Genomic DNA, 103,005 nt, shown 5'->3' with positions numbered 1-103,005 from the left:
AGCATGTGCCAGTCCGCGTTCTGCGCGATCACCGCGGCGAACGGCATCACGACGAAGTCGAAGCAACGGTGCCTGATCGACGGGGCCAAGGGGCCGCGACTCGAGCGCGCCAGCGCTCCAGTGTTACGGCTTGGCCATGCAGAACGTTGCCTTGGGATCGGCGGCGAAGCGGAACTGGGTGGCGTCGGTGCCGCACTGCAGTTCGTCGGTGGCGCCGTCGATGCGCTTGACCACCTTGAAGGTGGCCTCCGGCGCGGTGCAGGCGACGGCCTCGGCCGGGCGCTGGCCCGCGTCGGCGTAGCACTTGCCCTCGGCGAAGTTCGGGGACAGGCACAGGCCGGTCTTGGTGTCGCCGACGGTGCCGTTGAAGGTCGCGTCCTCGACGGCGCAGTTCAGCGGGGCCGTGCCGACCTGCGCGATCCGGTAGTTCGAGGTGGCGGCGCCGCAGTCACCCACGGTCGCCTTCATGGCGTCGGCCGCGTTGTCGGTGACCTCCACGCAGGAGCCCTTGCTCACCGAATCCCCCGCCGAATCGCTGTCCGACGAACAGGCGACGACCGCCCCGACCAGTGCGACCGTCGCCACGGGGGCGAGCACGAGCCGTGCCAGCAGTCGCTTTCCTGGGAAAAACACTGAAAACCTCACTCACCGAACGGTTCAGGCATATATGACCGCCGGTGACGATACCCAAGCCGGTCCCGGTCACGCTCGCCCGCGTCGAACCCTGGCTACCATCACAAAGGTGACCATCGACGATGTCGTGGACGAGCTGTACGGCCTCGACCCCGGCGAGTTCGTGGCGACCCGCACCGAGCGAGCCGCCCAGGCCCGCGCGGACGGCGATCGCGAGCTGGCCGCGGCCATCACCGCGCTGCGCAAACCCACGGTCGCGGCGTGGACGGTGAACCTGCTGGCCCGGCACGCGCCGCAGGAGATCTCGGCGCTGCTCGACCTCGGTGACGCGCTGCGGTCGGCGCAGCGCCAGCTCTCCGGTGACAAGTTGCGCGCGCTCGGCGCCCAGCGCCAGCAGGTGGTCAACGCGATGACCAAGCGGGCGGGCGAGCTGGCGGCCGAGCACGAGCGCCCGGCGAGCGAGCAGGTGCTGCGCGAGGTCGGCCAGACGCTGACCGCCGCGCTGGCCGATCCCGAGGTCGCCGATCAGGTCAGGGCGGGCGTGCTGCCGACCACCGTCACCTATGACGGGTTCGGCCCGGCCGGGCTCGTGGCGATCACCGGCGGCAAGGCCACCCCGCCCAAGAAGGCGAGCCCGCGCCGCGGCAAGACCTCGCCGGAGGACGCCGCGGCCCAGCGCAGGGCGGAGGCGAAGCAGGAACTCGACGACGCCGAGTCCGCGCTCGCCGAAGCCCGTACCGCGAAGGACGAGGCCGAAACCGCGGCGGCACAGGCGAAGACGGAGCTGGACGAGATCGAGTCCAGGATCGAGGAATTGCGCGCCGAACTCGAGCACGCCGAACAGCAGCGCCATTTCGCCCGCACCGCCGAACACCGCGCGCGCGGGGAACTGACTTCGGCGCGTAGCCAGTTCGACCGGATGCGACGCTGGGTCGAACGCGCGGGCGCCCGCCTGGAGGAGACCTGACACCGCGGCACAGCCACGTGGACCTGCTCAGCGACCGAGTGTTCCCGGGTAGAGGAAGGCATCCCGCGGCCGCGTCGTCGCGTCCAGCCATTCGGCCAGGAAGCCGCCGAGCGGCATCGAGGTGCGGCTCTGCACGAACTCCCGGAATTCCGGCATCGAGGCGTGGCCGTCGCGGTGGGCGTTCACGAAATCGCGGATGGCGGTGAAGAACACGTCCTCACCGAGCAGTTTGCGCAGGGCGTGCAGGAACAGCGGTCCGCGGTCGTAGACCGAGGTGAACATGCGCTCCGCGCCCGGATCGGCGAGCGCGGTGTCCCAGAACTGCGGGTCGTCACGGTAATTCGCGACGGTCTCGCGGTATCGGGTGTCCACGTCGGCGCCGTCGACGCGTTCGGGCCACAGGTAGTCGGCGGTGTAGCTGGCGAAGCATTCGTTGAGGCAGATGTCGGACCACTGCCGCACCGACATGGTGTCGCCCCACCACTGGTGCGCCAGTTCGTGCACCACGGTGTTCAGTTCGGCCCACGGGGCATAGGTGGGGCGGGTCTGGGTTTCCAGCGAGAAGGGGATCACGGCGTCGACGTAGATGCCACCGGCGACGTCGAACGGGTAGGGACCGTAGAGGTTTTCGAGGAAGTCGAGGATCTCCGGCAGCCGCTGCTCGTCGTCGCGGTTGGGTTCCGATTCCGGCGCGAACGCGCTCAGCACCGGAGTGCCGTTCGGCCGACGCTGCTCGAGGAAGGTGAAGTGGTCGACCGCGACGGTGGTGAGGTAGCCGAGGACGGGCTGCCTGGTCTCCCAGGTGGTGAACAGCCGGCCGTCGCGCACCTCGTGTTCGGCGCGGTCCCCGGTCGACATCACCTCCCAGTCGGCGGGCACCGCGGCGCGCAGGGTGAAAGTCGCCTTGTCCAAGGGGGTGTCGTTGAGCGGGTACCAGGAGGTGGCGCTGTGCGGCTGGCCGACGGCGAAGGCGCCGCCGCTGGGCGCGTAGGTCCAGCCCTCGCCGTCGGTGTCGGCGGCCTGGCCCGCGTAGTCGACGACGATCCGCAGCGGCAGGCCGGGCGGCAGCGGGAGCAGCGGGGTGACGACGAGTTCCTGCGTGCCGTCGTGGGCGAAGGCGGCGGGCTGGCCGTTCACCGTCACCATCAGCACCTCGGGGCCGGTGTAGTCGAGGTTGAACTGGGCCAGCGGCTGGGTCGCCCGTGCGTCGACGCTCGCCGTGCCGCGCAGGAAGTGGGTGGGCGGGTCGTAGTCGATCGTCACGTCGTAGTGGGTGACGTCGTAGCCGCCGTTACCGTCGCCGGGAAAGTAGGGGTCGCCGAGCCCGGGTGCCCCGATGAGCCCGGCATCGGCGCCCGCCGGGCAGGTACCGAGCACGAGCACCGTGAGCACCGCGCACGCTCCGGCACAGAGTCGCATCGTCGACACACCTTTCGCCGGAACGGGTTCGCGTGGGCACCGACCATCGTCGCATCAGCTCGAGCGCGCACGGGATACCGCCCGGCGCTTCGCCCGTCGGCGCCGAGCACGCCTGTGGGTCAGCGCCGATAACGCGGTTCGGTCAGCGCCGATTGCGCGGTGCAGTCAGCGCCGAGCACACGGTGCGGGTCACGCCGGACACACGGTGCGGGTCACGCCGGACACACGGTGCGGGTCACGCCGGACACCCGGTGCGGGTCACGCCGGACACACGGTGCGGTCAGCGCAGATCGCCCGGTAGGTGCTCCGGGTCTAGCATCATCCGCTTGGTCGCCGTGCGCCGCACGCGGTCGGCCAGCTCCAGATTCTCCGCGAGCAGCCGCCATTCGAGCTCGGTGATGGCGCCGCGGGCCCGTTCGATCACGGCGCTGTCGCGGGTGGCCCACGCGATCGGCATGGCGGTGACCAGCTGCCAGCGTTCGCCCACCTGGCGCGGGGCACGGTCGGTGCGGACCGCGACGGCGGGCACCCGCTCCCCCGGCTCCGGCGCGTGGCCGGGCAGGGCGCGCACCTTGCGGGTCACCAGTGCCCAGCCGCGGGTCGGCGCCGCTGGTTCGGCGATGTCGACGAGGGCGAGCAGCACGATGCCGCCCGGGTCGACATCGGTGACCACCGCGGGCACCAAAGCGCCGTCCTGGTACAGCTTTTCGATGCTGGAACGGTGCGGTGTCCACAGCGCCACCCACAGCGCGATCGCCGCGGCCAGCGCGCAGACCACGGCGAGCAGGTAGCCCCACGCCTGCCCGCTCCAGAGCAGGGCGGCCGTGGCCGCGATGGCGAGCCCGGCCGCCAGCAGCGCGACGAGGCGCAGTCTGCGGAGTCCGGTGAACGTCTCGTTGACCGCGTGAGCGTGCTCACGGTCGACCACGAATTCGAAGCGGCGCACGTTTCCTTCCTAGCACAGGTTGCGGAGGAATTGCCTCCGCTTATCTGTCGAGGGCTGTCACCGCACGCTACCGCGTTCTGACCGGCCGACAGTGGCTACGCGCCGTCACCGATCGGCGGTCCGAGCAGATCGTCGGCGTCGGTGATCCGGTAGGCGTAGCCCTGTTCGGCGAGGAAGCGCTGCCGGTGCGCGGCGTACTCGGCGTCGAGGGTGTCGCGGGCGACCACCGAATAGAAATGCGCCTGTCCCCCATCCTGTTTCGGCCGCAGCAACCGACCGAGGCGCTGCGCCTCCTCCTGCCGCGAGCCGAACGTGCCCGACACCTGCACCGCCACCGAGGCTTCCGGCAGATCGATGGAGAAGTTGGCCACCTTGCTCACCACCAGCACCGGGATCTCGCCTGAGCGGAACGCGTCGAAGAGTGCCTCGCGCTCCTTGTTCTTCGTGGCGCCGGTGATGACCGGTGCGTTCAGGTCGACGCCGAGTTCGTCGAGCTGATCGAGATAGGCGCCGATCACCAGGGTCGGCGCGTCCTTGTGCCTGGCCAGGATCGACTCGACCACCGGGATCTTGGTGCGCGCGGTGGAGCACAGCTTGTAGCGCTCCTCCGGCTCGGCCGTCGCGTAGGCCATCCGCTCGGCGTCGGTGAGCGTCACCCGCACCTCGACGCAGTCGGCGGGGGCGATCCAGCCCTGCGCCTCGATGTCCTTCCACGGCGCGTCGTAGCGCTTGGGGCCGATCAGGGAGAAGACGTCGCCCTCGCGGCCGTCCTCGCGCACCAGCGTGGCGGTCAGGCCGAGGCGGCGGCGCGACTGCAGATCGGCGGTCATCCGGAAGACGGGCGCTGGCAGCAGGTGCACCTCGTCGTAGATCACCAGGCCCCAGTCGCGGCTGTCGAACAGCTCCAGATGCTTGTACTCGCCCTTGGTCTTGCGGGTGATCACCTGGTACGTGGCGATCGTGACGGGCCGGATCTCCTTGCGCTCACCCGAGTACTCGCCGATCTCGTCCTCGGTGAGCGTGGTGCGCGCCAGCAGCTCGCGCCGCCACTGCCTGCCCGCGACGGTATTGGTGACCAGGATCAACGTGGTCGCCTTCGCCTTGGCCATGGCGGCGGCACCGACCATCGTCTTGCCCGCGCCACACGGCAGCACCACCACGCCGGAGCCACCGGCCCAGAACGAGTCGGCGGCCATCTCCTGGTAGTCGCGCAGGTGCCATTTGCCCTCGGTGTAGTCGAGGCCGATGTCGTGCGCCTCGCCGTCGACGTAGCCTGCCAGGTCCTCGGCGGGCCAGCCGATCTTGAGCAGCATCTGTTTGATGTGGCCGCGCTCGGACGGATGCACGATCACCGTGTCGTCGTCGATGCGGGCGCCGAGCATGGGCGCGATCTTCTTGTGCCGCAGCACCTCCTCGAGCACCGCGCGGTCCAGGCTCACCAGGCACAGGCCGTGCGCCGGATGCTTGACCAGCTGCAGCCTGCCGTAGCGGCCCATCGTGTCGACGATGTCGACCAGCAGCGGCTGCGGCACCGCGTACCGCGAGAAACTCACCAGCGCGTCGACGACCTGCTCGGCGTCGTGGCCGGCGGCGCGCGCGTTCCACAGCGCCAGCGGCGTGATCCGGTAGGTGTGCACGTGCTCTGGCGCGCGCTCCAGCTCCGCGAACGGCGCGATGGCCTGCCGCGCGTTGCCCGCCAGCTCGTGGTCGACCTCGAGCAGGAGGGTCTTGTCGCTCTGCACGATCAGCGGACCGTCGGTCACAGTGCTCCTTGGCGGCCGGGGCCGCGGGTTCGGGGCCTCGTGACCCCTCGATTCAGCGAGGGGCGGCCCCGAACGGGCTCGTAAGACTCGCCCTGTGCGGGGTGCGTTCGGCCTGGAGTGTTGATCTTCGTGGTGGCGCCGGTGGTCGGTCGCCTTGTTCGATTGTACGGACGGGGACCGACAGAGGTCCTGGTGGCGGGGCTCGACCGGGCAGTCCAGCGGTTGCGTACTGGACCGCGACAAGCCGCGCTGACCAGGTCAGACTCGATGCGTGCTACAGACGACGGCGATTCTCGGGGTGGCGGCCGCGGCGTTGGGCATGGTGCTCACCCCTGGACCGAACATGATGTACTTGGTCTCCCGGACGGTCGCGCAGGGCCGCAGGGCCGGACTCATCTCACTGGCCGGGGTCGCCGCCGGATTCGGCGTGTATCTGCTGGCCGCCGCCGTGGGCATCACCGCCGTGTTCGCCGTGGTGCCCGGCCTGTACCTGGGCCTCAAGCTCGCCGGCGCGGGCTATCTGCTGTGGCTGGCCTGGCAGGCCGTCCGCCCGGGCGGGACGTCGGTGTTCGCGCCCGTCGAGCTGCCGGTCGATCCGGCGCGACGGCTTTTCACCATGGGGTTCGTCACAAACCTGCTCAATCCCAAGATCGCGATCATGTACATGGCGCTGATCCCGCAGTTCGTCGACCCGGGGCGCGGCGCGCTGTGGTTGCAGAGCCTGTCGCTGGGTGCGGTCCAGATCGCCGTTGCGCTCGCCGTGAACGCGCTGATCGTGCTCGGAGCCGCCGGGCTGGCGTCGTTCCTCACCGCGCGGCCGCTGTGGTTGCGCACCCAGCGCTATCTCATGGGCACCGCGCTCGGCACCATCGCGATCCTGCTCGCCACCGACCGGACGCGCCCGGCTCCCGCCTGAGCGGCCACCCGGACCACCGCGACCGGGGCAGCTGGGCACGGTCCGACGGCTGTCCATCGCCTGCGCCCGCGAACCGCGCCTGCCGCCGGACGATTGCGGCGCGCCGGGTCGAACGCACTCCCCCGCCGACCAGGTGAGGCGGATGCGGACGCGGTCGGCCCCCATGCCACGCTGCTCGCGGGGGTTCAAGCGAAGGAGTGAGCGGTGAGTGGTGCAGTGCTGGTGGCGGTGGTCGCGGCCGGGCCGTTGGCAACGGAGCTCGATTCCGCGCTGACCGCTGTACATCGTGGCGGCGAGCTGATGGGCGTCATCTCCTTCGCGGCATCGGGAGCGCTGGTCGCCGTGCGCAAGCGGCTCGATCTGTTCGGCATGGCGATCCTGGCCGCCGCGACCGCGCTCGGCGGCGGCATCGTGCGCGATCTGCTCATCGGGCGCACCCCGCCCGGCGCGTTCACCGACTTGACCTACCTGTCCGCCTCCCTGCTCACGGCGCTGGTCCTGTACTTCATCGCGCCGTCGCGGCGGCTCACCAAGGGGCCGCTGGAGATCGCGGACGCGATCGGGCTCGGGCTGTTCTGCGTCACCGGCACGGTGATCGCGTACTCGGCCGGGGTCGGTGCGCCCACCGCGGCGCTGCTCGGCATGACGACCGCCATCGGCGGCGGCGTCCTCCGCGATGTGCTCAGCGGGGAAGTGCCGTTCGTCCTGCGCCCCGACCAGGACCTCTACGCGATCCCCGCCCTGTTCGGCGCGGCCGCCACCGCCACCCTGCTGCACTTCGACCTGTACCGGACATGGACCGGCCTGCTCGCCGCTGTCGGCGCGATCGGCTTCCGGCTGTTGGCCCGCCACTACCAGTGGCACGCGCCGACCGCCCGGCACGCCCGCGACTGACGACGTCGCGAAGCCCGGCCCTTCCGCTCGTCGGCGCGGCACGACCATGGAATCGAACACTGCCGCAACGGAATCAGTGGAGCGCGATTCCGGCCCGCAACCGTCGCACACCCTCGTCGATGGTCTCGTCACGCTTGCTGAAGGTGAAGCGCACCAGGTGCTTCCAGTCGTCGGCGAGGTCGGCGAACACGCTGACCGGCACCGCGGCCACCCCGAGCCTGCCGGGCAGTTCGCGGCAGAACGTCATCCCGTCCGTGGCGCCGAGCGGGCGGATGTCGGCGCAGACGAAGTAACCACCGGAACTGCGCGCGACACCGAACCCGGTGTCGCGCAAGGCCGCCGACAGGCGAAGGCGCTTGTCGGACAGGCTGTCGCGCAGCGCGTGCACCCAGTCCAGCTCGGCGTTGATCGCGTGCGCGACGGCGGGCTGGAACGGTCCACCGCCGACGAAGGTGAGGAACTGCTTGGCCGCGAGCACCCCGTCGAGCAGCGGCGCGGGCGCGCACACCCAGCCGATCTTCCACCCGGTGACGTTGAACGTCTTCGCCGCGCTGGAGACCACGACGGTCCGCTCGCGCATGCCGGGCAGGGTGGAGATGCTGAGGTGTTCGGCGCCGTCGTAGACCAGGTGCTCGTACACCTCGTCGGCCAGCACAAGCAGGTCGCGTTCGCGGGCCAGCTCGGCGATGGCGGTGAGGTCGGCGCGGTCGAGGACGGAGCCGGTCGGATTGTGCGGTGAATTGATCACCAGCATGCGGGTTTTCGGGGTGATCGCGGCGCGCAGGCTGTCCAGGTCGAGGACGAAGCGATCACCGTCGGCGACCAGGCGCGCGGTCCGCCGCTGGGCGCCGGCCAGCGCGACCGAGGCGGCGTAGGAGTCGTAGTACGGCTCGATCAGCACCACCTCCTGCCCCGGCTCGACCAGCCCGAGCGCCGCCGCGCTGATGGCTTCGGTGGCGCCGACGGTCACCAGCACCTCGGTGGCCGGGTCGTAGGCGGTGCCGTAGCGGCGGGCGCGGTCGTCGGCGATCGCCTGGCGCAGCACCGGCATGCCGCGCCCGGGCGGGTACTGGTTGAGGCCGTCGGCGATGGCGGTGCGCGCGACCTCGAGCATGCCCGCCGGGCCGTCGGTGTCCGGGAAGCCCTGCCCGAGATTGACCGCGTCGTGGCGGACGGCCAGCTCGGTCATCTCGGCGAAGATCGTCGATCCGAACGGGCGCAGACGGGACACAGTGGGCGGCGCAGACGACATCCCCGCAGCGTATCCCACTTTTCTCCCACGTTGCCGCATGATAGCGAACACACATGTTTCACAAACGTTTTTCCGGTTTGACCTGCACTATTGTGCAGTCACTCGAGCTGAGCTAGCTTTGCCGTGTTCTACCTCACACACCACAGCGTGGTGGCATATCGAAAGGGGCTCTCTATGGCCTCACCTCTGCTCGACTTCATCGTCGGACCGGCTGCGTCGGAGGTTGCCGGTTCGGCTCTGCGGTTCATCCACGACCAGTTGCTCGGCAGCCCGATCGCCGACTTCTTCACCGGCTCGGCGACCCCGGACAACAACATGGGTTCCTCGACGGGCGACCACAACCTCGGCTCGTCCACCGGCAATCACCAGTGGGGGTCCACCTACCCGTAGACCCGTGCAGCTCGGACCGGATCGCGCGGGTCCGGTCCGACACACGGGTTCAGCGCGAACGCGCCCCCGACAGCTTCGCGGCATTCGCGAAATCGTAAGCAGCCCAGACTTTCCCCTCGCGCACCGCGAACCCGATCACGCGCACGGGCCTGCCGAACGGCGAGTTCGGATCGGTGAGCACCAGGCCCGACTGCCCGTTCACCGCGGCGGGCGCCAGTTCCAGCCCCGCCTCCAGCAGATGCTTGCGCCACAGTCCCAGCGCCAGGCGGGCGATCCTGTCCGCTCCCTCGACCACATTGAGCGCCGTCTTGGTGGTGCCGCCCGCGTCGGCGGTGAAGGTCGCGTCCGGGTGCAGGGTGGCCGCCACCGCGGCGACGTCACCGGTGGCCAGCGCCGCCAGGAAGCGCCGCACCGCCGCGTCGTGCACCTCGTCGGCGACCGGCTCCGGCGCCCTGGCCGCGGCCTTGCGCGCCCGCACCGCCAATTGCCGTGCGGCATCGGGTGATACGCCGATGATCGCGGCGATCTCGTCGAACGGCACGTCGAGGCTGTCGTGCAGGACCAGCGCCACCCGCTGCTGCGGGGTGAGCGCGTCGAGCACCACCATCGCCGCCAGCCGGCTGTCCTGATTGCGGACCACCACGTCGAGCGGATCGGGCGTGCGCGCGGACACGGTGACGATCGGTTCCGGAAGCCACTGCCCCACATAGGTTTCCCGGCGTACGGCCGCGCTGCGCAGGTGATCCAGGCAGATCCGGCTGACCACCGTCGTCAGCCAGGCGCGCAGGTCGTCGATCTCGGATTGGTGCACGCCCGCCAGCCGCAGCCAGCTCTCCTGCACCGCGTCCTCGGCGTCGCCGACGCTTCCGGTGAGCCGGTAGGCGACCGAAAGCAAATGCGTTCGATGTGATTCGAACAGGTCGGTGAGGAGCGGGGAAACCATCATCGCTGATCCTACGGTCGGCGAAAACCGGATGAGAAACCGGGCGGGGACCTGGCACGATGTCAGGATGTACGAGCACACGCTCACCGACGGCACGGTCTGGCTCACCCGCCCCGGCGCCGCCGACATCGACCGCATCGTGGAGTGCTGCCAGGACCCCGAGATCGTGCGCTGGACGACCATCCCGTCGCCCTACGGCCGCGCCGATGCCGAGCAGTTCCTCGACCTGGTCGTCGCCCCTGGCTGGGCAGCGGGCATCCCCGTCTGGGCCATCCGCACCGCGCTCGACGGCCCGGTCGAAGGCATGCTCGGCCTGCACGACCGCGGCCCCGGCGTCCACGAGATCGGCTTCTGGCTCACCCCCGCCCAGCGCGGCCGCGGCCTGATGACCCGCGCCATCACCCTGGCCTGCGACTTCGCCTTCGCCCCCGACGGCCTCGGCCTGGCCCGGCTCACCTGGCGCGCCATGGTCGGCAACCACCCCTCCGCCGCCGCCGTCCGCCGCACCGGCTTCCACTACGAGGGCCTGGCCCGCCAGGGCGGCATCCAACGCGGCACCCGAGTCGACGAATGGCACGCCGCCCGCCTCGCCACCGACCCACCGGGATACGCCGAAGACTGGCCGGATTCGGTCCTCGCACCCTGACAGCCGACCGGTCTGACCAGCAGGTTGACCGATGCGGTGGGCGGCACTAGCATGTAGCTACCAACCCAGTCCCCACGCGGGGCTGGGTCTTTTTTTGCCCGGTCGATCTTCGCCTGGTCCGGGAGCTCATTCGGTTCGCACTTGTTGGGGGCAGTGGTCGCCGGATCTGCCGATCCGTACCGCACCCAACGGCGCCGGCACCGATGTCCTGATGGCGACCGTGCGCATGCGCGAAGAGAAGGGCTCGGACGTCAACGTCGCGACACATCTGCTCACCGATGTGTTCCGCGGGCACGTGGATGGCGCGATCGTGATCTCCAACAGCAGGTGCCGGTCGGCACGGTGAATCCCGGGCCGCGTCAGCTCGCGGGCGCACTGCGCGGTACCGCGCAGGACGGAGTCGGCAGACACTGGTGGGCAAGGCTCTCCGCGCAACACTTCTATTCGTCGCAACTCGCCGACCCGGTGGCGAATCACTGGCGGAAGCCCACCGGCTGGTAATCCTCCGAGGAGCGCAGATGCCTGATGACGTGCGGTTCGAGTGGTTCGCCGAGGTGATGGAGGTGGGGGCGGCGGATCGGGTGTTGGAGTTCGGGCCGGGTGCGGGGGTTTCGTTGGTGCGGATCGCGAGGCGGCTGCGGGGTGGGCGGATCGTGGGGGTCGAGCGGTCGGCGAGTGCGCTCGCACGGGCCGCTGAGCGGTGTGCCGGGGAGATCGGGGCGGGGCGGGTGCGATTGGTCGAGGGGACGGTCGGGGAGGTGTCGGCTGCCGAGGTGCTCGCTGGGCTGGAGGACGGGGCGCGGTTCGATCTGGTGTTCGCGGTGAACGTCAACCTGTTCTGGACCGGTCCGGCGGTGCGGGCCTGGGCGTTGGTGCGCGAATGCCTTTCGCCCGGTGGGCGATTCTGGCTCTGCTACGGGTACGGCAGTCCGGATGGTCCCGCGAACAGCCCCAAACCGGACACCGCCGTGCTGGAACGCCGCGCTGCCACAGCGGGTTTCGGCTGCCGGGTCAGGACGGCCGGTGATCTGCTCGCCGTGAACCTCGTTCCGCTCGACTGAGCGGTTCAGCGGTTCTTGGCGTTTCGGGCTGTGCCGCGGTGGGCGGTGAGGGTGGTGGGATCTTCGGGCCAGGCGTGTTTGGGATAGCGGCCGCGGAGGTCGGCGCGGACCTGGGGCCAACCGTTGCGCCAGAAGGACGGGAGGTCGGCGGTGACGGCGACGGGGCGCTGGGCCGGGGAGAGCAGGTGGAGCAGGATCGGGGACCGGCCGTCGGCGAGGGTGGGCGGGGTGGTCCAGCCGAAGATCTCCTGGACCTTCACGGCCAGGACCGGCGGGTCGGCGGTGTAGTCCACGCGGACGCGGCTGCCGGAGGGGACTTCCAGCCGTTCGGGGGCGAGCTCGTCGAGCCTGGCCGCCGCCGGCCACGGGAGCAGCCGGCGCAGGGCGGTGCCCGCGTCGATCCGGGTGAGGTCGGCGCGGCGGCGGGCGGTGGCGAGGTCGGGGCCGAGCCAGGCGTCGAGGTCGGTGAGCAGGGCGTCGTCGTCGACGGCGGGCCAGGGTTCGCCGAGGGTGCGACGCAGGAAGTCGAGGCGTTGCCGCAGGCCACGGGCATCGTCGTCCCAGCGGAGGAGGTCGAGCCCTTCCGCGTTGAGCCCGTCCCGAACGGCCTGCGCGACCAGGTGTGAATCCGGTTCGCGCAGTGGGTTTTCCGCGAGCACGATCGCTCCGAGCCGTTCGACCCGCCGCGCCACGACGTCCCCCGACTCCCACCGCACCTCCTCGGCGCGCGTCACCAATCCGGGCGCCGCCGCCCGCGCGAGCTCCGCATCGGCGATGGCCGCCAATCGAATCCGCCCCTCGGCCCGCCCCGGATCCCGATCCGCGACAGCCACCGCCAACCACTCCGCGTCACCGACCCCCGAACCGGGCGGCAAGGACACTGCTGTCCCACCCGCCATCAGATACGAGCCGCCGTGCGCTCGTCGCCGCGCCAACCGCTCCGGGAAAGCCAGCGCGATCATCAACGCCGCCACCTCCCCCACCGGGACATCTCCCCCTGTGCGAGCGGTAGCGAGTTCCCCACTATCCACCGGGGCCACGGCCTGGTCACCATGCGTAGCCGCGGCACCACGCCCACTGCTGAGCGCCTCGCCGGCAGGCACGCTCCGAGCGACCGGAGCGCCATCCGCACCGGGAGTCCGCGTGGCGAGTTGTTTCGTCAGGCGCTGTACCTCGCGGGACCAGCGTGGTGGGCGTTCGTTGCGCAGGGTGCGCAGGGCGGTGGCGGCGTCGGTGGAGGCGGACAGGGAGTCGTCGTCCATGAGGACGACCATCTCGGCGGCGGCGCGGGGGCCGAGGTGCGGGGCGCCGTCGAGGAGTGCGCGGGCGAGGCGGGGGTGCAGGCCGAGAGCCGACATGGCGCGGCCGCGTGGCGTGATGCGGTCGCCGGGGTCGAGGGCGCCTAAGGCTCGGAGGACGGCACGACCCGCGGCGAGGCCACCTTCCGGTGGAGCGTCCCACCAGGCCAGGGCGGACCCGTCGGGCGTGCCCCAGCAGGCCAATTCCAGTGCGAGACGGGTCAGTTCGGCGGTACGGATCTCCGGTTCGGGGTAGGCGGGCAGGGTGTTGTGCTCGTACTCGGGCCAGCAGCGCCAGGCCCAGCCCGGACCCTCACGGCCCGCGCGGCCCGCGCGCTGTTCGGCCACCGCCGCCGAAACCCGCACCGTCGCAAGGCCGGACAGCCCGCGCCGATGATCGATGCGCGGCACCCGCGCCAGACCGGAGTCGACGACCGCGCGCACGCCGGGCACCGTGAGGCTGGATTCCGCGACGGCCGTGGACAAGACGACGCGCCGCCGCGTGCCGGGCCGCAGCGCGGTGTCCTGAGCGGCGCCGCCGAGCCGCCCGTGCAGCGGCACGACATCGACATGGAGGTCGCGCAGCAACCCGGCGGTCCGGTTGATCTCGCCGACGCCGGGCAGGAAGACCAGAACGTCACCGTCGACCTCCGCCAACGCCGCCCGGACAGCCCGCGCGACCTGCGCTTCCACCCGTTCGCGCGGAAGGGCGGGCAGATACCGGACATCCACCGGATAGGCCCGCCCCCGCACCTCGAGCACCGGCGCGAACCCCGGCGCGCCCACCCGAATCACCGCACTCTCCGACCGCCCCGGAGACGACGAACGCACCTCGTCCACGAACCCTCCCGCCCCACTGTGCGCCGTCGGCTCCGGCGACACCGACGGCGAGCCCGCCGCCTCCTCACCACGACCCGACGCCGAGGAGCCACCCGCCGACGCGGGCTCACCATCGTCCGCGCCGAGCAACTGCGCGAACCGATCCGCTGCCTCCTCACCGCGACCCGACGCCGAGCCGCCACCCGCCGACGCGGGCTCACCATCGTCCGCGCCGAGCGATTGCGCGAGCCGATCCGCCGCCGCCCCACCGCGACCCGACGCCGAGGAGCCACCCGCCGACGCGGGCTCACCATCGTCCGCGCCGAGCAACTGCGCGAGCCGATCCGCCGCCACCGTCGCCGAGGTGGCGAGTATCCGCAGATCGGGGCGCAGTCCGGACCTGGCGTCGAGCAGCAGTGCCAAGAGCAGGTCGGCGTCGAGGTGGCGTTCGTGGCATTCGTCGAGGACGACGGTGTCGACGCCGGGCAGCTCCGGGTCGCTCTGCAGGCGCCGGACGAGCAGGCCCGAGGTGACCACTTCCACGCGCGTGCGCGGCCCGACCTTGCGGTCACCGCGAACGGCGTAGCCGACGGTCTCCCCCACCTTCTCCCCCAGCAGCGCGGCCATCCGCGCGGCCGCCGCCCGCGCCGCCAACCGCCGCGGCTCGGCCACCACGATCCGCCCCGCCGTCGCGGCGGCCAAGGCCAGCGGAACCAGCGTGGTCTTGCCGGTCCCCGGCGGCGCCACCAGCACCGCCACACCACGTCCGGCCAGCGTCTCGACGATCTCACCGAGCGCGGGCCGCACCGGCAGATCAGGCAGTTCAGGCAGCTTCATCGCCTCCCAGTCTGCCGCCCCGCCGCAACCCGGTGCGCGACAACCCGGGCAACCTCGCCGCGAGATTCCCCGCTCCGCACCAGACATCCCGGCGCACACACGCTTCGTGCTCCCCGAGACCGGCAGAAGACTCGCCCAACGACGGCGCCTGGAACATCAGCTCCCACCCAACGGCACCTGACGCTTCAACGCCGAACAGAACCGGGGCGGCGACTGCCCAGGCACCTGGACCTACACCGTGGACTGACCGTGACGAGTACCCGACCGAATCGATCGGGTACCCGTCACGGCAGCAAGGTGAAGGCCTCCACGTGCTTGGGCCGAACGGCGCCGAAGTGCCGACGGTCCACGGTCGCGATCTGAGTGATTCCCAATCGTTCCGCCGTGGCCACCACCGAGGCGTCCGCCGTACCGAGTGGCCAGTCACGGTAGCGCGCAACAAGTTCCGCGATGCGCAGCCAATCCGCCGGACGGACCGGCTCCACCTCGAACAGTCCCTCGGCGAAATCACCGAGGAAGCGCACCTCGGCTTCGGCGCCGAGCCGGGTCCCGATCAGACAGGCCGCCTCGGTGACGACCAGAGTCGGAACGACAAGCGGGCCGCGGTGGCTTTGCAACAGATCCAGGCAGGTCCGGTGATGTGCGTCGTCGGCGTCGACGTAGGCATAGAGCGGCCCCGCGTCGACCAGCAATCGGGCTATCGGTCCCACTCCCCGCGCAGGATCTCCTCGATGCGCTCCGAGATATCGGACCGCCCACTTCGCCCAGCGCCCGCCGCACCGAACCGGCGGACTCCATCGCCCGGCAGGTGCGCGGCCACAGCTTCCCGCGTCCATTCCGACACTGTCATGTCACGTCGCGCGGCCTCGTGCCGAACACGACTGTCGAGGTCGTCCGGCAATTTGATGGTCGTACGCTTCATGGTATGCCAGCATACCCTCGGCGGGAAGCTCCGGCCAGTGCGAGCTACGCCGCGGCGCCGCGGCGGGCTTCGATCGCGGCGGCGAGGCGGTCGAGCTGGGTGGCGGTGACGTTCCAGTCGATGCACGCGTCGGTGATGGACTGGCCGTAGGTGAGCTCGTCGGCCTTGCCGAGGGTCAGGTCCTGGCGGCCCGCCACGAGGAAGGACTCCAGCATCACGCCGACCACGCCCTGCTCACCGGCGGCGAGCCGCTCGGCGATATCGGTGACGACGTCGACCTGGCGGTTGTGGTCCTTGTTGCTGTTGCCGTGGCTGGCGTCGACGACCACGCGCTGGGCCAGCGAGGACTTCTCCAGCCGCAGCTTGGCCTCGGCCACCGAGGCCGCGTCGTAGTTGGTGCCGTTGCTGCCGCCGCGCAGGATGACGTGGCAGTCCGGGTTACCGGTGGTGCGGATCAGCGCCGAACGCCCGTCGAGGTCGGTGCCGGGGAAGACGTGGCTGGCGGCCGCGGCGCGCACGCCGTCGACGGCGACCTGCACGTCACCGTCGGTGCCGTTCTTGATGCCGACCGGCATGGACAGCGCGCTGGAGAGCTGGCGGTGCACCTGGCTGGCGGCCGTGCGGGCACCGATCGCGCCGTAGGAGACCAGGTCGGCGATGTACTGCGGGGTGATCGGGTCGAGGAACTCGCACGCCACGGGCAGGCCGAGCGCGGTGATGTCGACGAGAACCTTGCGGCCGATGCCGAGACCGGTGTTGACGTCGAACGACCCGTCCAGGTGCGGATCGTTGATCAGACCCTTCCAGCCCAGCGTGGTACGCGGCTTCTCGAAGTACACCCGCATCACCACGTGCAGCCGGTCGCTCAACTCCTCGGCCTTGGCGGCCAGTTTGCGGGCGTAGTCCAGGGCGGCAGCCGGGTCGTGCACCGAGCACGGGCCGACGATCACCATGAGGCGGTCGTCGTCGCCGTTGAGCACGTCGACGGTGGCCTTGCGGCCCGCGCGGACGGTGTCGGCGAGCTCGTCGGTGATGGGGTGGACGGTGCGTACCTCGGCGGGCGAGCGCAGGGGGCTCACGCTGAGGGTGCGCTGGTCATCGAGATCGGAATGCCGCGAGTCGACATCGGCTGCGGTGGTCATGTGTGGGTTTCCTATTCTTCGAGGCCGACCCACGGACTTTTCGCGAACCCGTCGAGCCGGTCAGTGTCCGGCTCGGGGTGAGGAGGTCAGCGCGCAGGGTCGCAGACCGGCCCACCCAGGGCCGGCTCGCTAAACCAGAAATATGCGCGCTGCATGCCGTGGACTGTACCACCGGTGCAACGCGGTAAGGATGGCCTCGGTTGCCCGAAGTGCCGGGCATCACACCGCGACCCGGCGCACCGACCACCGCGCGAAGCCTTGACCTCAACATAACTTCGGGTCCTAGCGTCGGCAGTCGACGAAAGGAAATCGACTGTGACAACACTGGTTACGGGCGCGACCGGCAACACCGGCCGCCACGTGGTTCGCGAACTCCACGCCCGCGGCGAGAAGGTCAGGGCACTCACCCGGGATGCCGCCGCGGCGCGCACGCTGCTCGGCGCCGACGTGGAACTGGTCACCGGCACCCATACCGAGCCCGCGACGATCGGCGAGGCATGGCACGGCGTCGACCGGCTGCACGTGACGGTGACCGCCGGGCTCGCCGAGGTCGGCCCCGAACTGATCGGCCGGGCGGTGGACGCGGGCGTCCGGCGCATCACCGTGGTCTGGGGTGGCGGGGTCGGCCCGGTCGAACAGGCGATCGCCGAGTCCGGGGTGGAATGGACGCGGCTGGAGCCGCAGGAGTTCATGTCCAACACCCTCACCTGGCTCGCACCGATCCTGGCCGACGGCGTCGTCCGCGAGCCCTACGACCATCCGAGCGCGCTGGTGCACGAGGCCGACATCGGCGCGGTCGCGGCCGTCGCCCTGCTCGAGGACGGCCATCACGGCCAGGCCTACAACCTGACCGGGCCCGCGGCGATCACCCCGCACGAGCGGATCGCGATGCTGGCCGAGGCGGCGGGCAGGCCGATCGAGTTCGCCAGGATCACCCATCAGCAGGCCGTCGACCGGCTGCGGGCGACCGGGGTCTCGCAGGCCGACGCCGAGTACGTGATCGGCTGGTACGCCGAGTCGAGCCCGGAGTCCTACACGGTGGACCCGACCGTCGAACAGGTGCTCGGCCGCCCGGCGCGCACGTTCGCGCAGTGGGCGGCCGAGCACGGGCACCGATTCGCCCTGACCTGAGGACTCAGCCCCACTGGCCGGGAACGTAGTCGCCTGCCGGGGTGTGGGCGACGGCGTTGAGCCGGTTCCAGGCGTTGATCATCGCGATGGCGGCGATCAGCCCGGCGATCTGGTCGTCGTCGTAGTGCTTGCGCACCTGCTGCCAGGTGTCGTCGCCGACGTGTCCGCCGTCGGCGACGCGGGTCGCCTCCTCGGTGAGGGCGAGGGCGGCCCGCTCCGCCTCGGTGAAGACATTGGCCTCGCGCCAGGCCGCGACCAGGTTGATCCGGACCGCCGACTCGCCCGCGTGGGCGGCGTCCTTGGTGTGCATGTCGACGCAGTAGCTGCAGCCGTTGATCTGCGAGGCCCGGATCTTCACCAGCTCGTAGGTGGCCTTGTCCAGCGGGGAGTCGTCGACCACCTTGCTCGCCATCGTCATCCGCTTCACGAAGCTGGCGGCGACCGGGTTGCCGTAGAGGTTGAAACGCGCTTCCATGATGAGCTCCTTCGTCGTGGGATTCACCGAGACGACGACGGAGCCCGTGGCGGTGTGACATCACCGAATGTGATGCCGGTCACCGACACTCAGATCAGGCCGCAGAGCTTCTCCGAGAGTTCCCACAGCTCGGAGGCGAGCGCGCGGTCCTTCGACGCGTCGCTGCTGCCGCACCGCGCGGGGTGGCCGTGCAGTCCGAGGAAGCCGTCGGGACCGTAGAACGCGCCGGGCACGATGTCGGCGGTGGCGGCGAACAGGGTGGGCAGTGCGCCCTGATCGGCGTCCTGGGCGAACAGGCGATTGCCCAGCGCCATCACCAGGTCGCGCACCGATTCGGTGTGCGACATCAGCTCGGTGGCGGCGTAGCCGGGGTGCGCGGCCACCGACACCACCGCCGAACCCTCACCGGCCAGCCTGCGCTGCAACTCGTAGGCGAACATCAGGTTGGCCAGCTTGGACTGACCGTAGGCGAGCCAGCGGTCGTAGCGGCGGCGCTCCCAGTTCGGGTCGTCGAGGTCGATCCGGCCGAGGCGGTGCGCCACGCTCGACACCGTCACCACCCGGTCGGTGATCCGGTCCAGCAGCAGGTTGGTGAGGGCGAAGTGGCCGAGATGGTTTGTGCCGAACTGCATTTCGAAGCCGTCGCCGGTGCGGCGCAGCGGCAGCGCCATCACGCCCGCGTTGTTGATCAGCACGTCGACGCGATCGATCGCGTCGGTGAACGCGCGCACCGAGTTCAGGTTCGCCAGGTCGAGTTCGCGGACCTCGGTCGGACCGGGCAGGCCCGCCGCCACCTGCCGCGCCTTGCCGGTGTCGCGGCAGGCCAGGATCACCTTCGCGCCGACGCGGGACAGCGCCCGTGCGGTCGCCGCGCCCAGCCCACTGTTGGCTCCGGTGACGACGATCGTGCGGCCGGTCTGGTCGGGCAGGTTCGCGGCAGTCCACTTACTCACTGGGGAAAGTCTAGTGCGACCTGCGCACAGCGCGAATCGGAGCTCACGACTGCGCGAGGACCTCCTCGTCGCTCATCGCGGCCACCTCGAGGTACAGCGTCGCGACCGCCGCGAGCCTGCCCGCGGCGCCTGACTCGTTCTCCCGCTCCAGCATTCGCGCGGCCAGGCCCGCGACGGTGCGCGCGGTGAACAGGTCGGCCACGACGGTGTCGGGGGCGTCCAGCCATTCGCGGATGCGGGCGACGGCGGTGGTGGCGAGCACGGAATCGCCACCGAGAGCGAAGAAGTCGTCGGTGACGCCGATCCGCTCGGTCGCGAGTACCTCGCCGATCACCGCGGCGAGCGCGCGTTCCAGGTCGGTCCGCGGCGCGACGAATTCCGCTGCGGTCTCGCCCTTTTCGAGGATCGCACGCACGGCCTTGCGGTCCGGCTTGGCGTTCGAGGTGAGCGGGAGTTCGGGGAGGAGTTCCAGCCGGGTCGGCACCATGTACGCCGGGACGAGTTCCGCGGCGGCGGCGAGCACCTGGTCGACGTCGAGGGCGGCGTCCGGGGTGGGGACGACGGCGGCGACCAGTTTGGGCGCGGCCGAGCCGACCACGGCGGCCACCGCGTGCCGGATGCCGGGCACGGCGCGCAGGGCGCTCTCCACCTCGCCGAGTTCCACCCGGTAGCCGCGGATCTTCACCTGGTGATCGGCGCGGCCGAGGAATTCCAGGGTGCCGTCGGGCAGGTATCGGGCCAGGTCGCCGGTGCGGTACCAGCGCAGACCCTCGTGGGTGACGAACCGGTCGGCGGTGCGTTCGGGGTCCTTGCGGTAGCCGGTGGCCACGCCGTCGCCGCCGATCCACAGTTCGCCGGTGACCCAGTCGGGGCAGTCGTTGCCCGCGGGCCCGACGACGCGGCAGCGCACATTGCGCAGCGGGGTGCCGTAGGGCACCGCGCTCCACTCGGCGGGCACCTCGGCGCCGACGACCTCGCAGATGGTGGAGTGGATCGCGGTCTCGGTGGCGCCGCCGAGGCCGGCGAAGCGGCACTCGGGGGCCACCGCGGCCAGGCGGGCGGGCAGGGCGATGTCGACCCAGTCGCCGCCGAGGATCACCGTGCGCAGCGCGGGCAGCGGCTCCCCCGCCGCGGCGGTGAGCAGCATGTCGAGCAGGCTGGGCACGCAGTTCAGCAGCGAGACCTCGTGGCGGCGGATCAGTTCCACCCAGCGGGCGGGATCGGCGCGCTGGGTGTCGTCGACCGCGACCACGGCGCCGCCCGCGGCGAGCAGGCCGAAGATGTCGTAGACCGACAGGTCGAACTCGAGGGCCGACAGGGCGAGGGCGCGGTCGGCGGGGCCGAGGGCGAACCGCTCGTTCAGGTCGTCGATGGTGTTCATCGCGGCCCGGTGCGGCACCTCGACGCCCTTGGGCTTGCCGGTGGAACCGGAGGTGAACAGCACGTAGGCGATGTTCTCCGGATCGCCGAAGACGGGGCGCGCCAACGGTTCCGCGTGTTCGCGCGCCTCGGCGAGGTCGATCGCGCGCGCGTCGGGGATCTCGGCGCCGCCGACGGTGAGGACCGCGACCGCGTCGGCGGTGCGCAGGATCTCCGCGCGGCGGGCGGCGGGCTGGTCGAAGCCGATCGGCACGTACACCGCGCCCGCGGCGAGCACACCGAGCACAGCCAGCACCTGGTCCGGGCCCTTCGGCAGCTGCACCGCCACCGAATCACCCGGCGCCACACCGGCTTCGCGCAGGGCGCCCGCGACCGCGAGCGCGTCGGCGGCCAGCTCGCCATAGGTCAGTCGCCCGGCCGGCTCCCAGATCACCGCGGGCGCGGACGGATTCGTCGCCGCGTTCGCGAAGAAGCCCGTGTGCAGCAGACCTCCGCTCACCGGCCCGTCCGTGGCATTGACCCTGGCGCGAGTAGCCGCCTGCTCCACCGGGATACGCACACCGGCTTCGGCCTGCCACCCGGCGCCACCGGACGGCGCGCGCCTGGAGCGACCGCTCTGCTCGCGGCGGTCCGCCCCGGGGTGGTCCGGTGCCGACTCGGCGTCTGCGCGCACTTCCGCCACCTGCGGACCACTGTGCTGACCCGCCGCGCCGACGAGACCGGTACCCGGCGCCGCCGAACTGCCATCAGCGGTGTCGCCGCGACCCGCCGCGAGCCGCCCCGTCGTCGCGCCCAGCTCGCCATCGATCGGATCGCTGTCGTGCGGCGCAGCGCCGACGGTCGTTCCGAACCCGTCGTGAGTGCCGGACAGCTCGGCGGTCTGCCCGCCAAGGCGCTCGATCGCCTCGATGTAGCGGGCGAACATGACCTCGACCATGCCCGCCGGGAAGGCGGATGCGCGGATGTCCCAGTTGAGCAGGAGGCCGCCGCGTACCTCGGTGATCTGGGCGTCCAGGAGGACCTGGGGGCCCTGGGAGATGATCCAGACCGGGTCGCCGAAGGTGTCGGTGACGGTGTCGGCGAACAGTTCACCCAGGTTCAGGGCGCTGGTGTAGACGATGGGGGCCAGCACCGGCTCACCTCGGTGACGGCCCAGGTCGCGCAGGACCTCCAGGCCGGAGTAGGCGGAGTGGGCGCCCGCCTCGTGCAGCCGCTGCTGCAGGGCGCGGGCCCGGTCGGCGACGGTGGCGGGCTCGGTGACGTCGACCTCGAGCAGCACCGAGGAGGTGAAGTCGCCGACGACGCCGTCGACCTGCGGATGCACCGGTTCGCGATGGAACAGCGGCAGATTCAGCAGGAACCGGCGCTGCGCCGACCAGCCACCGATGGTCTCGGCGAACACCGAGGCCAGCGCCATCGCCGGGGTGATGCCCCGGGCGTGCGCGGCGTCGAAGACCTGCGCCTTGGCCTGCGGGGAGAGCCAGCGATGCAGGCGGACGGTACGGCTCGGATCCGAGATGTGCTGGGCCTGCGGAAGTTCCGGCGCGCCCGGCAGCTCGGGGAGGCGTGCCTGCCACCAGGCGCGGTCGCGGGCGCGTTCGTCGGCCAACGCGGCACCGCCCCGAGCCACACCGGTCCCGGCCACGCCACCCCCGGCCGCATCGGCCCCGAGCACGTCCACGGCCACACCGATCCCCGGCGCACCTGTCACGGGCGCACTGGTCCCAGGCGCGGCGGTCACAGACGCACCGGTCCCAGGCGTGGCAGTCGCAGGCTCGGCGGGCGCAGACGCGCCGGTCCCAGACGCGGCGGGCGCAGGCGCGGCAGGCGCAGGCGCGGCAGTCGCAGACGCGGCGGGCGCAGACGCGGCAGGCGCAGGCGCGGCGGGCGCAAGCGCGGCGGTCCCAGACGCGGCGGTCCCAGGCGCGGCGGGCGCAGGCGCGGCGGGCGCAGGCGTGTCTCCGCCGACCGCGTCGACACGCGGCTCGAATTCCGCACCGCGCGTGAGATGGTCGGTTGCGCCGGGGCCGTGTTCGGCCAGGTACTGGCGGAAGGTGTAGTCCTGCGGTGGCAGCTGTTCGCCGTGGTACAGGCGGGCCAGATCGGTGATGAGGATGCGGTAGCTCATGGCGTCGGCGGCGAGCATGTCGACGTCGAGGTGCAGACGGGTGCGGCCATCGGCGAGGCGGGTGAGCGCGATATCGATCACCTGACCGTCCTGCACGGCCATTTTCTGATGGGTGCGCGCGTCCCGCAGCTCCGCGAGCCGCCGCTCGGCGACCTCCGGCGCGTCCGCCCGCAGGTCGGCGACGCTGAACACCGCGCGACCGGGCCGGTCGAGGGTCTGCTGGGTGCCGTCGGGCAGGAACCGGGTGCGCAGCATGGGATGACGGACCAGCAGCTGTTCCACTGCCCGCTCGAGCCGCTCGGGTTCCACACCGGCGCCGTCGAATTCGACATACAGGTGCGCCGCGACGCCACCGAGTTCCTGCCCGTCGGACCGCCCGATCCAGTACGCGTGCTGCATCGGCGCCAGCGCGAAGGGCGTCCCGTCATCGGGAACGATCTCGAATCCACCGTCAGCGGAACCTCCGAGCTCAGCCCCGGAGACATCCGACGCGACGGCGTCACCGCGCTCGGCCCCGAACGCATTCGACGCAACGACGACACCGCGCTCAGCCCCGAACGCACCCGCGGCAGTGGCGTCACTGATCTCCGCAGCGGCGCCTTCGGCCACACCGGGCGCTGGGGCGGCACCGCCCGCGTCAGGAACGGCATCGACGGCTGCGTTGCCGTCCGGGGCTGTGAGAGCTTCGGGGTCGGCGCCGTTGAGCAGGGCGTGCCACGCGTCGACGGTCGGGTGGGCTGCCAGGAGGGCGAAGTTGACCGCGATGCCGCGCTTGCGCCAGCCGCCTGCCAGCTTCATGGTGCGGATCGAGTCGAGGCCGAGCTGGATCAGGTCGGTGGCGTCGGTGAGGTCGGCGAGATCGAGATCGAGCTGACGGGCGATCGCGGCGCGGATCTCCGCGCGGTCGATCCCGGCGCCGCCTGCGGGTGCTTGCTCCATCTGCCGATCACTCCTTGCTCGCCGCCCGTCACCGGACGGATTTTCGGTACTGCCCGGCGGCAGCCTACTCCATTGAGATAGGGTTGCCTAACCTTCCCATGTGGATCGCTACGGAGCACCGCGCGGAGGGCCGAGGACGCGGCACCGGCCGCCAGGACCACAGTGAGGCAGTTCGTGACGTCGACATCGACCACAGACCACCGTGCGGGCTACGTCCCCTTCCCGGAGACCGCCGCACAGGAGTACCGCGCCGCCGGCTACTGGGCCGGGCGCACCCTGGGCGATCTGCTGCGTGACACCGCCCGCGCCCAGCCCGACCACGCCGCAGTGCTGAGCGACGCGGCGCCCGTGTCCTACGCCGAACTCGACGCCGCCGCCGACCGCATGGCGCACGGCCTGCTCGCGCTCGGCATCGCCCCCGGCGACCGGGTGATCGTCCAGCTGCCGAACATCCCCGAGTTCGCGACGGTGCTGTTCGGCCTGCTGCGCGCCGGCATCATTCCGGTGCTCACGCTGCCCGCGCACCGCCGCGCCGAGATCGAACACCTCGCCGCGCTCTCGGAAGCCGTGGCCTACCTCGTTCCCGATCGCCTGGCCGACTTCGACTATCGCGAGCTCGCCGCCACCGTGCTGGCGAACGTGCCGAGCCTGCGCCACGTGCTCGTCGCCGGCGACCCCGGCGCGTTCACCGCCCTGGATTCGGTACCGCGCGAAGGCGATTCACTCCCCGAGATCGCCCCGGCCGAGATCGCGCTGATGCTGGTCTCCGGCGGCACCACCGGGCTACCCAAGCTGATCGCGCGCACCCACGACGACTACGCCTACAACGCCACGGCCAGCGCCGAGGTGTGCGCGCTGACCCCCGACGACGTCTACCTGGCGACCCTGCCCGCGGCCCACAACTTCCCGCTCGCCTGCCCCGGCATCCTCGGCACCGTCGCCACGGGCGGCGCGCTCGCGTTCACCCTTGATCCGAGCCCGGAGGCCGCCTTCGCCGCGATCGAGCGGCACGGGGTGACCGTGACCGCCGTCGTCCCGCCGCTGGCCCAGCTGTGGAGCGCCGCGGTGGAATGGGAGGACGCGGACCTCGGCTCGCTGCGGCTGCTGCAGGTCGGCGGCGCGCGCCTGGCCGAGGTGAACGCCCGCGAGGTGGAGCCTGCGCTGCACTGCCGCCTGCAGCAGGTGTTCGGCATGGCCGAGGGCCTGCTCAACTTCACCCGCCTCGACGACGACGCGGACCTGGTGTGCACCACCCAGGGCCGCCCGCTCTCCCCCGCCGACGAACTGCGCGTCGTCGACGCCGACGGCAACGATGTCGCGCCGGGCGAGGAGGGTGAACTGCTCACCCGCGGCCCCTACACGCTGCGCGGATACTACCGCGCGCCCGAACACAACGCGCGCGCCTTCACGCCCGACGGCTTCTATCGCAGCGGCGATCTGGTGCGTCAGCTGCCCACCGGCCACCTGGTCGTGAGCGGCCGCATCAAGGACGTGATCAATCGCGGCGGCGAGAACATCTCCTGCGACGAACTCGAGGAACACCTGCTCGCCCATCCCGCTGTCCGCCACGCCGCCGCGGTCGGCCTGCCGGACGCGGCGCTGGGCGAGAAGGCGTGTGTGGTGCTGGTCGTCACCGGCGAGCTGCCGAGCCTCGGCGAGCTGAAGGCCTTCCTCACCGAGCGCGGCCTGGCCACCTACAAGCTGCCCGACCTGGTGCGCCAGGCGGATTCGCTCCCGATCACCGCCGTCGGCAAGATCGACAAGAAGGCGCTGCGCGCGCTGCACGGCTGAGACGCAACGGCGGCTCACCTCGAGGAGGTGAGCCGCCGTTGTCGTGAGGTCACGCCTTGACGACGTAAGGGGCTACGCTGCCGAGCTTTTCGCAGGTCTCCTCGAACTCGCGCTCCGGCCGCGACTGCCCGACCACGCCGGCGCCGGCGCGCAACCACGCGCCCTCGCCGGTCTGATAGATCGCCCGCAGCACCAGCGTCGCCTCGAGCGCGCCGGTCGGCGAGACGCACACCACCGCACCGGAGTACAGCCCGCGCGGGTCGTGATCGTTGCGGAAGACGGCGTCGACGCCCTCCCGCTTCGGGATGCCGGAGGCGGTCACCGACGGGAACAACACCTCGAGCGCGTCCCAGCTGGTGCGGTCGGCCGCGAGGGTGCCGCGCACGGTGGAGGCCAGGTGCTGCACGCTGCCGCGCTCGCGCACCGCCATGAAATCGGAGACGGCGGGCGTTCCGGGCAGGGCGACCTGGCTGATCTCGGCGAAGGAGGTCTGCACCGAGATCGCGTGCTCCACGATCTCCTTCGGGTCGGCGAGCAGCTCGGCCCTGGCCGCGGTGTCGGCCTCGGCGCCGAGGCCGAAGGCGCGGGTACCCGCCAGCGGCTCGGTGGTGACGATGCGGTCGTCGTCCACCGAGGCCACCAGCTCCGGGCTGAAGCCGGCGGCTTCCAGGCCGCCAAGCCGCAGCAGGAACGAGCGGGCCGGGGTGTTGTTGGCCCGGCCGAGCCGATAGGTGGCTGGCACGTCGACCGCGAAGGGCAGCTCGACCTTGCGGGACAGGATCACCTTCTGGTAGTCACCGGCCCGGATCTCGGCCACGGCCTTCGCGACCCGGTCCTGGTAGCCGGTCGGATCGGGGCGCACGTCGACCGGATGCGCGGCGGGCAGCTCGGCGGCCTGCGACTCGGCGATCAGATCGTGGATGTCGCACACCTCGCTCGGGGTGGCGCCGCTGATCCGCACGCCGGTGGCGTCGATGCGGACCTCGATCCGGGGGATCAGCAGGTGCGCCAGCGGTGTGAGCCGGTTCAGGTAGTTGGTGGCGGCCAGCGAGTAGGCGCAGAACTCGAACGCGATCCAGCCGTAGGCGCTGCGGCCGCCCAGTGGCAGCGCGGCGAGGGCGGCGTCGACGACCTGGGCCGGGCTGCCGGTCCAGGCGCGCGCGGTGGTCCGGCCGTCCCACACGGTGCGCAGCTCGCCCGCGTCGAGTTCGACGCTGCCGAGCGGATCGGCGGCGAACACCCATTCGCCCGGCCGTTCGTACATCACGTATTCACCGAAGCGATCGGCCGCCGCCAGGCGGGACATCGCTGCCGCCGGGTCGGCTACATACTCCACCCGAACGGGCTGTTCCGTCGACGACAACGATCCTCCAAGGTAAAGCTGACCTAACTAATGCAGGTTAGGTTAGCATTACCTCGTCGATTATCGAGCCTCCAAAGTGGGTATTCTTCGCCACCCGACCCGCCTGGCCCACGCCCAGTGACCCAAGTTCGGTGCGCCGAGGCGATTCTGACGCTTGAATGGAGAGATGATCGAGATCGGTGGGCGGCGCGGCCCGCGAACGGGCCCCATGGCCGATTCGGTGGTCGCCCTGGTCGACGCGGCCTCCGGCGTCGAACGCGAATTGATCGGCACCTGGATCGCCGAGGGCGGCCTCGACCGCGAACTCGGCTCGACCGCGCCGGTGACCCAGCTCGACCTCGACGCCAAGGCGATCAGCAAACGCCTCGTCGGCAGGCACGACGACCCACTGGTGGTTCCGGTCCGGGTGCTGTGGCTGCCGCCCGAGCGCGACGGCGTCCGCCGGGTCACCTTCGCCGATCTGGCGCTGCTCACCAACCCGCGCAAGCCCAACCGGCTCGTGCAGCGCAGGCTGGTGCGCACCGACCCCGACCGCCACCGCGTGCTCGTCGGCGCGCCCGCCAAGCTCAGCGAGCTGCGGACCAACAATCCCGAGGCCGCCGCGCTGCTGCGGGCAGGCTCGGGCGAACCGTTCGCGCGCGCGGTGGTGCGCGCCGCGGTGGTGGCGCTCGAGCGCGCCGAGCGCACCGTCATCGGCGATCGGTACAAGGTGCCGCAGCTGGTCGCCGAGGAGATCCTGGACTCCCCCGATTTCCAGCGCAAACTCGACTACATCGCCGACGAGACCGGGGCCGAGCCCGACCAGGTGTACCGCAATGCCGAGAAGGCGCTGCGCGAACTGGTGGCGGCGCAGAGCCGGCTGGTCTCCGACCTGTTCACCCAGGCCATGCGCCCCATCCACGCCTCCACCTGGAAGGTCGACACCGACCTGACCGGCCTGGACGCGCTACGCAGGCTCAACCGCAAGTTCCCGCTGGTGTTCCTGCCCTCGCACCGCTCCTATGTCGACGCGTTCGTGCTCGGCGATGTGCTGGCGCGCAACGACTTTCCCCCTAATCATGTGATCGGCGGCGCGAATCTGAGTTTCTGGCCGATGGGCCCGATCGCCCGGCGCACCGGCACGGTGTTCATCCGCCGCAGTTTCGGCGACGACGAGATCTACAAGGCGGTCGTCGAGGAATACTTCGCCTATCTGCTGGCCAAGCGCTTCAACATGGAGTGGTATTTCGAGGGCGGCCGCACCCGCACCGGGAAATTGCGGCCGCCGCGCTACGGATTGCTCAATTACCTTGCGGCCGCGGTGCGTTCCCGCCGTGTCGAGGACGTGATGCTGGTCCCGGTCTCGATCACCTACGAACGGCTCAACGAACTCGGCGCGATCGCCAGCGAACAATCGGGCGGCGCGAAGAAGCCGGAAGGTATCGGCTGGCTCGCCAGATATGTGCGCAGTCAGCAGCATTCGGCCGGACGCGTCTATGTGCGCTTCGGTGAACCGCTCTCGGCGCGCGAACGGCTCGCCGCGCACGGCGACCCGCTCGACCGCCGACCGGTGACCATTCCGCTGCGCGACACCACGACCGGCGCGGCCAGTGTGCCCGACGAGTCCGAGCTGGCCGAGACCGAGCGGAAAGCGGTGCAGCGGCTGGCCTTCGACGTGGCGGTCGGCATCAACCAGGTCACCCCGATCACCGTCAACGCGCTGGTCACCCTCGCCCTGCTCGGCGTGCACGAGCGCGCGCTGACGCTCGGGCAGGTGCGCACCGTGGTCGACCCCGTCCTCGGCTACATCGACAAGCGCGGGCTGCCCAGCGGCGAACTGTCGGCCCTGCGCGACGATCAGGGCCTGCGGGTGGTGCTGGAACAACTGGCGCTCGCCGGCGTGGTCACCGTGTATCGCGGTGGGCTGGAACCGGTGTACGCGATCGAGGCGGGCGCCCACCTCGAGGCGGCGTTCTACCGCAACAGCGCGGTGCACTGGTTCGTCAACCGCGCCATTCTCGAGCTGGCCGCGCTGACCGCCGTCGAGGAGCCGGGCGACGACCCGCTGCGCTCGGCCTGGAAGGCGGCGTTCGCGCTGCGCGACATGCTCAAGTTCGAGTTCTTCTTCCCCGAGCGCCAGGAATTCGCCGAGCAGATCATCGACGAGGTGCGCATCATCGTGCCGGAGTGGGACGAGAACACCCCCGACGACCGGCTCGACCGCCAATTCCTCGGCGCGCTCACCGATTCCGGCTTCGTGATGGCGCACCGCGTGCTGCGCTCGTTCTTCGACGCGCAGCTGGTGGTGGCCGAGCGGTTGGCGTCGCGCGCGTCCGACGCGGTGATCGACCGCAAGGAGTTCATCGACGAGTGCGTGGCGGTCGGCAAGCAGATGCTGTTGCAGCAGCGGCTGCACAGCGCCGAATCGGTGTCGAGCGAACTGTTCACCAGCGCGTGGAAACTCGCCGACAACCACGGCCTGATCGCGCCGTCGGCGCCGGGCGAGGAGGACGCGCTGCTGGCCCGCAGGCTGGAATTCGCCGAGCGGCTGCGCGATCTCGGCGAGCGCATCGCCAGGGCTGCCAGTCTCGATCCGTCGAACCGGACCGTGCTCTGATGGGCGAGCTCGACGCGGCCGTCGCCGCGATCCGGTCGGGGCCGCAGGGTCCGCGCATCGCCGCCGTCTTCGACTTCGGGGGCACCGTCGTCGACGGGCTGCCGCGACGGGGCTTGGCGCGCAGGGTGTTCCGTCGCGCCGACGCTCCCGCCGCCACCCTGCTCGGCGGTATCCGGCGCGGCGGCACCGACGGTGACTACAGCCGCTTCCTGCGTGCCGTCGAGCACGAATGGGCCGGATCGACCGAGGACGATCTGGAACTGCTCGGCCGCAAGGCTTTCCGCACGGAGATCTACGGCAGGCTGTTCCCCGAGGCCTGGCGGCTCGTGCGCGAACACCAGCGTGCCGGGCACACGGTGGTGCTGGTCAGCGAGCTCACCCGCTACCAGGTGGAGCCCGCCGCGGAGCAACTCGGCATCGCGCACGTCCTGTGCACGAAGCTCGCTGTCGAGGACGGCACGGTGACCGGGCGGCCGACGGGCGATCCGCTGTGGCGCGGCGAGAAGGCCGCGGCGGTCGCCGAATTCGCGGCGGCGGCCGAGGTGGAGGTCGGCTACGTCTACGCCGACAGCGCGACCGACCTGACCCTGCTCGACCTCGCCGACGTTCCGACCGCCGTCGACCCGGATCCCGAGCTGGCCGAGATCGCGGCCGACCGGGGCTGGCCCGTCCTGCGCTTCCGGCCCCGGCTCGCGCCGCGCCCGATCGACTACCTGCGCACCATCACCGGTTTCGCGGCGCTGCTCGGCGGCGCGCTGCTCGGGGTCGTGCGCAAGTCCTACACCCGCCGGCGCCAGACGATGGCCGACGCGCTCATGCACGACGCCACCACCGCCACCCTCGCCGCCGCGAAGGTGCGGCTGCGGGTCGTCGGCGCCGAGCACGCGCGCGCACCACGGCCCGCGGTGTTCCTGTTCAACCACCAGAGCCAGTTCGACGTGATCATCGTGCCGAAGGTGCTCGACGGCGCGGTGACCGGCATCGGCAAGAAGGAGCTGGCCAAGCACCCGCTGTTCGGCCCGCTCATGCGGTTCGTCGGGGTCACCTTCATCGACCGCACGAACACCGAGCGCGCCAAGGCCGCGCTGGCACCCGTGGTGTCGACCCTGCGCGACGGGCTGTCCATCGCGGTGGCACCGGAGGGCACCCGCTCGTACACGCCGGGGGTGGGCCCGTTCAAGAAGGGCGCCTTCCACATCGCCATCCAGGCGGGCGTTCCGGTGATCCCGGTGGTGATCCGCAATGCCGGCGAGATCGCCTGGCGCGACTCCCCGATCGCGCGCTCCGGCGTGGTCGACGTGGCGGTCCTGCCGCCGATCGACGTGTCCGGCTGGGACCCGGCCGACATGGACGACGAGGTCGAGGGCGTGCGGCAGCTGTTCGAGCGGACGCTGCTGGACTGGCCGCGAGCCTGAGCCCGGCCGGGCGCGGTGCCCGGCCGGACCCGTTCAGCCCTCGAACAACTGCTGCCCGAGATAGTGCCCCGGCCCCGGCACCCCGGGCGGGATCGCGAACACGGCCGAGCCGATCGGCGTGGTCCACTCGTTGAGCGCGTCGAACTCGGCCAGCCGCTGCTGCACCGGCAGGAACTGGGCGTCGACATCGCGCTGGAAGGCGACGAAGAGCAGCCCGGAGTTCGACACCTGCCCCGGCGCCGGTGCCTCGTCGTAGTTGAAACCGCGCCGCAGGAACCGTTCCCCGTCGTGGGTGTGCCTGGCCCTGGCGACGTGCGACGACGGCGGGATCACCGGGATCCCGTTGCGGTCGACCGCGGCCAGGTCGGGCTCGTCGTGCTCGGCGGTCCCGGTGAGCGGCGCCCCGTCGGCCACGCGGCGGCCGACCGTGAGCTCCCTGCCGTCCTCGTCGAGTTCGTCCCAGGTGTCGAGGTCCATGGCGATCCGGCGCAGCACCAGCGAGGTGCCGCCCGCGAGCCAGGGTGTCGACGCGCCGTCGTCCCAGACGAGCCGGTCGAAGTCGACCGTGCCGGGGGCGATGTTGACGGTGCCGTCGACCTGGCCCATGAGGTTGCGCATGGTCTGTCCCTTCGGCGCGTCGCGGAATCCGCGCTGCACCCAGCGCACGGTCACCAGCGATTTCACGTGCTTGGACAGCACGCGCACCGCGTGCGCGACCGTGGTGGCCTCCCCGGCGCAGACCTGGAGCACCAGGTCGGCGCCGGTGTAGGCCGGGTCGAGGCGGTCGATCGGGAACGGCGGGAGCTGCCGTAACCAGCGCGGTCGCCGGTCGGTGAGGCCGGTGACGGTGAACAGTTCCGGCCCGAAGCCGACGGTGACGGTCAGGCCTGCCGGGCGCGCGGCCAGCTCCGGCTCGGTGTCGGCGAGCGCGGGCAGTCCCTGGGTGAGCCGGGAGGCGTCGTCGGTCCAGATGCGGAGCAGGCCGATGACGTCGTCCCGGTCGACGCCGGGCGCGAGGTCGAATCCGGCGAAGGCGACGTGCCCCGGCGCGTCCTGCTCGATCCCGGCCTGGTGCCTGCCGTAGAACGGGACCACGTCGAGCGCGTCGTCCCGCTCGGGTTCGGAGCGCGTGAGACCGACCGCGCCCCAGCCGATTCCGGCCGCGCCGACCGCGGCCGCGCCGCCGCCGAGCAGACGGCGGCGCGACACCCCGGAGCGCGGATCAGCCACCGTGCGAGGAGTTCTCGGTGCCCGGCGCGTAGTTCTCCTTGCCGCCGGCGAAGTCACGCACCTGCGCGGTGACGACGGTGCTCGAACCGTCGGCGAAGGTCAGCGTGAGCGAGGTTTCGGCGCCGGTGCGCAACGGCTGCTTCAGCTCCATGAACATCAGGTGTTCGCCGCCGGGCTTCAGGACGGCCTCGCCCTTGGCGGGAATGGTGATGCCACCAGCCTTGGGGCGCATGGTCTTCGCGCCGGAGCTGTCCGGGACGACCTCGTGGATCTCGACGCGATCCGAGGCGGGGCTGGTGGCGGAGATCAGCGTCACGGGGGTGTCGCCGGTGTTGCGGAGATTGCCGAAGGCGGCCGACATGCCGGAATCGGCGGCCTTGATCCACTGGTCGCTCATGGTGATCCGATCCGCGGAGGCGACGGGCGCCGGCTCGTCGTTCGCGCACGAGGTGGCGAACAGCGCGAGGACGGACAGGGCGGCTGCACCGCCGAGGCGGCGGACGGCACGGGGTGCAGGCAGGTTGGCATGCGGGAACACGGACATGGTGAGACTCCGATTCGGGGTGAGGTGAGCCCGGACCCGGACCTGGGCACCACGCCGTGCGGACACTGTCGATGGTCAGGGCCGTCGACGGGGTATCCGCGAATTCAGGGGGTGCCGACTACGAGGCCGGTACGGGAGGAAAGGAGAGGCGGCCCACCGCGGGTGGACCGCGCAACCCGATGCCCGGCCGCAGGAGCAGTTGGCGGAGCAGGGCGCGCTCGTCGGCGAGCGGCGTTGGGCCCGGACGCGCGGCGGGGATCGGCGCACCCGCCAGCACCCGCGCCAGCCGTCGCACGCTGGTGATCGCGCGTCGCATCCCCACCTCGGCGGCCCTGATGGCGATCGCGCCGACCGGGATCGCCACCAGGTGCGCGAGCAGCATGGCGGCGGAGAAGATGTGCTGGTGGTGGGTGTGCCCCAGCGAGAGAGCGGTGTGCCCGACGATCTGCCCGAGGGCGAGCACCGACATCGTCGACAGCGCGGTGTTCCCCCGTGGCAGCGCCGAGACCACCACGCCGATCAGCGCGCAGGCGGCCAGCAGCACTGTCGCCGAGGAACCGGACGGCAGTGCGGTCGCGCCACCGAGGCCGTGCGCGAGCACGGCGACCGCACCCGAGGCGGCACCGACCGCCGCGCCGCGTAAACGCGCGGTGTGATCCGTCGGTGAACCCACCCCGCCATGCTACGACTCCGTGTCGTAGTAAATCGGCGGAGGGCGTGTGACCAGCATCTCAGCGACGGCTGCGAGAAAGTTCTCCCGACTCGCTTGACCTAAAGGATTGTTCAGGTTTGATGATTGTCGCACCACCGAATGAGGGAGAACATCATGACCACCACCACCGCTCCGGCCGCCATCCGCACGCTGCCCGCCCTGAGCCGTCCCGTCGCCGTCCTGGGTGGCGTGGCCGCCGCCGTCGTGGCGAACCTGATCGTCTGGGGGCTCGGCGAAGCCGCCGGCGGATCGTTCGTCACCACCGACGGCGGGAAGGTCATGGATGTCGCTCCCGGCGGCGTGATCCTCATGTCGTCCGTGCCGCTGTTGATCGGCCTGACCGTCGCCGTGCTGCTCGCCTACCTGTGGACCGGAGTGCTGCGCGTGGGGGCGGTCGTCGGGTCGCTGCTGTCGATCGCGACCATCGCGCTGACCGTCAACGCCGACTTCGACACCGCGTCCACCATCGCCCTGTCGGCGATGCACGTGGTGCTGGTTCCGGTGATCGTGGTCGCGCTCGAAGGCGTCCGCAAGAGCATCACGGCCGCTTGACCGCACACGAACGAGGACCCCGCCGATCTTCGGCGAGGTCCTCGTTTCGTGTGTCCGGTTGCTAGACCGAGCGGCCGAACAGCAGCTTCCACGGCATCAACGCCGACTCGAGCTGCACCTTCAGGCTCATCTTCGAGGCGCCGAGGGTGCGCTCCTCGAAGCGGATCGGCACCTCCGCGATCGTGTAGCCCTTCTTGATCGCGCGGTAGTTCATCTCGACCTGGAACGAGTAGCCGTTGCTGCGGATCGAGGCCACGTCGATCGCGCGCAGGGTGTCGGCCTTCCACGCCTTGAAGCCGGCGGTCGCGTCCTTCACGCCGAGGCGCAGAATCAGGTTCACGTAGAAGTTGGCCCAGGCCGAGAGGGCCTTGCGGTACCACTTCCACTCCGCCGCGGTCGAGCCGCCGGGCACGTAGCGGGAGCCGAGCACGACACCGACGTCGGCGGAGCTCAGCTTCTCCAGCATGGCCGGGATCACCTCGGCGGGGTGCGAGAGGTCGGCATCCATCTGGATCACCACGTCGGCACCCTCGTCGAGGGCCTTGGTGATGCCCGCGATGTAGGCGCGGCCGAGGCCGTCCTTCTCGGTGCGGTGCAGCACGCTCACCACGTTCGGCAGCTCGGCGGCCAGCTTGTCGGCCACCTCGCCGGTGCCGTCGGGGGAATTGTCGTCCACCACCAGCACGTGCAGATCGGGGACCGGCAGCGCCGTCAGCCGCTCCACCGCCACCGGCAGATTTTCCCGCTCGTTGTAGGTCGGCACAACAACGGTAACCCTCAAGGGTCGCCCTCCCTGCTCACCTGGTTACGCCCCGTGACCCGGTCAGCGGGCACGGCGGCATGTCATCGATTCGTTATGACCGTACTCGATCGACCTGACGCGAACCTGAGCGGCCGTGCGGGCCGTTCACCACAACTGCCGGGCGTGGACCAGCGCATCGACCACCAGGACCACGCCGAACACCACGAAAAGCACCCGGACGGCGGGCGGTCCGAAGCGCGTGAGCCCACGCACCAGCACCCGGTACACCCGGCGGGCGCGCGGGGTCCTTCGCATGGCCAGCGCGAGCACGACCAGGGGCAGCAGCAGCGCGATCGCGCAGTACGCCGCCACGATCAGCGGCCACACCACCGGCAGCGGACGCTGCGCGGAGAGCAGGGCCAGCGCGGCCAGGTACGGCACCGAGGTCGGCACCTTCGCCAGCCCGAGGGTGAGTCCGACGACTCCCATCAGCCACGGGTACTTGCGCACCGGGCGCACCCAGCGCTCGCCGCCGCGCATGGTGGTGTCCATCGGCAGCGCGGCGACGACGATCAGCACCAGGCCGATCAGCAGCTCGCCCCAATACCGCAGCATCGGCGTGAGCTGGAAGTCGAACAGGCGGACCAGGAAGTCGATGCCGAGCACGGTCGCCACGCCGAACGCCACCGACACCGCGAACACGCCGCCGAGGAAACTCAGCCCGCCAACCATCGGCGATCGGCGCGTCAACCGGCTGTCCGCCACCACGGCCGTCGTGATCGCCACCAACAGCACGTCCAGGGCGTCGAGCAGCGCGAACCCGAGCAACGCGATCAACAGGACACCCATGACCGCCCCGACCCTACCCGCCGGTCACCGACGCCTCGGAAACGAACCTTGCACCCTGGGGGCGCTTGCTGGTTACGCTTTTCGTGCCGGGAGTGCCCGACGAGCACCCGCGATCGTGAAGGGGAAGACATCGTGGCGGAAATGTCATTCGACCCGTCAGCGCTCGACGCTTATCAGCGCGCTGCAGCTCGGGTCGCAGATCTACTCGGAGAAGCGGCCACCAACACCACCACCGCGGCGGGGGCCGACCTGTCCGGGCTCGGGGTGCTCGGACGGGAGTTCGCGGCGGCCTGGACGGCGGCGGCGGGGGCCCACGCGTCGACCTTGAGCACGGCGGGAAACCTGGTCACGGCCTATCAGGACATCCTGAATCGCTTCGGCGTCACCGTCACCGGGATCGATACCGGCCTGGCGAGCGACCTGGGCGCCGTCGAGACCGAGGTGGCGTGATGCGCTCGAAGTCGCTGGCCACCGAGACCACCCTCAGCACGATCTCGCCCGCCGAGGCCGAGGCCAAGATCGCCCCGGTCGTCGCCCTGCTCGAGGTGCCGCTGCTGGAGTTACGGAAATCGCTGGGCACCAACACCTCCGCCGACCCGGACGCCGACGTGGTGGCCGCGCTGACCTCGGCCTCCACCGCGACCAGCGCCACCGAGGACCCGCACCGCCTCGGCCTCTACGCCCTGGAATCCACCGAGACCGCGGCACCCGCCACACCCGCGCTGCGCCGGACCGCGACCGAGGTCTCCGCGGCGGCCGACCGCGGCCAGCGCCTGAGCACCCTGCTGGGCCAGGCCCATTCGACGCAGGCGAGCGCGGCGGCCAAGGTCGACGCGATCATCGCCGACTTCCGGGCCAAGGCCAAGGCCGCGGCGCCCGCCGTGAACGGCAACAACCTCGACGCGATCGTGGAACTCGCCGAGGAGGCGATCACCGAGGCCGTGGGCGTGGTCGGTACCGCGAGCACCGAGATGGACGGGTACACCCGCAGCACCAGGGAACTGAGCTCCGATCTCGGCGGCACCAACGGGGTCACCGTGCCGCAGGGCGCGACCGAGGTGGCGCCGGGCGTCTATGTGCTCGGCACCGGCGGCACCTCCACCGACAGCTGGGACTCCGACAGCTGGGACTCCGACACCACGACCACCGATCCGGCCACGGCCGCGCAGATCGCGTTGCAGGAGGCCCTGATCGACGGCGGCGTCTCGCTCGGCACCGCGGCCATCGACGCGGGTGTCACCTTCGGCACGCATCTGATCGACAAGATCGCCGAGGTGGCGATGCACGGGATCGACACCGGCGCCGAACTCGCGACCACCGGCATCGACACGCTGGCCGCGAACGTCACCGGCGCCGAGAGCGCCCAGACCTCGCCCGCGACGACCACGCCGACCACCCCGTCGACCAGCGGCGGCACCTCCGGCGGCGGCCTGTTCGCCGGACTCGGCAACGGCGACACCACCACCAAGCCCGAACCGTCCACCGGCGGTGGCACCACCAACAATTCGACCAAGCCCGCCCCGGCGGCGCCGTCCACGCAGGCCCCGTCGACCCCGACCGTCGAAGCGCCACAACAGAACAGCAATCCCGCGCCTGCCCCCGCCGCGCAGCAACCTCCGGTCCAGTCCGGGGTGATTCCGCCCGCCGCCCGTCCCCAACAGGATCAGGAGACCGAACGCCCGTCGGCCGCCCCGAAGCACGGGCAGCCGGGAGTCGTCCCGGCGACCGCGTAGGACGTGGCGGATGGACAACCCGTTCGGCGCCTATCTGTCGTCGCCGGAGCCGGCGCGCCGTCGCCCCCAGGGCAAACGGCGTCGCCGGCGCAGGCGTGAGGCCGAGCCGCAGACCATCGGCACCAATCCGGAGACCTGGCCGCCCCCGGATCCAGAGCCCTATACCGAAGTGCCCGAAGGGGATCCGCACGCCCTGACCCAGCCGATCTACCGTGATCCCGCCGACGAGGACGGTTTCACCGGCGACTGGAACGACTGGCACAGCGACGCGCCGGTCGAGCCGGCACCGCACCGCGGCGACGAGGTCGACTGGAACGACTGGGCCACCACCACCGCGACCGAGCAGAGCGGGGACCGGGTCGAGATGCCGGTGCTGCCGCGCCTCAAGGACTTCGGTGGCGGCGGCCCGATCAGCAGGCGGCCGCGCAAGAAGTACGACGACGAGCGTTACGACGATCCGCACGGCCGCGCGAAGGCGGCGGCCGCGGTGAAGGGCATCGTCGGCGCGCTGCTGTTCGTGCTGCTCGTCGGCGTGGCGGCGACCATCTTCCTCGGGCCCGACGAGAAGTCCGGGTCCACCCAGCAGGCGGCCGTCTCCGGTGCGTCCAGCACGGCACCCAGCCAGACCGCGGTCGCGCCGCTGCCCGCGCACGCCGTGGCCGGTTGCGAGTCGTTCCGCAGCCAATCCATCACCATCAGCGCCGAACGCGGCGACACCGCCTCGCCCCAGGGCGCGATCCTCGGCTTCGAGTACAGCTACTACGTGGATCGCGACGCCGCCAAGGCTCGCACCTATGTCACCGACGACGCCCACGTCGGCGACGAGGCCGCGCTCGCGGCGGGCATCGCCACCTTCCCGACCGGCGTGAAGTACTGCATCCACATCACCAGGGCCGATGCCACCGACCCCACGCTCTGGAACGTCACCGTCCAGCAGCAGTGGCCCGGCGACGCGGCGATCGAGAAGATCCAGCAGACCATGCGGACCGCCGAGGTGGCGCCCGGGCGGTATCGAATAACCAGCATCGACCATCGCAGATAGCGAAAATCCCCTCGACCCGGAACGGGCGAGGGGATTTCTTTGCGACCCTGACGGGACTCGAACCCGCGACCTCCGCCGTGACAGGGCGGCGCGCTAACCAACTGCGCCACAGGGCCGTGCCGCATCGCTGCGTGCGGGAGGACTCTACCCCGAGACGGGCCGTCGACGGTAACCGCGCAGGTGGCATCGACGTTCGACTGTTGACATTGACGTCAACGTCAACAACACTTGTGACCGTGACCACAAGCGAAGCGCAGGAGCGAGCGCGCTCGGCGCGCAAGGACAGCGCCGGACCGCGCCGCGGCGAACTGCTCGACGCGGCGGCACACTGCTTCGCCGAACTCGGCTACGACCAGACCTCGGTGGAGACCGTCACCACCAGGTCCGGGGTCTCCCGGGCCACGTTCTACGCCTACTTCTCCTCCAAGGACGAGATCTTCGGCGCCATCACCGAGCGGGTGTGCGCGCAGTTCCACGAGGCGCAGTTCGTGGTCGACACCGAGGTCACCGCGCCGCGCGAGGTGGTCGCGGCCACCACGCGAGCCTTCGCCGAGGCGGTGTTCGCCAACGGCACGCTGGTGACCCTGATCGAGCACCGGGCCGGAATCGACCCCGCGATCGGCGCGCAGTGGTCGCGGGTCCGCGCCCTGCTGCGCAAGCGATTCACCGGCTACCTCACCCGGATCCAGCCCGAGGCGGGCATCGATCCCTGCGCGCCGCTGCCGCGCATCGTCGAGGCGCTCGCCGACGCGCTGCTGATCGGCGCGTCGCGCATCGCCGGGGCCGACGCCGAGGAGCGCGAGCAGTTCATCACCGATCACATCGCCATCGCCGAGCGATTGATCGGCTTCACCCGATAACCCAGTACCGGAACGGATGTGCCCATGACCGTCGAACCCGCCGCCGTCTCGCCCGATTACGCCGAGGCACTCGCGGAGATCAGGGCCGTGCAGGCGGCCGCCTGGCCCACCGTCGTCCCGCGCGCGGTGACCTACCCGATCGAGTCCATGGCCGTCGTCGACTATCTGCGGCACTGGGCGCGCGTGCGTCCCGAGGTCACCGCGATCGCGTTCTACGGGCGCGATATCAGTTACGCCGAATACGACGAGCTCACGGACCGTTTCGCGGGCTGGCTGCTGGCCAACGGCGTCGAGCCGGGCGACCGGATCGGGGTGTTCCTCGGCAACTGTCCGCAGTTCCTGATCGCCATGCTCGGCATCCTGAAGGCCGGCGCGGTGCACGTGCCGATCAATCCGCTGTTCCGCGCGCACGAACTGCGCCACGAACTCGTCGACGCCGGCGTGACGGTCCTGCTCGCCCAGGACGATCTGGCCCCGCTGGTCGCGCAGGTGCGCGCCGAGACGCCGGTGCGTCTGGTGGCCGTCACCGCGCTCGCCGACATGTTCACCGCCGAGCCCGCCGTGCCGCCGCCTTTCGCCACCGCGCCCGTGCACACCGACTGGCACGAGATCGTCGAAAGCCCGCGCGCCCCGGCGCGACCCGCCGATCCCGACGCCCTGGCCGCGCTGAACTACACCGGCGGCACGACCGGAATGCCCAAGGGCTGCGAGCACACCCAGCGCCACATGGTCTACACCGCCGCCACCGCGACCATCGCCAACGGCTTCGAGCTGGACGGCCCACCGCGGGCGGTGCTGAACTTCCTGCCCGTGTTCTGGATCGCGGGCGAGGATTTCGGCATCCTGTTGCCGTTGATCGGCGGCGGCACCGCGGTGCTGATGAACCGCTGGGACGCCGCGACCGCGCTGACCCTGCTGAGCCGCTACCGGGTCTCCTCGATGATCGGCATGATCGACAACTACGTCGAGATGATGGAGCACCCGGCCTTCGACCCGGCCGCGCTCGACGCGCTGGAGAACACCACCGGCGTCTCCTTCGTCGTGAAGCTGAACGCCGAGATCAGGGCCCGCTGGCGCGCGGCGGTGGGCACCACCCTGCGCGAGGCCAGCTACGGCATGACCGAGACGCACACCGCCGACACCTTCACCCTCGGCCTGCAGGACGACGACTACGACCTGCGCAGCGAGCCGGTGTTCTGCGGCCTGCCGGTGCCAGGCACCGACATCCTCATCGTCGATGAGCACGGCGCCCCGGTGCCGATCGGCCAGGAGGGACAGATCATCGTCCGCAGCCCTTCGATCATGACCCGCTACTACGGCAAGCCCGAGGCAACCGCCGAGACGCTGCGCGACGGCTGGCTGCACACCGGCGACGTGGGCAAGCTGAACGAGCGTGGCGCGCTGCACTATCTGGCGCGGAACAAGGAGATGATCAAGGTCAACGGGATGAGCGTCTTCCCGTCGGAGGTGGAGTCGCTGCTGAGTTTGCACCCGGAGGTGCAGACGGTGGGCGTCGTCCCGGCGCCGGACGCGCGGCGCGGCCAGGTGCCCCTCGCCTTCGTGCAGGTGCGCCCCGGATCAGCCGTCACCGCGGGCGAATTGCGTGCCTGGGCCGGGCAGAACATGGCGGGCTACAAGGTGCCGCTGGTCGAAATTCTCGACGCGTTGCCGATGACGGCGACCGGCAAGATCCGCAAGGGCGAGCTGTTCACCCTCGCGGAGAACATCACCACCACCAGCGAGGACGCCAAGTGAGACTGCTGATCGCCAACCGCGGCGAGATCGCCCTGCGGATCATCCGCACCGCCGCCGAACTCGGTGTCGAGACCGTGGCCGTCTACGCCGAGGACGACGCGGACAACCCGAACGTGCACGCCGCCGACACGGCGATCGCCCTGCCCGGCACCGGCGCCGCCGCCTATCTCGACCAGGCCGCGATCCTGGCCGCCGTCAAGGAGTCGGGCGCCGATCATCTCCATCCCGGCTACGGATTCCTCAGCGAGAACGCGGAATTCGCGCGCGCGTGCGCCGCGGCGGACTGCACCTTCATCGGCCCCGACCCCGCCGTGCTCGACCTGTTCGGCGACAAGTCCTCGGCGCGGCGGGCGGCGATCGCCGCGGACGTGCCGGTGCTGCCCGCGACCGAGGGCCCCACCGAACTGGAGCGGGTGCGCGCGTTCTTCGAGGAGCGGTCCGGCGCGATCATGATCAAGGCGCTGGCCGGTGGCGGCGGACGCGGGCTGCGGGTGGTGCGCGCCGCGACGGAACTCGACGACGCCTACCGCCGATGCGCCGCCGAGGCCCAGCTCGGCTTCGGCGATCCGGCGGTCTTCGCCGAGGCGCTGCTCGAGCGCGCGCGACACATCGAGGTCCAGATCGTCGCCGCGGGCGGCGCCGCGCTCGCCCTGGGCGATCGTGACTGCAGCGTGCAACGCAGACATCAGAAGCTGCTCGAAATCGCTCCTGCCCAGGGACTTTCGGAAGCACTGCGCCGGAACCTGCACACGGCGGCGGCGTGGCTGTGCGCGCGGGTGGGCTACCGCGGGCTGGCGACCGTCGAATTCCTCGTGTCCGGCGAGGAATTCGTGTTCCTGGAGGTGAATCCCCGCATCCAGGTGGAGCACACGGTGACCGAGGAGGTCACCGGGGTCGACCTGGTCGCCGTCCAGCTCGCCATCGCCGGGGGCGCCACGCTCGACGAGCTGGAGCTGCCCGCCGGGATCGTCTCCGACGGAACAGCGACCACCGGCGACCCGGCCCCCGCCGACGGCATCGCGATCCAGGCCCGCGTGAACATGGAGACCATGGCGCCCGACGGCTCCGCCGTCCCCACCGCGGGCACCCTGACGGATTTCGCGCCGCCGGCCGGTCCCGGCGTGCGCGTCGACACCTTTGCCCGCCCCGGACTCACCCCGAGCCCCCGCTACGACTCGTTGCTGGCCAAGGTCATCACCCGCTCCCGCGGCCGGTCCTTTCCCGCCGCCGCGCGCAAGACCGCGACGGCGCTGGCCGAATTCACCGTCACCGGGCTCGGCACGAACATCGGCTTCCTGCGGGAGATCCTGTCCGACAGCGAGTTCCAGACAGGGGTCGCCACCACCGCGTTCCTCACGGAGCGGTTGACCGAGTTCGTCGTTCCGCAGCCCGAAGCCACCCTCACCGAGGTCGAGTTGTATCCGGGCCAGGAGGCCGTGCGCGCCCAGCTCGCGGGCACCGTGGTCGAGGTCGCGGCCGAGGGCACCGAGGTCGGCGCAGGCGGGCAGCTCGCGGTGCTCGAGGCGATGAAGATGCAGCACGTCGTCGCCGCGCCGCACCCCGCGCTCGCCGTGCGGGTGCTGGTGCGGCCCGGCCAGGTCGTCGCGCCAGGCGACCCGCTGGTGATCGTCAGCCACACCGGCGCCGAGGACGGTGGGAGCGCCGGGCCGGTGCTCGATCCGGACCGGCCCCGCGCCGACGTCGAGGAGATCCTCGCCCGTCATCGCCGCACCCTGGACGAGGCCCGCCCCGAGGCCGTCGCCAAGCGGCATCGGCTCGGCCGCCGCACGGCCAGGGAGAACATCGCCGACCTCGTCGACCCCGGCAGCTTCGTCGAATACGGCGCGCTCGCCGTCGCCGCGCAGCGCAGCAGGCGCAGCGAGGACGACCTGATCGCCAACACCCCCGCCGACGGCCTGGTCACCGGCCTGGCCACGATCGGCGCCGACCGCTTCGCCAAGGCCGAGGCCGTGGTGATCTCCTACGACTACACCGTGCTGGCAGGCACCCAGGGCAAGGTCAACCACGCCAAGACCGACCGCGCCTTCGAACTCGCCGCCCGCAAGCGGATCCCGGTCGTGCTGTTCGCCGAAGGCGGCGGCGGCAGACCGGGCGACACCGACTGGACCGGAATGGGTCTGGACGTGACCACCTTCCGTGCGCTCGGCGCCCTGCGCGGACAGGTGCCGCTGGTGTCGATCGTGTCGGGTCGCTGTTTCGCCGGGAACGCGGCACTGGCCGGGGTCTGCGACGTGATCATCGCGACCCCCGACGCCAATATCGGGATGGGCGGCCCGGCGATGATCGAGGGCGGTGGTCTCGGTGCCTACCGGCCCGAGGACATCGGCCCGATCGAGGTGCAGCGACGCAACGGCGTTGTCGACCTGGTCGCCCGCGACGAGGCGCAAGCGGTCGACCTCGCCAAGCGCTACCTGAGCTACTTCCAGGGCCCGGTCACCGACTTCGCGGCGCCGGACCCGCGCCTGGCCAGGCACGTGGTGCCGGAGAACCGGTTGCGCGCCTACGACATCCACCGTGCGATCGAGGCGATCGCCGACGTCGACTCGGTGCTCGAACTGCGCGGCGACCACGGCGTCGGCATAGTCACCGCGCTGGTGCGGGTGCACGGGCAGCCGTTCGGGATGGTCGCCAACAGCAGTCATCACCTCGGCGGCGCCATCGACGCCGAGGCCGCGGACAAGCTGGGCGAATTCCTCACGCTGTGCCAATCGTTCGGACTGCCCGTCGTCTCGCTGTGTGACACACCGGGATTCATGGTCGGCCCGGAGGCGGAGAAGACCGCGACGGTGCGCCGGTTCAGCAGGCTGTTCGCGCTGGGCGCCCAGCTGACCGTGCCGTTCGGGATGGTGATCCTGCGCAAGGGCTACGGGCTCGGCGCGATGGCCATGGCGGCGGGCCACTTCCACGCGCCGAACTTCACCATCGCCTGGCCCACCGGCGAGATCGGCCCGATGGGGCTCGAGGGCGCGGTGCGGCTCGGCTTCAGCAAGGAACTGGCCGCCGTGGCCGACCCGGACGAGCGCGAAACACTGTTCCAGCAGCTGCTGGCGCTGGCCTATCAGCAGGGCAAGGGCCTGACCGCCGCGACCGGATTCGAACTCGACGACGTGATCGACCCGGCCGACACCCGCGCCTGGATCGCCACCCTGCTTCCCTGATCTCGGCGGCCCCCGCCCAGCTCGGCACCGGTTTTCGCCGAGTTCCAGCGGGGGCACGCCGACTCTCCTAAGCTAAGCAAGCGCTCGCTAATTTGAAGTTGACGTCAACTTCTATTATGTTCACCCGCGGATCCATCGAGGAGTAACGATGATCGACCCCGAACAGCGACCCGGCTCCAACACACTGACCGGCTCCTCGGTGCCCCTACCGAGCGCGAGCGAACGCAAACGCGCCCATCGCAAACTCTTGGCCGCCGGCCTGGTCGGCAGCTCCATCGAGTGGTACGACTTCTTCCTCTACGGCACGGCCGCGGCACTGGTGTTCCCGCACGTGTTCTTCCCCGACGCCTCCGCGCTCATGGGCACGCTGCTCTCGTTCAGCACCTTCTGGGCGGGCTTCGTGGCCAGGCCGATCGGCGGCGTGCTGGCCGGGCACTTCGGTGACCGGTACGGCCGCAAGCCCGTGGTCGTCGCCTGTCTGCTCGGCATGGGTGTGGCCACCTTCCTGATCGGCTGCCTGCCGAGCACCGGCACCATCGGCGTGCTCGCGCCCATCCTGCTGGTCACGCTGCGGTTCGTGCAGGGCGTCGCCTGCGGCGGGCAGTGGGGCGGAATCGTGTTGCTGCTCACCGAATCCGCGGGCCCGAAGAAACGCGGCTTCGCCGGGACCTTCGGGCAGATGGGGGTGCCACTCGGCCTGATCCTCGGCAACCTCGTCTTCCTCGGCGCCACCGCCGCGCTGTCGACCGACGCGTTCCTGAGCTGGGGCTGGCGGGTGCCGTTCCTGGCCAGCGCGCTGCTGTTCCCGGTGGTGCTCTACATCCACACCCGGGTCGAGGACTCCCCCGAATTCAAGGAACTGCAGGCCGAGGCCGCCTCGAAGAAGGAGCCCGCGGTGGCCCAGGCGCCGCTGGCCGAGGCCGTCAAGGGACACTGGCGCACCATCCTGCTCGGCTGTGGCCTGCTTGCGGCGACCAATTCGCTGTTCTACGTGAGCATCGCCGGTCTGCTCAGCTACGGCACCGCCGAACTCGGAATGAATCGCAATGCCCTGCTCGCGATCTCGCTGCTGTGCTCGGCGCTGCTGACCGGCGTGATCCTGTGGGCGGGCGCGGCATCGGACCGGATCGGGCGGCGACCGCTGATCCTGATCGGCGGAATCGGCATGGCGCTGTGGGCGTTCCCGTTCTTCGGCCTGGTCAACACCGCCAGCGTGTACGCGGTGTTCCTCGCCGTCGGGGTGGGTTCGGCGCTGCAGGCGCTCACCTACGGCCCGCTCGCCGCCTTCATGGGTGAGCTGTTCGAACCGCGGGTGCGCTACTCGGGCGCGTCGCTGGCCTACCAGCTGGCGGCGATCACCATCAGCGGCGGCGCGCCCTTCCTGATGACCGCGATCATCGCGAACACCGGTTCCACCACGGGCGTTTCGGTGTTTCTGCTCGCGATGGCGCTGATCACCGTCGCCAGCGCGTGGCTGCTGCGCGAGACCAATCCGGCCGAGGTGCGCGACGATCCCGCCGCCGTGCCCGGCGTCCACCTGTACCAGTGAGGAATACGCAGTGCGAGTAGCTGACAAAGTAGCCATCGTGACCGGCGGCGGCGCGGGGATCGGGGCCGCCGTGGCCACCGCTCTCGCCGCGGCGGGCGCCCGGATCGTGGTCGCCGACCTCGACGACGCGGCCGCGCTGGCCGTCTCGGCGCGGATCAACGACGAGCACCCCGGCTCCGCCGTCGGTGTCGGCGCCGATGCCGCCGACACGGCCGCGATCCGCGACCTCATCGCGGTCGCCGAGCGCGAATTCGGTCCGGTCGACCTGTATTTCGCCAACGCGGGCGTGAGCGGCGCTTCGGGCCTCGACGCCACCGAGGACGACTGGGACCTCTCGCTCGCGGTGAACCTGCGCGCCCACGTCAGGGCGGCGCAGCTGCTCGTGCCGGGCTGGGTCGAGCGTGGCGAGGGCTACTTCGTCAGCACCGCGTCGGCGGCCGGTCTGCTCACTCAGATCGGCTCGGCGACCTACTCGGTGACCAAGCACGCCGCGGTCGGCTTCGCCGAATGGCTGAACATCACCTACGGCGACCAGGGCGTGCGGGTGAGCTGCCTGTGCCCGATGGGCGTGAACACGAAACTGCTGTACGCGGGCCAGGATTCGGGCGAACCGCTCGGCGCCGCCGCCACCAGGGCGGTCGTCTCGGCGGGCGAGGTGCTCGAGCCCGCCGAGGTCGCCGAGATCGTGCTGGCCGCCGTCGACGCCGAACAGTTCCTGATCCTGCCGCACCCCCAGGTGCTCGACATGTACCGCAACAAGGGCTCCGACTACGACCGCTGGCTGCGCGGCATGCGCCGTTACCAGTCGGCCCTGCTGGCCGAGACCCACTGAACGAGAGAAGAACACGATGTTCGACCTGACCGACCGGGCAAAACAGTACCGGGAAGACCTGCTCGATTTCATGGACACCCACGTGTACCCGGCCGAGCCCGTCTACGAGGCGCAGATGCGCGAGTCCGGCGACCCGCACTTCCAGCCGCCCGTCCTCGAGGAGCTCAAGGCCGAGGCCAAGCGGCGCGGGCTGTGGAACCTCTTCCACCCACACCCCGGCCGCGGACCCGGCCTGACCAACCTCGAGTACGCCCCGCTGGCCGAGATCATGGGCCGCAGCCATCTCGCGTCGGAGGCCTGCAACTGCAACGCCCCCGACACCGGGAACATGGAGGTGCTGGAACTGTTCGGCACCGAGGAGCACAAGGAGAAGTACCTGAAGCCACTGCTCGACGGCACGATGGCCTCGGCCTTCGCGATGACCGAACCGCGCGTGGCCAGCTCCGACGCCACCAATATCGAGCTGTCGATGGTCCGCGACGGTGACTCCTACGTGCTCAACGGCCGCAAGTGGTTCGCCTCCAACGCCCTGCACAAGAACTGCCGGGTGCTCATCGTGATGGGCAAGACCGATCCGACCGCCGCGCCGCACCGGCAGCAGACCATGATGGTCGTCCCGATCGACGCGCCCGGCATCACGGTGCTGCGCGGCCTTCCCGTGTTCGGCTATCAGGACCGCGAAGGGCACGCCGAGATCGATTTCACCGATGTCCGGGTTCCCGTCACCGATGTACTCAAAGGTGAGGGCGAAGGATTCGCGATCAGCCAGGCCCGGCTCGGCCCCGGCCGCATCCACCACTGCATGCGCTCCATCGGCATGGCCGAACGCGCGCTCGAACTGATGTGCGCGCGTGCCATGTCGAGGACGACGTTCGGCAAGCCGATCGCCGACAACGCCAATGTCCAGGACTGGATCGCCGAGGCGCGCATCGAGATCGAGATGATTCGGCTGCTCACGCTGAAGGCGGCCCATCTGATGGACACCGTCGGCAACAAGGCCGCGCGCACCGAGATCGCCGCGATCAAGGTGGCCGCGCCGAGCATCGCGCTGAAGATCGTCGACCGGGCGATCCAGGTGCACGGCGGCGCGGGCGTCACCGACGATTTCCCGCTCGCCGCGGCCTGGGCCCATCTGCGCACCCTGCGCCTGGCCGACGGGCCCGACGAGGTGCACAAGCGCGCCATCGCCCGCCAGGAACTGCGCAAGTACACGAAGAAGGAGATCTGATGAAGGCCTGGCAGGTCGCCGAGCTCGGCGAACCACGCGACGTGCTCCAGCTCACCGAGGTCGACGATCCGGCGGCCGGACCGGGGCAGGTGCTGGTGCGCGTGCTCGCGGCGCCCGGCAACTTCCCCGACGTGCTGCTGTGTCGCGGGCAGTACCAGATCAAACCGCCGCTGCCGTTCACGCCCGGCGTGGAACTGTGCGGCGAGGTGCTCGCGGTCGGCGCGGGCGTCGACCGGTTCAGCGCGGGTGACCGCATCGTCGGCACCGCGAATCTGCCCGGCGGTGGCTTCGCCGAGCTGGCCGTCCTCGACGCGGAGAACGCCTTCCCCGCACCGGAATCCCTCGACGCCGCCGAAGCGGCCGCCCTGGTGATCGGCTATCAGACGAGCTGGTTCGCGCTGCACCGGCGCACCCGGCTGCTGCCGGGCGAGACGCTGCTCGTGCACGCGGCCGCGGGCGGTGTCGGCAGCACCGCGGTGCAACTGGGCAAGGCCGCGGGTGCCAAGGTGATCGGCGTCGTCGGCGGCGCGGCGAAGGCCGACTACTGCCGCGCGCTCGGCGCCGATCTCGTGATCGACCGGCACACCGAGGATTTCGTGCCGATCGTCAAGGAGTTCACCGACGGCCGCGGCGCCGACGTGATCTACGACCCGGTCGGCGGCGACGCCTACGCCAAGTCGACCAAGTGCGTCGCCTTCGAGGGACGCATCCTGGTGATCGGCTTCGCCGGCGGCACCATCCCGCAGCCCGCGCTCAACCACGCGCTGATCAAGAACTATTCGATCATCGGTCTGCACTGGGGCCTCTACAAGCAGTACAACCAGCAGGCCATCCACGACTGCCACGCCGAGCTGACCCGGCTCGCTGCCGAAGGCCTGGTGAAACCGCTCATCAGCGAACGGCTTTCGCTCGCCGACGTGCCCGACGGCCTCGGCAGGCTCGGCGACGGGGACACCGTCGGCAGGATCGTGTTCCAGCCCGGGATATAAATACTGCATGGAACGTCCCGCGGATTCCGACGGCGAGCGCGCGCCCTCGATGGCGCGCACCTCGCTGTTGCGCGAGCTCCCGGCCACCCCGCGTGGCCTCCGTACCAGGACCGCGCTGATCGACGCGGGCCGGAAGGTGTTCGAGCGGCTGGGTTATCTCGATACCCGGCTGGTCGACATCACCCAGGAGGCCAAGTGCTCCTCGGGCACCTTCTACACCTATTTCGCCAGCAAGGAGGAGATCTTCGCGGCGATCCTGGAGCACGCCCAGGAAGACATGATGCATCCGGGGATGGAGCATGTCGCCGGTGAGGACGATCCGGCCTCGATCATCGAGGCCAGCAACATGGCCTACTTCGAGGCGTATCGGCGCAACGCGAAATTGATGGGACTGCTCGAACAGGTCGCCAATATCGACCCCGAGTTCAGCAAGCTCCGCCAGGTCCGCGCCGACGCGTTCATCAGCCGCAACGCGCGCAGTATCGCGAACCTGCAGCAGCGCGGCCTCGCCGACCCCGACCTCGACCCGATGCTCGCCTCTCGCGCCCTCTCCGGCATGGTGAGCAGGCTGGCGTTCAACTATTTCGTCACCGCCGACGGCCTCCTCGACGGCGTCGCACGCCCCATCGACGACCTCGTCTTCACCGTCACCCGCCTCTGGGTGAACGCCCTGCGCATCCCCACCAAGAACGCGGACTGAGGCCTGGACTCAGCGGCCCGCTTCGGTGCGGAGCCGCTCGGCCAAGGCCCGGAAGAGCACGAAATTCGGGACGTCGGCGACGCCGCCCGCGACGATGCCGAAGACCTTGCCGTCGGCGGTGACGTCGAACAACGTGTCGTTCATCATGAGGTTGATCGCCTTCACCTGACCCCAGGGCACCGAGCGTTTACGGTCGCCGACCTCGGTGGCGGAGATCCAGACCGCGCCGAAATCGAGTCGTTCGCCCGCGCGCAGCCGGTCCAACGCGGCGGGCATCTTGGCTGTCACGATGCCCTGGTCGATCATCGGCGCCCAGTCCTGCTGTGGGACGAACCCGTCGGCCAGCTGGATCTCCTGGCCCGTGGTGTCGGTGAGGTCGTAGCGAAAAGTCATCTGCGCGGCGCCGCCGCGATTGGTGCGGCTGGGGCGGCGGTACAGGGTGGTCGAGTCATACCGGACGGCGCGCACTTGCCCGTGTTGCGTTCGGACCAGACCGTTTTCGTAGAGATCGAGCCTGGCGCCCCGGAACCTGCGCTGGTGCCGGTACGCGCTGATCGTGACGACCACCAGTTGCAGCAGCAGCGGCAACACGATGAAGCCACCGATGATCATGAGCACCCCGGTCTCGCCCTTGACGGCGGCGAACCCCACCAACCCACCGACGACCACGACGAACACCCAGCGCCGAACGATCCGCTTCCACAGCGGCGTATACGCACCGAACCCCCGCAGATGCCCGCCCAACCCGGCGTCGGCGGCAACGGCCCCGATCCGCTCCAGCACCTTGGCTTCGTCTCGCCGCGCATCGGCATCAGTGGTCATCGGTATCCCCCAAAACGGTTGTCCTGCAACCGCGACGGTACCGGTACAAACAAATGAAGACCAGCCGAATCGGCTGGTCTTCAGGAGTGGCCAGGGCCGGGATCGAACCGGCGACCTTCCGCTTTTCAGGCGGACGCTCGTACCAACTGAGCTACCTGGCCGCAGGCACCCGTACTGAATGCCATACGCGAAGCGCCGGATCACTCCGGCGCTTACTTGCGACCCTGACGGGACTCGAACCCGCGACCTCCGCCGTGACAGGGCGGCGCGCTAACCAACTGCGCCACAGGGCCTTGCTGTACTGCTACACAGTCCGAAGACTGTACCCCCTACGGGATTCGAACCCGCGCTACCGCCTTGAAAGGGCGGCGTCCTAGGCCGCTAGACGAAGGGGGCTCGTCCCGGATCTCTCCGGACCGGCTTTCAACGTTTCCGTTGGGAGCTCGCATAGCTTATGACAGGTGAGTGCGGTCTTCCAAATCGCCTGGTCAGGCGCCCAAACCGAGGTCGTCCAGACGCGCTCCGGTACGCCACCCCTCGGCGCGGAACTGCTGGATCCACACCGGGGTCGCCATCGACTCCACGATAACCTCCAGCACCTCGGCGAAGCGGGCCCGCAGGTCGGCCGCGGTGCCGTTGGCGATCGGGTCGACCAGGTAGCGCTGGCCGGCAAGGGCCGCGGCGAGGGTGCGGGTGAAGCGGTCGGGGTCGGCGTCGGCGCGCAGCTGGCCGCTCTCGATCGCGCGCACGGCCAGGACCCTGGTGGCGCGGCCGAGGATGCGGGCGCCGCCGTTGCCCACGTCGCGGTGGAAGTCGGGTTCGATCACCAGCCGGTACTCGGCCTGGACGATGGTGTCGTGCTCGAGCCGCAGGGCGATCTCGTCGACCATGCCGTGCAGCACGTCGAGCGCGCCCAGGTCGGCGCGCGAGAGCCAGCGCTCCGCACAGGCGCGGTAGCGCTCGACCGCGGTGTCGAGCACCGCGCGCGCCAGATCCTCCTTGGAGTCGAAGTGGAAGTACATCGCCCCCTTGGTCGCCCGCGAACCCTCCAGAATGCGGTTGAGCGATGCCGCGGCATATCCGCTCTTCCCGAACTCGACGGCCGCGGACTTGATTATCGCCGCGCGTGTCCGGCGGGCCCGCTCTTGCTGCCGTGCCATGCTCGAAACGCCTCCGAACCTTCTCGCCGCTCACGATCAATAACGGACCGTCAGCGCAAAATAGTGGTTTTAATTCAAACTTTCGGTATGAAATCTCGCAGAAAGCCGGTACCCCTCCGGCTGGTATAGTTCGCCTGCCCGAGTGCGCCGCAGGGGGTGCACACTCGGGCCCAACTACCTGTGAGAACCGCCTCCTCTTGCGGTGACGCCGACCCCTTCGCCGAGGATTCGCGCGCCATTCGCGAGCACCCCGGCGCGGACGAACCCTCGATGAATTCCGGGACTTCCCAGCCGGCGCCGGGCATCGGAAATCGCGGCGCCGGTGATTGTTCCGTTATTCACCAGGCGATCACCGTACCCGGATTCTCCAGCCGACACGCGGCAAATGGAACACCCATCCGAACAACCGGGACGGATATCCGAGCCAGCAAACCCGGCGCTACCGAAATGGTTTCGTAAGCTATGAAATCCACAGGCGCACAGCCCGGTTGACCCCGCCCCGAACACACCCCGGCGGCCGGCGGGCGCGCGCCCGGACCGCATCACCAGATCCGCCACAAAACCCCTGCTCGTCGAAAGTTGTTGCGTTACAACAGTATTCGATACCATGCCGCGACCGGAAGTGCGAACGGTGGTGGGTACCAGCCGGTTACCACCGAATCGTCGGCGTCCCCTTCTTCGTTACCAGCGCCGATCGAGCGGCGCGAGGCGGCGCACGCACCGGTATTCGGCCCAGCGGCGCGGTGTCCGCTAGACTCCCCACCGCGCCCCTTTAGCTCAGTTGGTAGAGCTGGTGACTTTTAATCACTAGGTCGTAGGTTCGAGTCCTACAGGGGGCACCACCCACCACGTGACCATCGTCACGTGGCGACGCGTCCGGCGCCGTCGCCGCCGAAACGCCCGGTCCCGCCACCTCGGTCTTCTACCCTGAGCGCGACCCGGGCACTACCGGGCCCCCTCGACACAGGCGGAGCCGATGACTTCCTTCGATGATTTGCTCTCCCAGGTACCGATCGCCCAGATCGCCGACCAGCTCGGCGTCGACCAGGCGACCGCCACCACGGCCGTGCAGGCGGCGCTGCCGACCCTGCTCGGCGGCCTGCAGGCCAACGCGGCCGAACCACAGGGCGCGGCCTCGCTGATGGGCGCGCTGGACCAGCACGGCGGACTCGTCGAGGGCGAAGGCGCCGTCGACCTGAACCAGGTGGACGTGGCCGACGGCGAGAAGATCGTCGACAACGTCTTCGGCAGCGAGAAGAACACCGTCATCAGCGCGCTCGGCGGCACCGGCGGGACCGGCGGCAACGACCTGATCGGCAAGCTGCTGCCGATCCTGGCCCCGATCGTGCTGGCCTACCTCGCCAAGCAGATGACCGGCGGCGGCGCAGCGGCGCCCGCGCCCGCCCCGCAGCAGCAGTCCGGCGGCGGCGGTCTCGGCGATCTGCTCGGCGGTCTGCTCGGCGGCAGCGGCAACGCGGGCGGGCTCGGCGGCGTCATCGGGGACGCGTTGGCCAAGAACGCGGGCGGCGGGCTCGGCAGCATTCTCGGCGGGCTGCTCGGCGGGAAACGCTGAGACTTCGTTACGGGAGCTAACACTGTGCGGCCCGCAGCGATAGTCCCTACGCTGCGGGCCGAACACCTAGACTCGTCAGCACGACGAGACGGCGTCGGCCGAGGTTGTGGCGTTGCTCAACTTCGGCGGAAATCCGCTCTGTTGCGTTTCGCATCACACCTACGGTGCCGTAAGGTATGGCCGCATCGCGACGTTCGACCGCAAGCACGACAGCGAAGGGTTTTTACATGGCAAGGGATCTGACTCAACTCGAACTACTCACGGAGTTGGAGCCGGTTGCCGAAGAAAACGTCAACCGGCACCTGTCGCTGGCCAAGGAATGGCATCCCCACGACTACGTCCCGTGGGATGAAGGCCGCAACTTCGCCGCCATGGGCGGCATCGATTGGGATCCTGAGCAGTCCAAGCTCAGCGAGGTGGCCAAGGCCGCCATGATCACCAACCTGCTCACCGAGGACAACCTGCCGTCCTACCACCGCGAGATCGCCGAGAACTTCTCCCAGGACGGCGCCTGGGGCACCTGGGTCGGTCGCTGGACCGCCGAGGAGAACCGCCACGGCATCGTGATGCGTGACTACCTGGTGGTCACCCGCGGCGTCGATCCGGTGGCCCTCGAGAACGCCCGCATGATCCACATGACGAACGGGTTCGCCTCCCCCACCGAGGTCGACGCCGGCTTCCTGCACTCGGTCGCCTACGTGACCTTCCAGGAACTGGCCACTCGCGTGAGTCACCGCAACACCGGCAAGGTGTGCGACGACCCGATCGCCGACCGCATGCTGCAGCGCGTCGCCGCCGACGAGAACCTGCACATGATCTTCTACCGCAACCTCTGCGGCGCGGCGCTCGACCTGTCGCCCGACCAGGCGATCGAGGCCATCTCGCTGATCGTCGAGAACTTCCAGATGCCCGGCGCAGGCATGCCGAACTTCCGTCGCAACGGCGTGCTGATGGCCAAGCACGGCATCTACGACCTGCGCCAGCACCTCGAAGAGGTGGTCCAGCCGGTCCTCAAGAAGTGGAACATCTTCGAGCGCACCGACTTCACCGCGCGCGGTGAGGCCACCCGCGAGCGGCTGGCCGGCTTCCTGGACAAGCTCGGCCAGGACGTGGTCAAGTTCGAGGAGCAGCGCGACAAGATGCTCGCCCGCGAAGCCAAGAAGCGCGAGCTGGCCGGGGTCTAGTCCACACAGCCGAACGCGCCGCCTCCCCTCGGGGAGACGGCGCGTTCGTCGTTTTCCGGCGTTACTTGGTCGGCAGGGCGCCGTCCGTGCTGCCGACGTCGGTGATCTTCCAGTCCTTGCCGGCGTCGACGCTGATGTTGTAGGTGACCGTGTTGCGCAGGCCGTCGGGGTTCTGCGCGTTGGTGGTGCTCACGTCGACGAAGGCGGCGACCTTGTAGACCTCGCCCTCGCGCGACATCACCTTGGCGGTGATCGGCGTGGCGGAGGAGGTCCACTTCAGCGGGATGATGATCTGCTCGAGCTTGTCGCCGGTCGCGTCGAACTTCTTCGACAGTTCCGGCGAGGTGCCCGCCTTCAGCTTGGCGACCCAGGCGTCGACGTCCTCGTAGTTCAGCGTCGCCGAGCCGACGGCGTAGTCGAGCGCGATCTGCTCGGCCTTGGCGTCGTCGGCGTCCTGGGCCTTCATCGCGGACAGGTCCGAGCGCGCCGAACCGAGCAGCACGCCGAGCACGATCGCGACGATCGCGAGCACGGCGATCACCGCGCCGCCGATCAGCGACGAGATCTGCACCGCGACCGTGCCCTTGCCCGGCTGGGCTGGGGTCGGGTCGGCGGTGGGCTTGGTCAGGTCGGTGGCGTCGTCGGCCATGGGTGTTTCTCCGATGGGGGTGGGGACAGCGCACCGCCGGAGGCGACGGTGCCAGCGGTAACAGGCTACTGAGGCGCGGCACCCGGATCGATCAGCGACGACGGCGCGGCCACGTCGCCGAGGGCGCGTGCCTCACAAATGATGCTGTAACCATGCGAAACATCTATTGAGCGAGATCGATCACATCTGGGCCGAATCGACTGGATCCCGGCCATTTCTGTGATCGGGGGCACCCGCTGTTTTTGGGCTGCGACCTCGGGTGATGCGACAATGGCGCACGTGACTATCACGATGCCCCAGGCGCCGACGGCGCTGCGGATCGGGCCCTACCCGGTCGACCCGCCGGTGGTGCTCGCTCCCATGGCGGGCATCACCAACCGAGCCTTCCGCACGCTGTGCCGCGAATTCGGCAGCGACACCTCGATCTACGTGTGCGAGATGATCACCGCACGCGCGGTGGTCGAGCGCAACGAGAAGACGCTGCACATGATGTCGTTCGACGAGGACGAGAGCCCGCGCTCGATGCAGCTCTACGGCGTCGACCCGAAGACGCTCGGCGAGGCCGTGCGCATCATCGTCGGCGAGGGCTGGGCCGACCACATCGACCTGAACCTCGGCTGCCCGGTCCGCAAGGTGACCAGGCTCGGCGGCGGCTCCGCGCTGCCGTACAAGCGCAGGTTGTTCGCCAACATCGTCAAGGAGATGGTGTCGGCGGCCGAACCGGCCGGTGTGCCGGTGACCTTCAAGTTCCGCATCGGCATCGACGACGATCACCTCACCTACCTCGACACCGGCCGCATCGCCGAGGCCGAGGGCGCGGCCGCGGTGGCGCTGCACGCGCGCACCGCCGCCCAGCTGTACTCCGGCGCGGCCGACTGGTCGGCCATCGCCCGGCTCAAGGAAGCCGTCACCACCATTCCCGTGCTCGGCAACGGCGACATCTTCTCCGCCGACGACGCGCTGCGCATGATGAACGAGACCGGCTGCGACGGTGTCGTCGTCGGCCGCGGCTGCCTCGGCCGCCCGTGGCTGTTCGCCGAACTGAGCGCCGCGCTGCGGGGCGAGCCGATTCCCGATGGCCCCACCCTCGGGCGGGTCGGCGAGATCCTGATCCGGCACGCCACGCTGCTCGCCGAGCACGACGGCGAGGACAAGGCGATGCGCGACATTCGCAAGCACATGGCCTGGTACCTGATGGGCTTCCCGGTCGGCTCGCAGCTGCGCCGCAGCTTCGCCACCGTCTCCAAGCTGACCCAGATCGAGGACCTCGTCGGCCGGCTCGACCCCTCGGTCCCCTTCCCCACCGACGCGCTCGGCCCCCGCGGTCGCCAGGGCTCCCCCCAGGCCAAGGTCGCCCTGCCCGACGGCTGGCTCGACGACCCCGAGGACGACACTGTCCCCACCGCGGCCGATGTGATGCACAGCGGCGGCTGATTTCCGCGAGGTCAACCGGTACTCGTCATCGGTGTGCAACAAGTTCGCCGTCGATTCGTTTGCGTACTGGAGTGGCCACTCGTGGCGGAATCGTTATCATTGCGGACATCGTTCGGCTGCGGTACGAATCGGAGCCGTGCGGTGACGCGCATGCTGCGGTAGCTAGAGAAGTGAGGTTCGTTGGTGGGTGACGATCGGCGTGGGCGAACGCCCCGGCCCGGAAGTCGCGCCCCCTGGGAGCGCTATCCGCAGGCCGAACCCACCGAGCAGGCCGACAGCGGCTCGCGGCGGTCCAGGCACGCGGACGCGACGCAGGACCCCACGGCGGCGCCGCTGACGGTGCAGGACCTGGTCGACCGTGTCGACAGCGAACGCACCAGGCGCCGACGCGCCCCGGGCGGCGAGCCCGCGACCGGCTCACGGGCGGGCAGGCGCGCCCGCGAGCAGGCCCCACGGCCCACCCCGCGCCCCGAGCTCGAACCGCGCGCCGACGCCGTCCCTCCCGTCGAGGAAACGGTCGTGCGCCGCGCCGAATCGCCCGCCGACCGCACCGCGACCACCGCGCTGCCCACCGAGGCCGTGCGCACCGGGCGCAAACCGGCCGCGCCCCGCCGGACGGCCGAATCGCTCGACGACCCAGCCACCGACATCCTGCCCGCGGTCACCGAGCCGCCGAAGCGGGCCAAGCCGGTCAAGACCGCCTCGGCCGCGCCCCCGCGCCGACCAGGCGCCGACGGCCGCCGCAGCAGGCAGGCCAGGATGGCAGGCCGCGTCGCGCTCACCATCTTCGCCGTGCTCACCCTCGTCGTCACCGGCGGCGGCTGGAGCTACCTGCGCGCCACCGGCAACAGCTTCACCCAGGTCTCCGCGCTCGACGGCACCACCGAGGACGTGCTCGACGGCGACATGCAGCTCGGCGACGAGAACTATCTGATCGTCGGCACCGACACCAGGGCAGGCGTGAACGCCGACATGGGCGCGGGCACCACCGACGACGCCGAGGGGTCGCGCGCCGACACGGTGATGCTGGTGCACATCCCGAAGAACCGCTCGCGGGTCGTGGTGGTCTCCTTCCCGCGCGATCTCGACGTCAGCAGGCCGCAGTGCTCGGCGTGGGACAACGAGAAGGCCACCTACAGCAACGAGAAGGTCCCGGCGGCCATGGGCGACAAGCTCAACGCCGTCTATGCCGTCGGCGGTCCACGCTGCCTTGTCGACGTGGTCCGCAAGATGTCGGGGTTGAGCATCGGCCACTTCATCGGCATCGACTTCGCGGGCTTCGAGGCCATGGTCGATCAGATCGGCGGCGTCGAGGTGTGCTCGACCAAACCGATCATCGACGGTGTGCTCGGGACGGTTCTCGAGACCTCGGGCAAGCAGCGCGTGATGGGCGAGACCGCACTCAACTATGTGCGCGCCCGGCACGTGGTCGGAGAGGAACGCAGTGACTACGACCGGATCAACCGGCAGCAGAAGTTCATGGCCTCCCTGCTGCGCGGCGCCCTGTCGAGCAAGGTGCTCTTCGATCCGGGCAAGCTCAACGGGTTCATCCAGGCGTTCACCAGCCACACCTTCGTGGACAAGGTGACGCCGCAGGACCTGTTGCTGCTCGGCCGCTCGCTGCAGAAGATGGACGCGGGTGCCGTCACCTTCCTGACCATCCCCACCGCCGGCACAAACGCCTACGGCAACGAGATCCCCCGGGAAACCGACATCAAGGCGATTTTCCGCGCCGTCATCGACGACCAGCCGCTGCCCGGTGAGGTGAAGGCGCCGGAGATCGAGAGCTCGGCACCGACGCCCGCACCCGCCGCGCCCAAACTGATCGCGGTCGCACCGAGCACCATGTCGCTGCTGGTCTCCAACGGTTCGGGCACCGTCGGCGCCGCCAACCGCGCGGCGACCCGGCTCGACGGGCAGGGCTTCCAGATCTACAGCACCGGGAACTACGCGGGCGGCACCTCCACCACCTCGAAGATCCGCTTCGCCCCCGGCCTGGAAGCCGAGGCGGCGACGGTGGCGAGCACGATCCCCGGCGCCAGCCTGGAGGAGGCGCCCGAGCTCGGCAGCATCATCGAGGTCGTGCTCGGCACCGACTTCGCGGGCACCGTGCGCACCGCCACCCCGATCGGGACCGAGCTGCCGAACGTGCCGATCGGCACCCCGCACAGCGCGGGCCCGGTAGCCCTGCCCTCCGACCTCGAGCACATGAACGCCGCGGACGACACCTGCAAATAGAATCGCCCGCTGAACTGGCATGACACTGCCACGCGGCATTAACCCGCCGTTGGGTGACAGCGACGGGGGTACCCACTAGGGTCTGCAAACATGCGTGTCATCTACAACGAGCAAATGGCCGATCTCGCCAACCTCCTGGGTGAGATGGCCGGTCTCGCTGGCCAGGCGATGGAACAGGCCACCCAGTCGCTGCTGCAGGCCGACCTCGCGCTGGCCGAACAGGTCATCGGTGAGCAGGACCGGATCTCGGTGATGATCGCCGAGGCCGAGGAGCGGGCGTTCGCGCTGCTCGCGCTGCAGGCGCCCGTCGCGGGCGATCTGCGCCAGGTCGTCAGCGCCATCCAGATCGTCAACGACGTGAATCGGATGGGCACGCTGGCACTGCACGTCGCCAAGGTGACCCGCCGTCGCCACCCCAACCACGCTCTCCCGGAGGCCGTCAACGGCTACTTCGCCGAGATGGGCCGCATCGCGGTGAACATGGGCGCCGGCGCCAAGGAGGTGCTCGAGACCCGCGATCCCGAGCGCGCCGCCCAGCTCAACCAGGACGACGAGGCGATGGACGACCTCCATCGCCACCTGTTCACCCTGCTGATGGACCGCGAGTGGAAGTACGGCGTGGCCTCGGCCGTCGACGTCACCCTGCTCGGCCGCTACTACGAGCGCTTCGCCGACCACGCCGTCGAGATCGGCCGCCGCGTGATCTTCCTGGTCACCGGCGTCCTGCCGACCGACGAGGACATCGAGACCTCGTAGCCGACAACGAGAAAGCCCCCGCACTCCTGGAGTGCGGGGGCTTTCTCGTTGGTTCGCTTACCCGAAGCGGCCCGAGATGTAGTCCTCGGTGGCGCGCTGGGTGGGGTTGGAGAAGATCTTCTCGGTGTCGTCGATCTCGATGAGCTTGCCGGGCTTGCCCTGGGCCTCGAGGTTGAAGAAACCGGTCTGGTCACTCACGCGCGCGGCCTGCTGCATGTTGTGGGTGACGATGACGATGGTGAATTCCTTCTTCAGCTCGGTGATCAGGTCCTCGATCGCCAGGGTGGAGATCGGGTCCAGCGCCGAACAGGGCTCGTCCATCAGCAGCACGTCGGGTGAGACCGCGATCGCGCGGGCGATGCACAGACGCTGCTGCTGACCACCGGAGAGGCCGCCGCCCGGCTTGTCGAGCCGGTCCTTGACCTCGTTCCAGAGGTTGGCGCCGCGCAGCGAGCGCTCGGCGACCTCGTCGAGTTCCTTCTTGTTGCGCACGCCCTGCAGCTTCAGGCCCGCGACCACGTTGTCCTTGATGGACATGGTGGGGAACGGGTTCGGGCGCTGGAACACCATGCCGATGGTGCGGCGCACGCCGACCGGGTCGATGGCGGCGCCGTAGATGTCCTCGCCGTCGAGCAGCACCGCGCCCTCGACGCGCGCGTTCGGGGTCACCTCGTGCATGCGGTTCAGCGAACGCAGCACGGTGGACTTGCCACAACCGGAGGGACCGATGAAGGCGGTGACGCTGCGCGGCAGCACGGTCAGGTCCACGCTCGACACGGCGTGGAACGAACCGTAGTAGATGTTGAGATCTTTGACGTCGATCCGCTTGGCCATCTGAGTTATCCGTTCGCTTCTATCGGTTCCGGGTGAGCAGCTTGTTGACGCCGGCGGCGGCCAGGTACAGCAACGCGATCATCAGGATCAGCGTGAGCGCCGCACCCCAGACACGTTCGCGGCCCGCGGCCTCCGGGTTGGCCAGCTCTTGGTAGATCAGCAGCGGCAGCGAGGCCATGTTGCCGTCGAAGATGTTCTGGTTGATCGACTTGCTGTAGCCGACGAGCACCAGCACGGGCGCGGTCTCACCCATGACGCGGGCCAGGGCGAGCAGGATGCCGGAGATCATGCCGGGCGCCGCGGTGGGGATGACGATGCGCAGGATGGTCTTCCACTTCGGCACGCCGAGCGCGTAGGACGCCTCGCGCAGCTCGTCGGGCACCAGCTTGAGCATTTCCTCGGTGCTGCGCACGACCACCGGCAGCATCAGCAGCACCAGCGCCAGGGAGACGGCGAAGGAGCTCTGCGGCATGCCGAAGGTGGCGATCCACAGCGCGAAGATGAACAGCGCGGCCACGATCGAGGGCACACCGGCGAGGATGTCGACCATGAAGGTGGTGACCCGGGCCAGGCGGCCACGGCCGTATTCGACCAGGTAGACCGCGGCCATGATGCCCAGCGGCACCGCGATGATCGAGGCGACCGCCGACTGCACGATGGTGCCGTAGATCGCGTGGTACACACCGCCGCCGGTCTGGTCCGGCAGGATGCCCTTCTGCGAGTTGAACCACCAGTCGGCGGTGACGATCGCGGTGATGCCCTTGGTGATCACCAGGCCGAGCACCCACACCAGCGGGATCAGCGCGATCACGAAGCAGAGGGTGACCAGGCCGGTCGCGATGTTGTTCTTGACCTTGCGCGCGGTGCCGACCTGCCGGAACGGCGGCGCCTTGATCGGCTTGTCGAGGGTCGTCGTGGTGGTCATCAGCCGTTCACCTTTCCACCGGAGGCCAGGCGGGCCAGCGCGTTGACGATGAAGGTCAGCGCGAAGAGAACGAAACCGGCGGCGATGTAGGCGCCTGTCGGCAGCGGCGCGCTGAATTCCGAGGCCGCCGAGGCGATCTTGGACGCGAAGGTGTAGCCGCCGTCGAACAGCGACCAGGAGCCCGCCTGGCTCGCGGTGCGCAGCACGACGAGGACCGCGATGGTCTCACCGAGCGCGCGGCCGAGGCCGAGCATGGAGCCGGCGATCACACCGCTGCGGCCGTAGGGCAGCACGGTCATCCGCACGACTTCCCACTTGGTGGCACCGAGGGCCTGCGCGGCCTCGATGTGCGCGCGGGGAGTCAGCGCGAACACCTCGCGGGCGACCGAGGTGATGATCGGCAGGATCATCACGGCGAGCACGACACCGGCGGTGAAGATGGTGCCACCGCCCGCGATCGAGACGTTGCCGTCGGAGAACAGGAACAGCCAGCCGAGGTTGTCGTTCAGGAACTCCTGGACCGGCGCGATCTGCGGCGCCAGCACCAGGAAGCCCCACAGGCCGAACACGATGGACGGCACCGCGGCGAGCAGGTCGATCAGCATCGTGAACGGCCGCGCGAGCCGCGACGGCGCGTAGTGCGTGAGGAACAGCGCGATGCCGACGCCGATCGGCACCGCGACGATGAGCGCGAACACCGAGCTCAGCACCGTGACCATGAACAGGTCACGGATGCCGAAGCGCAGATTGTTCGCGTCACCGGTGGCGAATTCGGTGCTGGTGAAGAAGTTGACCTCGTCAGCCCTGAGCGAGGGGACCGCGCGGATCAGCAGGAACAGCGCGATCAGCGCGATGGCGGCGACGATGGTCGCGCCTGCCGCGGTGGCCGTCCAGCGGAAGATGGTCTCGGCGTTCAGCGCGCCGGAACGATCCTTGGCAGGGGCCTTGTCGCTTTTCGGTTCGGTCGGCATATTCGCAGTATCTCCGGCCGCCCGCGGGCCCGTCGAGTTCGACGAGCCCGCTGCGGTCACCTCAGGGTGCATGGTCATGGCCAGGAAGCGATCAGGAGATGGCGTTGATCGCGGTGGTCAGCTTGGTCTTGAACGCGTCGGGCAGCGGCACGTAGCCGGCGTCGGCGAGACCGTTCTGGCCGTTGGTGACGGCGGAGGTCAGGAACGCCTTGACGGCCTTGCCGGTCTCGGCGTCGGTGTACTTGGAGCACACGATCTCGTAGGTGGCCATCATGATCGGGTACGAGCCGGCCGCGGTCGGACGGTAGAACGAGCTGGTGTCGAGAACCAGGTCGTTGCCCTCGCCCTTGATCTTCACACCGTCGATCGACTTGCCCGCCGACTCGGCCGACAGCTTGACCGGGTCCTTGGACGCGGAGGTGATGATCTGCGCGATCGACAGGTTCTGTGCCTTGGCGAAGGACCACTCGTTGTAGGTGATCGAGTTCTTGGTGTTCTTGATCGCGGCCGAGGTGCCCTCGTTGCCCTTGGCGCCTTCACCGACGCCACCGTTGAAGGTCTTGCCGCCACCCTTGCCCCACGCGCCGTCGGAGGCGGCGTCCAGGTAGAGCTGGAAGTTGTCGGTGGTGCCCGACTCGTCGGAGCGGAAGATCACGGCGATCTTCTCCGAGGGCAGCTTGGCGTTCGGGTTGAGCGCCTTGATCTCGGGGGCATCCCAGGTGGCGACGGAGCCGTTGAACACCTTGGCGGCGGTCGGGCCGTCGAGGACCAGGTCGGTGACGCCGTCGACGTTGTAGGTGATGGCGATCGGGCCGAAGACGGTCGGCAGGTTCCACGCCGGGGCGCCGCAACGCTCCTGCGCCTTGGCCGGCTCTTCCTTCTTGGAGCTCAGCGGGGAGTCGGAGCCACCGAAATCGGTCTGGCCGCCGATGAATTCGTTCACGCCGGCGCCGGAGCCGCTGGAGGTGTAGTTGAGGGTGAAGCCGTCGCAGTTGGTCTCGTAGGCGGCGACGAAGCGCTCCATGGCGTTCTTCTGCGAAGACGCGCCCGACGCCTTCAGCGCCTTCTTGCCCTCGCAGGTCACGCTGGTGTTGGCGGCGTTGCTGGTGTCGCCACCGGTGTTGTCGTCGCTGCCACAGGCGGCAAGGGACATCGCGCCCGCGGCGAAGACGCCGACCAGGGCACTGGTGCGCTTGAAGTTCACTTTTCCTCCGACAATGCTGGGCGACTCGCTCGGTCCCTCACCGGCCCGGGCGAGTTCTGGCGGTGCGGAGCGCGGGGAACGCGCGCACCAGGCGGCAACTGTGCCGCCCAGAAGTAACGTAGGTTCGCCCGGTTGACAGTTGGTCCGACGCGGGTTAACGGGGAATGAACAGCCAAGCGCGATTTCCGCCACGAATGTGACGTTTGCCCCAGTTTTACTCGCTCTTACCCGGTCAGGCGCGCACTATTCAGCCACGCCGAAGAATTCATCACACCTGTGACGTGTCTCGCAATCAGGACGGCAGCGCGTAGGCGACGTCGATGTGCGCGGGCGCGAAGCCCAGTTTCGTGTAGGTGCGCACGGCCGCCTCGTTGTCGGCCTCGGTGTAGAGCAACACCTCCGACAGCTCCCTCGCCCGCAGGTAGTGCAGGCCGGCCAATGTCAGCAGTCGGCCGAGGCCACGGCCCTGCGCGTCCGGATCGATGCCGACCACGTAGACCTCGCCCGCGGGCGCCGCGTCGGGCGCGACCTTGGTCCAGTGAAAGCCGAGCAAACGGTCCGGCGCGGCGGCGTCGAAAGCGAGGAACAGGCCGGCGGGGTCGAACCAGGATTCCGCGCGGCGGGCCGCGATATCGCGCTCGGCCCAGCCGCCCTGTTCGGGGTGCCAGGAGAACGCGGCGTTGTTCACCCGCAGCAGTTCGGCGTCGTCGACCGCGCCCTGATAGGTCCGCAGCAGGATGTTCTCCGGAAGCACCAGCTCCGGTAGCTCGGGTGTTGCCAGCGGTCGGCGCATCTGCCACAGCTCCCGCGCCGTGACCAAGCCGAGGCGTCCGGCGAGCGCCTTGGCCGCGGGGAGGTCACCGTGCGCCCAGACCCGGGCGCCGTCGCCGCCCTCGGCCAGCGCGGCCAGGACGAGTTCGGCGCCGATCCCCTCGCCGCGCGCGTCGGGATCGACAGCGACCTCGGCCATGGCGGGGTGTTCGTCATGCGCGGCAACGAGATTCGCGTAACCGACGACCTCGCCCGACCGCTCGGCGAGCAGATGCCTGGTGCCCTCCGCCGTCTCGGCGAGCGAGAGCACCGCCTGCTCGGACACCGGCGCCACGCCGTCGCTCGCCTTGGCCCGGTCGAGCACGGCGCGCACCCGGGTCGCCACCTCGGGCGCGACGCGGTCGGTCCAGGTCAGGGTTGCCGTCTGCGCCATCGAACCGTCCTCAGTGTCGCTACTGCGCGGTGCCGTTGAGCGGCGCCAGCGAGTCGTCGCCGTCGACGTCCTCGTCCGGGAAGCTCACCGTCTCGCCCTTGGTGGCCGGGGTCCTGGCCGGGCGCACCGCCTTGTAACCGACATTACGCACCGTGCCGATCAGCGACTCGTACTCGCTGCCGAGCTTGGCGCGCAGGCGCCGCACGTGCACGTCGACGGTGCGGGTGCCGCCGAAGAAGTCGTAGCCCCACACCTCCTGCAACAGCTGGGCGCGGGTGAACACCCGGCCCGCGTGCTGGGCGAGGTACTTGAGCAGCTCGAATTCCTTGTAGGTGAGATCGAGCGGGCGACCGCGCAGCCGCGCGGTGTAGGTGCCCTCGTCGATCACCAGTTCACCCAGGGTGATCTTGCCGGTGTTCTCGGGGCTGGCCACGCCGCCGTTGCGGCCGACGAGCAGCCGCAGCCGGGCGTCGAGTTCGGCGGGACCGGTGCCGGGCAGCAGGATGTCGTCCAGGCCCCAGTCGGCGTTGACGGCCACCAGACCGCCCTCGGTGAGCACCGCGACGACCGGCACCGACGACCCCGTGCTGCCGAGCAGCCTGCACAGACCGCGCGCGGCGGCCAGGTCGGTTCGGGCGTCGACCAGCGCGACATCCGCGCTACCCGCCTCGAGCAGGGACGACACCTCGGTCGGCGCGGGCCGCACGTTGTGCGCCAGCAGCGACAACGAGGGCAGCACCGAATCCGGGTTGGGGTCGGAGGTCAGTAGGAGCAGCTCCACCGGGCTCTCCTCCTATCTCGTGGCTCCGCGGACGACGGCAGCCGCGTAGCTACGTCGCCGAAACACAGGTAAGTCGTGTGCAACATTAGCGCCTATACCCGCACTACCTCGCAACATGGCCCGTCGGGCTCGCCGCGGCGGGCGCGGCTAGGGTGAGGAGCATGCGCAAGCTGATCATCGGGCTGCTGTGCCTGGCCGGTGTGGCGGTGGTGATCGATTTCGGCGCCGCCGCCTACACGGAGTACCACGTGTCGCGGCAGCTGCGGGCCGGAGCCGAGTTGTCGGCCGACCCCGAAGTGACCGTGAAGGGCTTCCCCTTCCTCGCCCAGGCGGCCTCGGGCCGCTACGGCGACGTGCTGATCCGCGCGCGCAGCAAGCGCCCCGACATCCCCGGCGAGATCGCGCTGGAGGCCAATCTCTACGGCCTGCACGCGCCCGTCGGCCAGCTGGTCGACGGCACCGCGCGCGAGGTCTCGGTCGACCGGGTCGAGGCCCAGATGGCGATCGAGCCGATCGAGCTCGGCCGGCTGTTCGGCATCCCCGACCTGCAGGTGCTCGGCCCGCCCGCCGACAAGTCCGACGGCACCGGCGGCTCCGGCGGCTCCGGGCTGACCACCTCGGGCGCGCACGTGCTCAGGGGCTCGCTGCCGATCGCGCCGAACGGGCGCATCCTGCCCGCGGGCACCATGCCGACCAGCAACGCCACCAAGGTCGAGGTCCAGGTGGAAGCCGACCTGATGCTCGACGGCGACAAGATCCGCATCCAGGCCACCCGCTTCTACACCGACCGCACCTCCACCACCGATACGCCGACCTCGACGACCAAGACCGAGATCCTCGACGTCGATCGGCCCGCGGTGCTGGAGCGGTTCAGCCGTACGATCGATACCAAGGAGCTGCCGTTCGGCATCGCCCCCACCGAGGTGGAGGCGAAGGGCGGCCAGATCATCGTGTACGGCATCGGCCGCTCCCTGACCATCGACCTGGACCGATTGCAGCAACCATGATCGAACTCGTCATCCTCGCCGCCGTCGTGCTGGCCGCCGTCGCGGTAGGCCTGCTGCTGCGGCGCAATCAGGGACGGGTCCGGCCCGCCACCCTCGACCCCGAGACCGCGCAGCGCGCCCGCCTGCTCGACGCGGCGGGCGTCACCGGCGACGGTCCCGCCGTGCTGCACTTCTCGGCCGACTGGTGCGGGCCGTGCGACGCGGTCCGCCGGGTCGTGGCCGGGGTCACCGCCGAGCTGTCGGACTCGCCGAATGCCCCGCGCGACATCGAGATCGACATCGACGCCGATCCCGCGCTCGCCCGCGAACTGAACGTGCTCTCGCTGCCGACGACCTTCGTCTTCGACGCCGAGGGCAAGGAGCGTTTCCGCATCTCCGGCGTGCCGAAGGCCGGCGATCTGCGCACCGCGCTCGAGCCGCTGACAGTGTGATCCAGCCCCCAGTACAGGGGGGCCGGGACATTTCCCGGGAAGACCGGGTAAACTACCTCTCGTGCAATCCGACCACGAGCTGATGCTCACCCGACGCCGCACAGTTGATCTGTGTCGCCTCGGTGGTTGTTGCTGCCTGTGCCGCTGAACGGTCGGCCGTCTCACCTCTGAGATTCCTGACGCCGACCTATGTCCGCCGCGCGAGTGATCGTCTAGATCCCCCGGCGAACTGGCAGATCCGAAGTCAACAGACTCATCAGCGCAGGAGTTCGCACCATGACCACTTCTCTCGATTCCCCACAGCGTGTCGACGTCCGCGGGCCCCGTTTCGTGGCCTGGGTGACGACCGGCGTGCTGATTCTGGTGCTCGTCGCCGCCGCGTTCTCCCCCGTCGCCGCCGCGATCCTGATCGGCCTGCAGGCCGTGGTGTTCGCGATCGGCGCGTCGGCAGGCCCGGCCAAGCACCCCTACGGCCGGATCTACGCGGCGTTCATCGCGCCGCGGCTGGGTCCGCCCACCGAGACCGAGCCGGTGCCGCCGCTGCGTTTCGCGCAGCTGCTCGGCTTCGTGTTCGCCGGTCTCGCCCTGCTGGGCTTCGCGCTCGGCTCCCCGATCGTCGGCGCGGTGTTCGCCGGCTTCGCCCTGTTCGCGGCGTTCTTGAACGCGGCGTTCGGGGTCTGCCTGGGCTGCCAGATCTATCCGCTGGTCGCCCGACTCCGCCGGACCAACGCCCCGGCACCGTTCTGACCCTGCAAGTCATCTCTGAAAGGAACAACATGGCTCGCTCCGATGTCCTGGTCTCCGTTGACTGGGCCGAAGAGAACCTCAACGCCCCCGGCGTCGTCTTCGTCGAGGTCGACGAGGACACCTCCGCCTACGAGGGTGGCCACATCGAGGGCGCCGTCCGGCTGGACTGGAAGACCGACCTGCAGGATCAGGTGCGTCGCGACTTCGTGAACCAGGAGCAGTTCTCCGACCTGCTGTCGGCGCGCGGCATCAGCAACGACGACACCGTCGTGCTGTACGGCGGCAACAACAACTGGTTCGCGGCCTACGCCTACTGGTACTTCAAGCTGTACGGCCACAACGACGTCAAGCTGCTCGACGGTGGCCGCAAGAAGTGGGAGCTCGACGGTCGTCCGCTCTCGCGTGACGCGGTCTCGCGCCCGGCCACCCAGTACAAGGCCGCCGCGCCCGACACCTCGATCCGCGCGTTCCGCGACGAGGTCATCGCGGCCATCGGCACCAAGAACCTCGTCGACGTGCGCAGCCCCGACGAGTTCTCCGGCAAGATCCTCGCTCCCGCGCACCTGCCGCAGGAGCAGAGCCAGCGTCCCGGCCACATCCCGGGCGCCATCAACGTGCCGTGGAGCAAGGCGGCCAACGAGGACGGCACCTTCCGTTCCGATGCCGAGCTCGCCGAGCTCTACAAGGATGCGGGCCTGGACGGCGAGAAGGAGACCATCGCCTACTGCCGCATCGGCGAGCGTTCCTCGCACACCTGGTTCGTGCTGCAGGAGCTGCTCGGCCACCAGAACGTCAAGAACTACGACGGCAGCTGGACCGAATACGGTTCGCTCGTCGGTGCACCTATCGAGTTGGGAGCGTAATTCCATGTGTGCAGCACCTACCCAGGGTCAGGCCATCCCGGCCGGCGTCGACGTGGAGAAGGAGACGGTCATCACCGGCCGCGTCCTGAGCTCCGACGGTCAGCCGGTGGGCGGCGCGTTCGTGCGTCTGCTCGACGGCAACGGTGACTTCACCGCCGAGGTCGTCGCCTCCGGCACCGGTGACTTCCGCTTCTTCGCCGCGCCGGGTTCGTGGACCCTGCGCGCGCTGTCCTCGTCGGGCAACGGTTCGGCCTCGGTCACCCCCGAGGGCGCCGGCATCCACTCGGTGGACGTCGCGGTCGCGAAGTAAGAAAACTCACAACGGCCCTGGTAGTTCCCGTGCGGGAACTGCCAGGGCCGTTGTCGTGTTCGCCGGCGGGACTCGCTAGACTCCGGAACGTGGTCCTCTTCTTCGAGATTCTCCTCATCGCCGTGTCGATCCTCATCGGCTGGTTCGGCCTGTACGTCTTCTACCGGCTCTTCACCGAGTCATGAGCGGACTCGCGAGCGAAGGTTCCCCGGCCGAGCGCGCGAGTACCGAGCAAGACGCTCCGGCCGAGCGTCGTAGTGGCGACGAAGCCGTGAACATCGCGGCCGAGCGCGCGAAAGAGACCGGCGTCCGAAACATCTCGGTCCTGCCGGATCTTCCGCTGCCCGACGACACCGCGAACCTGCGCGAAGGCCCCGACCTGAACCACGCCATGCTGGCGCTGCTGCCCATGGTCGGCGTGTGGCGCGGCGAGGGCGAGGGCAATCACCCCACCGACGGCGACTACCGCTTCGGCCAGCAGATCGTCGTCTCCCACGACGGCGGCGACTACCTGGTCTGGGAATCGCAGACCTGGAAGCTCGACGCCGAGGGCAGCTACGAGCGCCCCGATCTGCGCGAGAGCGGATTCTGGCGGGTCGGCACCGATGGTGACGACGAGATGCTCGAACTGCTGCTCACGCACAGCTCCGGCATCGTCGAGCTGTTCTACGGCACCGCGCGCACCCAGTCGTCCTGGGAGCTGGCCACCGACGTGGTGATCCGCAGCCAGTCCGGCGCGGTCGTCGGCGGCGCCAAGCGCCTCTACGGCATCGTCGAAGGCGGCGACCTGGCCTACGTGGAGGAACGAGTGGACGCCGACGGCGCCCTCGAACCCCGCCTCTCGGCCCGCCTCCAGCGCTACATCGGCTGAGTCCTCACCACCTCCACTGCGGACTGACGAGAACAAGCTTCTTTCCGTTCGCTGGAAAAATGGAGCGACCCCCGAGCCATATCGCCGGGTTCGGAGAGAACTCGGTGATCCCGGTTGGATACTCCGGGGGCTCGGGGGTCGGGTGACTGCCTGGGATTCGCTCAGCGCACCGCTGGGGAATTCCCGCAGTGGTGGTGCTAGCGGGCAGCCACCTCACGCATCCGATGAATAACCATTCTTCAGATCACCTCCTCTCTTGTGTACCGATGAATCTATCGGGGTGCCCGCCGGTCGGCAATCGAATTAATTGCGGCTCTGAGCTGGGCGTTCAGCGGTACTCGAGGTGGCAGGCCCCGGTCTCGTCGACGGTGACGATCGTGTCGGCGCGGTGGTCGGCGGGCAGCTGGTGGGTGACGACGACGACCGTCCGCTCCACATCCACCAGCCCGCTGCCCGCGTCCAGCAGCTCGCGCAACAGGGTTTCGCCCTCGGCGGCAGCGAGATGCTCGGTCGGTTCGTCGAGCAGCAGGGTGTGTGCCGGGGCCACCAGCGCCCGAGCCAGCAGGATCCGGCGCCGTTGCCCGCCGGAGACAGCCGCCGCGCCCCCGGCGAGTCCGGTGTGGACACCCTCGGCGAGCGAATCCAGCCACGGCCCCAGCCCCACCGCGCGCAGGGCCCCCTCGGCCTCCGCGACCGTGAGATCACCCCGGGCGACGCGCAGGTTCTCCAGGATCGACGTGCTGAACAGATGCGCGTCCTCGGCGAAGAACGTGACGCCCTCGCGGGGCGTATCGAACAGCCCAGCCCACGCCATGAGCAGGGTGGTCTTGCCTGCGCCGCTGGGCCCGACAACAGCGATACGGCGGCCTGCGGGCATCGGGATGCGTTCGGGCCGGTGTGCGCTGGACTCGGCGGATCGGCCGGACTCGGCGGTGCGGAGGCGGTGGAGGGCGGCTCGGGAGGTGGTGAGGGTGGTGGCGGCGGTGGGGAGGGCGCCGACTGCCTCGAAGGCCGACAGGGGGACGAGGACCAGGATGGTGAGGGCCATCGGGGTCATGCCGCCGGGGAGGCCGCCGGTGGGGCCGTAGGCGGCGATGCCGACCAGGAGGGCGCCCAGTGCGCTGATGCCGATCGACAGCGGGGTCGCCGCGGCGGCCCAGGCGCTGTGGGCGGCGGCGGTGTCCTCGGCGCGGACCGCCCGGACGGTGGCCGCGTCCGCCTTGGCGAGTGCGGTGTGGAGCTTGCCCGCGACGCGCAGTTCGGGGGCGTGGTCGAGGACGGTGAGTGCCTCGGCCGTGAATTCGGCGCGGTCGGCCTGATTCGCCTCGTCGGCCTCGCGTGCGGCCAGGCTCGACAGCCAGGGCGCGAGCATCCCCGACACCGCCAGGGCGACAGCGAGAATCACCGCGGCAGGCACGGAGATGAACGCGATCAGCACCACCGCCGCCAGCGACAACACCACCGCGACCGCGACGGGAACCAGCACCCGCACCACCACGGCACCGAGGTCATCGATGTCCCTGCCGATCCGGACCAGCAGATCACCCCGCCGCAACTCCCGCAGATCACCACCGCGCATGTCGGCCGCACGAACCGCGCCCGCTCCCCCATGGCCCGCCGGCGCGCTTCCGCCGAGGTGGTTCGCCGACCCTGTCCGCCACCACCAGATATCCGAATGCGCCAGGGTGCGGTACACCGTGGTCCGCGCCGACGTCATCGCTCGCAGCGCCACATCGTGACTGGCGAGCCGCTCCAGGTACCGGCACAGGCCACGCGAGATGCCCAGCGCCCGTACCGAAGTCACCGCGACGCTCAGATACAGCACCGGCGGCATCTGCCACGCCCGCGCGATCAACCACGCGGCGAGCGCGGCCAACGCCAACCCACTGCCGAGCGCCGCCACGCCCCACGCGATCGCCACCACCACACGCCACGGCGACAGCGCGAGCAACTGCCACATCTCCCGCAGATCCCGCGACAACGTCTGCCGGTCAGGATCGCGAGCAACCGCGCTCACCACGCCCGCACCCCCTCGCCTTCCAAGCCCGCACCAGCCACCTCGTCCCCCCGCACCGCCTGCTCGACATCCGTACTCGCGGCCTGGTGTTCCGTCCCCGTCGCAGCATCGAGCGGGCGATCGACGCCGACCGGCGCCGCGACTCCGCTCGCGGACCCGCCGCCCACCGAGCCCGCCTCCTGCCACGCCGGGAACTCCCCACCATCGAATGTGCGACCAAGGCCGACCGGCGCCACACCTCCGCTCGCGGACCCGCCGCCCACCGAACGCGTTGCCTCCAGTCCCGACGATGCCGCATCATCGCGCTGATGACCGGCGGCGACCGGCGCCGAACCACCAGGCCCCGCCTCGATGCCAGCCGCCTGCGATCCACGCGATGCCACCTGACCGAGCCCGGCAGATCGTCCGGACTGCAAGGCGTCCCCGCCTTCCCGATCGGCAGCCATCGGCCGACTGACCGGTGTGCCAACGGATTCAGGCCCACCTTCGGGTGCACCGTCAGCACCCGGCCCGGCGGTGGTGCCGGGCGCGCTGGTTCCGCTGACCTGGACGACCACGTCTGCCGCCGCCAGGACCGTGGGCCGGTGGCCGACGATCACGACGGTCGCGCCGTCGGCGGCGAGTGTGCGCAGAGTGCGCAGGACGTGCTGTTCGGTGGTGGAGTCGAGGTGGGCGGTGGGTTCGTCGAGGAGGAGGATCGGGCGGCGGGCGGCGAGGACGCGGGTGAGGGCCAGGCGCTGACGTTCGCCGAGGGACAGGCCGACACCGCCCTGGCCGACGCGGGTGTCCCAGCGGTCGGGCAGCGCGGCGAGCACGGACTCGAAACCCGTTGTGGTGCTGACCTCGTCGAGCCCGTCCGTCCCGGCACCGAGCAGTTCGACGTTCTCCCGCAGCGTGCCGGGAACCAGGACCGGCCGCTGCGGCAGCCAGGCGACGCGGGCCCACCAGGCGGCGGAGTCGAGCTCGCGGACATCGACACAGTCGACGTGTACGGCACCAGCATCCGGCTCGATCAATCCCAGAATCGCCTGCAGCGTCGTCGATTTCCCGCACCCGTTCGGCCCCGTCAGCACCGTGACGGTCCCGGGCGCGATCGCCGCGGTCAATGCCTCGGGCGCGTTGCCGGAGCGTGCCGCGACGGTCAACCCTCGCACAAGGATTCGTGCGCCCTGCGGGTGCGCCGACCGACCACGGCCGGGGACACCTTCGGCCTCGGTCGTCGCGATGACCGGTCGAACAGGTTCGGCCTCCAACACCGTGAAAGCCTTGTCCGCGGCGGCCATTCCGTCCTGTGCGGCGTGGAACTTCTCCCCCACCTGCCGCAGCGGCCAGTAGACCTCCGGCGCGAGGATCAGCGCGACGAGTCCCGCGTACAACGTCATCTCGCCGTAGACCAGGCGCAGGCCGATGGCGACCGCGATCAGCGCGACGCTCAGGGTCGCCAGCGATTCCAGGACCATCGAGGAGAGGAAGGCGATCCGCAGCGCGCGCATGGTGCGCTGCCGCAGCGAATCGCCCAGGGCACGAACCTGATCCACCATCGTCGGGCCCGTCGGCCCCTCGCGGCCGAGGGCGCGCAGGGTCGGCATGCCGGCGAACAGGTCGAGCAGCTGGTCGGACAGGCGGGTGGTGGCGGCGAGGGTGGCTTCGGCGCGGCCCTGGGTGAGCAGCCCGATGAGCACCATGAACAGCGGGATCAGCGGCACGGTGATCACCGCGATGAGCGCCGAGGTCGGGTCGTGGAAGGCGATGACCACCAACACGATCGGCGGCACCAGGCAGGCGAGCAGCAGCGCGGGCAGGTAGCCGGTGAACCAGCCGCGCAGGCCGCTGAGCCCGTCGCCGACCACCACGGCGAGCTCGGTGCGCCGCGCGTCCAGCTGCCGGGGCGGGAGCTCGGCGCCGGCCCGCAGTACCGCCGACTCGAGTTCGGCGACCACCGTGGCGCCGGCCCGATGCGCCAGCCGCGCCTGCCACCAGCTCGCGGCGCCGCGCACAGCCACCGCACCCGCCAGCACGATCAATTCGGTGGTCCACGCGGAGAACTCGCGCAGATCGGGATCGGTGATGACACCGGCGAGCACCCGGCCGAGCACGACTGCCATCACGACGATGCTCGCCGTGATCACCAGTGCCAGCAGGACAGCCACCACCAGGTGCGTACGCGCCGCCCTGGCATAGCGCAGCAGCCGCGGATCCACCGGCCCGCGCCGCGCCTTCCGCCGACCCACAGGCGCGGGCGAGTCCGCCGATCCCACCGGCTCAGTCCTTGCTCAGCAGCAGCCCGGTCGCCGGCGGGATCTGCTCGACGGTCAGCCGCTTGCGGAACACCCAGTACGTCCAGCCCTGGTACACCAGCACCACCGGGGTGGCCAGCAGGGCGGCCCAGCTCATCACCTTCAGTGTGTAGGGCGAGGACGACGCGTTGTCGATGGTCAGATCGAACATCGGGCTGATGGTCGAGGGCAGCACGTTCGGGAACATCGAGCCGACGATCAGCACCGTCGCGGAGATGACGGTGACGGTGGTGCCGACGAAGGCCCAGCCGTCCCGACCGGCCACGTTGGCGGCGCCGGCGAGCACGAGCCCGAGCACCGCGGTCACCAGCACGGCCCAGGTCCAGCCCGCGCCGTAGGCGAGCTGGGTCCACAGGCCGAACGCCCCGACGACGACCGCGGTGGGCACCAGCAGCAGCCGGGCGACGCGCTGCGCGTCGGCGCGGACCTCACCGCCGGTCTTGAGCACCAGGAACACCGCGCCGTGCAGCGCGAACAGGATGCCGGTGGCCAGCCCGCCGAGCAGCGCGTAGGCGCTGAAGAAGTCCCCGACCGAGCCGACGATCTGGCGTTCGGAGTTCAGCGGCAGCCCGCGCACGAGGTTCGCGAAGACCCAGCCCCAGGCCAGCGCCGGGACCCAGGAGCCGATCCCGATGCCGATGTCGCACCAGGACCGCCACTTCGGATCATTGATCTTGGCGCGGTACTCGATCGCGCAGATCCGCAGGATCAGCGCCACCAGCAGCACCAACAGCGCCAGATAGAACCCGGAGAACATGCTCGCGTACCACTCGGGGAAGGCCGCGAACATGGCACCGCCCGCGGTGATCAGCCAGACCTCGTTGCCGTCCCACACCGGGCCGATGGTGTTGAGCACCACCCGCCTGCGCGTATCGGACCCCTTGCCGAGGATCGGCATCAGCATGCCGACACCGAAGTCGAAGCCCTCCAGCACGAAGTATCCGGTGAACAGGACGCCGATCAGGACGAACCAGAATTCCTGCAGATTCATCGCCGGGCTCCTAGTAAGCGAAGGAAAGTTGTTCGACGGCAGGCTCTTCCGGCTTGCGGTGCCTGCCGGTGTCCGGGCCGTCGGGACCGTCGTCGGGCGGGGTCGGCGCCGGCTCGTCCGGGCCTGCCACGGTGTAGCGCCGGATCAGGTAGAACCACACCACCGCCAGGGCGCCGTAGAGCAGCGTGAACACGATGAGCGAGATCCACACGGTGGCGGGCGCGTGATCGGAGACGGCCTGCTGCACGGTCATCCTGATGTTCGGGTCACCGGTCGGGTTGGGCACCACCGCCCACGGCTGACGCCCCATCTCGGTGAACACCCAGCCCGCGCTGTTGGCCAGGAACGGGGTGGGGATGGCGAGCAGGCTCAGCCAGGAGTACCAGCGCTGATCGGGCACGCGGCCACCGCGCGTCACCCAGAAGCCGGCCAGCAGCAGCGCGACCGAGCCGGCGGCGAGGCCGATCATGGCGCGGAAGGACCAGTAGGTGACGAACAGGTTGGGCCGGTAGTCGCCGGGGCCGTATTTCACCTTGTACGTCTCTTGCAGGTCGACCACGCCGTCGAGGGTGACGCCGGTGAACTCGCCCTTGGCGAGATACGGCAGCACATAGGGCACTTCGAGCACGTGGGTGACGCTGTCGCAGTTGTTGTGCGTGCCGACGGTGAGGATGGAGAAATCGGGGTCGGTCTCGGTGTGGCACAGCGATTCCGCCGAGGCCATCTTCATCGGCTGCTGCTCGAACATCAGCTTGCCCTGGATGTCGCCGGTGAAGATCAGCGCGACGCCCGACAGTGCGACCACCACCAGCGCGGCGCGTCCGGCGGGCCGCCACATGGTGCGCGCCTGCTCGAGTTTCGCCGGGTCGCCGCTGCGCGCGTTGCGCACCATCCACCAGCCTGCGATACCGGCGACGAAGGTGCCCGCGGTAAGGAAGGCGCCCGCGATGACGTGCGGGAACGCGGCCAGGGTCGTGTTGTTGGTGAGCAGCGCCCAGATGCTCTCCAGTTCCGCGCGGCCGGTCTCGGGGTTGTAGTGCGCGCCGACCGGATGCTGCATGAACGAGTTCGCGGCGACGATGAAGTAGGCCGAGGCGTTGACGCCGAACGCGACGATCCAGATGGTCGCCAGGTGCACGAGTTTCGGTAGCCGCGTCCAGCCGAAGATCCACAGGCCGATGAATGTCGACTCCATGAAGAAGGCGATGAGCGCTTCCAAAGCCAGTGGCGCGCCGAAGACGTCACCGATGAAGCGGGAGTATTCGCTCCAGTTCATGCCGAACTGGAATTCCTGGACGATGCCGGTGGCGACGCCGAGGGCGAAGTTGATCAGGAACAGCTTGCCGAAGAACTTGGTGAGCCGGTACCAATGGTCCTTACCGGTGACCACCCAGGCGGTCTGCATCATGGCGATCAGCGGCGCCAGACCGATGGTGAGTGGAACGAAGATGAAGTGATAGACGGTGGTGATCCCGAACTGCCACCGGGAGACGTCCAGCGTGTCCATCCGACCTCCAGCCACTACTACGACATGTCGTAGTAGATCGTACGCCGGATACCGCCTCCCCAGAGCGTGACAACCGCCACGACACGCTGAAAGATTGCCGCACGATTGGATATACGCGCCGTGACCGGCGCCGCGGGGGCACCCCACCCGTGCCCCGCATCCGGCTACCAGTCCCCGATGGTGCCCGGCTTCTCGATCCCCAGGTCGACCATTTCCCTGATCTCGTCGGCATTGTCGGGCGCCGACATGCGCACACCGTCGAGCTGGTTCACCCGCGCCGCGAGCGTGATGCTCGACAGCAACCAGATGCTGTCGCAGTCGAACAGGTCGGCGGTGAACAGCGACTGGTACTTGCACTCCCAGCCCTGCTTCTCCGCGATCGCGAACAGCGAACGCTGGGTGACGCCCGGCAGCACGCCGCTCTTCGCCGGCGGGGTGATGAGCTGCTTGTCGCGAGCGATCACCACCGTCGAACGCGGACCCTCGAGCACCCGGTGTTCGGTGCTGTGGAAGATCACGTCCTCGGCGCCCATCCGGCGGGCGAAACGCAGCGCGGCCATGTTGGTGGCGTACGACAACGTCTTCGCGCCGAGCAGCTGCCACGGGGCCGCCTGCGCCAGGTCGACCGAGATGCCGCGGGCCAGCGACATCACCTTCACGCCTTCGGCGCGGGCCGTGGCGACCCGAGCGGGGACCGGGGAGACGAGCACATACGCGGTGGGCTTCGGTTCGTTCGAAGTGAGACCGGCAGGCGCGTCGTATTCGGAGTCGCGGCCGCGGGTGTAGATCAACCGCAGCATGCCCTCTTCGTCGGCGCCCCATTCCTTGCAGGCCACCTCGACGGCCGCGCGCCACTTCGACAGGCCGGGCTCCGGCAGGTCGAGGGCCTGGGCCGAGCGGCGCAGCCTGGCCAGGTGGAATTCCAGCGCGGTGGCCGTGCCGCCGCGCACCAAAATCGTTTCGAAGACGCCATCGCCACGCAAGGCGCCGATGTCGTCGGCATAAAGCGACGGCGCGTCCGCATCTGCGACCGCGCCGTCGAGTGTCACAAGAACCCGTTCTCCCATGTGACGAGCGTAGGCGTTATCGGTCCGTTATGCCTACGGCTGCGCACATTGGGCATGCTCGGGCGGCCCGCGTGGTCACGCTCCGCTCCCGCCACCGGCCGCTGACCTCGCATGCCGTTCCGAATAAGACGCCCGGCTGCGGCGCGTGTCAGTGGACGCGCCTACAGTGGTTGTTGTGTCGGTGGTCGTCGCCCCCAGTCCTGTTCTCCACACTCCGGGTGCCGTCGCGGGCGCACCGGGCTCCCCGGACGCCGCGGTCGCGTGGCATTACGGCGATCCGTTCGGTGAGCAGAAGGCCGCCGCGCAGCGCGTCGCGGTTGTCGACCGGTCCCATCGCGGAGTCGCCACGATCACCGGCGCCGAGCGGCTGAGCTGGCTGCACACCATCACCAGCCAGCACATCGCCACGCTGCCGGACGGCCACAGTGCCGAGAATCTTGACCTCGATCTCAACGGCCGCGTGCTGCACCACTTCGTGCTCACCGAGCTGGACGGGACCGTCTGGCTCGACACCGAGGCCGAACGCGCCACCGAACTGCTCACCTTCCTGCGCAAGATGGTCTTCTGGGCCGACGCCAAGCCCGAGGACGCGCCCGACCACGCCGTGCTGAGCCTGCTCGGCCCGCAGGTCGACACGCTGCTCGACGCACTCGGCGTCGCCGCGCTGCCCGGGGTGTACGAGGCGGTCGCGGTGCCAGGCGGGTTCCTGCGGCGCATGCCGTGGCCGAGCGCCGACTCCTTCGACCTGATCATCCCGCGCGCCGAACTCACCGACTGGTGGGCCAGGCTCACCGCGGCGGGCGCCCAGCCCGCGGGCATGTGGGCCTTCGAGGCGCTGCGCGTGGCCGCCCTGCGCCCGCGCATCGGCGTCGACACCGACGAGCGCACCATCCCGCACGAGGCCCGCTGGATCGGCGGCGTCGACGAGCACGGCGCGGTCCACCTGAACAAGGGCTGCTATCGCGGCCAGGAGACGGTCGCCCGGGTGCACAATCTCGGCAAGCCGCCGCGCAACCTGGTGCTGCTGCACCTGGACGGCTCGGCCGACGAGCGCCCCGCCACCGGCGACGACGTCACCGCGGGCGGGCGCACCATCGGCAGGCTCGGCACGGTCGTCGACCACTACGAACTCGGCCCGATCGCGCTCGCGCTGGTCAAGCGGTCGGTGCCGGCGGGCACCGAACTGGTGGTCGGCTCCATGGCCGCCGCCATCGACCCCGACTCGGTCCCCCCCGACGACGTCGTGCAGGCGGGCCGCGCCGCCGTCGACCGGCTGCGCGGTCGATGACCCGGCCGCTCATGCGCGTCGGTGACACCGGCCGGGTGCTGGCCGTCTGTGTCGTGCACGCCGAGATCGAGGTGCGCGGGCGGGTCGGCCGCAGCGCCATCGACAAACGCCCCGTCGACGGCCGCGTCGGCGTGCGTGCCCTCGGCCTCGACGGCGACCACGTCTGCAACACCGAGCACCACGGCGGCGTGCACCAGGCCGTGTACGCCTACGCCGACGAGGACGCACACCGCTGGGCCACCGAACTCGACCGCGAACTGCCCATCGGCTGGTTCGGCGAGAACCTGCGGGTGCGCGGACTGCCGCTCAGCGACGCCGTGCTCGGCGCGCACCTGGCCATCGGCGACACCCTGCTCGAGGTGAGCGCGCCCCGCGTCCCGTGCGCGACCTTCCAGCAGTGGGCGGGCGAGCGGCAGTGGGTGAAACGCTTCACGCTGCAGTCCGACACCGGCACCTACTTCCGGGTGCTCGCCGAGGGCACGATCGGCGCGGGCGACGAGGTCCGCGTGGTCCGGGTCCCCGACCACGGCATCACCGTGCGCGACGTGTTCACCGGCGCCGACCCGGCGCTGCTGGCCCGGCTGCGCGACGAGGAACCGAGCATCTCCGACGACATCAGGATGCAGATCGACCGGCATACCAGGACCCGAGCGAACGCCACCGTGGAGGCGCGCCCGTGAGCGCGCGGCAGCCGATCTCGGCGGTGGTCACGGGGACATCGGCGGCGACAGTGAGCGAGGTGCGGGCATGAGCGTGGAACTCGTCGAGGTCGTGCGGTCCGGTTTCCGTGAGTGCGTGCACCGCGGTTCGGTCGTCGTGCTCGACGCCGGCGGCACGCCCGAGCTCGAGCTCGGTGAGGTGCACGGCCCCATCTTCCCGCGCTCGACCAACAAGCCGATGCAGGCACTGACCCTGCTGCGGAACGGCTTCGAGCCCGTCGACGACGACGAACTCGCCATCACCACCGCCTCGCATTTCGGCGAACCCGACCACGTGGCCCTGGTCCGCCGCCTGCTCGACCGCTTCGGCCACACCCCCGCCGACCTGGCCTGCCCGCCCGACCTGCCCTTCGAGGACCGGGCCCGCGCCGCCGCACTCACCGGCGCCGGCCCGAGCCCGCTGTACATGAACTGCTCGGGCAAACACGCGGCGATGCTGGCGACCTGCGCGATCAACGACTGGCCGCGCACCGGATATCTCGACGTGGACCACCCCCTGCAGCAAGCCGTCCTCGCCACCATCGCCGACGTCACCGGCGAACCGGAGACCGACCTCGGCATCGACGGCTGCGGCCTGCCGATCGTGCCCGTCTCACTGATCAACCTCGCGCGCGCCTTCGCCGGTTTCACCACGGCCGAGACCGGCACCGCGTCGCGCCGGATCGCCGACGCCGTGCGGGCGAATCCGCGAGTGATTTCTGGCACCAAGGGGCCGGACCTGCTGGCGATGGCGGCCACGCCCGGCCTGTTCTGCAAGATCGGCGCCGACGGTGTGCACGCGGGCGCGCTCCCCGACGGAAGGGCCTTCGCGTACAAGATCGATGACGGTCACGACCGGGCCAGGATGCCGCTGACGCTGGCGATTCTGCGTCGGCTCGGGGTGGAGTGGAGCGACGCGCACACCGAGCTCGCGGCGCCCGCGGTCCTGGGCGGTGACGCCAGAGTCGGTGTGATCCGCGCGATTCCGGGGGTGCTCTGAGACCAGGTGGTCTCGGCGAAGAAGGGGCAAACGGTACCTGTTCGACAGCTGTTCCCGTACTCCTGGGAGCGCGACCGCCTGACACACGCTAAAGTGTCTGTCAGGAAGAGTATTAATTCGAACGGGGCCGCCAACAAACCCCAGGCCGCCCCGCAGTGACGCGAGGGGGTCAGCCATGGGCCGTGGCCGGGCTAAGGCAAAGCAGACCAAAGTCGCACGTGAGCTCAAGTACAGCTCCGCGCCGACCGACTTCGCGAGCCTTCAGCGCGAGCTGTCGGATAGCACTCCGCACTCCCACAGGAGTGGCGGCGTGATTTCCGACGAGCACGACGCAGACGAGTCGTCATCCCGTTGGAACGAGGACGACGACTACGACAGCTGGCGCCGCTGACCGTACGCCGGTGAAGGGGGAGGCCCGGGTGGCCTCCCCCTTCAGCCGTTGTCCGGTTGCCGGCGTCGGGCTCGCAGGAGTACGGCGAACATCCGAATAGACGACGAGCGTCCTGTGCACACCACAGGACGCTCGTCGTGTTCGCCGCCTCGAGGCCCCGACCACCCCGAGCCGACGGGCACCAACCCCCACTAGCTGGGATAACCGTTCCGTTCACGGGGCAAACCCAGCAAAGCACAAGCGGGCCGGGTCGCGATACCCGCGACCCGGCCCGAATGGTGCAAAGGTTTCGTCAGAACCTTGGATGATCCCCCAACAGCACCGCGCGCGGCGCGTCGGCGTCGGCGGCCTTCTTGACCTGACCCAGGGTCCAGCAATCGATGTGGCGGGCGGTGAGCACCGCCAGCGCGCGGTCGGCGTCCTCGGGCGCGACGATCGCGACCATGCCGACGCCCATGTTGAACGTCTTCTCCATCTCGACCCGCTCGACGCGACCCCGCTGGGCGATCATCTTGAACACCGGGGCCGGGTTCCAGGTGCCGCGGTCCAGCTCGGCCACCAGGCCGGCGGGCAGCACGCGCGCCAGGTTGGCGGCCAGGCCGCCGCCGGTGACGTGCGAGAAGGTGCGCACATCGGTCTCGGCGATCAGCGCCAGGCAGTCCTTGGCGTAGATGCGGGTCGGCTCGAGCAGTTCCTCACCGAGGGTGCGGCCGAACTCCTCGACGTGGCCGGTCAGCGACATCCGGTCGATGTCGAGCAGGACCTTGCGGGCAAGGCTGTAGCCGTTGGAGTGCAGGCCCGAGGAGCCCATCGCGATGACGACGTCGCCGGGGCGCACCCGGTCGGGGCCGAGCACCGAATCGGCCTCGACCACGCCGACGCCGGTGGCCGACAGGTCGTAGTCGTCCGGGTCCATCAGGCCGGGGTGTTCGGCGGTCTCGCCGCCGAGCAGCGCGCAGCCCGCCTTGATGCAGCCCTCGGCGATGCCGGAGACCAGCTCGGCGACCTTTTCCGGGACGACCTTGCCGATGGCGATGTAGTCCTGCAGGAACAGCGGCTCGGCGCCACAGACCACCAGATCGTCGACGACCATGGCGACCAGGTCGAGGCCGACGGTGTCGTGCTTGTCCAGCGCCTGCGCGACGGCGATCTTGGTGCCGACACCGTCGGTGGAGGCCGCGAGCAGGGGTTCCCGGTATCCGCCCTTGAGCGCGAACAGGCCGGCGAAGCCGCCGAGCCCGCCCTGCACCTCGGGTCGGCTGGCCTTCTTAGCCAATGGTCCGAACAATTCGACGGCGCGGTCACCGGCTTCGATGTCCACGCCGGCGGCGGCGTAGGAAGCGCCGGCGCCGCTGGGGGTCTGTTCAGTCATTGTGGGGGAAAGCTCCAAACCGAATCGGCGGATAGATGCCTAGTAACTCTAAGTGATCCGCCGGTTCAGCTGTCGTGCGGTCCTAGCTATTCTTCCAGCTCCGTGGCGAATGTGGCCGCGATCTCGGCCCGTCGCGCTCGCTGACGCACCGGGTCGGGGACGGGGACCGCCGCCACCAGACGGCGGGTGTACTCGTGCCGGGGAGCGCGCAGGATCTGTTCGTTGTCGCCCTCCTCGACGCAGGCGCCCGCGCGCAGCACCATGATCCGGTCGGCGAGCTGGTCGACGACGGCCAGGTCGTGGCTGATGAACAGGCACGCCCAGCCGCATTCGCGCTGCAGCTGCGCGAACAGTTCCAGCACCGCCGCCTGCACGGAGACGTCGAGGGCACTGGTCGGTTCGTCGGCCACCAGCAGGTCGGGGTCGAGCACCAGCGCCCTGGCCAGGCTGGCGCGCTGGCGCTGCCCGCCGGAGAGCTCATGCGGATAGCGATTCTCGGCGCCCGCGGGCAACTGCACGTCGTCGAGCAGCTTGCGCACCCTGGCGCGGATGGCCGCGCGGTCACCGGTGCGGTGCACGACCATCGGTTCGGCCACGCACTCGCCGACGGTCAGGCGCGGGTTGAGCGAGCCGGCCGGGTCCTGGAAGACGAATCCGAACCGGCGCCGGATCGGCCGCAGTTTGCGCTGTGACAGCGTGGCGATGTCCTGCCCGCGGATGCGCACGTGCCCGGCCGTCGGCCGCTGCAGCGCCGCGACGCAGCGCCCGATGGTCGACTTGCCCGACCCGGATTCGCCGACGAGCCCGAGGGTCTCCCCCGGCCGGATCGTCAGGCTCACCTCGTCGACGGCACGGAACGCCGGGCGCCCGAACGGCCCGGGGAACTGCACCACCAGATCGCTGACCTCGAGTACCGGTTCCGCGCCGGGGTCGATGGCGGGCCGTTCGATGGTGGCCGCGCCGAGGTGCGGGACGGCGTCGAGCAGCGCCCTGGTGTAGTCGGCCTGGGGGCTGGCGAACAGTTCGTCCACCGGGGCCTGCTCCACCACCACGCCCTCGCGCATCACCACCACGCGGTCGGCGAGGTCGGCGACGACGCCCATGTTGTGGGTGATCAGCACGATGGCGCTGCCGAGCCGGTCGCGCAGATCGCGCAGCAGTTCCAGGATCTCGGCCTGCACGGTGACATCGAGCGCCGTGGTCGGCTCGTCGGCGATGATGACCTTCGGTTCGCAGGCGATGGCGATCGCGATCATCACCCGCTGCTTCTGCCCGCCGGAGAGCTGGTGCGGGTAGTAGTCGACCCGGTGCTCCGGATCGGGCAGGCCGACCGAGCGCAGCAGCTCGATCGCCTTGACCCTGGCGTCCTTCTTGCTCATCTCGCTGTGCGCGCGCAGCGCTTCGGCGATCTGGAAGCCGACGGTGAACAGCGGGTCCAGCGCGCGCGCCGGTTCCTGGAACACCATCGACACCGCGCCACCGCGCAACGCGGTGAGCTGTTTCTCGGTCATCTTGGTGACGGCCCGGTCCCCGACCGTCACCAGGCCGCTCACCTGCGCGGACTGCGGCAGCAGGCCGATGGCGGTGCGGGAGCTCACCGACTTGCCCGACCCGGACTCGCCGACGATCGCGAGTACCTCGCCGGGGAACACCTCGTACGACACCCCGCGCACGGCATGCACCGGGCCCGCGTCGGTCGCGAAGGTGACCGACAGACCCGAGACCGACAGCGCGGCCGCCGCTTCGACAGTTGTAGTCATTCGGTCAGTTCCTTGTCGTCGACGGCGGCGGCCGGGTTCTCGGTGGCCGTGGTCACCGAGCGCCGGGTGCGCAGCATCGGATTCAGCGTCTCGTCCAGACTCTCGCCGACCAGCGTCATCCCGAGCACGACCAGCACGATCGCGGTGCCGGGGAAGATGGAGGTCCACCAGATGCCGTTGGAGACATCGTTGAGCGCCTTGTTGAGGTCGTAGCCCCACTCGGCGGCCTGGGTCGGTTCGATGCCGAAGCCGAGGAAGCCGAGGGCGGCCAGGGTGAGGATGGCCTCGGCGGCGTTGATGGTGAGGATCACCGGCAGCGAGCTGGTGACGTTGGACAGGATGTGGCGGAACATGATTCGCGAGGTCGATGCCCCCGTCACCCGGGCGGCGTCGACGTACGGCTCGTTCTTCACCGCGACCGTGGCGTTGCGGACCACCCGGAAGTACTGCGGCACATACACCGCCGTGATCGCGATCGCCGCGGAGAGCACTCCGCCCAGGCTGCTCGACGTGCCACCGGCCACCACGATCGAGACGACGATCGCCAGCAGCAGCGTCGGGAAGGCGTAGATCGCGTCCATCACCAGGGTCAGCACCCGGTCGACCCAGCGCCCGACATAGCCGGACACCAGGCCCAGCGGCACGCCGATCAGCAGCGAGAGCGTCACCGCGATCACGATGACACTCAACGCCGTTCGCGCGCCGTAGAGCACGCGCGAGAACACGTCCTCCGCGCGGACCGAGGTGCCGAACCAGTGCTCGGCCGACGGCCCCTGCTGCGGCACGAAGGCCACGCCGTCGGCGGAGTTCTGCGCCAGCCCGTAGGGGGCAAGCAGTGGCGCGAACACCGCCACCAAGACGAACACCGCCACCAGCACCAGGCCGGTGATCAGCGTGACCCGTTGCAGTCCAGCCGTTCTCGCCATCAGTTCGGCGCCGGGGATGCGCCACTTGCTGGTGGCCACCGGTGCGCTCATCAGAACCTCACCCTCGGGTCGATCATCGCGACGATGGCGTCGACGACGAAACTCATCAGCGCGACGACCAGCGCGATACAGGCCACGATGCCCTGCACGGCGACGAAGTCACGCGCCTTGAGGTACTCGGCGAGCTGATAGCCGAGGCCCTTCCACTCGAAGGTGGTCTCGGTGAGCACCGCGCCGCCGAGCATCATCGCGATACACATGCCCATCACCGTGATGATCGGGATCAGCGCGTTGCGCACCGCGTGCCTGCCGACCACCACGCGCGGGGTGAGCCCGCGCGCCTTGGCCGCCTCGACGAAATCGCTGCGCATGGTCTGGATCAGGTTCACCCGCACCAGCCGCAGGAACACTCCTGCCGTGAGCAGGCCGAGCGCCACCGCGGGCAGCACCGCGTGCTTCAGCACGTCGAGCAGATACGACGGATCACCGTAGAGGATGGCGTCGATGACCAGGATGTTGGTCTTCGGCGACACATGCTGCAGCGCGAGTTCGACATTCGTGCTCGCCCTGCCGCCGACCGGGAACCAGCCGAGGCCCACCGAGAACACCAGCTTGAGCAGCATGCCGACGAAGAACACCGGCGCCGCGTAGGCCACGATGGCGCCGAGGCGCAATGCCGCGTCGGCGGGGGTGTCGCGATGGGTCGCGGCGTAGCGGCCCAGCGGCACACCCACCGCGAAGGCGACGATCAGCGCCCAGAACACCAGTTCCACGGTCGCAGCGCCATAGGTGACCACCACATCGCTGATCGCCCGATTGTCTTGCGAGCGACCGAAATCCAGTCGGGCCAGGCCCGAGATGTACTCCCAGTACTGGGTCAGGATCGGCCGGTTGAAGCCGGCCGCCTCCTTGCGCTCCTCGATCTGGTCCTGGGTGAGCCGACCACCCAGGGCCGCGCTGATCGGGTCACCGATCACGCGCATGAGGAAGAACACCACCGTCACCAGCAGCCAGGCGGTCGGCACGATCAACGCCAGCCGCACCGCCAGATACTTCAGCAGGGCCACCTGGCGGGACTGCCCGCCGCCCTTGCTCTTTCCCGTCCCCGTGCGCCGCGCCCGGACCGGCGATCCGGGCGCGGCGGTGTCCTGACTCACTTGCCCAGCACCGTGAACCGGAACTTGAAGGAGCCGTCGAGGGTCTGGTCGAGCCCGGTGACGCCGGGCTTGGAGACCGCGACCTGCTTACCCGAGAGCAGCGGCAGGGTCGGCAGATGGTTCTGCGCCAGGTCGGTCTGCAGCCGCTTGATCAGCTCGAGCCGCTTGGTCTTGTCCGGCTCGGTGGCCTCGGCGGTCAGCTGCGCGTTGATGCCGGGGTTCTCGAAGTGCGACTGCAGGAAGTTGTTCGGGCCGAAGAACGGCGAGAGGTAGTTGTCGGCGTCCGGGAAGTCCGGGAACCAGCCGAACTGGTACAGCGGGTAGGTGTCGGAGGCGCGTTCGCGCTGGTAGGTCACCCACTCGGTGGACTGCAGGTTCACCTTGAACAGGCCGGAGGCCTCGAGCTGCGACTTGATCGCGGCGTACTCCTCCGACGAACTCGGACCGTAGTGGTCCGGGTTGTACTGCAGGTTCAGCGTCACCGGCGCGGCCACCCCGGCGTCGGCGAGGAACTTGGCGGCCTTGTCCTTGTCGGGCTTGGCGCCGTAGATGTCCTGCAGCGGCGTCGCGGCGCCCGGCATGCCCTGCGGCACATAGCCGAACGCGGGCTGGTAGGTGCCCTTGTACACGTTGGTGGCCAGCGCCTCGCGGTCGATCGAGGACGCCATCGCCTTGCGCACGGCCAGCTTCTGCTCGGGGGTGTTGCCCGGCATGGTGTTCATGTTGAACACCAGGTAGCGCAGCTCGCCGCCGGGACCGTCGGTCACCTTGACGTTGCTGTCCTTGCGCAGGGCGTCGATATCGGTGGGCGTGAACGAGCGGTAGCCGGCGTCGATGGCGCCGTTCTGCAGGTCCAGCTTCAGGTTGTCGGAGGTCGCGTAGTACTTGGTCGAGACCGACTCGGTCTTCGGCGTGCCGAGCAGACCCTGGTAGTCCCCGTACGCCTTGTACTCGACCAGCTTGTTCTTGTCGTAACTGGCGATCGTGTACGGGCCCGAATAGCCCTTGGCGGCAACCACTTCCTCGTCGGTGGCCACCCGGTCGGCCGGGAACACCTGCTCGTCGACGATCGGGCCCGCCTGGGTCGGCAGGATCGTCGGGAAAGTCTGGTCGTTGGCGACCTTCAGCGTGAACGCGACGGTGAGATCGTCGACCACGTCGGTCTTGTCGAGATTGCCGAGCAGCGAGGCGGGACCGTGCGGATCATTGATCTTCACCATGCGGTCGAAGGAGAACTTCACGCTCTTGGCGGTGAGCGGGTTCCCGTTGGCGAATTTCAGCCCGGATTTGATCTTGCAGGTGTAGACGGTCGGTGCGCTGAACTCGCACTTCTCCGCCGCGTCGGGCTGGGGCGTGGTATCGCCCGGTGCGAAATTCAGCAGGTACGAATAGATCTGGGTCTCCACCAGCAGCGAGCCGTTGTCGTAGGCCGCGGCCGGGTCGAGTGCGAAGATCTTGTCGGTGGTGCCGACGACCAGGCCACCGCCCGAGCCGGCCTCGTCGGTCCGGCCGGAGCCGCACCCGGCCAGCGCGGCGGCGACCACGGCGGCGATTCCCACTGCGGCAACTTGTTTCGCGCGATTCTTGCGTCCGCCCATTGCACTGTTCAACATCAGGTCCCATTCTCGAACGCCTGCGTCGCCGCCACACCCGGATCTCGGGTGCGGTGACGACGCGGTGAGCTAGCGATATAACGGGGGACCGTACAGGCGAACCATTACCGCCCAGTTTCAAATCGAGCGAAAAATTGCCGTCATGTTATGAACTAATCTTACGAAATATTCGTGCACCGGAATTTCTTGCGTACACAACGCGAAAAGGGCCGGCCAGGCTTATCCTGACCGACCCTTCCGCTGCACGAGTGACGCTACGGCCTGCTCAACGCGTCGGCGTTGACGTTCTCCGCCAGCAGCCGCGACTCCGGCTTGCCCGACAACATGCCCTCGAGCACGTTCTTGCCGATGGCGGCTTCCTCCGGCAGCGGGATCGGGTACTCGCCGGTGAAGCAGGCCGTGCACAGCCGCGAGGCGGGCTGCTCGGTGGCCGCGATCATGCCCTCGGTGGAGATGTAGCCGAGGCTGTCGGCGCCGATCGAGCGGCGCACGTTGTCGACCATGTCGGCGTAGCTGTCGTCGGCGCCGGTGCCGTTGGCGATCAACTCCGCGCGCGAGGCGAAGTCGATGCCGTAGAAGCAGGGCCACTTCACCGGCGGCGAGGCGATCCGCACGTGGATCTCCAGCGCGCCCGCCTCCCGCAGCATGCGGATCAGCGCGCGCTGAGTGTTGCCGCGCACGATGGAGTCGTCGACGACGATGAGCCGCTTGCCGCGGATCACCTCGCGCAGCGGGTTGAGCTTGAGCCGGATGCCGAGCTGACGGATGGTCTGGCTCGGCTGGATGAAGGTGCGGCCCACATAGGCGTTCTTCATCAGGCCCTGGCCGTAGGGAATGCCGGAACCCTGCGCGTAGCCGACCGCGGCCGGGGTGCCCGATTCCGGGACCGGGATCACCAGGTCGGCCTCGACCGGGTTCTCCTTGGCCAGCTTGCGGCCGATCTCCACGCGGGTGGAGTGCACCGAGCGCCCGGCGATCGTGGTGTCGGGGCGGGCCAGGTACACGTACTCGAAGACACAGCCCTTGGGTTCGGGGTTGGCGAAGCGCATCGAGCGCACGCCGTCGGAGTCGATCGCGAGCAGCTCGCCCGGCTCGATCTCGCGGACGAACGCCGCGCCGACGATGTCGAGCGCCGCGGTCTCCGAGGCGACCACCCAGCCGCGCTCCAGCCTGCCGAGCACCAGCGGGCGCACGCCGTGCGGGTCGCGCGCCGCGTACAGGGTGTGCTCGTCCATGAAGGTCAGGCAGAACGCGCCGCGCAGCTGCGGCAGCAGCTCCATCGCGGCCTGTTCGATGCTCGAGTCCGCGGCGGCGTGGGCCAGCAGCGCGGTGACGATGTCGGAATCGGAAGTGGCGCCGGTCATCTGCGGGCGGCCGTCGATCACGCCGGCCCCGATGAGGCCCAGTTCGCGTGCGCGACCGGCCAATTCGGCGGTGTTGACCAGGTTGCCGTTGTGCCCGAGCGCGAGCCCGGAGCCGACGGCGGTGGTGCGGAAGATCGGCTGCGCGTTCTCCCAGGTGACCCCACCGGTGGTGGAGTAGCGACAGTGGCCGACGGCGATGTGCCCCGGCATCGCGCCGAGGGTCTGCTCGTCGAAGACCTGGCTGACCAGGCCGAGATCCTTGAAGACCAGGATCTGGGAGCCGTCGGAGACGGCTATGCCCGCCGCCTCCTGCCCGCGGTGCTGCAGGGCGTACAGGCCGTAGTAGGTGAGCTTGGCGACGTCCTCGTCGGGAGCCCAGACGCCGAAGACGCCACACTCCTCGCGGGGCTCGTTCTCGGGCTCGTGAGAGTCATTCACCGTTTGCTCCCTGTTCGGGCGGGCTGGGGGCACCCGTCATTCTACGGGTGAAGACGACCGCGTTGTACGCGCGCTCGCACACCGGCGGCAATCATGGGTCGCGAACCCACCGATCGGCCCCGACGAGCTGTTACCGTGCGCAAGGTGACGACTGACCACAGCGCGCACGAACCGGCCGATGATGCCGCTCAGAACAGTGAGAACACCCCGTCGGAGCCGAAAGATTCCGGGCGGCCCGAGACCGGCGGAGCGACATTCGCCACATCCGGGCCGGAACGGCGTCACTGGTCCCACATTGTGGTCATGCCGACCCTGGTGCTCACCGTGCTCACCGCCCTGCTCGGCGTGATGTACCTCGGTTACATCGCCGATCCCGAGGAGAACCTGCACGACTTCCCGGTGGCACTGGTCAACCTCGATGTCGGCGACGTGACGAGCACCGGCGCGCGCGTCGACTACGGCAAGCAGGTGGCCGACGGGCTCATCGCCAACGTGCCGACCGACAAGGTCGACCTGCGGGTGGTCGGCAAGTCGGAGTCCGAGCAGTTGCTGCGCAACGCGCAGGTCTACGGCGCCATCATCATCTCCGGCGACTTCAGCAAACGGCTGGGCAATCTCGGGGTCGGCAGCGTGGTGGCCGGCGAGATGGAGAAGCCGGTCATCACGCTGCAGACCAATCCGAGGATGGGCGCCTTCGGCACCCAGATCGTGCATCGCATCGGCGATCAGGCACTGGTCGAGGTCAACAAGCAGGTCGGCGCCCAGCTCACCCAGCAGGTGCGCGACACCCTCGCCAAGACGCCGGAGGGCGCGCCGGTTCCCGAGGTGTCGGGCGCGGCGATGATCACCCTGGAGACCCCGGTCGACGTGGCGCAGCAGCAGTTCCGTCCGCTGCCGCCCGGCACCGGCGAAGGTCTGACGGCGTTCTTCTACGCGCTGCTGTTGCTGCTGGCCGGGATGGTCGGCGGCATGATCATCCACACGATGATCGACGCGCACCTCGGTTTCGTCCCCACCGAATACGGGCCGTGGTTCGTGCACTATCCGACCGCGTCGATCTCGCGGTTCCACACGCTGCTCATCAAGTGGGGCGTGATGGCGCTGGCCGCGGTGATCGTGTCGATCGTGTTCATGATCGCGGCGCGGATCGTAGGCATGCCGATGGACAATCCGCTGGCCCTGTTCCTGTTCTCGGTGCTGGCCATGATCGCCGTCGGCTGGACCGCCCTCACCTCACTCGCCGCGCTCGGCACCGCGGGCCTGCTGGTGAACCTGGCCCTGTTCGTCATCCTCGGCCTGCCGTCCTCCGGCGGCACCGTCCCGATCGAGGCCATCCCGACCCAGTTCGTCTGGCTCGCCGAATTCGAACCGATGCACCAGGTCTTCCTCGGCGTCCGCTCGATCCTCTACTTCGAGGCCAACTACGAAGCGGGCCTCGACCGCGGCATCTGGATGTCCCTGCTCGGCATCGCCATCGCCGTCGTCGCGGGCATCCTCATCACCCGCTACTACGACCGCAAGGGCCTCCACCGCACGAACGCCACGGCCTGAGCCGCGGCGCCACAACTCGCTAGAACATCCCGTACATTGTCCGTACAATTGACTGGAACAACGAGGACAACCTGCGGACCCGCCGCGTTCCAGACCCGGAAGGGGCATCGACATGACAACGAAGTCCCAACGAGTCGAGGTTCGGCTCGACAAGGAACGACAGACACAACTCCAAGCCGCCGCCGACGCGGTCAACGAGACCTTGAGCGAATTCATCCGCGCGGCGGCCTTCGACCGCGCGGATCGGATCTTGGCGCTGTCGAGCCGAACACTGATGCCCGCCGAACAGTTCGACGCGATGATGTCATCACTCGATGCACCCGATGAGGCGCCGGCGTTGGCGAAGGCCGCCGCGAAGCCCCGAGTCTTCGTTCGCCGATGACGTGGATCTCGACGGCGATCACCGTCGACCACAAACTCAGCGAGTTCGACTGCGGGAAACCGGTTCTCGACGAGTGGCTGCAGCGCATGGCGTTGCAGGCCGAGCAGCGTTGGACCAGCCGCACCTATGTATGGATCACCGAGGGCGATCCGACCGTGCGCGCCTACTATGCGATCGCGCCCACCCAGGTGGAGCGCGATGTCGACGGCCTTTCCCAGAAGCTGTCCTCCGGATTGAAGGTCGTCCCCGCGTTCCTCCTCGCGAAATTCGCGCTCGATCGAAGTCTGCACGGGCAGGGTTTGGGCGAACAATTGCTCATCGACGCGGTCTCCAAGATCTTGGGCGCGGCTCAGACGACGGGCGGTCGGCTGATCGTCGTCGACGCCATCGATGAGGCGGCGGCCGCGTTCTACTCGCGTTTCGGGTTCGTACACGTCGCCAACACCGAAAACCGACTGGTGATGAAGACGTCGACAGCGTTGTCCGCGTTCGGGGTGCGCTGAGACCGGGGCGATGGGCCGCACCGGCGAGCACCGGGCATCAGATCTGCTCGCCGGTCGGCCGGAGCGGCACGATCGGGAGCCATGCGGCGATCTCGTTCGCGCGGGTGCCCGAGACCGAGAGGGCGCCGGACTCGACGGCCGCGTCGAAGTCGAGCAGACCGGTGGCCAGGAGCAGCCAGGTCCTGGCGTCGGTCTCGACCACGTTCGGCGGTGTCCCCCTGGTGTGCCGCGGCCCTTCCACGCACTGCACCGCCACGAACGGCGGCACCCGCACCTCCACCGAATGCCCCGGCGCATCCGCCGCCAACGCCCGCGCGGTCCCACGCACCGCGGCGGCGATGGCGGCCCGCTCCGGTGTCACCGACTCCGCCACCAGTAGCCACTCGGCCACCTCCGCGACGGCGGCCCGCACCTCCGCCGCGCCCATCACCTTCCGCGCCATACGGACGACGCTACCGAGCGGCACCGACGGCGACGGTCACCGGGCGGCGGGGTCAGCCCTGGCCGGCGTGCAGGGCGGTGATGCGGAGGTCGAGGTATTCGCGCATCATCTGGCGGGCGTCGGTGTCGGTGTCGCCGAGGAGGGCCAGGCGTTTGGTGTGGGCGAGCAGGAGGAGGCCGGAGAGGTGGGCGAGGACGTCGGCGGTGATGACGCGGGCTCGGTCGGCGGTGGCGCCGAGTTCGATGGTGGCCGAGACCATCGGGGCGAGGCCGGCGAGCATGACGGCGTTGAGGTCCGCGTTCAGTTCGGCGCCGAGGCCGTGCGGGCGGATGCCGCCGCGGAAGAGGTAGAAGCCGAGGTCGAGGTCGCGGGGATTGCCGTCGTAGAAATCGAAGAAGGCCAGGCCCGCCGCGCGGAACCGGTCAGCCGGGTCGGCCAGGACGGTCACCGCGGCCACCTCGGCCGACAGCCGTTCCAGCGATTCGCCGAGCAGCGCGGCGTAGATGTGTTCCTTGCTCGGGAAATAGCCGTAGAGGGCGCCGGGGGTGTAGCCGGCGGCGGTCGCGATCGCCCGGATGTTGGCCGCGTCGACGCCGTCCCTTTCGAAGATCGTCCGGGCCGCGCGCAGGATGATCGCCCGTTTCGCCTCGGCGATCTCGTCGCGGCGCCCCGCCCGGCTCGGTTCGGCCACTGGTCCCCACTTCCCTTCGATCGGGTCCTCACGCTACATTCTGAACATCGTTCAGCACAGTGAACGTAGTTCAGGAGGTGTCATGTCGAGCTCGCCCGAGCCGCTGGAACCCACCACGCTGCGCCTGCGCGGCGCCGACGGGCTGGCGCTGGCCGCCGATGCCTTCGGCCCCGCCGACGGACCACTCGTGGTGATGCTGCACGGCGGTGGCCAGAACCGGCACTCGTGGAAGCGCACCGGCCGCGCCCTGGCGGCCGAGGGCATGCGGGTGGTCGCCGTCGACGCGCGCGGCCACGGCGACAGCGAGTGGTCACCGACGCGCAACTACACGCGCGAGGTGATGGTCGGCGATCTGCTCACCGTGCTCGCGCAACTCGGCGCGACACCGGAGCACGGCGCGGTGGTGGTCGGCGCCAGCATGGGCGGCATCACCGGCCTGCTCACGACCGCGGCGCCCGGCGGCGCGGCGATCCGCGCGCTGGTGCTGGTCGACATCGTGCCCCGCTCGGAATCCAAGGGCGTGGAGCGCGTGATGGACTTCCTCGGCAGGCATCGCGACGGTTTCGACACCCTCGACCAGGTGGCCGACGCGGTCGCCGCCTACCTGCCGCACCGCCCGCGCCCCGACAACGCCGACGGCCTGTTGCGCAACCTGCGTCAGCGCGAGGGCCGGTGGTACTGGCACTGGGACCCGGACCTGATCAGCAACCTCGACACCGACGCCGAGGCCCGCATCGCCGAGATGGAAGCGGCCGCCGAGGCTCTGACCATCCCGGTCCTGCTCGTCCGCGGCGGCAAATCCGATGTCGTCAGCGACGAGGGCACCGCCGCCTTCCTCGCCTTGGCGCCGCACGCCCGCCTCGCCGAGATCTCCGCGGCCGCCCACACCGCCGCGGGCGACGACAACGACGCCTTCACCGACGCCGTGGCGGGCTTCGTCGCGACAGCCTGACTACGGACCGCGAATCTCATTGCGGCACAGGCCGCCGCGAGCGGAGTAGCGACAGCCTGCCGTCGGCTGGACATCGTCCGCAGGCAGCCGTGCGAAGCGACGATCGCCCCGGCGGCAACTCCGCGCAGTGAGCGAATCGCCTGCCGAGTAGAGAGCGGCCCGCCGGGCTCAGCGGCCGGACCGGGCTTCGAGCCGCAGCGCCACAAGCGGCAGCAGTGCTCCTCCGGCGTTGATCGCCAGATGGAGCAAGGCGGGTGCGGTCGCGCTGCCGGTGTGTCTGCGCAGCGCGCCGAAGACCAGCCCGGCCAAGGTGGTGAGGGCTACGGTTCCGGCCACCGATTCGCCGGTGGTGCGGGCGGCGTTGATGTGGCACAGGCCGAAATCGAGTGCCCCCACCCCCGCCGCCACGCGCGGGTCGGTGATGTCGTCGAGCAGCGGGTCGAGCGTGCCGCGGAAGACGGTCTCCTCGGCCAGCACCGTGCCGACGGGAATGTGCAGGACGATCCACTCGAGCGTCGAGGTCTCCGGCACCCGTTCGGCGACTTCGAGCGGCAACCGCCGCAATGCCGGAACCGCGAGAGCCATACCGTAGCCGGCGAATACCAGCGCCGCGCCACCGATGCCCCAGCGAAATCCGTTGGCCGACAACCAGTTCGGACGACCGCTGAACACCACCGCATACCCCGCCGCGAACCCGAGGTTCGCCACTGTCCGCCCACGCAGCGGCAGGTCCAGCGCGGGCAGCACCCGATTGCTCCACACCGGCGGCAGCCCCAGCGCGAACATCCCACGCGCCCACTGCCACAGCGGCGACAATCCCAGCGCGAACATCCCACGCGCCCTCAGCCATAGCGACGCCGGACGCCGCGACCCTCCACCCCGCGTCACCGCGCCCGCCGCGGGATACGGGGCGCGCACCACAGCGGTCCGACCGGTTCAGCGTCGCCGCTCAACCGTGTCGCGGCACTCGTCTCGGGCAGCATCACTTGACCTCCCGCTCGTACGCCTCCGCGGATTCCAGTGCGGCACGCGCCTTCTCGACCGTCTCGGCGCTCACCCCCGGCGGCTCCGCCACCGCCAACCACCCGTCGAGCACCAGCGACCCGTACCGGTGCCCGTGCCCGTCCGAAACCCCTTGCGCATTGGTCAGATCGGCCGTCACCTGCCAGAACGTCACGAACGGCGCCCACCGCATCTGCGTCGAGACATCCGCGCCGCGTGGCTCGCTCAACCAGTCCGGCTGGGTGAAGATGAGATCGGCCGACCACCACACGATGGGATCGGACGGGTGCTGCAGGTAGGCGATGCGTGGCTCCAGCCAGGTGACGCCCTTCGCCAGATCCCCCGCGTCGTCGGCGAATCGGACGACCAGCCCGTCGGCGTAGCGCGGCGCCACCTCGGGCGATCCGGGGTCGCGCCGGTCGACGAACTGCCGCCACAGCCGATTCGAGTTCGGCGGGCCGACCCACAACGCGCCGTCGACCTCCTCACGCAGATCGGCCAGCCCGTCGAAGGCGTCCTCGGAGCCCTGGGAGCCCAGGCTCTCCCCGTACACGAACAGCTTCGGCCGATGCTCCGGCGGCCGGGTCGAGATCCGCTCGTACACCGCGTCGAACAGTTCCCGGCCCGCCGCGGCCGCCTTCGCCCGGTCGGACAGGAACGACAGCACGCTCGGCAGATACGAGTACTGGGTGGCGACGATGGCGGTGTCGCCGCCGTAGAGGTATTCGATCGCGCCTGCCGCCATCCCGTTGACCCAGCCGGTGCCGGTGGTGGTGACCACCACGATCGCCGACCGGTCGAAGGCCTTGGTTCGCTCGAGTTCGTCGACGGCCAGCCGGGCCGCGGTCTGCTCGCCGGTGACCGACTCCAAACCCACATATGCCCGGATCGGTTCGCGCGCCGGCTGTCCCGTCACCGCCGTGATGTCCGCGGCGCGCGGTCCGTTGGCGACGAACCAGCGGCCCTCGTAGCCGAGGGTCTCCCACGGCGCGAGCGAGGCGTCACTGCCCGAGCGTTCGGGCTGCGCCGGTCGCACGGCGTGCTCGGTCATCCGGTCGTTGCGCACGCTGAACGCGGAATTGGCCACCGCGAACAGCGCCCGCGACGCCACACCGTTGACGATGGTCACCGTGAACACCACCAGCACCAGCGCGCCCGCGGCCGGGGCGAGCTCGCGCGGCACCCGCACCCACCGGTTCAGCTGCCGCGCCAGCACCAGCACCAGCGTGCGCACGGTCCGGTAGGCGGCGACCACCACGACGCCGACCGCCACACTGAGCAACCCGGTCCGCAGGTAGGCGGGCGTGGTCGTGCCCGCCATCCCCATCAGCGAGGTGATCTCGCGCTGCCAGCGCGCCGACTGCACCAGCATCAGCGCGGCGACCAGCGCGCACACGACGAGCACCGTCGCCTTGATGCCGTAGCGCAGCCGGTCCGAGGGGCTGGGAATCGGGATCTTCGCCCGGACCCAGCGCCGGAACAGCCATTCGAGCACGCACCCGAGCCCGTACCCGATGGCGGCGTTGATACCGCTGATCAGGCCCTGGAACAGCCAGTCGCGCGGCACCAGCGAGGGCGTCACCGACAGCGCGAAGAACAGGGTGGCCAGGACCAGGCCGGGATAGTTCAGGTCGATGATGTCCTCGAGGCGGCGCAGCACCCCGGCGCCGCGCGCACGCAGCGTGTCTAGGGTGGAGCCTGTCGCGGACACCGATCCAGTATGGCTGGCCGGTTCCGGCCCAGCGGGGTGTTGTGGATGGCGCGTCGGTCACTCTCGGCGGGCGGCAACTACCCATCGCACTCGAGTAGTTTCACGCGCCCGCGCGAAACCCCCGCTCAGCACACTGATTTCCATGAGCACACCGAATGCCAAGCCGAAGAACACCTCGGCGTACATGGTTCAGGCCGCGATCGCGTTCGCCGTCAGCCTGTTCGGCACCGCCGCGGGCATCTACTACCTGCCGCTGGACGCCTGGCAGCGCGGGTTCCTCGCGATGTCGGGGCTGTTCCTGGTGACCAGCTGCTTCACCCTCGCGAAGGTCGTGCGCGACCAGCAGGAGGCGCAGTCGCTGATCGGGCGGATCGACGAGGCGCGGCTGGAACAGCTGATCGCCGAACACAATCCGTTCCGGTCGGTGTCGTAGCCGGGGCAGGGGCAGCCCCGATCGAGGGGTTCGGCGCTGCCCCGCCCGGCTACTTCAGCTGATGCTCGGTGGCCGCGGACTCGATCAGGTACGCCTTGATCCGCGCCGCCGATTCCGGTGTGTAGTCCGGCGGTTGGGCCACCGCGGCCCACGCGTCGGGCACCACGTTGCCGTAGTTGTGGCCGTGCCCGTTCGACACCGATTGCGCGCGCGGCAGATCCGCGGCGACCTGCCAGAACGTGACGATCGGATACCACGCCATCGCGCTCGACACATCGGGTCCGCGCCGCTCGGCCAACCAGTCCGGCCGCTCGAACAGCAGATCCGGCGACCACCACACCACCGGGTCGGACGCGTGTTGCAGGTAGACGATGCGCGGATCGGTCCACTTGTCCGACGGCCGCGCGAGCTGGTCGGCGCTGGACGCGAAGCGCACCGAGAGCCCGTCGGCGAAGATCGGGGTGATCTCCTCGGTGCCCGGATCGCGCCTGCGCACGAACTCCGACCAGAGCCGATTGGAGTTGGGCGGTCCCACCCACAGCACGCCGTCGGCGCGATTGCGGATGTCGGCCAGCCCCGAGAACGCGCCCTCCGAGCCCTGCGATCCCAGGCTCTCGCCGTAGACCAGCAGCTTGGGCCTGGTTTCCTCGGGCAGCGCGGCCCAGCGCTCGTAGACCTTGTCGAACAGCAAGCGGCCCATGGTCATCGACTTGTCGCGGTCGGACAGGAACGACAGCGCGCTGGGCAGATACGAGTACTGAGTGGCGACCAGGGCCGTGTCGCCACCGAACATCAGCTCGACGGATTCAGCGCTGGTCGAGTCGACCCAGCCGGTGCCGGTCGTGCTGATCACCACCAGCACTTCGCGTTCGAAGGCCTTGGTGCGGTCGAGTTCGGCGACGGCCAGGTCGGTCTGCGCCTCGAAACCGTCGGCCGATTCCAGGCCCGCGTACACCCGGATCGGTTCGCGCGCGGGCTTTCCGGTGACCTGGCTGATGGCCAGCGCGGTCGGCGCGTTCGAGACGAACCATCGGCCCTCGGAACCGAGCGTGTCCCAGGCGGCCAGGGATTCGGGGCTGCCGGAGCGTTCGGGCAGCGTCGGCTGGATCGCGTGCGCCGAGGTGTGTCCGTTGCGCGCGCTGAACGCCGAATTGGCCACGGCGAAGAAGGCTTTCGCGAGGACGCCGTTGAACAGCAGGACGGCGACCACGCCGACGACGAGCGCCCCGAGCGGCCTGGCCACCGAGGTCGGCACCCGCACCCATTGGTTGAGGCCCCGCGCCACCGCGCGAGCCAGCCGGGCGACCCCACGCGAGATCCAGATCAGCAGCCCGACCACGACCGCGCCCACCAGCAGGGTGCGCAGGTATCCGGAATCGGCGCCGATCGGCTCCATGTCCATCAGGTCGGTGATCTCGCGCTGCCAGCGCCCGGACTGGATCGTCATCAGGATCGCCGCGAGCAGGCAGAGCGCCACGATCACCGCTTTGATCGCGAGCGCCGTCCAGCTCGGCCGCCGCTCCCACAGCTCCGTGGCCCTGGCCGGCAGCGTGATCCGCGGCGCCACCCAGCGCCGCCACGCCCAGGCCAGCAGGCAGCCGAGGCCGTAGCCGATGGTGGCGTTGATCCCGCTGACCAGGCCCTGGAAGAACCAGTCGCGCGGCAGCAGCGAGGGCGTCATCGACCAGCAGAACAGGATCGTGGCCACGACGAGGCCCACGTAGTTCGGGTGGAAGAACCGCTCCGCCACATGCAGCGCCCGGACGAACGGATTCGGCCGTCCGGGCGTTGTCGCGACCGCCGCACCGGCGGTGTCGTGCACAGTCATCGTCGTTCCCTCCGCTGAGCCGGAACACTCAGGCGGAGAGAACGAACCCGAGGGGTCAGGCTGGGTCCACGGCGCCTGCTCGGGCGACCTCCGTGGTCACGCTGCGCTACCGCCTCCGGCCGCTGGCCGATCAGGCGGTGTGCGCTCCGAACAGCTTAGGCAGGGTGCCCTCGAACGCCTCGCGCAATTCAGCGAGTGTCACCGAGAACTGGCCCTGCACCTCGACCGAATCCGAGCCCTGATCGACCACGCCGATGCGCGCCCACGGCAGCTGGCGCGCCTCGCACATCCTGGTGAACCGGGTCTCCTCCGAGCGCGGCACCGCGACGAGCACGCGGCCCGCCGACTCCGAGAACAGCTCGACGAACGGGTCGGAGCCCTCGGGCAGGATGATCCGGCAGCCGGTCTCCCCCGCCAGCGCGGCCTCGACGACGGTCTGCGCCAGGCCACCCTCGGACAGGTCGTGCGCGGCCGAGATCATGCCGTCGCGCGAACCCGAGGTGAGCACCTCCGAGAGCAGCTGCTCGCGGGCGAAGTCGACCTTCGGCGGCACGCCACCGAGGTGATCGTGCACGACCTGCGACCAGATCGAGCCGTCGAGCTCGTCGCGGGTCTCGCCGAGCAGGATCAGCGACTCGCCCGGCTCGAGGCCGAGGCCGGTCGGGATGCGGCGGTGCACATCGTCGATCACGCCGAGCACGCCGACGACCGGGGTGGGCAGGATGGCGTCCTTGCCGGTCTGGTTGTAGAAGCTGACGTTGCCGCCGGTCACCGGAATACCAAGGGCCGCACAGCCGTCCGCGAGACCGCGCACGGCCTGCTGGAACTGCCACATCACGCCCGGGTCCTCCGGCGAACCGAAGTTGAGGCAGTTGGTGACGGCCTTCGGGGTGGCGCCGGTGGTGGCGACATTACGGAAGGCCTCGGCCAGCGCCAGCTGCGCGCCGGTGTACGGGTCGAGCTTGGTGTAGCGGCCCGAGGCGTCGGTGGCCAGCGCGATACCGCGACCGGACTCCTCGTCGATGCGCACCACGCCGGCGTCGGCGTGCTCGGCGAGCACGGTGTTGCCGCGCACGTAGCGGTCGTACTGCTCGGTGATCCACTTGCGGCTGCACAGCTGCGGGCTGGCGATCATCGTCAGCAGCGTCTCGCGCAGCTCGTCGGCCGTCTTGGGCCGGGGGAGGTTCGCGGTGGTGTCGGCGATCAGCGCGTCCTGGTAGTCGGGACGCTGGACCGGGCGCTCGTAGACCGGGCCCTCGTGGGCGACCGTGCGCGGCGGCACGTCGACGACGGTCTCACCGTGCCAGCTGATGACGAGGTGATCACCGTCGGTGACCTCACCGATGACGGTCGCCAGCACGTCGTGGCGCTTGCAGACGGCCATGAAGGCGTCCACGTTCTCCGGGGTGACGACCGCGCACATGCGCTCCTGCGACTCGCTCGACAGGATCTCGGCCGGAGTCATGTGCGCGGCGCGCAGCGGGACCTTGGTGAGGTCGATGTGCATGCCGCCGTCGCCGGCCGCGGCGAGTTCGGACGTGGCGCAGGACAGCCCGGCGCCGCCGAGGTCCTGGATGCCGACGACCAGTCCGGCCTTGTACAGGTCGAGACAGCACTCGATGAGCACCTTCTCGGTGAACGGGTCACCGACCTGCACGGCGGGCAGCTTCTTGCGGCCGGTGCCGGTCTCCTCGCCGGAGAAGGTGTCCGAGGCGAGCACGGACACGCCGCCGATGCCGTCGAGGCCGGTGCGCGCGCCGAACAGGATGATCTTGTTGCCCGCGCCGGAGGCGAAGGCCAGGTGCAGGTCCTCCACGCGCATGGCGCCCGCGCAGAGCGCGTTCACCAGCGGGTTGCCCTGGTAGGAGGCGTCGAAGACGGTCTCGCCGCCCACGTTCGGCAGGCCGAGGGAGTTGCCGTAGCCGCCGATGCCGCGGACCACGCCGTCGACCACGCGACGGGTGTCGTGGGCGTCGGCCGCGCCGAAGCGCAGCTGGTCCATCACCGCGATCGGACGCGCGCCCATCGCCATGATGTCGCGCACGATGCCGCCGACGCCGGTGGCAGCGCCCTGATAGGGCTCGACGTAGGACGGGTGGTTGTGGCTCTCCACCTTGAAGGTGACCGCCCAGCCGTCGCCGATGTCGACCACGCCCGCGTTCTCGCCGATGCCTGCCAGCATCGAGGCCTTCATCTCGGGGGTGGTCGTCTCACCGAAGTAGCGCAGGTGCACCTTCGAGGACTTGTAGGAGCAGTGCTCGCTCCACATCACGGAGTACATCGCCAGTTCGGCGTCGGTGGGCCGACGGCCCAGAATCTCCTTGATGCGGGCGTACTCGTCGTCTTTGAGACCGAGTTCCTTGTACGGCTGCGGAGCATCCGGGGTGGCTGCGGCGGTAGCGACGGTGTCGACCTGCAGTGTCACGGGAGACCAGGGTCCTTTCGGCCGGGGGAACTTGACTGCAGAGTCTAATTGGCCCTCGTCGCGGCCGAACGGCCCGCCCCGAGTATTGCGAACAAGTGACAGACGTCGCACTCGCCCAGGTCACACCTGCGCTTGGGGCACGGCCCGACCCGCTAGTCTGACGCCGTGAACGAGAGTCCGGGGGTTGCCGAGCAGGTCGAGTCTCCTGTTCCCGCGCACGACGCGGCGCCCAGCTCGCTTCCCGCCGGGCCGTCGGCCACGTCCGAGGCCACCGATCGGCAGCGGCGCAGGCTGTTCGCCGCGATCGGCCTGTTCCTCTTCTCCGCGGTCGTCGCGGTGCTGGCGCACTGGTGGCACGGATACATCGACCTGCAGGTCTACCGCAACGGCGCGCGCGTCTGGCTCGACGGCGGCGACCTGTACGGGCCGATGCCGCCGGTCATGGGTCTCGGCCTGCCCTTCACCTATCCCCCGCTGGCGGCGGCGTTCTTCGTGCCGCTGGCGCTGATGCCGCTGCCGGTGGCCGAGGTCGTCGTGCTGGCGACCTCGCTGCTGAGCCTGGCCGTCGCCCTGTGGGTGGTGCTGGTGCGGATCCGGCCCGAGCTCGACCGGATCTCGGTGCTGACCCTCGTGATCGCCGGGCTCGGGCTCGCCCAGTTCCTCGAGCCCGTCCGCCAGACGGTGAACTTCGGCCAGATCAACCTGATCCTGATGGCCGCGATCACCGTCGACGTGCTGGTGCGCAAGCCGTTCTGGCCGCGCGGCATGCTCATCGGCATCGCGGTCTCGATCAAGCTGATCCCCGCCGCCTACCTGCTGTACTTCCTGCTGCGCCGGGACTGGAAGGCCGCGGGCACGATGGTGGTGTCGGCGGCGGGCGCGGTCGGCGTCGGGTTCCTGCTGTTCCCGAACGACTCGGTGCAGTACTGGTTCCACACCGTCACCGACACCGGCCGCATCGGCACGCCGTATTTCGCGGGCAACCAGTCGATCAAGGGCACGCTGTTCCGGCTCGGCCTCGACGAGTCGGTGGCGACCGGACTGTGGCTGCTGCTCTCGGCGCTGACGATCACGCTGGCCGCGGTGTGGATGTACCGGCTGATCGGCGCGGGCCGCGACGTCTCGGCGCTGCTGGTCAACGCGGCCGCCGTGCTGCTGGTCTCGCCGGTGTCGTGGTCGCACCACTGGGTGTGGGTCGCCCCGGCGCTGGTCGTCGCCGTCGACCAGGCCACGCGCCGCCGCTCGCGCGGATTCACCACGCTCGTGGGCGTTTTCACGGTGCTGTTCATCATCGGGCCGCAGTGGGTGCTGCCGCATTCGGGCGGCAAGGAACTCGCCTGGGCGTGGTGGCAGCAGATCATCGGCAGCACCTATGTGTGGGCCACCTTCGCGGTGATCGTCTACGCGGTGATCACCTATCGGCCCGAGCGCAAGCCCGCGGCTGAACCGGCCGCCGCCTGACCGCTCAGTCGAGCTCGGCCGGGGTCAGGAAGGCCGCCAGCGCCGCCGCGTAGGCGGGCACGTCGGCCGCGCCCATGAGTTCCCGGCAGGAGTGCATGGCCAGCTGCGGTGCGCCGACGTCGACGGTGGAGATGCCGGTGCGGGCCGCGGTCATCGGGCCGATGGTGGAACCGCAGGGCAGATCGGCGCGGTGCACGTAGCGCTGCAACGGCACCCCCGCCTGCGCGCAGGCCAGCGCGAACGCGCCCGCGCCCGCGGC

88 protein-coding genes, 5 tRNA genes and 5 pseudogenes (1 of these 98 only partly in view) are annotated in these 103,005 nt (G+C 69.9%); 45 read left to right on the top strand and 53 right to left on the bottom strand.

Translation table 11 applies throughout. The annotated features are described in order from the left end of the window. Window positions 1-123: 123 nt before the first annotated feature. On the bottom strand, window positions 124-633 hold the full coding sequence (locus AB0H56_RS24705) for a hypothetical protein (protein ID WP_357167502.1): 510 nt from the start codon (window positions 631-633) through the stop codon (window positions 124-126). Window positions 634-742: 109 nt separating this feature from the next. Here AB0H56_RS24705 and AB0H56_RS24700 point away from each other — a divergent pair, with 109 nt between their 5' ends. After that, a complete protein-coding gene (locus tag AB0H56_RS24700; RefSeq protein WP_357167500.1) occupies window positions 743-1,600 on the top strand; it encodes a hypothetical protein in 858 nt (285 codons plus the stop codon). A 27-nt stretch (window positions 1,601-1,627) separates the two neighbouring features. Here the strand turns inward: AB0H56_RS24700 and AB0H56_RS24695 are convergent, their stop codons facing one another. The 3 genes from AB0H56_RS24695 to AB0H56_RS24685 all read right to left on the bottom strand — a co-directional run bounded on the left by AB0H56_RS24695 (window position 1,628) and on the right by AB0H56_RS24685 (window position 5,728). After that, a complete protein-coding gene (locus AB0H56_RS24695) occupies window positions 1,628-3,019 on the bottom strand; it encodes a M1 family metallopeptidase (RefSeq protein WP_357167498.1) in 1,392 nt (463 codons plus the stop codon). A 280-nt stretch (window positions 3,020-3,299) separates the two neighbouring features. Next, on the bottom strand, window positions 3,300-3,965 hold the full coding sequence (locus AB0H56_RS24690; protein WP_357167496.1) for a DUF3239 domain-containing protein: 666 nt from the start codon (window positions 3,963-3,965) through the stop codon (window positions 3,300-3,302). Between the two features lie 95 nt (window positions 3,966-4,060). Beyond that, complete coding sequence (locus AB0H56_RS24685; RefSeq protein WP_357167494.1) at window positions 4,061-5,728, bottom strand: DNA repair helicase XPB; 1,668 nt, start codon at window positions 5,726-5,728, stop codon at window positions 4,061-4,063. 271 nt (window positions 5,729-5,999) lie between these two features. Between AB0H56_RS24685 and AB0H56_RS24680 the strand changes: the two genes are divergently transcribed. Then, window positions 6,000-6,644: a LysE family translocator gene (locus AB0H56_RS24680; RefSeq protein WP_357167492.1), complete on the top strand. Its 645-nt coding sequence runs from the start codon at window positions 6,000-6,002 to the stop codon at window positions 6,642-6,644. 204 nt (window positions 6,645-6,848) lie between these two features. Beyond that, the gene (locus tag AB0H56_RS24675; protein ID WP_357167490.1) at window positions 6,849-7,538 is read left to right on the top strand and encodes a trimeric intracellular cation channel family protein; all 690 of its coding nucleotides are present in this window, start codon (window positions 6,849-6,851) and stop codon (window positions 7,536-7,538) included. Between the two features lie 73 nt (window positions 7,539-7,611). Here AB0H56_RS24675 and AB0H56_RS24670 read toward each other — a convergent pair whose 3' ends face one another. Beyond that, window positions 7,612-8,790, bottom strand: a complete 1,179-nt coding sequence (locus tag AB0H56_RS24670; protein WP_357167489.1) for a pyridoxal phosphate-dependent aminotransferase — start codon at window positions 8,788-8,790, stop codon at window positions 7,612-7,614. Between the two features lie 174 nt (window positions 8,791-8,964). Here AB0H56_RS24670 and AB0H56_RS24665 point away from each other — a divergent pair, with 174 nt between their 5' ends. Continuing rightward, entirely contained in the window at window positions 8,965-9,180 is a 216-nt protein-coding gene (locus tag AB0H56_RS24665; protein ID WP_357167487.1) for a hypothetical protein, read from the top strand. Window positions 9,181-9,229: 49 nt separating this feature from the next. Here the strand turns inward: AB0H56_RS24665 and sigJ are convergent, their stop codons facing one another. Continuing rightward, entirely contained in the window at window positions 9,230-10,123 is an 894-nt protein-coding gene (gene sigJ / locus AB0H56_RS24660; RefSeq protein WP_357167516.1) for an RNA polymerase sigma factor SigJ, read from the bottom strand. A gap of 67 nt (window positions 10,124-10,190) precedes the next feature. Here sigJ and AB0H56_RS24655 point away from each other — a divergent pair, with 67 nt between their 5' ends. The 3 genes from AB0H56_RS24655 to AB0H56_RS24645 all read left to right on the top strand — a co-directional run bounded on the left by AB0H56_RS24655 (window position 10,191) and on the right by AB0H56_RS24645 (window position 11,830). Continuing rightward, window positions 10,191-10,769 carry a GNAT family N-acetyltransferase gene (locus tag AB0H56_RS24655; protein WP_357167485.1) on the top strand — a complete coding sequence of 193 codons (579 nt, stop codon included), beginning with the start codon at window positions 10,191-10,193 and terminating at the stop codon, window positions 10,767-10,769. A gap of 211 nt (window positions 10,770-10,980) precedes the next feature. Next, entirely contained in the window at window positions 10,981-11,115 is a 135-nt protein-coding gene (locus AB0H56_RS24650; RefSeq protein WP_357167483.1) for a hypothetical protein, read from the top strand. Between the two features lie 172 nt (window positions 11,116-11,287). Further along, window positions 11,288-11,830, top strand: a complete 543-nt coding sequence (locus tag AB0H56_RS24645; RefSeq protein ID WP_357167481.1) for a class I SAM-dependent methyltransferase — start codon at window positions 11,288-11,290, stop codon at window positions 11,828-11,830. A gap of 5 nt (window positions 11,831-11,835) precedes the next feature. On the opposite strand, the gene hrpB is transcribed toward AB0H56_RS24645, so the two are convergent. From hrpB to AB0H56_RS24625, 4 genes are all read right to left on the bottom strand, one after another. Continuing rightward, on the bottom strand, window positions 11,836-14,784 hold the full coding sequence (gene hrpB, locus AB0H56_RS24640) for an ATP-dependent helicase HrpB (protein ID WP_357167479.1): 2,949 nt from the start codon (window positions 14,782-14,784) through the stop codon (window positions 11,836-11,838). Window positions 14,785-15,068: 284 nt separating this feature from the next. After that, a complete protein-coding gene (locus AB0H56_RS24635) occupies window positions 15,069-15,476 on the bottom strand; it encodes a PIN domain-containing protein (RefSeq protein WP_357167477.1) in 408 nt (135 codons plus the stop codon). Window positions 15,477-15,481: 5 nt separating this feature from the next. Beyond that, window positions 15,482-15,706: a CopG family transcriptional regulator gene (locus tag AB0H56_RS24630; protein WP_357167475.1), complete on the bottom strand. Its 225-nt coding sequence runs from the start codon at window positions 15,704-15,706 to the stop codon at window positions 15,482-15,484. A gap of 44 nt (window positions 15,707-15,750) precedes the next feature. After that, complete coding sequence (locus AB0H56_RS24625; protein WP_357167473.1) at window positions 15,751-16,848, bottom strand: 3-deoxy-7-phosphoheptulonate synthase; 1,098 nt, start codon at window positions 16,846-16,848, stop codon at window positions 15,751-15,753. A gap of 315 nt (window positions 16,849-17,163) precedes the next feature. Between AB0H56_RS24625 and AB0H56_RS24620 the strand changes: the two genes are divergently transcribed. Then, entirely contained in the window at window positions 17,164-17,979 is an 816-nt protein-coding gene (locus AB0H56_RS24620) for an NmrA family NAD(P)-binding protein (protein WP_357167471.1), read from the top strand. Window positions 17,980-17,983: 4 nt separating this feature from the next. Here the strand turns inward: AB0H56_RS24620 and AB0H56_RS24615 are convergent, their stop codons facing one another. From AB0H56_RS24615 to AB0H56_RS24590, 6 genes and pseudogenes are all read right to left on the bottom strand, one after another. Next, a complete protein-coding gene (locus AB0H56_RS24615; RefSeq protein ID WP_357167469.1) occupies window positions 17,984-18,454 on the bottom strand; it encodes a carboxymuconolactone decarboxylase family protein in 471 nt (156 codons plus the stop codon). 89 nt (window positions 18,455-18,543) lie between these two features. Next, window positions 18,544-19,407 (bottom strand): oxidoreductase, encoded by an 864-nt coding sequence (locus AB0H56_RS24610; protein ID WP_357167467.1) that lies wholly within the window; start codon window positions 19,405-19,407, stop codon window positions 18,544-18,546. A 43-nt stretch (window positions 19,408-19,450) separates the two neighbouring features. Continuing rightward, window positions 19,451-21,379, bottom strand: a pseudogene (locus tag AB0H56_RS24605) (non-ribosomal peptide synthetase); the annotation flags it as partial. Between the two features lie 306 nt (window positions 21,380-21,685). Further along, window positions 21,686-22,378 (bottom strand): annotated as a pseudogene (locus tag AB0H56_RS24600) (condensation domain-containing protein); the annotation flags it as partial. A gap of 450 nt (window positions 22,379-22,828) precedes the next feature. Next, window positions 22,829-23,332, bottom strand: a pseudogene (locus tag AB0H56_RS24595) (condensation domain-containing protein); the annotation flags it as partial. A gap of 309 nt (window positions 23,333-23,641) precedes the next feature. Then, window positions 23,642-23,854 (bottom strand): annotated as a pseudogene (locus AB0H56_RS24590) (phosphopantetheine-binding protein); the annotation flags it as partial. Between the two features lie 174 nt (window positions 23,855-24,028). Between AB0H56_RS24590 and AB0H56_RS24585 the strand changes: the two are divergent. Beyond that, window positions 24,029-25,645, top strand: a complete 1,617-nt coding sequence (locus AB0H56_RS24585) for an AMP-binding protein (RefSeq protein WP_357167465.1) — start codon at window positions 24,029-24,031, stop codon at window positions 25,643-25,645. 49 nt (window positions 25,646-25,694) lie between these two features. Here the strand turns inward: AB0H56_RS24585 and AB0H56_RS24580 are convergent, their stop codons facing one another. Continuing rightward, window positions 25,695-27,008: a salicylate synthase gene (locus tag AB0H56_RS24580; protein WP_357167463.1), complete on the bottom strand. Its 1,314-nt coding sequence runs from the start codon at window positions 27,006-27,008 to the stop codon at window positions 25,695-25,697. A gap of 166 nt (window positions 27,009-27,174) precedes the next feature. Here AB0H56_RS24580 and AB0H56_RS24575 point away from each other — a divergent pair, with 166 nt between their 5' ends. Both AB0H56_RS24575 and AB0H56_RS24570 read left to right on the top strand, forming a co-directional pair. Beyond that, a complete protein-coding gene (locus AB0H56_RS24575) occupies window positions 27,175-29,604 on the top strand; it encodes a glycerol-3-phosphate 1-O-acyltransferase (RefSeq protein ID WP_357167461.1) in 2,430 nt (809 codons plus the stop codon). Further along, on the top strand, window positions 29,604-31,019 hold the full coding sequence (locus AB0H56_RS24570; RefSeq protein ID WP_357167459.1) for a 1-acylglycerol-3-phosphate O-acyltransferase: 1,416 nt from the start codon (window positions 29,604-29,606) through the stop codon (window positions 31,017-31,019). Before AB0H56_RS24575 ends, AB0H56_RS24570 begins: the two co-directional genes overlap by 1 nt. Before the next feature lie 33 nt (window positions 31,020-31,052). Here AB0H56_RS24570 and AB0H56_RS24565 read toward each other — a convergent pair whose 3' ends face one another. The 3 genes from AB0H56_RS24565 to AB0H56_RS24555 form a co-directional block, all read right to left on the bottom strand. Continuing rightward, window positions 31,053-32,249, bottom strand: a complete 1,197-nt coding sequence (locus tag AB0H56_RS24565) for a Dyp-type peroxidase (RefSeq protein ID WP_357167457.1) — start codon at window positions 32,247-32,249, stop codon at window positions 31,053-31,055. After that, complete coding sequence (locus tag AB0H56_RS24560; protein WP_357167455.1) at window positions 32,242-32,793, bottom strand: copper chaperone PCu(A)C; 552 nt, start codon at window positions 32,791-32,793, stop codon at window positions 32,242-32,244. The genes AB0H56_RS24565 and AB0H56_RS24560 overlap by 8 nt, the downstream gene beginning before the upstream one ends. Window positions 32,794-32,911: 118 nt before the next feature. Further along, window positions 32,912-33,466 carry a hypothetical protein gene (locus AB0H56_RS24555; protein ID WP_357167453.1) on the bottom strand — a complete coding sequence of 185 codons (555 nt, stop codon included), beginning with the start codon at window positions 33,464-33,466 and terminating at the stop codon, window positions 32,912-32,914. Window positions 33,467-33,619: 153 nt separating this feature from the next. Between AB0H56_RS24555 and AB0H56_RS24550 the strand changes: the two genes are divergently transcribed. Further along, window positions 33,620-34,057, top strand: a complete 438-nt coding sequence (locus AB0H56_RS24550; protein ID WP_357167451.1) for a DUF6069 family protein — start codon at window positions 33,620-33,622, stop codon at window positions 34,055-34,057. A 61-nt stretch (window positions 34,058-34,118) separates the two neighbouring features. On the opposite strand, the gene AB0H56_RS24545 is transcribed toward AB0H56_RS24550, so the two are convergent. Continuing rightward, window positions 34,119-34,838 (bottom strand): polyprenol monophosphomannose synthase, encoded by a 720-nt coding sequence (locus AB0H56_RS24545; RefSeq protein ID WP_261774387.1) that lies wholly within the window; start codon window positions 34,836-34,838, stop codon window positions 34,119-34,121. 126 nt (window positions 34,839-34,964) lie between these two features. Next, a complete protein-coding gene (locus AB0H56_RS24540; RefSeq protein ID WP_357167449.1) occupies window positions 34,965-35,648 on the bottom strand; it encodes a GAP family protein in 684 nt (227 codons plus the stop codon). Between the two features lie 141 nt (window positions 35,649-35,789). Here AB0H56_RS24540 and AB0H56_RS24535 point away from each other — a divergent pair, with 141 nt between their 5' ends. From AB0H56_RS24535 to AB0H56_RS24525, 3 genes are read left to right on the top strand one after another with little or no spacing between them, the layout of a single operon-like run. Next, window positions 35,790-36,098: a hypothetical protein gene (locus AB0H56_RS24535; protein WP_357167447.1), complete on the top strand. Its 309-nt coding sequence runs from the start codon at window positions 35,790-35,792 to the stop codon at window positions 36,096-36,098. Further along, the gene (locus AB0H56_RS24530; RefSeq protein WP_357167445.1) at window positions 36,098-37,381 is read left to right on the top strand and encodes a hypothetical protein; all 1,284 of its coding nucleotides are present in this window, start codon (window positions 36,098-36,100) and stop codon (window positions 37,379-37,381) included. Before AB0H56_RS24535 ends, AB0H56_RS24530 begins: the two co-directional genes overlap by 1 nt. A 10-nt stretch (window positions 37,382-37,391) precedes the next feature. Beyond that, window positions 37,392-38,423, top strand: a complete 1,032-nt coding sequence (locus AB0H56_RS24525; RefSeq protein WP_357167443.1) for a hypothetical protein — start codon at window positions 37,392-37,394, stop codon at window positions 38,421-38,423. Window positions 38,424-38,465: 42 nt separating this feature from the next. On the opposite strand, the gene AB0H56_RS24520 is transcribed toward AB0H56_RS24525, so the two are convergent. Further along, window positions 38,466-38,539, bottom strand: a tRNA-Asp gene (locus AB0H56_RS24520). A gap of 120 nt (window positions 38,540-38,659) precedes the next feature. On the opposite strand from AB0H56_RS24520, the gene AB0H56_RS24515 reads away from it, so the two are divergent. The 8 genes from AB0H56_RS24515 to AB0H56_RS24480 all read left to right on the top strand — a co-directional run bounded on the left by AB0H56_RS24515 (window position 38,660) and on the right by AB0H56_RS24480 (window position 49,515). Next, window positions 38,660-39,283, top strand: a complete 624-nt coding sequence (locus tag AB0H56_RS24515) for a TetR/AcrR family transcriptional regulator (RefSeq protein WP_357167441.1) — start codon at window positions 38,660-38,662, stop codon at window positions 39,281-39,283. A gap of 24 nt (window positions 39,284-39,307) precedes the next feature. After that, on the top strand, window positions 39,308-41,038 hold the full coding sequence (locus tag AB0H56_RS24510) for an AMP-binding protein (protein WP_357167439.1): 1,731 nt from the start codon (window positions 39,308-39,310) through the stop codon (window positions 41,036-41,038). After that, window positions 41,035-44,217: a carboxyl transferase domain-containing protein gene (locus AB0H56_RS24505; RefSeq protein ID WP_357167437.1), complete on the top strand. Its 3,183-nt coding sequence runs from the start codon at window positions 41,035-41,037 to the stop codon at window positions 44,215-44,217. Before AB0H56_RS24510 ends, AB0H56_RS24505 begins: the two co-directional genes overlap by 4 nt. A 148-nt stretch (window positions 44,218-44,365) precedes the next feature. Beyond that, on the top strand, window positions 44,366-45,766 hold the full coding sequence (locus tag AB0H56_RS24500) for an MFS transporter (protein WP_357167435.1): 1,401 nt from the start codon (window positions 44,366-44,368) through the stop codon (window positions 45,764-45,766). 10 nt (window positions 45,767-45,776) lie between these two features. Beyond that, window positions 45,777-46,598 (top strand): SDR family oxidoreductase, encoded by an 822-nt coding sequence (locus AB0H56_RS24495; RefSeq protein WP_357167433.1) that lies wholly within the window; start codon window positions 45,777-45,779, stop codon window positions 46,596-46,598. Between the two features lie 16 nt (window positions 46,599-46,614). Continuing rightward, window positions 46,615-47,826: an acyl-CoA dehydrogenase family protein gene (locus tag AB0H56_RS24490; RefSeq protein WP_357167431.1), complete on the top strand. Its 1,212-nt coding sequence runs from the start codon at window positions 46,615-46,617 to the stop codon at window positions 47,824-47,826. Further along, complete coding sequence (locus AB0H56_RS24485; protein WP_357167429.1) at window positions 47,826-48,815, top strand: NADPH:quinone oxidoreductase family protein; 990 nt, start codon at window positions 47,826-47,828, stop codon at window positions 48,813-48,815. Before AB0H56_RS24490 ends, AB0H56_RS24485 begins: the two co-directional genes overlap by 1 nt. Before the next feature lie 7 nt (window positions 48,816-48,822). Beyond that, entirely contained in the window at window positions 48,823-49,515 is a 693-nt protein-coding gene (locus AB0H56_RS24480; protein ID WP_357167427.1) for a TetR/AcrR family transcriptional regulator, read from the top strand. Window positions 49,516-49,524: 9 nt separating this feature from the next. Here the strand turns inward: AB0H56_RS24480 and AB0H56_RS24475 are convergent, their stop codons facing one another. From AB0H56_RS24475 to AB0H56_RS24455, 5 genes are all read right to left on the bottom strand, one after another. Next, the gene (locus tag AB0H56_RS24475; RefSeq protein ID WP_357167425.1) at window positions 49,525-50,337 is read right to left on the bottom strand and encodes a DUF6585 family protein; all 813 of its coding nucleotides are present in this window, start codon (window positions 50,335-50,337) and stop codon (window positions 49,525-49,527) included. Between the two features lie 87 nt (window positions 50,338-50,424). Then, a tRNA-Phe gene (locus AB0H56_RS24470) sits at window positions 50,425-50,498 on the bottom strand. Between the two features lie 58 nt (window positions 50,499-50,556). Continuing rightward, window positions 50,557-50,630, bottom strand: a tRNA-Asp gene (locus AB0H56_RS24465). Window positions 50,631-50,660: 30 nt separating this feature from the next. Then, a tRNA-Glu gene (locus AB0H56_RS24460) sits at window positions 50,661-50,733 on the bottom strand. 92 nt (window positions 50,734-50,825) lie between these two features. Continuing rightward, window positions 50,826-51,497 carry a TetR family transcriptional regulator gene (locus tag AB0H56_RS24455; RefSeq protein WP_357167423.1) on the bottom strand — a complete coding sequence of 224 codons (672 nt, stop codon included), beginning with the start codon at window positions 51,495-51,497 and terminating at the stop codon, window positions 50,826-50,828. A gap of 766 nt (window positions 51,498-52,263) precedes the next feature. On the opposite strand from AB0H56_RS24455, the gene AB0H56_RS24450 reads away from it, so the two are divergent. From AB0H56_RS24450 to AB0H56_RS24440, 3 genes are all read left to right on the top strand, one after another. Next, window positions 52,264-52,339, top strand: a tRNA-Lys gene (locus tag AB0H56_RS24450). Window positions 52,340-52,473: 134 nt separating this feature from the next. After that, on the top strand, window positions 52,474-53,070 hold the full coding sequence (locus AB0H56_RS24445) for a DUF937 domain-containing protein (RefSeq protein ID WP_357167421.1): 597 nt from the start codon (window positions 52,474-52,476) through the stop codon (window positions 53,068-53,070). Window positions 53,071-53,297: 227 nt separating this feature from the next. After that, window positions 53,298-54,254: an acyl-ACP desaturase gene (locus tag AB0H56_RS24440; RefSeq protein WP_110037370.1), complete on the top strand. Its 957-nt coding sequence runs from the start codon at window positions 53,298-53,300 to the stop codon at window positions 54,252-54,254. Between the two features lie 61 nt (window positions 54,255-54,315). Here AB0H56_RS24440 and AB0H56_RS24435 read toward each other — a convergent pair whose 3' ends face one another. Continuing rightward, a complete protein-coding gene (locus AB0H56_RS24435; protein ID WP_357167419.1) occupies window positions 54,316-54,903 on the bottom strand; it encodes a hypothetical protein in 588 nt (195 codons plus the stop codon). A 291-nt stretch (window positions 54,904-55,194) separates the two neighbouring features. Between AB0H56_RS24435 and dusB the strand changes: the two genes are divergently transcribed. From dusB to phoU, 3 genes are all read left to right on the top strand, one after another. After that, the gene (dusB, locus tag AB0H56_RS24430) at window positions 55,195-56,337 is read left to right on the top strand and encodes a tRNA dihydrouridine synthase DusB (protein ID WP_357167514.1); all 1,143 of its coding nucleotides are present in this window, start codon (window positions 55,195-55,197) and stop codon (window positions 56,335-56,337) included. Between the two features lie 183 nt (window positions 56,338-56,520). Continuing rightward, the gene (locus AB0H56_RS24425) at window positions 56,521-58,575 is read left to right on the top strand and encodes an LCP family protein (protein WP_357167417.1); all 2,055 of its coding nucleotides are present in this window, start codon (window positions 56,521-56,523) and stop codon (window positions 58,573-58,575) included. Between the two features lie 90 nt (window positions 58,576-58,665). After that, window positions 58,666-59,331, top strand: coding sequence for a phosphate signaling complex protein PhoU (gene phoU, locus AB0H56_RS24420; RefSeq protein WP_357167415.1), 666 nt, complete (start codon window positions 58,666-58,668; stop codon window positions 59,329-59,331). A 57-nt stretch (window positions 59,332-59,388) separates the two neighbouring features. On the opposite strand, the gene pstB is transcribed toward phoU, so the two are convergent. The 6 genes from pstB to AB0H56_RS24390 all read right to left on the bottom strand — a co-directional run bounded on the left by pstB (window position 59,389) and on the right by AB0H56_RS24390 (window position 65,250). Beyond that, window positions 59,389-60,165 (bottom strand): phosphate ABC transporter ATP-binding protein PstB, encoded by a 777-nt coding sequence (gene pstB, locus AB0H56_RS24415; protein WP_110037374.1) that lies wholly within the window; start codon window positions 60,163-60,165, stop codon window positions 59,389-59,391. Window positions 60,166-60,184: 19 nt separating this feature from the next. Next, window positions 60,185-61,090, bottom strand: a complete 906-nt coding sequence (gene pstA, locus AB0H56_RS24410) for a phosphate ABC transporter permease PstA (RefSeq protein WP_357167413.1) — start codon at window positions 61,088-61,090, stop codon at window positions 60,185-60,187. Continuing rightward, entirely contained in the window at window positions 61,090-62,061 is a 972-nt protein-coding gene (pstC, locus tag AB0H56_RS24405; RefSeq protein WP_357167411.1) for a phosphate ABC transporter permease subunit PstC, read from the bottom strand. The genes pstA and pstC overlap by 1 nt, the downstream gene beginning before the upstream one ends. A 91-nt stretch (window positions 62,062-62,152) precedes the next feature. Then, window positions 62,153-63,265, bottom strand: coding sequence for a phosphate ABC transporter substrate-binding protein PstS (gene pstS, locus AB0H56_RS24400; protein WP_357167410.1), 1,113 nt, complete (start codon window positions 63,263-63,265; stop codon window positions 62,153-62,155). A 292-nt stretch (window positions 63,266-63,557) separates the two neighbouring features. Continuing rightward, complete coding sequence (mshD, locus tag AB0H56_RS24395; RefSeq protein WP_357167408.1) at window positions 63,558-64,469, bottom strand: mycothiol synthase; 912 nt, start codon at window positions 64,467-64,469, stop codon at window positions 63,558-63,560. A 19-nt stretch (window positions 64,470-64,488) separates the two neighbouring features. Further along, window positions 64,489-65,250: a response regulator transcription factor gene (locus AB0H56_RS24390; RefSeq protein WP_110037379.1), complete on the bottom strand. Its 762-nt coding sequence runs from the start codon at window positions 65,248-65,250 to the stop codon at window positions 64,489-64,491. A gap of 161 nt (window positions 65,251-65,411) precedes the next feature. Between AB0H56_RS24390 and AB0H56_RS24385 the strand changes: the two genes are divergently transcribed. From AB0H56_RS24385 to AB0H56_RS24360, 6 genes are all read left to right on the top strand, one after another. Next, complete coding sequence (locus AB0H56_RS24385; RefSeq protein WP_280305254.1) at window positions 65,412-66,257, top strand: LmeA family phospholipid-binding protein; 846 nt, start codon at window positions 65,412-65,414, stop codon at window positions 66,255-66,257. Then, window positions 66,254-66,688, top strand: coding sequence for a thioredoxin family protein (locus AB0H56_RS24380; RefSeq protein ID WP_280305252.1), 435 nt, complete (start codon window positions 66,254-66,256; stop codon window positions 66,686-66,688). Before AB0H56_RS24385 ends, AB0H56_RS24380 begins: the two co-directional genes overlap by 4 nt. 276 nt (window positions 66,689-66,964) lie before the next feature. Then, window positions 66,965-67,435, top strand: coding sequence for a DUF4395 domain-containing protein (locus AB0H56_RS24375; RefSeq protein WP_357167405.1), 471 nt, complete (start codon window positions 66,965-66,967; stop codon window positions 67,433-67,435). A gap of 29 nt (window positions 67,436-67,464) precedes the next feature. After that, window positions 67,465-68,298: a sulfurtransferase gene (locus tag AB0H56_RS24370; protein ID WP_110037383.1), complete on the top strand. Its 834-nt coding sequence runs from the start codon at window positions 67,465-67,467 to the stop codon at window positions 68,296-68,298. A 4-nt stretch (window positions 68,299-68,302) separates the two neighbouring features. Beyond that, on the top strand, window positions 68,303-68,608 hold the full coding sequence (locus tag AB0H56_RS24365; RefSeq protein ID WP_110037384.1) for a DUF1416 domain-containing protein: 306 nt from the start codon (window positions 68,303-68,305) through the stop codon (window positions 68,606-68,608). Between the two features lie 181 nt (window positions 68,609-68,789). Then, on the top strand, window positions 68,790-69,479 hold the full coding sequence (locus AB0H56_RS24360; RefSeq protein WP_280218644.1) for an FABP family protein: 690 nt from the start codon (window positions 68,790-68,792) through the stop codon (window positions 69,477-69,479). A 328-nt stretch (window positions 69,480-69,807) separates the two neighbouring features. Here AB0H56_RS24360 and AB0H56_RS24355 read toward each other — a convergent pair whose 3' ends face one another. The 5 genes and pseudogenes from AB0H56_RS24355 to AB0H56_RS24335 all read right to left on the bottom strand — a co-directional run bounded on the left by AB0H56_RS24355 (window position 69,808) and on the right by AB0H56_RS24335 (window position 77,358). Further along, window positions 69,808-71,439 (bottom strand): ATP-binding cassette domain-containing protein, encoded by a 1,632-nt coding sequence (locus tag AB0H56_RS24355; RefSeq protein ID WP_357167512.1) that lies wholly within the window; start codon window positions 71,437-71,439, stop codon window positions 69,808-69,810. Window positions 71,440-72,023: 584 nt separating this feature from the next. Next, window positions 72,024-73,754: pseudogene (cydD, locus tag AB0H56_RS24350) on the bottom strand (thiol reductant ABC exporter subunit CydD); the annotation flags it as partial. 4 nt (window positions 73,755-73,758) lie between these two features. Beyond that, window positions 73,759-74,784 carry a cytochrome d ubiquinol oxidase subunit II gene (cydB, locus tag AB0H56_RS24345; RefSeq protein WP_357167402.1) on the bottom strand — a complete coding sequence of 342 codons (1,026 nt, stop codon included), beginning with the start codon at window positions 74,782-74,784 and terminating at the stop codon, window positions 73,759-73,761. A 10-nt stretch (window positions 74,785-74,794) separates the two neighbouring features. After that, window positions 74,795-76,291 carry a cytochrome ubiquinol oxidase subunit I gene (locus AB0H56_RS24340; protein WP_357167400.1) on the bottom strand — a complete coding sequence of 499 codons (1,497 nt, stop codon included), beginning with the start codon at window positions 76,289-76,291 and terminating at the stop codon, window positions 74,795-74,797. A gap of 164 nt (window positions 76,292-76,455) precedes the next feature. Next, entirely contained in the window at window positions 76,456-77,358 is a 903-nt protein-coding gene (locus AB0H56_RS24335) for an aminodeoxychorismate lyase (protein WP_357167398.1), read from the bottom strand. A gap of 175 nt (window positions 77,359-77,533) precedes the next feature. On the opposite strand from AB0H56_RS24335, the gene AB0H56_RS24330 reads away from it, so the two are divergent. The 4 genes from AB0H56_RS24330 to AB0H56_RS24315 all read left to right on the top strand — a co-directional run bounded on the left by AB0H56_RS24330 (window position 77,534) and on the right by AB0H56_RS24315 (window position 80,735). Beyond that, complete coding sequence (locus tag AB0H56_RS24330; protein WP_357167396.1) at window positions 77,534-78,646, top strand: folate-binding protein YgfZ; 1,113 nt, start codon at window positions 77,534-77,536, stop codon at window positions 78,644-78,646. After that, entirely contained in the window at window positions 78,643-79,326 is a 684-nt protein-coding gene (locus AB0H56_RS24325) for an MOSC domain-containing protein (protein WP_357167394.1), read from the top strand. The genes AB0H56_RS24330 and AB0H56_RS24325 overlap by 4 nt, the downstream gene beginning before the upstream one ends. A 67-nt stretch (window positions 79,327-79,393) precedes the next feature. Further along, window positions 79,394-80,344, top strand: coding sequence for an asparaginase (locus AB0H56_RS24320; protein ID WP_357167392.1), 951 nt, complete (start codon window positions 79,394-79,396; stop codon window positions 80,342-80,344). A gap of 175 nt (window positions 80,345-80,519) precedes the next feature. Continuing rightward, complete coding sequence (locus AB0H56_RS24315; protein ID WP_110037392.1) at window positions 80,520-80,735, top strand: DUF3073 domain-containing protein; 216 nt, start codon at window positions 80,520-80,522, stop codon at window positions 80,733-80,735. Between the two features lie 292 nt (window positions 80,736-81,027). Here AB0H56_RS24315 and purM read toward each other — a convergent pair whose 3' ends face one another. The 6 genes from purM to purF form a co-directional block, all read right to left on the bottom strand. Further along, window positions 81,028-82,107, bottom strand: a complete 1,080-nt coding sequence (purM, locus tag AB0H56_RS24310) for a phosphoribosylformylglycinamidine cyclo-ligase (protein WP_110037393.1) — start codon at window positions 82,105-82,107, stop codon at window positions 81,028-81,030. 86 nt (window positions 82,108-82,193) lie between these two features. Further along, on the bottom strand, window positions 82,194-83,867 hold the full coding sequence (locus AB0H56_RS24305; RefSeq protein ID WP_357167389.1) for an ABC transporter ATP-binding protein: 1,674 nt from the start codon (window positions 83,865-83,867) through the stop codon (window positions 82,194-82,196). Beyond that, window positions 83,864-84,844 carry an ABC transporter permease gene (locus tag AB0H56_RS24300; protein ID WP_357167387.1) on the bottom strand — a complete coding sequence of 327 codons (981 nt, stop codon included), beginning with the start codon at window positions 84,842-84,844 and terminating at the stop codon, window positions 83,864-83,866. The genes AB0H56_RS24305 and AB0H56_RS24300 overlap by 4 nt, the downstream gene beginning before the upstream one ends. Then, window positions 84,844-85,860: an ABC transporter permease gene (locus AB0H56_RS24295; protein WP_280341413.1), complete on the bottom strand. Its 1,017-nt coding sequence runs from the start codon at window positions 85,858-85,860 to the stop codon at window positions 84,844-84,846. The genes AB0H56_RS24300 and AB0H56_RS24295 overlap by 1 nt, the downstream gene beginning before the upstream one ends. 86 nt (window positions 85,861-85,946) lie before the next feature. Beyond that, window positions 85,947-87,548, bottom strand: coding sequence for an ABC transporter substrate-binding protein (locus tag AB0H56_RS24290; protein WP_357167510.1), 1,602 nt, complete (start codon window positions 87,546-87,548; stop codon window positions 85,947-85,949). Window positions 87,549-87,817: 269 nt separating this feature from the next. Then, entirely contained in the window at window positions 87,818-89,365 is a 1,548-nt protein-coding gene (gene purF / locus AB0H56_RS24285) for an amidophosphoribosyltransferase (RefSeq protein WP_357167385.1), read from the bottom strand. Between the two features lie 303 nt (window positions 89,366-89,668). Between purF and AB0H56_RS24280 the strand changes: the two genes are divergently transcribed. From AB0H56_RS24280 to AB0H56_RS24270, 3 genes are all read left to right on the top strand, one after another. Then, window positions 89,669-90,916 carry an ABC transporter permease gene (locus AB0H56_RS24280; protein WP_357167383.1) on the top strand — a complete coding sequence of 416 codons (1,248 nt, stop codon included), beginning with the start codon at window positions 89,669-89,671 and terminating at the stop codon, window positions 90,914-90,916. 112 nt (window positions 90,917-91,028) lie between these two features. Beyond that, window positions 91,029-91,298: a DUF1778 domain-containing protein gene (locus AB0H56_RS24275; protein WP_357167381.1), complete on the top strand. Its 270-nt coding sequence runs from the start codon at window positions 91,029-91,031 to the stop codon at window positions 91,296-91,298. Between the two features lie 86 nt (window positions 91,299-91,384). After that, complete coding sequence (locus tag AB0H56_RS24270; protein ID WP_357167379.1) at window positions 91,385-91,801, top strand: GNAT family N-acetyltransferase; 417 nt, start codon at window positions 91,385-91,387, stop codon at window positions 91,799-91,801. 37 nt (window positions 91,802-91,838) lie between these two features. Here the strand turns inward: AB0H56_RS24270 and AB0H56_RS24265 are convergent, their stop codons facing one another. Both AB0H56_RS24265 and AB0H56_RS24260 read right to left on the bottom strand, forming a co-directional pair. Next, window positions 91,839-92,243 carry a sterol carrier family protein gene (locus AB0H56_RS24265; RefSeq protein WP_357167377.1) on the bottom strand — a complete coding sequence of 135 codons (405 nt, stop codon included), beginning with the start codon at window positions 92,241-92,243 and terminating at the stop codon, window positions 91,839-91,841. A gap of 52 nt (window positions 92,244-92,295) precedes the next feature. After that, window positions 92,296-92,934, bottom strand: coding sequence for a helix-turn-helix domain-containing protein (locus tag AB0H56_RS24260; RefSeq protein ID WP_357167375.1), 639 nt, complete (start codon window positions 92,932-92,934; stop codon window positions 92,296-92,298). 82 nt (window positions 92,935-93,016) lie between these two features. Between AB0H56_RS24260 and AB0H56_RS24255 the strand changes: the two genes are divergently transcribed. Then, window positions 93,017-93,886: an alpha/beta hydrolase gene (locus AB0H56_RS24255; RefSeq protein ID WP_357167373.1), complete on the top strand. Its 870-nt coding sequence runs from the start codon at window positions 93,017-93,019 to the stop codon at window positions 93,884-93,886. 168 nt (window positions 93,887-94,054) lie between these two features. Here AB0H56_RS24255 and AB0H56_RS24250 read toward each other — a convergent pair whose 3' ends face one another. Both AB0H56_RS24250 and AB0H56_RS24245 read right to left on the bottom strand, forming a co-directional pair. Next, window positions 94,055-94,717, bottom strand: coding sequence for a CPBP family intramembrane glutamic endopeptidase (locus AB0H56_RS24250; RefSeq protein ID WP_357167371.1), 663 nt, complete (start codon window positions 94,715-94,717; stop codon window positions 94,055-94,057). A 151-nt stretch (window positions 94,718-94,868) separates the two neighbouring features. Beyond that, window positions 94,869-96,599 (bottom strand): alpha/beta-hydrolase family protein, encoded by a 1,731-nt coding sequence (locus AB0H56_RS24245; protein ID WP_357167369.1) that lies wholly within the window; start codon window positions 96,597-96,599, stop codon window positions 94,869-94,871. Window positions 96,600-96,741: 142 nt separating this feature from the next. On the opposite strand from AB0H56_RS24245, the gene AB0H56_RS24240 reads away from it, so the two are divergent. Beyond that, window positions 96,742-97,032, top strand: a complete 291-nt coding sequence (locus tag AB0H56_RS24240) for a YiaA/YiaB family inner membrane protein (protein WP_110037407.1) — start codon at window positions 96,742-96,744, stop codon at window positions 97,030-97,032. Between the two features lie 49 nt (window positions 97,033-97,081). Here AB0H56_RS24240 and AB0H56_RS24235 read toward each other — a convergent pair whose 3' ends face one another. After that, window positions 97,082-98,860: an alpha/beta hydrolase gene (locus AB0H56_RS24235; RefSeq protein ID WP_357167366.1), complete on the bottom strand. Its 1,779-nt coding sequence runs from the start codon at window positions 98,858-98,860 to the stop codon at window positions 97,082-97,084. 130 nt (window positions 98,861-98,990) lie between these two features. Then, complete coding sequence (gene purL / locus AB0H56_RS24230; RefSeq protein ID WP_357167364.1) at window positions 98,991-101,285, bottom strand: phosphoribosylformylglycinamidine synthase subunit PurL; 2,295 nt, start codon at window positions 101,283-101,285, stop codon at window positions 98,991-98,993. Between the two features lie 165 nt (window positions 101,286-101,450). Here purL and AB0H56_RS24225 point away from each other — a divergent pair, with 165 nt between their 5' ends. Then, window positions 101,451-102,746, top strand: coding sequence for a glycosyltransferase 87 family protein (locus tag AB0H56_RS24225; protein WP_357167363.1), 1,296 nt, complete (start codon window positions 101,451-101,453; stop codon window positions 102,744-102,746). Window positions 102,747-102,750: 4 nt separating this feature from the next. Here AB0H56_RS24225 and AB0H56_RS24220 read toward each other — a convergent pair whose 3' ends face one another. Next, window positions 102,751-103,005, bottom strand: partial view of a M18 family aminopeptidase gene (locus AB0H56_RS24220; protein WP_357167361.1) — the 3' portion only. Its footprint extends 1,038 nt past the window's final position; only the last 255 of its 1,293 coding nucleotides appear in the window; the start codon falls outside the window, past its right edge — the gene reads right to left on this strand; the stop codon is at window positions 102,751-102,753.

Origin of the sequence: Nocardia sp. NPDC050717 (assembly GCF_040654275.1) — a bacterium.
Taxonomy (GTDB): domain Bacteria; phylum Actinomycetota; class Actinomycetes; order Mycobacteriales; family Mycobacteriaceae; genus Nocardia.
The sequence above is the reverse complement of the archived record's forward strand: the minus strand, read 5'-3'. Positions and strand labels throughout refer to the sequence as shown.

What these genes read in the sequence shown, in the direction of transcription:
- AB0H56_RS24500 (WP_357167435.1), top strand. Translation starts at nt 44,366, where the DNA reads ATGATCGACCCCGAACAGCGACCCGGCTCCAACACACTGACCGGCTCC.
- AB0H56_RS24490 (WP_357167431.1), top strand. Translation starts at nt 46,615, where the DNA reads ATGTTCGACCTGACCGACCGGGCAAAACAGTACCGGGAAGACCTGCTC.
- AB0H56_RS24445 (WP_357167421.1), top strand. Translation starts at nt 52,474, where the DNA reads ATGACTTCCTTCGATGATTTGCTCTCCCAGGTACCGATCGCCCAGATC.
- AB0H56_RS24540 (WP_357167449.1), bottom strand. Translation starts at nt 35,648, where the DNA reads ATGGGTGTCCTGTTGATCGCGTTGCTCGGGTTCGCGCTGCTCGACGCC.
- AB0H56_RS24435 (WP_357167419.1), bottom strand. Translation starts at nt 54,903, where the DNA reads ATGGCCGACGACGCCACCGACCTGACCAAGCCCACCGCCGACCCGACC.
- AB0H56_RS24630 (WP_357167475.1), bottom strand. Translation starts at nt 15,706, where the DNA reads ATGAAGCGTACGACCATCAAATTGCCGGACGACCTCGACAGTCGTGTT.
- AB0H56_RS24550 (WP_357167451.1), top strand. Translation starts at nt 33,620, where the DNA reads ATGACCACCACCACCGCTCCGGCCGCCATCCGCACGCTGCCCGCCCTG.
- AB0H56_RS24370 (WP_110037383.1), top strand. Translation starts at nt 67,465, where the DNA reads ATGGCTCGCTCCGATGTCCTGGTCTCCGTTGACTGGGCCGAAGAGAAC.
- AB0H56_RS24255 (WP_357167373.1), top strand. Translation starts at nt 93,017, where the DNA reads ATGTCGAGCTCGCCCGAGCCGCTGGAACCCACCACGCTGCGCCTGCGC.
- hrpB (WP_357167479.1), bottom strand. Translation starts at nt 14,784, where the DNA reads ATGAAGCTGCCTGAACTGCCTGATCTGCCGGTGCGGCCCGCGCTCGGT.
- AB0H56_RS24510 (WP_357167439.1), top strand. Translation starts at nt 39,308, where the DNA reads ATGACCGTCGAACCCGCCGCCGTCTCGCCCGATTACGCCGAGGCACTC.
- AB0H56_RS24560 (WP_357167455.1), bottom strand. Translation starts at nt 32,793, where the DNA reads ATGTCCGTGTTCCCGCATGCCAACCTGCCTGCACCCCGTGCCGTCCGC.
- AB0H56_RS24655 (WP_357167485.1), top strand. Translation starts at nt 10,191, where the DNA reads ATGTACGAGCACACGCTCACCGACGGCACGGTCTGGCTCACCCGCCCC.
- pstC (WP_357167411.1), bottom strand. Translation starts at nt 62,061, where the DNA reads ATGCCGACCGAACCGAAAAGCGACAAGGCCCCTGCCAAGGATCGTTCC.
- AB0H56_RS24570 (WP_357167459.1), top strand. Translation starts at nt 29,604, where the DNA reads ATGGGCGAGCTCGACGCGGCCGTCGCCGCGATCCGGTCGGGGCCGCAG.
- AB0H56_RS24480 (WP_357167427.1), top strand. Translation starts at nt 48,823, where the DNA reads ATGGAACGTCCCGCGGATTCCGACGGCGAGCGCGCGCCCTCGATGGCG.
- pstA (WP_357167413.1), bottom strand. Translation starts at nt 61,090, where the DNA reads ATGACCACCACGACGACCCTCGACAAGCCGATCAAGGCGCCGCCGTTC.
- AB0H56_RS24340 (WP_357167400.1), bottom strand. Translation starts at nt 76,291, where the DNA reads ATGGACACGCTGGACGTCTCCCGGTGGCAGTTCGGGATCACCACCGTC.
- AB0H56_RS24325 (WP_357167394.1), top strand. Translation starts at nt 78,643, where the DNA reads ATGACCCGGCCGCTCATGCGCGTCGGTGACACCGGCCGGGTGCTGGCC.
- dusB (WP_357167514.1), top strand. Translation starts at nt 55,195, where the DNA reads ATGCCCCAGGCGCCGACGGCGCTGCGGATCGGGCCCTACCCGGTCGAC.
- mshD (WP_357167408.1), bottom strand. Translation starts at nt 64,469, where the DNA reads ATGGCGCAGACGGCAACCCTGACCTGGACCGACCGCGTCGCGCCCGAG.
- AB0H56_RS24575 (WP_357167461.1), top strand. Translation starts at nt 27,175, where the DNA reads ATGATCGAGATCGGTGGGCGGCGCGGCCCGCGAACGGGCCCCATGGCC.
- AB0H56_RS24525 (WP_357167443.1), top strand. Translation starts at nt 37,392, where the DNA reads ATGGACAACCCGTTCGGCGCCTATCTGTCGTCGCCGGAGCCGGCGCGC.
- AB0H56_RS24485 (WP_357167429.1), top strand. Translation starts at nt 47,826, where the DNA reads ATGAAGGCCTGGCAGGTCGCCGAGCTCGGCGAACCACGCGACGTGCTC.
- AB0H56_RS24535 (WP_357167447.1), top strand. Translation starts at nt 35,790, where the DNA reads ATGTCATTCGACCCGTCAGCGCTCGACGCTTATCAGCGCGCTGCAGCT.
- AB0H56_RS24375 (WP_357167405.1), top strand. Translation starts at nt 66,965, where the DNA reads ATGACCACTTCTCTCGATTCCCCACAGCGTGTCGACGTCCGCGGGCCC.
- AB0H56_RS24275 (WP_357167381.1), top strand. Translation starts at nt 91,029, where the DNA reads ATGACAACGAAGTCCCAACGAGTCGAGGTTCGGCTCGACAAGGAACGA.
- AB0H56_RS24335 (WP_357167398.1), bottom strand. Translation starts at nt 77,358, where the DNA reads ATGGGAGAACGGGTTCTTGTGACACTCGACGGCGCGGTCGCAGATGCG.
- AB0H56_RS24240 (WP_110037407.1), top strand. Translation starts at nt 96,742, where the DNA reads ATGAGCACACCGAATGCCAAGCCGAAGAACACCTCGGCGTACATGGTT.
- AB0H56_RS24650 (WP_357167483.1), top strand. Translation starts at nt 10,981, where the DNA reads ATGGCGACCGTGCGCATGCGCGAAGAGAAGGGCTCGGACGTCAACGTC.
- phoU (WP_357167415.1), top strand. Translation starts at nt 58,666, where the DNA reads ATGCGTGTCATCTACAACGAGCAAATGGCCGATCTCGCCAACCTCCTG.
- AB0H56_RS24440 (WP_110037370.1), top strand. Translation starts at nt 53,298, where the DNA reads ATGGCAAGGGATCTGACTCAACTCGAACTACTCACGGAGTTGGAGCCG.
- AB0H56_RS24625 (WP_357167473.1), bottom strand. Translation starts at nt 16,848, where the DNA reads ATGACCACCGCAGCCGATGTCGACTCGCGGCATTCCGATCTCGATGAC.
- AB0H56_RS24385 (WP_280305254.1), top strand. Translation starts at nt 65,412, where the DNA reads ATGCGCAAGCTGATCATCGGGCTGCTGTGCCTGGCCGGTGTGGCGGTG.
- AB0H56_RS24530 (WP_357167445.1), top strand. Translation starts at nt 36,098, where the DNA reads ATGCGCTCGAAGTCGCTGGCCACCGAGACCACCCTCAGCACGATCTCG.
- cydB (WP_357167402.1), bottom strand. Translation starts at nt 74,784, where the DNA reads ATGAATCTGCAGGAATTCTGGTTCGTCCTGATCGGCGTCCTGTTCACC.
- AB0H56_RS24645 (WP_357167481.1), top strand. Translation starts at nt 11,288, where the DNA reads ATGCCTGATGACGTGCGGTTCGAGTGGTTCGCCGAGGTGATGGAGGTG.
- AB0H56_RS24380 (WP_280305252.1), top strand. Translation starts at nt 66,254, where the DNA reads ATGATCGAACTCGTCATCCTCGCCGCCGTCGTGCTGGCCGCCGTCGCG.
- AB0H56_RS24360 (WP_280218644.1), top strand. Translation starts at nt 68,790, where the DNA reads ATGAGCGGACTCGCGAGCGAAGGTTCCCCGGCCGAGCGCGCGAGTACC.
- AB0H56_RS24355 (WP_357167512.1), bottom strand. Translation starts at nt 71,439, where the DNA reads ATGTGGCAGTTGCTCGCGCTGTCGCCGTGGCGTGTGGTGGTGGCGATC.
- AB0H56_RS24455 (WP_357167423.1), bottom strand. Translation starts at nt 51,497, where the DNA reads ATGGCACGGCAGCAAGAGCGGGCCCGCCGGACACGCGCGGCGATAATC.
- AB0H56_RS24265 (WP_357167377.1), bottom strand. Translation starts at nt 92,243, where the DNA reads ATGGCGCGGAAGGTGATGGGCGCGGCGGAGGTGCGGGCCGCCGTCGCG.
- sigJ (WP_357167516.1), bottom strand. Translation starts at nt 10,123, where the DNA reads ATGGTTTCCCCGCTCCTCACCGACCTGTTCGAATCACATCGAACGCAT.
- pstB (WP_110037374.1), bottom strand. Translation starts at nt 60,165, where the DNA reads ATGGCCAAGCGGATCGACGTCAAAGATCTCAACATCTACTACGGTTCG.
- AB0H56_RS24475 (WP_357167425.1), bottom strand. Translation starts at nt 50,337, where the DNA reads ATGACCACTGATGCCGATGCGCGGCGAGACGAAGCCAAGGTGCTGGAG.
- AB0H56_RS24615 (WP_357167469.1), bottom strand. Translation starts at nt 18,454, where the DNA reads ATGGAAGCGCGTTTCAACCTCTACGGCAACCCGGTCGCCGCCAGCTTC.
- AB0H56_RS24665 (WP_357167487.1), top strand. Translation starts at nt 8,965, where the DNA reads ATGGCCTCACCTCTGCTCGACTTCATCGTCGGACCGGCTGCGTCGGAG.
- AB0H56_RS24280 (WP_357167383.1), top strand. Translation starts at nt 89,669, where the DNA reads ATGCCGACCCTGGTGCTCACCGTGCTCACCGCCCTGCTCGGCGTGATG.
- AB0H56_RS24670 (WP_357167489.1), bottom strand. Translation starts at nt 8,790, where the DNA reads ATGTCGTCTGCGCCGCCCACTGTGTCCCGTCTGCGCCCGTTCGGATCG.
- AB0H56_RS24365 (WP_110037384.1), top strand. Translation starts at nt 68,303, where the DNA reads ATGTGTGCAGCACCTACCCAGGGTCAGGCCATCCCGGCCGGCGTCGAC.
- AB0H56_RS24695 (WP_357167498.1), bottom strand. Translation starts at nt 3,019, where the DNA reads ATGCGACTCTGTGCCGGAGCGTGCGCGGTGCTCACGGTGCTCGTGCTC.
- AB0H56_RS24270 (WP_357167379.1), top strand. Translation starts at nt 91,385, where the DNA reads ATGGCGTTGCAGGCCGAGCAGCGTTGGACCAGCCGCACCTATGTATGG.
- AB0H56_RS24290 (WP_357167510.1), bottom strand. Translation starts at nt 87,548, where the DNA reads ATGGGCGGACGCAAGAATCGCGCGAAACAAGTTGCCGCAGTGGGAATC.
- AB0H56_RS24300 (WP_357167387.1), bottom strand. Translation starts at nt 84,844, where the DNA reads ATGAGCGCACCGGTGGCCACCAGCAAGTGGCGCATCCCCGGCGCCGAA.
- purM (WP_110037393.1), bottom strand. Translation starts at nt 82,107, where the DNA reads ATGACTGAACAGACCCCCAGCGGCGCCGGCGCTTCCTACGCCGCCGCC.
- AB0H56_RS24250 (WP_357167371.1), bottom strand. Translation starts at nt 94,717, where the DNA reads ATGTTCGCGCTGGGATTGTCGCCGCTGTGGCAGTGGGCGCGTGGGATG.
- AB0H56_RS24235 (WP_357167366.1), bottom strand. Translation starts at nt 98,860, where the DNA reads ATGACTGTGCACGACACCGCCGGTGCGGCGGTCGCGACAACGCCCGGA.
- AB0H56_RS24320 (WP_357167392.1), top strand. Translation starts at nt 79,394, where the DNA reads ATGAGCGTGGAACTCGTCGAGGTCGTGCGGTCCGGTTTCCGTGAGTGC.
- AB0H56_RS24315 (WP_110037392.1), top strand. Translation starts at nt 80,520, where the DNA reads ATGGGCCGTGGCCGGGCTAAGGCAAAGCAGACCAAAGTCGCACGTGAG.
- AB0H56_RS24305 (WP_357167389.1), bottom strand. Translation starts at nt 83,867, where the DNA reads ATGACTACAACTGTCGAAGCGGCGGCCGCGCTGTCGGTCTCGGGTCTG.